The 115343-nt window shown below is 40.0% G+C and carries 100 protein-coding genes, 2 tRNA genes, 1 rRNA gene and 1 pseudogene (1 of these 104 running past the window's edge); 32 read left to right on the top strand and 72 right to left on the bottom strand.

Annotation, left to right across the window (positions count from 1 at the left end):
* On the bottom strand, positions 1–746 hold the 5' portion of the coding sequence (locus O2Q26_RS04905) for an ABC transporter substrate-binding protein (RefSeq protein WP_289214830.1). 601 nt of this gene lie to the left of the window's left edge; only the first 746 of its 1347 coding nucleotides appear in the window; its start codon is at positions 744–746; its stop codon lies off the left edge, out of view.
* A 123-nt stretch (positions 747–869) separates the two neighbouring features.
* Positions 870–1865: a LacI family DNA-binding transcriptional regulator gene (locus O2Q26_RS04900; RefSeq protein WP_289214829.1), complete on the bottom strand. Its 996-nt coding sequence runs from the start codon at positions 1863–1865 to the stop codon at positions 870–872.
* Between the two features lie 566 nt (positions 1866–2431).
* Here O2Q26_RS04900 and O2Q26_RS04895 point away from each other — a divergent pair.
* Complete coding sequence (locus O2Q26_RS04895; protein ID WP_289214828.1) at positions 2432–6250, top strand: GH32 C-terminal domain-containing protein; 3819 nt, start codon at positions 2432–2434, stop codon at positions 6248–6250.
* A gap of 331 nt (positions 6251–6581) precedes the next feature.
* On the opposite strand, the gene O2Q26_RS04890 is transcribed toward O2Q26_RS04895, so the two are convergent.
* Positions 6582–7076 (bottom strand): lactoylglutathione lyase family protein, encoded by a 495-nt coding sequence (locus O2Q26_RS04890; protein WP_253936696.1) that lies wholly within the window; start codon positions 7074–7076, stop codon positions 6582–6584.
* A gap of 121 nt (positions 7077–7197) precedes the next feature.
* Between O2Q26_RS04890 and O2Q26_RS04885 the strand changes: the two genes are divergently transcribed.
* Positions 7198–7539, top strand: coding sequence for a winged helix-turn-helix transcriptional regulator (locus tag O2Q26_RS04885; RefSeq protein ID WP_289214827.1), 342 nt, complete (start codon positions 7198–7200; stop codon positions 7537–7539).
* Between the two features lie 275 nt (positions 7540–7814).
* Here O2Q26_RS04885 and O2Q26_RS04880 read toward each other — a convergent pair whose 3' ends face one another.
* Positions 7815–9731: a heavy metal translocating P-type ATPase gene (locus O2Q26_RS04880; RefSeq protein ID WP_289215305.1), complete on the bottom strand. Its 1917-nt coding sequence runs from the start codon at positions 9729–9731 to the stop codon at positions 7815–7817.
* A gap of 374 nt (positions 9732–10105) precedes the next feature.
* Between O2Q26_RS04880 and O2Q26_RS04875 the strand changes: the two genes are divergently transcribed.
* The 3 genes from O2Q26_RS04875 to O2Q26_RS04865 all read left to right on the top strand — a co-directional run bounded on the left by O2Q26_RS04875 (position 10106) and on the right by O2Q26_RS04865 (position 13167).
* Positions 10106–10960: a hypothetical protein gene (locus O2Q26_RS04875; RefSeq protein ID WP_289214826.1), complete on the top strand. Its 855-nt coding sequence runs from the start codon at positions 10106–10108 to the stop codon at positions 10958–10960.
* 66 nt (positions 10961–11026) lie between these two features.
* On the top strand, positions 11027–12154 hold the full coding sequence (locus O2Q26_RS04870) for a toxic anion resistance protein (protein ID WP_289214825.1): 1128 nt from the start codon (positions 11027–11029) through the stop codon (positions 12152–12154).
* 59 nt (positions 12155–12213) lie between these two features.
* Positions 12214–13167 carry a calcium/sodium antiporter gene (locus O2Q26_RS04865; RefSeq protein ID WP_289214824.1) on the top strand — a complete coding sequence of 318 codons (954 nt, stop codon included), beginning with the start codon at positions 12214–12216 and terminating at the stop codon, positions 13165–13167.
* Between the two features lie 146 nt (positions 13168–13313).
* Here O2Q26_RS04865 and O2Q26_RS04860 read toward each other — a convergent pair whose 3' ends face one another.
* Both O2Q26_RS04860 and O2Q26_RS04855 read right to left on the bottom strand, forming a co-directional pair.
* A complete protein-coding gene (locus O2Q26_RS04860) occupies positions 13314–14165 on the bottom strand; it encodes a DegV family protein (RefSeq protein ID WP_289214823.1) in 852 nt (283 codons plus the stop codon).
* Between the two features lie 247 nt (positions 14166–14412).
* Positions 14413–14928: a pyridoxamine 5'-phosphate oxidase family protein gene (locus O2Q26_RS04855; RefSeq protein WP_289214822.1), complete on the bottom strand. Its 516-nt coding sequence runs from the start codon at positions 14926–14928 to the stop codon at positions 14413–14415.
* Between the two features lie 408 nt (positions 14929–15336).
* On the opposite strand from O2Q26_RS04855, the gene O2Q26_RS04850 reads away from it, so the two are divergent.
* The gene (locus tag O2Q26_RS04850; RefSeq protein WP_289214821.1) at positions 15337–15558 is read left to right on the top strand and encodes a YetF domain-containing protein; all 222 of its coding nucleotides are present in this window, start codon (positions 15337–15339) and stop codon (positions 15556–15558) included.
* A 410-nt stretch (positions 15559–15968) separates the two neighbouring features.
* Here O2Q26_RS04850 and O2Q26_RS04845 read toward each other — a convergent pair whose 3' ends face one another.
* Genes O2Q26_RS04845 through O2Q26_RS04835 form a run of 3 tightly spaced genes read right to left on the bottom strand, consistent with a single transcriptional unit; the run spans position 15969 to position 18521 of the window.
* Positions 15969–16991, bottom strand: coding sequence for a hemolysin family protein (locus tag O2Q26_RS04845; RefSeq protein ID WP_289214820.1), 1023 nt, complete (start codon positions 16989–16991; stop codon positions 15969–15971).
* Positions 16984–18390, bottom strand: a complete 1407-nt coding sequence (locus O2Q26_RS04840) for a hemolysin family protein (protein ID WP_289214819.1) — start codon at positions 18388–18390, stop codon at positions 16984–16986. The genes O2Q26_RS04845 and O2Q26_RS04840 overlap by 8 nt, the downstream gene beginning before the upstream one ends.
* Positions 18384–18521, bottom strand: a complete 138-nt coding sequence (locus tag O2Q26_RS04835) for a hypothetical protein (protein WP_289214818.1) — start codon at positions 18519–18521, stop codon at positions 18384–18386. The genes O2Q26_RS04840 and O2Q26_RS04835 overlap by 7 nt, the downstream gene beginning before the upstream one ends.
* A gap of 1096 nt (positions 18522–19617) precedes the next feature.
* On the opposite strand from O2Q26_RS04835, the gene O2Q26_RS04830 reads away from it, so the two are divergent.
* Complete coding sequence (locus O2Q26_RS04830; protein WP_289214817.1) at positions 19618–19971, top strand: hypothetical protein; 354 nt, start codon at positions 19618–19620, stop codon at positions 19969–19971.
* Between the two features lie 451 nt (positions 19972–20422).
* On the opposite strand, the gene O2Q26_RS04825 is transcribed toward O2Q26_RS04830, so the two are convergent.
* The gene (locus tag O2Q26_RS04825; RefSeq protein WP_289214816.1) at positions 20423–21631 is read right to left on the bottom strand and encodes a M14 family zinc carboxypeptidase; all 1209 of its coding nucleotides are present in this window, start codon (positions 21629–21631) and stop codon (positions 20423–20425) included.
* Between the two features lie 23 nt (positions 21632–21654).
* Positions 21655–22695, bottom strand: coding sequence for a M14 family metallopeptidase (locus tag O2Q26_RS04820; RefSeq protein ID WP_289215304.1), 1041 nt, complete (start codon positions 22693–22695; stop codon positions 21655–21657).
* A 497-nt stretch (positions 22696–23192) separates the two neighbouring features.
* On the opposite strand from O2Q26_RS04820, the gene O2Q26_RS04815 reads away from it, so the two are divergent.
* Positions 23193–25973 carry a gamma-glutamyltransferase gene (locus O2Q26_RS04815; protein ID WP_289214815.1) on the top strand — a complete coding sequence of 927 codons (2781 nt, stop codon included), beginning with the start codon at positions 23193–23195 and terminating at the stop codon, positions 25971–25973.
* Positions 25974–26052: 79 nt separating this feature from the next.
* Here O2Q26_RS04815 and O2Q26_RS19030 read toward each other — a convergent pair whose 3' ends face one another.
* A complete protein-coding gene (locus O2Q26_RS19030) occupies positions 26053–26193 on the bottom strand; it encodes an IS3 family transposase (RefSeq protein WP_352232210.1) in 141 nt (46 codons plus the stop codon).
* 575 nt (positions 26194–26768) lie between these two features.
* On the opposite strand from O2Q26_RS19030, the gene O2Q26_RS04810 reads away from it, so the two are divergent.
* Together O2Q26_RS04810 and ppdK are read left to right on the top strand one after the other, a co-directional pair.
* Positions 26769–27587, top strand: coding sequence for a pyruvate, water dikinase regulatory protein (locus O2Q26_RS04810; RefSeq protein WP_289214814.1), 819 nt, complete (start codon positions 26769–26771; stop codon positions 27585–27587).
* Positions 27587–30262, top strand: a complete 2676-nt coding sequence (gene ppdK / locus O2Q26_RS04805; protein ID WP_289214813.1) for a pyruvate, phosphate dikinase — start codon at positions 27587–27589, stop codon at positions 30260–30262. The genes O2Q26_RS04810 and ppdK overlap by 1 nt, the downstream gene beginning before the upstream one ends.
* Positions 30263–30502: 240 nt before the next feature.
* Here the strand turns inward: ppdK and O2Q26_RS04800 are convergent, their stop codons facing one another.
* Both O2Q26_RS04800 and O2Q26_RS19025 read right to left on the bottom strand, forming a co-directional pair.
* Positions 30503–30799 carry a hypothetical protein gene (locus O2Q26_RS04800; RefSeq protein WP_289214812.1) on the bottom strand — a complete coding sequence of 99 codons (297 nt, stop codon included), beginning with the start codon at positions 30797–30799 and terminating at the stop codon, positions 30503–30505.
* Between the two features lie 247 nt (positions 30800–31046).
* Positions 31047–31220 (bottom strand): HYR domain-containing protein, encoded by a 174-nt coding sequence (locus O2Q26_RS19025; protein WP_352232221.1) that lies wholly within the window; start codon positions 31218–31220, stop codon positions 31047–31049.
* Between the two features lie 465 nt (positions 31221–31685).
* On the opposite strand from O2Q26_RS19025, the gene O2Q26_RS04795 reads away from it, so the two are divergent.
* The 4 genes from O2Q26_RS04795 to O2Q26_RS04780 are packed head-to-tail and all read left to right on the top strand — an operon-like array spanning position 31686 to position 35042.
* Positions 31686–32645 carry an NAD-dependent epimerase/dehydratase family protein gene (locus O2Q26_RS04795; protein ID WP_289214811.1) on the top strand — a complete coding sequence of 320 codons (960 nt, stop codon included), beginning with the start codon at positions 31686–31688 and terminating at the stop codon, positions 32643–32645.
* Entirely contained in the window at positions 32635–33408 is a 774-nt protein-coding gene (locus O2Q26_RS04790; RefSeq protein WP_289214810.1) for a GT-D fold domain-containing glycosyltransferase, read from the top strand. The genes O2Q26_RS04795 and O2Q26_RS04790 overlap by 11 nt, the downstream gene beginning before the upstream one ends.
* A 33-nt stretch (positions 33409–33441) precedes the next feature.
* Positions 33442–34218, top strand: coding sequence for a HipA family kinase (locus O2Q26_RS04785; RefSeq protein ID WP_289214809.1), 777 nt, complete (start codon positions 33442–33444; stop codon positions 34216–34218).
* Positions 34219–34268: 50 nt separating this feature from the next.
* Complete coding sequence (locus O2Q26_RS04780; protein ID WP_289214808.1) at positions 34269–35042, top strand: HipA family kinase; 774 nt, start codon at positions 34269–34271, stop codon at positions 35040–35042.
* A 473-nt stretch (positions 35043–35515) separates the two neighbouring features.
* Here O2Q26_RS04780 and O2Q26_RS04775 read toward each other — a convergent pair whose 3' ends face one another.
* Complete coding sequence (locus O2Q26_RS04775) at positions 35516–35764, bottom strand: hypothetical protein (protein WP_289214807.1); 249 nt, start codon at positions 35762–35764, stop codon at positions 35516–35518.
* A 253-nt stretch (positions 35765–36017) separates the two neighbouring features.
* On the opposite strand from O2Q26_RS04775, the pseudogene O2Q26_RS19020 reads away from it, so the two are divergent.
* The 3 genes and pseudogenes from O2Q26_RS19020 (at position 36018) to O2Q26_RS04760 (ending at position 38970) form a co-directional block, all read left to right on the top strand.
* Positions 36018–36566, top strand: a pseudogene (locus tag O2Q26_RS19020) (homoserine O-acetyltransferase/O-succinyltransferase family protein).
* Positions 36567–36800: 234 nt separating this feature from the next.
* Positions 36801–38270, top strand: a complete 1470-nt coding sequence (locus O2Q26_RS04765; protein ID WP_289214806.1) for an alpha-amylase — start codon at positions 36801–36803, stop codon at positions 38268–38270.
* Positions 38271–38577: 307 nt separating this feature from the next.
* A complete protein-coding gene (locus O2Q26_RS04760) occupies positions 38578–38970 on the top strand; it encodes a DUF948 domain-containing protein (RefSeq protein WP_289214805.1) in 393 nt (130 codons plus the stop codon).
* 571 nt (positions 38971–39541) lie between these two features.
* Here O2Q26_RS04760 and O2Q26_RS04755 read toward each other — a convergent pair.
* The 7 genes from O2Q26_RS04755 to O2Q26_RS04725 all read right to left on the bottom strand — a co-directional run bounded on the left by O2Q26_RS04755 (position 39542) and on the right by O2Q26_RS04725 (position 48082).
* Positions 39542–39988: a threonine/serine exporter family protein gene (locus O2Q26_RS04755; RefSeq protein ID WP_289214804.1), complete on the bottom strand. Its 447-nt coding sequence runs from the start codon at positions 39986–39988 to the stop codon at positions 39542–39544.
* A gap of 18 nt (positions 39989–40006) precedes the next feature.
* Complete coding sequence (locus O2Q26_RS04750; RefSeq protein ID WP_289215303.1) at positions 40007–40711, bottom strand: threonine/serine exporter family protein; 705 nt, start codon at positions 40709–40711, stop codon at positions 40007–40009.
* A gap of 1348 nt (positions 40712–42059) precedes the next feature.
* On the bottom strand, positions 42060–42827 hold the full coding sequence (locus O2Q26_RS04745) for a DeoR/GlpR family DNA-binding transcription regulator (RefSeq protein ID WP_289214803.1): 768 nt from the start codon (positions 42825–42827) through the stop codon (positions 42060–42062).
* Between the two features lie 83 nt (positions 42828–42910).
* Positions 42911–44386 (bottom strand): rhamnulokinase, encoded by a 1476-nt coding sequence (locus O2Q26_RS04740; protein ID WP_289214802.1) that lies wholly within the window; start codon positions 44384–44386, stop codon positions 42911–42913.
* Positions 44383–45603 (bottom strand): L-rhamnose isomerase, encoded by a 1221-nt coding sequence (gene rhaI, locus O2Q26_RS04735; RefSeq protein ID WP_289214801.1) that lies wholly within the window; start codon positions 45601–45603, stop codon positions 44383–44385. The genes O2Q26_RS04740 and rhaI overlap by 4 nt, the downstream gene beginning before the upstream one ends.
* 29 nt (positions 45604–45632) lie before the next feature.
* A complete protein-coding gene (locus tag O2Q26_RS04730; RefSeq protein ID WP_289214800.1) occupies positions 45633–45998 on the bottom strand; it encodes a sensory rhodopsin transducer in 366 nt (121 codons plus the stop codon).
* A gap of 14 nt (positions 45999–46012) precedes the next feature.
* Positions 46013–48082, bottom strand: a complete 2070-nt coding sequence (locus O2Q26_RS04725; RefSeq protein ID WP_289214799.1) for a bifunctional aldolase/short-chain dehydrogenase — start codon at positions 48080–48082, stop codon at positions 46013–46015.
* A gap of 368 nt (positions 48083–48450) precedes the next feature.
* Between O2Q26_RS04725 and O2Q26_RS04720 the strand changes: the two genes are divergently transcribed.
* From O2Q26_RS04720 to O2Q26_RS04705, 4 genes are all read left to right on the top strand, one after another.
* On the top strand, positions 48451–49707 hold the full coding sequence (locus tag O2Q26_RS04720) for an MFS transporter (protein WP_390216836.1): 1257 nt from the start codon (positions 48451–48453) through the stop codon (positions 49705–49707).
* Positions 49708–49807: 100 nt separating this feature from the next.
* Positions 49808–51304: a malate dehydrogenase (quinone) gene (gene mqo / locus O2Q26_RS04715; RefSeq protein WP_289214797.1), complete on the top strand. Its 1497-nt coding sequence runs from the start codon at positions 49808–49810 to the stop codon at positions 51302–51304.
* 1059 nt (positions 51305–52363) lie between these two features.
* Positions 52364–53323: an NAD(P)-dependent alcohol dehydrogenase gene (locus O2Q26_RS04710; protein ID WP_289214796.1), complete on the top strand. Its 960-nt coding sequence runs from the start codon at positions 52364–52366 to the stop codon at positions 53321–53323.
* 190 nt (positions 53324–53513) lie between these two features.
* Positions 53514–54266 carry a DUF4386 domain-containing protein gene (locus O2Q26_RS04705; protein WP_289214795.1) on the top strand — a complete coding sequence of 251 codons (753 nt, stop codon included), beginning with the start codon at positions 53514–53516 and terminating at the stop codon, positions 54264–54266.
* Here O2Q26_RS04705 and O2Q26_RS04700 read toward each other — a convergent pair.
* Complete coding sequence (locus tag O2Q26_RS04700; RefSeq protein ID WP_289214794.1) at positions 54231–54830, bottom strand: Crp/Fnr family transcriptional regulator; 600 nt, start codon at positions 54828–54830, stop codon at positions 54231–54233. The genes O2Q26_RS04705 and O2Q26_RS04700 overlap by 36 nt on opposite strands.
* Before the next feature lie 151 nt (positions 54831–54981).
* Here O2Q26_RS04700 and O2Q26_RS04695 point away from each other — a divergent pair, with 151 nt between their 5' ends.
* Together O2Q26_RS04695 and O2Q26_RS04690 are read left to right on the top strand one after the other, a co-directional pair.
* Positions 54982–55143 carry a hypothetical protein gene (locus O2Q26_RS04695; RefSeq protein ID WP_289214793.1) on the top strand — a complete coding sequence of 54 codons (162 nt, stop codon included), beginning with the start codon at positions 54982–54984 and terminating at the stop codon, positions 55141–55143.
* Positions 55144–55859: 716 nt separating this feature from the next.
* The gene (locus O2Q26_RS04690; protein ID WP_289214792.1) at positions 55860–56450 is read left to right on the top strand and encodes a hypothetical protein; all 591 of its coding nucleotides are present in this window, start codon (positions 55860–55862) and stop codon (positions 56448–56450) included.
* A gap of 335 nt (positions 56451–56785) precedes the next feature.
* Here O2Q26_RS04690 and O2Q26_RS04685 read toward each other — a convergent pair whose 3' ends face one another.
* From O2Q26_RS04685 to O2Q26_RS04550, 28 genes are all read right to left on the bottom strand, one after another.
* Positions 56786–58657, bottom strand: a complete 1872-nt coding sequence (locus tag O2Q26_RS04685; RefSeq protein WP_289214791.1) for a UvrD-helicase domain-containing protein — start codon at positions 58655–58657, stop codon at positions 56786–56788.
* Positions 58654–60939 carry an AAA family ATPase gene (locus O2Q26_RS04680; protein ID WP_289214790.1) on the bottom strand — a complete coding sequence of 762 codons (2286 nt, stop codon included), beginning with the start codon at positions 60937–60939 and terminating at the stop codon, positions 58654–58656. The genes O2Q26_RS04685 and O2Q26_RS04680 overlap by 4 nt, the downstream gene beginning before the upstream one ends.
* A gap of 282 nt (positions 60940–61221) precedes the next feature.
* A complete protein-coding gene (locus O2Q26_RS04675; protein WP_289214789.1) occupies positions 61222–63915 on the bottom strand; it encodes a DEAD/DEAH box helicase family protein in 2694 nt (897 codons plus the stop codon).
* A gap of 2 nt (positions 63916–63917) precedes the next feature.
* Entirely contained in the window at positions 63918–65789 is a 1872-nt protein-coding gene (locus O2Q26_RS04670) for a site-specific DNA-methyltransferase (RefSeq protein ID WP_289214788.1), read from the bottom strand.
* A 988-nt stretch (positions 65790–66777) separates the two neighbouring features.
* Entirely contained in the window at positions 66778–67722 is a 945-nt protein-coding gene (locus tag O2Q26_RS04665; RefSeq protein WP_289214787.1) for a toprim domain-containing protein, read from the bottom strand.
* Between the two features lie 59 nt (positions 67723–67781).
* Positions 67782–69269, bottom strand: a complete 1488-nt coding sequence (locus O2Q26_RS04660) for an ImmA/IrrE family metallo-endopeptidase (RefSeq protein WP_289214786.1) — start codon at positions 69267–69269, stop codon at positions 67782–67784.
* The gene (locus tag O2Q26_RS04655; protein WP_289214785.1) at positions 69256–69537 is read right to left on the bottom strand and encodes a hypothetical protein; all 282 of its coding nucleotides are present in this window, start codon (positions 69535–69537) and stop codon (positions 69256–69258) included. The genes O2Q26_RS04660 and O2Q26_RS04655 overlap by 14 nt, the downstream gene beginning before the upstream one ends.
* A 40-nt stretch (positions 69538–69577) precedes the next feature.
* A complete protein-coding gene (locus O2Q26_RS04650) occupies positions 69578–70006 on the bottom strand; it encodes a hypothetical protein (protein WP_289214784.1) in 429 nt (142 codons plus the stop codon).
* An 8-nt stretch (positions 70007–70014) separates the two neighbouring features.
* The gene (mobP2, locus tag O2Q26_RS04645) at positions 70015–71178 is read right to left on the bottom strand and encodes a MobP2 family relaxase (protein WP_289214783.1); all 1164 of its coding nucleotides are present in this window, start codon (positions 71176–71178) and stop codon (positions 70015–70017) included.
* Positions 71175–71432 (bottom strand): hypothetical protein, encoded by a 258-nt coding sequence (locus O2Q26_RS04640; protein WP_289214782.1) that lies wholly within the window; start codon positions 71430–71432, stop codon positions 71175–71177. The genes mobP2 and O2Q26_RS04640 overlap by 4 nt, the downstream gene beginning before the upstream one ends.
* Positions 71433–71683: 251 nt before the next feature.
* The gene (locus tag O2Q26_RS04635; protein ID WP_289214781.1) at positions 71684–72547 is read right to left on the bottom strand and encodes a hypothetical protein; all 864 of its coding nucleotides are present in this window, start codon (positions 72545–72547) and stop codon (positions 71684–71686) included.
* Entirely contained in the window at positions 72544–73122 is a 579-nt protein-coding gene (locus O2Q26_RS04630; RefSeq protein WP_289214780.1) for a hypothetical protein, read from the bottom strand. The genes O2Q26_RS04635 and O2Q26_RS04630 overlap by 4 nt, the downstream gene beginning before the upstream one ends.
* Before the next feature lie 15 nt (positions 73123–73137).
* Complete coding sequence (locus O2Q26_RS04625; protein ID WP_289214779.1) at positions 73138–74238, bottom strand: lysozyme family protein; 1101 nt, start codon at positions 74236–74238, stop codon at positions 73138–73140.
* A gap of 2 nt (positions 74239–74240) precedes the next feature.
* Positions 74241–76163, bottom strand: a complete 1923-nt coding sequence (locus O2Q26_RS04620) for a VirB4 family type IV secretion system protein (protein WP_289214778.1) — start codon at positions 76161–76163, stop codon at positions 74241–74243.
* Between the two features lie 3 nt (positions 76164–76166).
* Entirely contained in the window at positions 76167–76826 is a 660-nt protein-coding gene (locus tag O2Q26_RS04615) for a TraC-like domain-containing protein (protein WP_289214777.1), read from the bottom strand.
* Complete coding sequence (locus O2Q26_RS04610) at positions 76823–77059, bottom strand: hypothetical protein (RefSeq protein WP_289214776.1); 237 nt, start codon at positions 77057–77059, stop codon at positions 76823–76825. The genes O2Q26_RS04615 and O2Q26_RS04610 overlap by 4 nt, the downstream gene beginning before the upstream one ends.
* Entirely contained in the window at positions 77043–77366 is a 324-nt protein-coding gene (locus tag O2Q26_RS04605) for a DUF5592 family protein (protein ID WP_289214775.1), read from the bottom strand. The genes O2Q26_RS04610 and O2Q26_RS04605 overlap by 17 nt, the downstream gene beginning before the upstream one ends.
* Positions 77367–77392: 26 nt before the next feature.
* Complete coding sequence (locus O2Q26_RS04600) at positions 77393–79294, bottom strand: pLS20_p028 family conjugation system transmembrane protein (protein ID WP_289214774.1); 1902 nt, start codon at positions 79292–79294, stop codon at positions 77393–77395.
* 36 nt (positions 79295–79330) lie between these two features.
* A complete protein-coding gene (locus tag O2Q26_RS04595) occupies positions 79331–81820 on the bottom strand; it encodes a VirD4-like conjugal transfer protein, CD1115 family (protein ID WP_352232209.1) in 2490 nt (829 codons plus the stop codon).
* A gap of 13 nt (positions 81821–81833) precedes the next feature.
* A complete protein-coding gene (locus O2Q26_RS04590; RefSeq protein ID WP_289214772.1) occupies positions 81834–82853 on the bottom strand; it encodes a hypothetical protein in 1020 nt (339 codons plus the stop codon).
* A 104-nt stretch (positions 82854–82957) separates the two neighbouring features.
* Positions 82958–83221 (bottom strand): hypothetical protein, encoded by a 264-nt coding sequence (locus O2Q26_RS04585; protein ID WP_115824321.1) that lies wholly within the window; start codon positions 83219–83221, stop codon positions 82958–82960.
* Between the two features lie 15 nt (positions 83222–83236).
* Complete coding sequence (locus O2Q26_RS04580; RefSeq protein ID WP_074736342.1) at positions 83237–83431, bottom strand: hypothetical protein; 195 nt, start codon at positions 83429–83431, stop codon at positions 83237–83239.
* 67 nt (positions 83432–83498) lie between these two features.
* Positions 83499–83939, bottom strand: a complete 441-nt coding sequence (locus O2Q26_RS04575) for a hypothetical protein (RefSeq protein ID WP_289214771.1) — start codon at positions 83937–83939, stop codon at positions 83499–83501.
* Between the two features lie 411 nt (positions 83940–84350).
* On the bottom strand, positions 84351–84584 hold the full coding sequence (locus O2Q26_RS04570; RefSeq protein ID WP_289214770.1) for a hypothetical protein: 234 nt from the start codon (positions 84582–84584) through the stop codon (positions 84351–84353).
* A 19-nt stretch (positions 84585–84603) separates the two neighbouring features.
* The gene (locus O2Q26_RS04565; RefSeq protein WP_289214769.1) at positions 84604–85626 is read right to left on the bottom strand and encodes a DnaD domain-containing protein; all 1023 of its coding nucleotides are present in this window, start codon (positions 85624–85626) and stop codon (positions 84604–84606) included.
* 11 nt (positions 85627–85637) lie between these two features.
* A complete protein-coding gene (locus O2Q26_RS04560) occupies positions 85638–86129 on the bottom strand; it encodes a helix-turn-helix domain-containing protein (RefSeq protein WP_008590611.1) in 492 nt (163 codons plus the stop codon).
* A gap of 99 nt (positions 86130–86228) precedes the next feature.
* Complete coding sequence (locus O2Q26_RS04555) at positions 86229–86552, bottom strand: hypothetical protein (protein ID WP_008590613.1); 324 nt, start codon at positions 86550–86552, stop codon at positions 86229–86231.
* Positions 86553–86783, bottom strand: a complete 231-nt coding sequence (locus O2Q26_RS04550; RefSeq protein ID WP_035546713.1) for a helix-turn-helix transcriptional regulator — start codon at positions 86781–86783, stop codon at positions 86553–86555.
* A 190-nt stretch (positions 86784–86973) separates the two neighbouring features.
* Here O2Q26_RS04550 and O2Q26_RS04545 point away from each other — a divergent pair, with 190 nt between their 5' ends.
* Positions 86974–87396, top strand: coding sequence for a helix-turn-helix domain-containing protein (locus O2Q26_RS04545; protein WP_115895032.1), 423 nt, complete (start codon positions 86974–86976; stop codon positions 87394–87396).
* A gap of 38 nt (positions 87397–87434) precedes the next feature.
* On the opposite strand, the gene O2Q26_RS04540 is transcribed toward O2Q26_RS04545, so the two are convergent.
* Both O2Q26_RS04540 and O2Q26_RS04535 read right to left on the bottom strand, forming a co-directional pair.
* Entirely contained in the window at positions 87435–88409 is a 975-nt protein-coding gene (locus O2Q26_RS04540; RefSeq protein WP_289214768.1) for a GIY-YIG nuclease family protein, read from the bottom strand.
* A gap of 184 nt (positions 88410–88593) precedes the next feature.
* Complete coding sequence (locus O2Q26_RS04535) at positions 88594–89244, bottom strand: hypothetical protein (RefSeq protein ID WP_289214767.1); 651 nt, start codon at positions 89242–89244, stop codon at positions 88594–88596.
* 180 nt (positions 89245–89424) lie between these two features.
* On the opposite strand from O2Q26_RS04535, the gene O2Q26_RS19015 reads away from it, so the two are divergent.
* Positions 89425–89976, top strand: coding sequence for an ImmA/IrrE family metallo-endopeptidase (locus tag O2Q26_RS19015; RefSeq protein ID WP_352232208.1), 552 nt, complete (start codon positions 89425–89427; stop codon positions 89974–89976).
* Positions 89977–89998: 22 nt separating this feature from the next.
* Positions 89999–91171, top strand: coding sequence for a site-specific integrase (locus tag O2Q26_RS04525; protein WP_289214766.1), 1173 nt, complete (start codon positions 89999–90001; stop codon positions 91169–91171).
* Between the two features lie 57 nt (positions 91172–91228).
* On the opposite strand, the gene O2Q26_RS04520 is transcribed toward O2Q26_RS04525, so the two are convergent.
* The 3 genes from O2Q26_RS04520 to groES form a co-directional block, all read right to left on the bottom strand.
* Positions 91229–93007 (bottom strand): ATP-dependent nuclease, encoded by a 1779-nt coding sequence (locus O2Q26_RS04520; protein WP_289214765.1) that lies wholly within the window; start codon positions 93005–93007, stop codon positions 91229–91231.
* Between the two features lie 323 nt (positions 93008–93330).
* On the bottom strand, positions 93331–94965 hold the full coding sequence (groL, locus tag O2Q26_RS04515) for a chaperonin GroEL (RefSeq protein WP_253936570.1): 1635 nt from the start codon (positions 94963–94965) through the stop codon (positions 93331–93333).
* Positions 94966–95024: 59 nt separating this feature from the next.
* Positions 95025–95309 carry a co-chaperone GroES gene (groES, locus tag O2Q26_RS04510; protein WP_253936569.1) on the bottom strand — a complete coding sequence of 95 codons (285 nt, stop codon included), beginning with the start codon at positions 95307–95309 and terminating at the stop codon, positions 95025–95027.
* Positions 95310–95565: 256 nt separating this feature from the next.
* Between groES and O2Q26_RS04505 the strand changes: the two genes are divergently transcribed.
* From O2Q26_RS04505 to O2Q26_RS04495, 3 genes are read left to right on the top strand one after another with little or no spacing between them, the layout of a single operon-like run.
* The gene (locus O2Q26_RS04505) at positions 95566–96279 is read left to right on the top strand and encodes a CPBP family intramembrane glutamic endopeptidase (protein WP_289214764.1); all 714 of its coding nucleotides are present in this window, start codon (positions 95566–95568) and stop codon (positions 96277–96279) included.
* A gap of 1 nt (position 96280) precedes the next feature.
* Positions 96281–96493, top strand: coding sequence for a DUF4305 domain-containing protein (locus O2Q26_RS04500; protein ID WP_289214763.1), 213 nt, complete (start codon positions 96281–96283; stop codon positions 96491–96493).
* 22 nt (positions 96494–96515) lie between these two features.
* Positions 96516–97070 (top strand): GNAT family N-acetyltransferase, encoded by a 555-nt coding sequence (locus O2Q26_RS04495; protein WP_289214762.1) that lies wholly within the window; start codon positions 96516–96518, stop codon positions 97068–97070.
* A gap of 17 nt (positions 97071–97087) precedes the next feature.
* Here the strand turns inward: O2Q26_RS04495 and O2Q26_RS04490 are convergent, their stop codons facing one another.
* Entirely contained in the window at positions 97088–98485 is a 1398-nt protein-coding gene (locus O2Q26_RS04490) for an MDR family MFS transporter (protein WP_289214761.1), read from the bottom strand.
* Positions 98486–98734: 249 nt separating this feature from the next.
* On the opposite strand from O2Q26_RS04490, the gene O2Q26_RS04485 reads away from it, so the two are divergent.
* Positions 98735–99559 carry an SDR family oxidoreductase gene (locus tag O2Q26_RS04485; RefSeq protein WP_289214760.1) on the top strand — a complete coding sequence of 275 codons (825 nt, stop codon included), beginning with the start codon at positions 98735–98737 and terminating at the stop codon, positions 99557–99559.
* Positions 99560–99605: 46 nt separating this feature from the next.
* On the opposite strand, the gene O2Q26_RS04480 is transcribed toward O2Q26_RS04485, so the two are convergent.
* Together O2Q26_RS04480 and moaC are read right to left on the bottom strand one after the other, a co-directional pair.
* Positions 99606–100262, bottom strand: a complete 657-nt coding sequence (locus O2Q26_RS04480; protein WP_289214759.1) for a redox-sensing transcriptional repressor Rex — start codon at positions 100260–100262, stop codon at positions 99606–99608.
* A gap of 24 nt (positions 100263–100286) precedes the next feature.
* Complete coding sequence (moaC, locus tag O2Q26_RS04475; RefSeq protein ID WP_289214758.1) at positions 100287–100763, bottom strand: cyclic pyranopterin monophosphate synthase MoaC; 477 nt, start codon at positions 100761–100763, stop codon at positions 100287–100289.
* Positions 100764–100925: 162 nt separating this feature from the next.
* Between moaC and O2Q26_RS04470 the strand changes: the two genes are divergently transcribed.
* Positions 100926–102860: an ABC-F family ATP-binding cassette domain-containing protein gene (locus O2Q26_RS04470; protein WP_289214757.1), complete on the top strand. Its 1935-nt coding sequence runs from the start codon at positions 100926–100928 to the stop codon at positions 102858–102860.
* Positions 102861–104098: 1238 nt separating this feature from the next.
* Here the strand turns inward: O2Q26_RS04470 and O2Q26_RS04465 are convergent.
* The 4 genes from O2Q26_RS04465 to dacB form a co-directional block, all read right to left on the bottom strand.
* Positions 104099–104563 (bottom strand): thioesterase family protein, encoded by a 465-nt coding sequence (locus O2Q26_RS04465; RefSeq protein ID WP_289214756.1) that lies wholly within the window; start codon positions 104561–104563, stop codon positions 104099–104101.
* A 13-nt stretch (positions 104564–104576) separates the two neighbouring features.
* Positions 104577–105521 carry a 3-hydroxyacyl-CoA dehydrogenase NAD-binding domain-containing protein gene (locus tag O2Q26_RS04460; protein ID WP_289214755.1) on the bottom strand — a complete coding sequence of 315 codons (945 nt, stop codon included), beginning with the start codon at positions 105519–105521 and terminating at the stop codon, positions 104577–104579.
* 2 nt (positions 105522–105523) lie between these two features.
* On the bottom strand, positions 105524–106414 hold the full coding sequence (locus O2Q26_RS04455; protein WP_289214754.1) for a beta-keto acid cleavage family enzyme: 891 nt from the start codon (positions 106412–106414) through the stop codon (positions 105524–105526).
* Between the two features lie 440 nt (positions 106415–106854).
* Positions 106855–108357, bottom strand: a complete 1503-nt coding sequence (gene dacB / locus O2Q26_RS04450; protein ID WP_289214753.1) for a D-alanyl-D-alanine carboxypeptidase/D-alanyl-D-alanine endopeptidase — start codon at positions 108355–108357, stop codon at positions 106855–106857.
* Positions 108358–108624: 267 nt separating this feature from the next.
* On the opposite strand from dacB, the gene brnQ reads away from it, so the two are divergent.
* Positions 108625–109995 (top strand): branched-chain amino acid transport system II carrier protein, encoded by a 1371-nt coding sequence (gene brnQ, locus O2Q26_RS04445; protein ID WP_289214752.1) that lies wholly within the window; start codon positions 108625–108627, stop codon positions 109993–109995.
* A gap of 177 nt (positions 109996–110172) precedes the next feature.
* Here the strand turns inward: brnQ and O2Q26_RS04440 are convergent, their stop codons facing one another.
* The 9 genes from O2Q26_RS04440 to rrf all read right to left on the bottom strand — a co-directional run bounded on the left by O2Q26_RS04440 (position 110173) and on the right by rrf (position 115331).
* Positions 110173–110733 carry a TetR/AcrR family transcriptional regulator gene (locus O2Q26_RS04440; RefSeq protein WP_289214751.1) on the bottom strand — a complete coding sequence of 187 codons (561 nt, stop codon included), beginning with the start codon at positions 110731–110733 and terminating at the stop codon, positions 110173–110175.
* A gap of 360 nt (positions 110734–111093) precedes the next feature.
* Positions 111094–112125 carry a tRNA (adenosine(37)-N6)-threonylcarbamoyltransferase complex transferase subunit TsaD gene (gene tsaD, locus O2Q26_RS04435; protein ID WP_289214750.1) on the bottom strand — a complete coding sequence of 344 codons (1032 nt, stop codon included), beginning with the start codon at positions 112123–112125 and terminating at the stop codon, positions 111094–111096.
* Positions 112122–112568 (bottom strand): ribosomal protein S18-alanine N-acetyltransferase, encoded by a 447-nt coding sequence (gene rimI / locus O2Q26_RS04430; protein ID WP_289214749.1) that lies wholly within the window; start codon positions 112566–112568, stop codon positions 112122–112124. Before rimI ends, tsaD begins: the two co-directional genes overlap by 4 nt.
* Positions 112569–113255, bottom strand: a complete 687-nt coding sequence (gene tsaB / locus O2Q26_RS04425; protein WP_289214748.1) for a tRNA (adenosine(37)-N6)-threonylcarbamoyltransferase complex dimerization subunit type 1 TsaB — start codon at positions 113253–113255, stop codon at positions 112569–112571.
* Positions 113252–113707, bottom strand: coding sequence for a tRNA (adenosine(37)-N6)-threonylcarbamoyltransferase complex ATPase subunit type 1 TsaE (gene tsaE, locus O2Q26_RS04420; RefSeq protein WP_289214747.1), 456 nt, complete (start codon positions 113705–113707; stop codon positions 113252–113254). Before tsaE ends, tsaB begins: the two co-directional genes overlap by 4 nt.
* Position 113708: 1 nt before the next feature.
* A complete protein-coding gene (thiL, locus tag O2Q26_RS04415) occupies positions 113709–114677 on the bottom strand; it encodes a thiamine-phosphate kinase (protein WP_289214746.1) in 969 nt (322 codons plus the stop codon).
* A 144-nt stretch (positions 114678–114821) separates the two neighbouring features.
* A tRNA-Asp gene (locus O2Q26_RS04410) sits at positions 114822–114898 on the bottom strand.
* A 48-nt stretch (positions 114899–114946) separates the two neighbouring features.
* Positions 114947–115023: transfer RNA gene (locus O2Q26_RS04405), tRNA-Met, on the bottom strand.
* Positions 115024–115217: 194 nt separating this feature from the next.
* Positions 115218–115331, bottom strand: a 5S ribosomal RNA gene (gene rrf / locus O2Q26_RS04400).
* Positions 115332–115343: the final 12 nt, after the last annotated feature.

Here is a 115343-nt window from a genome sequence, read left to right as displayed (position 1 = left end):
ACGAGAGATCCGCCGTTTGACCAAGTAAAAGGAGCTCCCATAAACGTCAGCCATTCACCAACACCCTCGTTCATGAATAGATTTAAGCCATAACGATCTTCTGTGGTTAGAGTTTTAGCATTTTCCATTAATTCATCCCACGTCCACGCTTCATCTAATGATTCTGCTGCTTCAATTCCTTCTTCTTCAAAAATATCCTTGTTGTAATAAAGCATTACGGAAGCTTCCATGGCTCCTAGTGAATAAAGCTTATCTTGGTAAGTACCTTGTTGAATAATAGAATCTACGTATTGGTTTTTTGTTTCCTCATCGATATACTCATCAATTGGACGAATTACTCCTGCATCTGCAAAGCTCGATACATATGGCCCATCAATGGCCATTACGTCCGGAAGATTTCCTGCTACTAGCGCTGCGTTAATACTGTCACTGTAAGCGCTTGCTCCATCATCAATGATGACTTCCGCTTCCACGAAAATGTCTTCGTGCTCTTCGTTAAATGCGTCAATTCTTTCGATGTAAGCATTTGTTTCATCTTCGCCTGTCTGGTGAATCCAGAAATCAAGAACAACATCTTCATCACCTGTAGCCTCTACATTAGTTTCCACTTCACCGGTTTCAACTGTATCTTCATCTTCTGTACTTCCATCTTCTGACGAGTTCCCCGATGTACCTTCACTATTGCTAGAACATGCCGCTAAAAATAACAAAATAAAACCGAATAAAAAGATTGATAACTTATTCAACTGTTTCTCCCCCTTTTATAAAGTAAAAATATAAGATTACACAAGATAAGCTTTCACTCACCTCCTTTAAGTAGTAAACGATTACGTAAACGATTACTTTATAGCTAAAAATAAGAAGGTACCTTAACAGGAACCTCTTATTACCAATTCAGAGTCTAACATCACTTCGTTTGCGCCTTCAGTATCTCCATGGATACGCTTTAACAATTGTTCAACCGCAGCCTTTCCCATTTCAAAAGCGGGCTGCCGCACAACAGATAAAGGCGGAGAAGAGATCTTCATCCAATCATAATCATCATACCCTATAATTGCCATTTGATCGGGTACTTTAACTCCATTAGTTTGCAAGTAAGACACGGCTCCCATTGTCATTACATTATTAGCAACAAACAATGCAGTTACTCCTTCATTATAAAGCTCTTCAGCCAGTTGATAACCTTCTTGAAAAGTAGCTGGTCCCTCTTTTATATAAGATTTATTAAAAGCAATGTGATGTTGAATTAAAGATTCCTTGTACCCTTCTAATCTTTCATCACTTGTTGTAATTCCTAAAGTCCCCGTAATAAATCCTATTTTGTCGTGCCCTTTGTTAATTAGTACGTTCACAGCATCCTTCGTTCCTTGACAGTTATTGACGAGAATCGTATCACCTTCATATCCTTGAGGACGTCGATCAATGAAGACTACAGGATACTCGCCATTAAACTGATCTTCGTATTTGTGCTCCTTTCCATTAACTGGAGCTATTACTAATCCCTCGATATGCTGACGGTTAAATACTTTAATCTGATCCTTTTCCATAGCTGCATTCTCATTCGAATTGCTAAGTACTAAGTTATACCCATTTTCCTTAAGTACTTGTTCAATTCCATTGGCAATGGACATAAAAAAGAAATTCGACGTATCTTCAGCTAATAATGGAACAAGAAGACCAATTGTATTTGATTTTCGACTTCTTAAACTGCGTGCCACCATATTTGGACTGTAATCCAAATCTTTCATGGCTGCGTATACTTTCTCCTTTGTCTTATCTGCTACATAGCGAGTACCATTAATAACATGGGATACAGTAGCAGTAGACACCTCTGCTTTCGTTGCAACATCTTTAATCGAAGCCATAGGACAATCCCTCTTTCCTGAGGATGAAGCAAACGATTACGTAATCGTTTACCTTAAGTAAATAGTAAATGAAGTAAGCGCTTTCGTCAATAGCTTGTTTATATTTTACGAACGTCCTCCTCTCTCTAATTATTGTGCTGCATGTCAACATCCTTTATTACACTAAATTTCAAACGTGTTGAATAGGGTGGAAGCATTATGTATAAATTAAAACTTTTCCGATCCTTGTAGTAAGTTTAACTCCTCTTATTCTAGCATTTGTATTATTCCTTTAAATTTCAGCAGAGATCATCTAAGTATTCATATCTGCCCCCCATAGACTCTCCAGATAATATACACGAATCAATATGAGTCTTTAGAATTATTCTGAATTTTTTTGCAATAAAAGGATGAATTAAGGGTGTTTCTATGTAATTATTATTAATTAATAGAGATGAAAGCGGTATCAAAAATAGTTATTTCTAACAACATATTTTTTTAGATCTTACGTAATCGTTTACGTAATCGTTTGCTTATTGTCTGTTTTATCTCTATTAATAATAAATTTTACTGGAAAGAGGGATGTCATGAGGAAGATGACTATTGGTTTTACAACTTTTTTTATGCTGCTCATCAGTTTTGTTTTTTTCAGTGAGAGTGACTTAGAGGCAAGTGAAACTAGCAAACTCTCAAATGATGAAGAAGCTCCTACTATAACAAATCCTGGATTTGAAACAGGTGATTTAACTGGCTGGACAAAAGAAGGCACAGCTTTTGATGAGCCTATCACAGATACCGAAGAATTTTGGGGTGGGCCATTCGGTCATGAAGGAACCTACCACCTTTGGGGCTTCAGTGGTGCAGATGAAGAATCGAATGCCGATGCTCGAACCGGAATTCTCGAATCTGAAACCTTCACTCTGGGGGGAAACGGCCAAATTGATTTTCTTATCGGCGGTGGACAAGATTCAGATCGATTATATGTATCACTTGTTCGTTCTTCTGATAATAAAGAGCTTTTTAAAGCTACAGGCGCGGACAGTGAAAAGTACCGACGGGTCCGATGGGATGCATCAGATTTTATTAGTGAGAAAGTATATATAAAAATTGTCGACCAGCATACCGGGGGATTTGGTCACATTAATGTCGACGATTTTCGTGTATACAATACAGATGATCATTCAGAAGAGGAAAAAGGAGTCCAACATTATTGGGCATTCGATGAGCAAAAAGGGAAATTCGCTTATGATGAAGCAAGCGATCAAGAAGACCTGGTAGAATATGTTTTCAATGATGCTAAATATAAAACCTCCACTGATCCATTATGGAAACAAGGAATAAAAGAAGGCGCGCTCTTATACGACGGTTACTCTACTTGGGTCACCCGCCCTGCAGAAGAAGCGATGAAACCTAAAAATGAGCTGACCATTGAAGCTTGGGTGGCGCCAAGATCCTACGAGTGGGGCGATTTAGGACAAATGTCTGCAATCGTAAACCAGGTCGATAAAAAAACACAAGAAGGATATATACTCGGTATGGGCAGACATGGTAAATGGTCCCTTCAAGCTGGAATGGATGGAGACTGGTATGAAGTCTGGGCTGATGAAGATAAGCCGCTCAAGAAAGATCAATGGTCCTATATTGCAGCTACTATTGATCAAGAAAAAAATCAAATGGAACTCTTCTTGAATGGAGAGTCTGTTGGTGTTCAAAAGATACCAGAAAATACTTATATTACACCCTCTAATAACCCATTAATGATTGGAAAACATAATCAAGCTGCTTCTGTAACAGCTTTCAAAGCCAACATGTTCAATGGACTGATGGATGAAGTCAAAATTCATAATGAGTCTTTAACGGAAGAAGAAGTCAAAGGAAATTATGATAAAGTTGTTTCAACATATCAGGACCAAAAGCTTCCGGATCCCAACCTTGATTTAGACCGATCTGTATACGACGGAGACCGGCATCGTCCACAATATCATATGATGGCACCCGGACATTGGATGAACGAACCTCACGCACCCCTTAAGTACAATGGAAAGTACCATATTTTCTACCAGCATAATCCGCAAGGTCCTTACTGGCATCAGATTCACTGGGGCCACATGGTAAGTGATGATATGGTTCACTGGGAAGACGCACCCGTTGCCCTTGCCCCTTCAGGAGTTTCACCTGATGGCGTATGGTCTGGAGACTCTACCATTGGTCCTGACGGAAATCCAGCTCTATTATTTACCGCTGGTGACGACAGTAAAACACCTAATCAGATGACAGGACTGGCAACAGCTGCAGATCCAAGTGATCCAATGCTTAAAGAATGGGAAATGTACGACGAGCCTGTAACGGTTCAAGAAAATGGTCTGGCTGCAGAAGAAGGGGAAATCATGTTTGGCCAATTCCGAGATCCCTATGTATGGAAGGATGGCGAAACCTACTATCAACTGGTGGGATCAGGCATTGAAGACGTCGGAGGAACCGCTCTCCTTTATACATCCAAAGATTTAAAGAACTGGGATTACGAAGGTCCCTTCTTCTCCGGGAATACTTCAGAATACCCTAAAACAGGAGATGTGTGGGAACTTCCCGTTATGCTACCTGTTGGAGAAGACTCTAACGGTGATCAGAAATACGCCTTTTTCATTAACCCATGGTTTAGTGAATATAGTGAGCATAATGTAAAATACGTTTTTCATTGGATAGGAACATGGGATAAAGAAACAAATAAATTTGTCCCTGATCACGAAGAGCCTCGACTGTTTGATTACGGAGAGCACTTAACAGGCCCAAGCGGAATGGTTGATGAATCCGGAAAATCCACCCTGTTTACGATCAGTCAAGACCGCCGCAGCGAACAGCAACATTATGATGCAGGTTGGGCACACAATGCTGGACTGCCGCTTTCCCTTTCACTTCAAGACAACAACGAATTAGGCATTGAGCCAATCAAAGAAATAGATTCACTTAGAGGTGAACAATTGGCCTCCTTCAAAAACAAGTCCATTCCAAAAGCGAATGAGATCTTAGAGAATGTTGAAGGAGATACTCTGGAAATAGAACTTGAGATTAAAGCAGATACAGCTGATGAATACGGCATTCAAGTCCGTAGAACTGCAGATGGTGAAGAACAAGTAGGGGTTTATTACGATGAAAACCTGCAACAATTCGGAGTCGACGCCACTAAAATGAGCTTAAATCCTGACATTCAAAAAACGAGCAACTCAGGAGAATTAGAATTAGATGGAGAAAATCTTAAACTTTCCTTATATGTAGACCGCTCTATGATTGAAGCTTACGCGAATGGTAAGAAGAGCATTACCACCCGTGCTTACCCAACCCGTTCCGATGCTCTCGGCATAAAACTTTGGAGCAAACAAGGCAAAGCTAAAATTGAGTCTATGAAAATATGGGAAATGGACTCAGCTTACGGTGAAGAAGCTCCTGCTTATCATGAACCTAAAGAAGAAGAAATCCCGCACGAAGAATTAACAAATCATGACTTCCAGACAGGTGACTTAACAGGATGGAAAGTGATAGAAGGTAACACCTTCTCAGATGAGCATGTAACCAATGCAGATAATTGGGGCTGGGGTGGTCCATTCTCTCAAGCCACAACGAGCCTGGATCCCGAAGGCTATCATTTGTGGGGCTACAACCCTGAGATCGGTGACGCAGGGACAGGAGTCTTACAATCTGAAACATTCACTCTTGGGGGGAATGGTCAAATTGACTTCCTCACCTCTGGTGGAGATGACAAGGACAAGCTTTACGTCGCCCTGATAAATGCTTCCACCGGAGAAATTCTGAAAAAAGCAACGGGTCAAAATGACGAAGCTTATCGGCGTTTAGAATGGGATGCTTCGGAGTATATTGGTGAAAAACTATACATTCAGCTCGTTGACCAAAGTACAGGAGGATTTGGCCACATCAACCTTGATGATGTCAATGTCCCTGTTCAAGTCTCAAGCTCATCAAAAGCTCTTGCGGAAAATGATGTAGTGACAATGCAAAAGGAATCGAACCAAAAAGCTTCTATTGCTATTAATTTAGATGAAGCTGCTAAGGAACATCCGAACAATAAAGTAAAGAAAAGCACGATTAAGAAACATGTTAAAGATATCTTTAATCATGATTCAGTGAACAAGTATATTAATGATACTAAAAAAGACCTTGCTTTAACTGTACAGTTTGAACAAAGCCAGGAAGTTAAACATAAGGAAAAACTACGCGCTTGGGTGATTAATGAATTAATTAAACAATCACAGCATGTTATGAATGAAAGTGCGGAGGTCACTATAGAGGTTGATGATCTGATGATTGCGACTTCACAACCGAACTATCAAAAGAAACTTCAGTCTGCTTTTGAAAATCTCGATAAAGTGACCATACATTTTCAAAACGAATGATTAAATTTAACCAATATAAAACTCGCATTAACACAATTCATCTATATGTAAAATCTAGTAGGAGGAGGTGACAAGCCCTCCTCCCCCTCTCTCAAACCAACGTACGTGCGGGCCAATGAATCTGTTACCTTAGGCGTAAGAGTAGTAATGGATTTGAACTTAGAAGTGGTATACACGCCTTCACTTTCGGAAAACTAATAAAAAACCCCTCTTAAGTTTAGTGAACTCTTAAGAGGGGTTTTAGATGTAAACTTTAAAAAAACACAAATTATTATTGGAGATAGATTCCACTATAGCAGGGTTTAGAGCATTACTTATAACATACTTTTCATTAATAAGCTCCTGCAGAATAGGTCAGCTCATAGCTGTGGGTATAAATTTCAAATATATTTCCGAAAGGATCTTCGACATAGACCATTTTGAACGGTTTTTCATCCGGATAATATTCACGAATAGGCATACGCTGTTTACCACCGTATTCTTTGATCTTCTCTACAATTCCTTCGATGTCAGGATCTTGCACACAGAAGTGGAATATACCTGTTTTCCAATACTCAAAATTATTTTCGGGTTGTTCATTCTCAGGAAATTCAAAAAGTTCGATTCCTATTTTGTCCCCCGTTGATAAATGCGCGATTCTAAAACGTTCCCAATCATCTCCAAATACATCACGGCACATTTGTCCAATTGGAGAATCGTCATTCTGCACTTCAGACGGTTCCATAATGACATACCACCCGAATACTTCCTTATAGAATTTTACAGCTCTTTCTAAATCAGGCACGGAAAGTCCGATATGTGAAAATGTTCTTGGATATGGCTGCATCTTGTATTCCTCCTGTTTATCTTTTGACAATCCTTATTATATATCCGTAAGATTTGATTATGTAAGAGCGCACTTTTTTGTGAGACACTAACTTAAAAGTAAGTAAGGAGTGAGTAAACGCTTGGAGAATAACGTTCAAGTTGATGACAAAGGCAAACTGAAATGTTCAATTGAATATACGTTAAACAAAATCGGTGGTAAGTGGAAAACCGTGATTCTATGGCATCTATGTGTGGAAGGCACCTACCGTTATAATGAATTACGTCGTCTGCTGCCAGGAGTTACACATAAAGTACTAAGTCAGCAGCTAAAAGAATTAGAAGAAGATGGATTGATCAAAAGAAAGCAATATAATGAAATACCTCCAAAGGTTGAATATTCGATGACCAAGAAAGGTATGACGTTACAACCTGTTTTAGAAGAGATGCACAAATGGGGAACGGACCAGGATAAAAAATCTTAAAAGTGAAGTAAAAAAAGAGCTGTTTAATATAGACAGCTCTTAAATCGTGGTAGTAATACGTTTAAAATAAGGACCCTGGGATATGAAAACGTTCAACAGAGTAGAGATGAATTAACCCCTGAATCATTATTATCGTAATTACTGCTATAAAAGAACCTGTGATAAGGCCCAGTACCCTTCCTGGATGGATACATAGAGTGTACAGCTTCTTTCACCGACTCTATGCCTTTTTATCCTGCACTCTGAAGCTAAAAAACCTGTTTTATAGATGGATGCTATGTTTTAAGCAAACGCAGCCCGTTCAATATAACTAAGATCGTACTGCCTTCATGGCCAATGACTCCAAGTGGCAGGTCAAGTACCTGGAGAAAGTTGGAGATAATCAACAGCATGATGACAAGAAGCGAAAAGACGACGTTCTGTTTTATGACTTTATTCATCCGTTCAGATAATTGAATGGCTTCCGCGATTTTCGGAAGATCATTCTTCATTAAAACAACATCTGCAGTTTCCAATGCAACGTCCGTACCTGCTCCCATAGCTATTCCTACGTTGGCGGTAGCTAATGCAGGTGCATCGTTGATCCCATCCCCGACCATCCCTACATTCTCATAAGCTTTACGTAAAAGTTTAACTTCTTGCACTTTTTCTTCCGGCAAACACTCGGCCACATAATTATCCATTCCTGCTTCTTTTGCGATTGCTTCAGCGGTAGTTTCATTGTCCCCCGTCAGCATAACGGTATAGACTCCATTTTTTCGCAAAACTTGGATAGCATCTTTTGTTTCTTCACGAACGGTATCTTTAAGTGCTACTAACCCCGCTATACCGTATTTATCTCCGATAAATACAACCGTTTTACCTTGTTCGGCTAACTTTTTTAACACGCCATTTTGAAAAGATTCAGCAGCTTCTTTCCCTAGAAAGCCTGGCTTTCCAATTTTCCAGGTCACTCCATCAATTTCAGCTGTTACACCACTCCCGGGAATATCTTGCATATGTTGAACCTCTAGTCGTTCAACGTCAGGCAGCATATTTGTATAATTGACTATTGCTTGAGCTATAGGGTGATTAGACTCACGTTCTATGGATGAAAGGATGGATAGTATTTCAGCCACTTCTTTGTCTGAACGAGTGATTAGGTCTGTCACTTCAGGCTTCCCATTGGTCAATGTCCCTGTCTTATCAAATGCGATTGCCTGCAAGTGAGAAAGTTTTTCTAAATGAACGCCCCCTTTGAATAAGACGCCATTACGAGCTCCTGTCGAAATAGCAGAGAGGGTGGCAGGCATGATAGAGGCTACTAAAGCACAGGGGGAAGCTACTACCAACAGGATCATTGCTCGATAAATAGTATCCGTCCAGCTCCAGCCAAAAACAAAATGTGGTAAGAACATCATAATTGCCACAACGACCAGCACGGCTTTTACATAAGTTCCTTCAAAACGTTCAATAAAAAGTTGGGAAGGAGACTTTTCACTTTGTGCCGATTGTACGAGTGTAATGATTTTTTGAAAAAGTGTTTCATTGGCTGGTTTGGTGATCTCTACCGTTATGCTTCCATTAATATTGACGGTCCCGGCAAACACTTCTTCTTGCATTTCTTTAGAGACAGGGAAGGATTCCCCTGTTATAGCACTTTCATCGATAGTCGTTCTCCCTTTGATAATTGTGCCATCAGATGGAACTCTTTCCCCTGCTTTTATAAGTATTTGATCACCGATATGCAATTGATTTATAGAGACTAATTCTTCTTCCCCGTTCTTAATACGCAAAGCTTCTTGAGGCTGTAAATCCATCAGTGAGGAAATTTCCCGCTGACTCTTGTTCATCGTGTATGTTTCTAATGCTCCACTTAATGCAAAAATGAAGATTAAAATAGCACCTTCTGTCCAGTATCCAATTAAAGCAGAGCCAATGGCAGCAAAAATCATCAGCATTTCTACGTTCAATTCCCGTTCGGCCATCGTCTTTTGGATGCCTTCCTTAGCCTTAGCAAACCCGCCTATTACAAATGCCAGGATATGCAAGGTAACAAATATGGAATAAGGCAATTGATTTCCCCATACCCATGCGGTTAATATCATTATTCCGCTGAGAATAGCAGCTATTAACTCCATATGTTCCTTTATCTTGAATCCGCTGATTAAGCAATTATTTCTAAAAGGTTTCTGTGCAGTTTTTCGAGGGATATTTCTCACGTTTGCAGTCAATTTTCTCAACCCCTTCATTTTAAATGAGAATGGTAATCAACTTCATTCACCCCTTAAAATTCATTATGCTGCCACACTTTTGTGTGACAGCACTTGATCTCAAACTAAAATAATTATAATATAATATATATTATTATATCACCACATAGATGTGCTTAGTCAATAGTATGGAACCCTCAAATAAGTCCATTTTATGGAGGTTTAGTAAAGAAATGAGCAAAAGTGAAACCACCCTCCTTTGCAGAGAGTACATAGTCATTTCTTCATATCAAACTCCGATTTGTGGTATTCTTGAAGTAATATAGAAACAATTTGTCGCGGAAAACGAAGGAATCAAAAGGGGGTGATGAAGTATGGAAAACTTCTACTCTTCTACGCTTGAGAATTTGGAAAGAACATTCATGCCGCATACCTCCGAATACCAGCACTACATCGATTTTCATACGATGAGAGAGATGAAGCAGGTCATCAAAGGGAAGCTCCCTGTTTATTTCGATCTGCAAGTAAAAGAACTGGTAGAGATGAACATGAGATATATTTTGGATGTCTATTGGAACGGTGTTTTTTTCACCGTAGTAATCCCAACTTCCAACACATTCAAGGGTATGATCGAAGTGTACGGTAAGCCGCCGCAAATGCTGCTTGGCCGGTTTGAAACGAGAGAAGAAGAAAACACATTGGTCACTACGTTATTAAAAGAAGAATTCACGAGAAGAAAAGGGCTCGAAGACACATTGCGTGATTTTTCGAATGCTTTGTTTACGTATTTGAATTCCTACGTGGAGAAAAGGGAAACATCAGGAGAGGACTCAACTTTGGAACATCCAGGAGAAGCGATCCTCGAAGGCTGGGACTTCCCGTTTCTCGAGAATCACCCTGATCTGCAAAAGGAATGGGCGTCTCTAAAGAAACGGACAGTGAAACAATTCAAACGAATGGAAGAACTTGAAATAGAAGAACAATACGCTCTTGAAACGATGATGGACAAAGACGTTCCTGACTTCATCAGATCGTTTCAGCGATTGTCGGATGTAAATAAGGAAAACAGGAAAGATGAACTGTTGGAAACGATGCACGATTTGCGTAAGTTCATCGAAACACTTGAGCGTAAAGAAGAAGAAAGTTATGCTCAGAATTTTGCCAGAAGCAAGGGAATCATTACTTCCAAGTATAATAAAGAAGAAAAGAACTTCTTCTCGCAGAAGTAAAAAGATGTTTAGCTACCCTACGTTTATTTTGTTCGAAACAATTCATGGCAGATAGGAGATATGGACATGAGTGAAAATTCTTTCCATAGAGACAAAGAGGCTGAAATGAACCATCAGGACTTAAGAGAAGCGATGACTCTTATTGAAAAAGAAGATATCGACCGCCTGAACGAAGAAGCCGAAGCTTACGCGGAAAGGTTCAAATCTTCCAGGGACGACTCCCTTTCAGAAGTGATGAGAGAACTCGGGGACCTCGGAGAAAAAGAACAGCGCGTCGCCGGGGAGACGATGGAAACGTTGAAGCGCCCGGTAAACGACCTTATGACCAAAGGTAATAACGACATTCCTGAAACGTTGAGTGAACTCGAGGTTATTGTGTCGGACCTTGATCCGAAGCGCACCGAAGGCAACGGCTTTCAGAAATTCTTTTATAAACTAAGCAAACAGCAGCCCATCGACCGCTACATGAAGAAGTATGAAACCGTCGACTCAAAGATTGATACGGTTGTTCGCAGTCTGCTGTCTGGAAAAGACCGCCTTGAGGAAGACAGTGTTGAATTGCAGATTATCAAAGAAAACGCCCAGAAGCGTATTTATGACCTGGACAAGCAAATCTACCTTGGGAAGAAGCTGTTTGAGCTCTTGAAAGAAAAAGAAGCTGAGGGTGAATACGACCTGGCACTGCTAACAGAAGGAAAAGAGAAAATCATTACACGTACGAGAAACATGACCCAGATGAAGAGCGTGTTGCATCAGAGTATTTCTTCTGTAGATATTATTAAGAAAAATAATGAAAAACTGAAGGAATCGATTCGTAATGCAGTTACACTGACGAAAAATATTATTACCGTTTCCGCTTCGATTCAGCTGGCTTTGAATAATCAGCGGAAAGTGATCGATACGGTGAACGGCGTCAATAAAGCGACCGAGCAGATGCTAGTCTCGAACTCCAGGAACCTGAAGGAGAATGCGGAAGAGACGACACAAATGATGGAGAATCCGGCAATCAGTATGGAAGCTCTTCAGGAGTCTTTCGATAACGTATTCGAAGCTCTGAAAACGACAGAGCAGTCGTCCGAGCGGATCATCGCTTCGAGTGAACAGTTCATTGAAGAGATGGATGCTTTAAACGAAAATGTCCGGAAGAAATTATCCCAGACCGGTAGTCATACACAAAGAGCGCTTCGTGATTGAAGCGCTCTTTTATAAATATGGGTAAACGATTAAAAATAAAAGGAGTTTGAAGAGTAACTATGGCTTACATATTATTAATTGTCGGCTTCGGTTTATTAATTAAAGGGGCAGATTTATTCGTTGATGGATCTTCCAACATTGCCAGGCTGCTCCGTGTCCCGCCCATTTTAATAGGGTTAACGATTGTAGCTTTTGGCACAAGCTCACCTGAGGCAACAGTCAGCATCATTGCAGCTTTACAAGGAAATGCTGAAGTTTCACTGGGAAACGTGGTTGGAAGTAATATCTTTAATATCACTTTAGTAGTAGGTATTGCAGCCTTCCTCTATCCGTTAATGGTAGAGAGTGAAACAACCAAAAAAGAAATCCCATTCATACTTCTGGCTAGTGGAGCTTTACTCGTACTTATCAGTGATAACCAATTACAGGGGTTAAGTGAAAACTTGCTAACACGCGGGGACGGCATCATCTTTTTATTGTTTTTATCTATTTTTATGTACTATGTGATTGAAGTAGGCATGAAAAGCCGGAAAGAATCCATCCATGAACCAATCCCTTCAAATATTAAGTGGGGCAAAAACACGGGTTTAACGTTAGCAGGTTTAGCCGCTATTATTTTTGGCGGAGACATGGTGGTGGACAACGGAACAGCGATTGCCTATGATCTCGGAATGAGTAATACATTAGTAGGATTAACCATCATTGCGATTGGTACATCTCTTCCTGAACTAGTAACTTCCATATCCGCTGCATTAAAGAAAGAAAGTGGAATTGCACTAGGGAACGTGGTCGGCAGCAATATTTTCAATATCTTATTTGTTCTCGGGGCTTCAGCGGTCATTACGCCTTTACCTGTGAATGGAAAGATATTTACCGATGTGATGATTATGATTGCATTGAGCTTGTTATTGCTCTTATTTTCGAGGACCCATTATAAAATCGGAAAAAGAGAGGGTTTCATCCTTCTGAGTATGTATATCATTTATCTTATTTACATTATTTTGAGAAACTGAGATTTTATTTTTTTAACAGAAACATAGGAATTAAAGCAACAACGAATATCTTATAGATGTAACTCTAATACTAGTTTCTTTACTGAAAGTGCCTGCCCCCACTGCGTTAGTTCTTTAGCAGGACGGGGGCAGCACTATATTTAAAACTATTCTTCTAACCCTGCTACCCCAAAGCCCCCAGCTCCAGAATGAGTCGAAATCATACCGCCCGCCTGGATCCATCTTATGTTTTGGAATCCGTTTTCTTTCGCCACCTCATCCATCCGCTGCTTGATTTTTTCATCGAGTCCGATCGAGTATATAAAATAAAGCTGCTCTCTATCGATGTTGAATTCATTCAAATAATCATTCAAGAGTTTTTCAGTAGCTCCACTCATTTTCCCGCGGTATTTCTTTGTAGACATCAACTTTCCATCCTTCAACTCTATGCATGGCTTTATTTTCAACAGCGTTCCAATCAGAGAAGCCATATTGCTTACCCGTCCTCCCGCTTTAAGAAACTCCAGGCTGCCTGGGATGAAAGCCAGCCTTGCTTTAGGAACGACTGCCTCTATTTTTTCAACTAAGCGTTCCGGTTTAATGTCAGGTTCTTTTTCTAATAAATTAGCGGCATACAATACAATCGCAGCTAATCCTCCCGTAACGTTCAAAGCATCAATGAGAAAAATGTCTTCAAATTCTTCCGCAGCAATTACAGCATTTTGAAAAGAAGAAGACGCTTTTGATGTATAACCAATATGGATAATGGTGCAATCTGGGAAGTTCTCTCTTATCGTTGAAAAAAACTCTTGATACTCATGAGTATTTGTCGCAGTAGTGGAGGGGATCTTCTTCGTACGTTCATAGTAGTCATAAATATCCTGAACCGGCAAAGAACCGTCTAAATAATCCTTTCCATCCATAATGATGTGCATAGGAACGACTTGAATATCATACTTTTCAGCTAAATCACCCGGTAAGTCAGCACCGCTTTCAGTCGATAAGATGATCCTCCGCATTCTATTTCCCCCTTGGTTATATTCAGGTCCGAGTCACTCTTCCTGCTTTATGCTTTAACTATACATGAGAAAACCATATTAGTGAAAATGCCTGTCCCCAACTGCGTTAGTGTTTAGCAGGACGGGGGCAGGCACCATCAGATATTATATTCCTCCAAACCGCTGGAAGGATTATTTTTAGTGGCAGCAAAAGAATACAGGGACGACCTTCCCCTTCATGCAGGTATACTCAGAACATCCCCCATAGTTACCTTGAATTATCATCAAAATGAACAGTATCTTTTAGATTATTACCTTCGTCTATTGATTTACTACTTGTCATTTTTTTCACAAATTCCTTAACTACTTTGACACTCACACCGGACTCCCAGTACTCAGCGATTTCAGGTGTCACTTTGACCAGTACAACATTCGGGTCATCGGCAGATGCGTTCAGCACTTTTTCGATAATCTTATTCCAGTATTCTTTCTTCTTATGATCATCCTGGACAAATTCAGCATTTCCGCTGATTGATACATAGGAACTTCCTGCATATGCCAGATTAATGGCGGGGTTACGTTTGATATCTTCATATTTATCCGTATCTTTTTTTGTAATGAACCAGACTTCTCCCTTATCCATTTGTACTTCCTGCGTATGCATTGGCCTGGACATCAGCCTGCCCTCTTGAGATAACGTGGTCAGCATTGCCACCTTCTCATCTTTAATCAAGTCTTTAATGTTCTTGATAGTTTCTTGGTTTTCAGTGTTTTGATCAGCCATTTATGCTTTCCTCCTTAGAATTCTCAACAATTGCTTTTCTCCTTGTTTAAGAGAATTTTCCAACTATCAGATCTTCTTCTTTCTTTTCCCGGGTAGATACAACATTACACTTTTCTTTTCCATGTCAACGATTCCAGTAATTTCCGACATATGGAATTTGAAAATTACAAGCCTAGAAATATACTTGCCCCCCTCATCATAGTCAAAAACAGAGGCGTTTTCCGTTCACTGTTACATTCATTCTATATAAAAAAAAGAGAAAATGAGTAATTAGAAGAGGGTTTTTTTAAAAAAAAAGCGCGTCCTTGTTTAAGAAAAGCAGAGCCGCACAAACTAATAAAAGCTTACATAAAAAGGACGTGAACGTATGGATTTCTTTCAACCCCAGCACAGCCTGACAGCGATCGAGTGGATACCCCCGGGGATCTCCAGCTGACCGTACAGCCGTTTGACCTGCCGAGAACGATTATTAAAGAAAGAAAGCTTTTAAAGGAAGAGCTGCTTGCGGCAGGCAAACGGGAGGGCTGGGTAAAAGCGGAGCTGAACGCCCAGTTCCAGAACGAGCTGAAGGATGTGCTGCTCGCTACGATCGATGGGAAAGATAAGCTGAAGGTGTTTTATTATTGTTAGATACTCGCGAACTAGAAATCATAAAGCCAAACTTCTATATAAACGAAACCCCAGGCGGAATTTGCTAACGCCTAGGGCTTTATTTCCATCAACTTACCATTCGTCCGTTCAACTCACTGATGGAGAAGGTTGAAATAGATTATTTCTAAATACTTTTAATGGCTTGTTTGTAAATATCTCTGGTCAACTGCTAAACAAACACTCTTTATTTAATCAAAAATATAGTACTTTATAGATGAACGTACCGGGGGCTGACTCCGAAATTCCGGTCACTCATAAAAAATCGCCTACTTTCGATAATGGGTTGTGGTGACTTCATTATACCGAAAAGAGGCGATTTTATTGTATATAAAACAGGAAAAAGGAGCTGTCAAAAAGTCATTTTTAATAACCTTTTGATACAGCTTCTTTTATGAATCATTGTCGTTCAGGCGAGGCAGCACATTGTTAAAGACATCGTTCATTGTGATGACGCCCAGGAACTTAGAACCGTCCATAACCACGGCCAGCTGCTCACTGGACCGCCGCATGTTCGTAAGAGCTTCATGTAAGAGTGTGTTCGGATGCAGGACGAACGAAGGGCGCGCAAGTTCCCTCGCCGGCCGGTCCGCCGGCTCAAGCAGCGTATCACGAACATGAAGGACTCCCGGGGGCCCTTCACCCTCTGTCATAACGAGGACGCGTTTGTGACCGGTACGTTCTGTTGCTTTCTGGACATCATGTGCCGTGGCATCTGAATCCACCGCTGTTGGACCTATTTCTTTCGGAAGTAAGTCAGCGACCCTTAAAGTTTCCAAATCAAGAGCACCTGAAATCGGTCTGCGGATGGACGCGTCCAGCGCACCGACATTAGCCGAGTATTCCACAAGGTGTCGGATGGTCGCAGCATCCTGACCACCAATCGCAGCGGAATCGACTGGTTCCACACCCGAAGCCTTCACGAGACGATTGGCTATATTATTTATCCAAAAAAGCATTGGCCGGAATAGCCATATGAATACGCGGGAGGGCAAACCGACCATGATTGCCGAGGCCTCAGGGTGCGCGATCGCCCACGATTTTGGTGCCATTTCGCCAACGACGAGATGCAGGAACGTCACAATCAGCAATGATAAGAAGAAAGAAGTTCCATCGGCCAGCCAGTATGGAATCCCCACATCAGCAAATATCGGTGAAAACCAATCATCGACTGCTGGTTTAGTCACCGCACCGAGGGCGAACGTACATACCGTAATTCCCAGCTGTGCCCCTGCCAGCATGACTGTAAGTTCATTCACTGATCGCAATGCAGCTTGGGCGCCACGGCTGTTGACCGCTTCCTCTTCGAGTCGATGGCGCCGGGCTCCAATGAGCGCAAATTCAATGATAACGAAGAACGCGCTTAGTGAAATGATTGCTATTGTCACTAAAATTATAATCAAGGGGTTAGACATCCTTTCCCCTCCTTGCCTGTTTCTGAGTCGCTTCAGGATCAATATCATTTTCTGGTTCATCTATTGTCAAATAGACCAAGGTGGGAACCCAACTGTCTACCTCGATTATCCGCGCTACTAAATAATGGCGGACAGGGTCATCATGAACGAGGTCTGCCGGGTCCTCAGGCAGCTCAACCGTGATTGTTTCATTGACAGCAGGGAGGTTACCACGCTGTGCAATAAGCATTCCGGCTACCGTTTCATAATCACCACGCGGCAGTTGATAACCGATTTCACGTTCGGCCTCATCGACGTGAACATCTCCGCTCATTTGCCATGAGTCCTCCCCTTCAGATTCGAAGACCGCCGGTAGTTCGCTGTCGTGCTCGTCCGAAATTTCACCCACGACTTCTTCAGCCAAGTCTTCCAATGTCAATACTCCGGTAAAGCCGCCATACTCATCGATGACACAAGCGAGGTCGTTTTTTGAATCGCTCATACGCATTCGTGCCTCCGGCAGCGACATTACAGTGGGAACGACCAGCGGAAGTCTCATAATCGAAGTGACAGGTTCATCGTTAGCCGAAGATGAGGCCAGTACATCGACAAGGTGCACAACACCAATTGGTTCGTCATCGGAATTAATAACTGGATAACGGGTATGTTCCTTAGCCATCAAGGCCCGCACCTCACCAATGGTAATTTCCGGCTCCACAGTATCTGCGCGAGATCGCGGTGTCATTGCGTGCTCGACGTCGCGCTGCGGAAAGTCCAGGATTCGATCTAGTACGATAGACAGATTTTTTGGCAAATCACCGCTTTCACGAGAGTCAGCCACAATGTGCTCCAGGTCACGAGCATTAGCACTGCTATCGAGGTCATGGACTGGCTCGATTTTCAGAAGCCTTAGAAATCTATTGGCTGCCTGATCAAAAATCTTAATCAACCATCCAAAAATCGCAAGGTAAATATTCGTTGAATGAGCGAGCCTGAGAGCCAATGGTTCGGCATTGGCAATCGCAAGGTTCTTAGGGTACAACTCACCAAAGATCATTTGCACAACCGTCGACACAGCCAAAGCCAGCACAGTACCGACCGAGATGCTGACCGCGGCAGGCACACCGACCCCATCAAGCAGTACGCCCAGACTTTCACCCACAAGAGGCTCGGCAACGTACCCAATGAGTAGACCTGTAACAGTAATACCAAGTTGAGCTCCAGAAAGCATAAATGATGTCCGCTTTGTGACCGCCAATGCACGTTTAGCTGCACTATCGCCTTCATCGGCCAGTGCGCGTAACCGGGAGCGGTCGACAGACATGTACGCAAACTCTTGGGCGACAAAATAACCATTTGCGGCGATGATAGCGAGAATCACGATGATGCCAAGCAGCAAAGTCAGCGTAGCTATTAACATAAGTAATCCACCGCCTTAATTAAGTAGATTGGTTGGCTGCAATGATCTGGATCCTGCGTAGATGGACTGTCATTACTCGGTTGAGAATCAGGGGCTTCACTCGTAGTTGACGACATAAATTCCTTACTCATTAATTTTTCTTCCTCCGTTGTGTACGTAATTCTTATCCATAGTACATAAAACCAGATGTAAAAGCAATAAATTAGGAGGCGTATCCGTGTGAACCGGCGTGATCGCGTAATCGTGCACAAGGTCCATAACGAACTCGGCACCATCTTTTCTGTACTCTACATGTGATTCAACTTCAACATATGAAATAAGGGTTATCAATAGGGGATAGAAGTCGACTTCATTCAAAAAACCCGCGTCACTTCAAAAGTGATAAGGAGTTGCTTGTTTTGATGTAATTTTATCTACCTTAACTGGGTTTTAATTTTTTAAAAATTCATTTTGATACAGTCCCTAAAAAAATATCTATATATAAGCTGTTCATGAATTTGCTCAAATAGATAGAGTACATTATTATCTTAAATAATTGGCGGTAGCAGCTTGTGAGGTAAGGGATTAAAATACCTTTATCAATGACTCCTAAACACTTATGGTCGCGAGTATACATCTCTATCAGGGTAATACCCTCACTTATGATTTCATCATGAAACTCTTTTCCACCCATAGTTTCACTAACATTTTGAATATTGTTTCCTAGTTTACTAAATGTAGCTCTCTAAGACCGTCTGCATAAATAATCATAGATCTTTTCTCTGTAATAAATTCTATTCAGGTCACGCGGCCCCTCGTCTGACTCCCCCATCTCTTCTTTTAAAATGAAGAAGTGGTCATTAAAATTCATAAAAATTTGCCTCGGTACAATAACCTTCTCCATCAATGGGTTGAACGGATGATTGGTAAAGTGATGGAATAGCCATTAAAAGATACCCCAGACGTTAGCAACTACTTCTATCTTGTGAACCAAATATTTTAAAAATGCATTAGTCCAAACGTTTAAAGACCCATTTATTTATTTTGAAATCTAGGTGATGTTTTTGGTGACTGAATTATTTCTGGATACTGTTCATAAAGTATTAAAACTTATTGTGGTTTATAAATAGAGTTTAAGAACAATTTGACTATTTTTTAATATCGTCAACTAAATTTACAAGCTTCTCAAGAGTTTATAAACTTTTGAGAGGCTTTTCTTTATTCTTAAATATGAGCCGAGGAATTCAATTGTTACACCAAGCTCTTCTCCTACTAGGCGCTTGTACCAATACAAGCAATGAAGGTGAGGAGACAGATGAAAACCAAACTAGTGAGGAAAGCAGTCCCACTAACACAAGTGCTTCTTCTGATGCTGGCGCTGGGGATAAAGACAGTGTCACGCTTGAAGAGATGGATGATTTTCAGGTAGGAGATTCCCAGGATACTCAGTCTTTGATCCATTCTTTTATTCCTCATGAATCGAAAAATACGCCCGTGGTCATGGTTGCCGGTTTGGGACTCGTGGCCAACATTTACGAGAAAGCACTCCAGATCATCGTAATGGCCGGGCCTATGATTTTTCGCAAGCCGGCTATATTTTAGTTGTTCTAAAATTTGCTCCCGTAAATCTACAGGACATCCCATAATATCCCTTCCTCTTTTTTGTCCCAATATAGCATATGTACATCTTCTCTTTGTCGGATTTTCCTTCTCCACTTTCCCCAATCAGAAATTCGATCGCTACCAGGTCATTATTAACTACACCATGATCCGTGCGCTCCTCTAAGTATTCTTCAATCAAAGCGATCAACGTATTTAAAGTACACTACTCTTTCTTCTTCAGTAAACATCTCCAAACTATTAACCCTGGTGTAACAATTGTATCCTCCCGAATCATATTTAAGAATAATTTTCTAAAACCCAAACATATATTTTAGAGCCACTTTAACAGAGCCAAAATAAAAGAAAATCACAAAAAGAGTGCCCGCATCATTTCGATGCGGGCCACTTTCAGTTTAATTTACTAGGGTTTTCTTCCATCCCTTTTTTACTATTAAATTCCTGGTTGATAAGTTGTTTCCGGAATATCTTCATAGCGCTCTGGGTCAATCTCATTCACAGATCCGTCTGATACGCTCTCAATAATTGCTTGTAACCCTGTTTCTACGGCATTAACAAGCATTCCTTTTTTCTTTTGCCCCATGCTTTGTGTTTGTCCCGTAACTTCAAAAAGAACGGTTCCACTTCCGTTTAAAGCAAAAGAGCCAAGTGCAGTACCCGGCAAGTCCAAACCTTGACTGTACAATGTAATGTTGTCAAATGGGGAACTTCCCTTAGATTGAAGAGCATCATAAGCAGCCAAATTTAGCTGGCGTGAGAAGTCATAGTCATAGTTGTCTTCATACTCTTCATATTTAGCACCTGCTTCGCTTGATGGATCAGGAACGAATTGTCCAGACAGCGACAGTGTGACGGGTTCTGAAGTCCCTTCCACGTAATAAAGTCCCTGGTGATGTAAGTCTACAAACACGTCTACTTTACCGAATTCTTCTTCTAATCCTTTATATACATCGCGAACGGTTTGAGCTTCAGGTGTAATATACCATCCAGGTTCTGAAGAAGAACCTGGCACGTCTTCTGGATTAGGAGTGTAGTCTAGATCTGGATTAAAATCTCGGTTCACATCAAATCCAGGTTGAGAAGAATAGTCATCCCCTTGCAAAGTAGCTCCATTTTCCGAATAGTAGTGGTTCCACGTCGGACCACTGGCTGCCTCTAGTTGAGGGAAGTCCCGTAATACTTCATCCCACGACATGGCATTCCCACGGCGATCGAGTTCTGAAGCGTCTGGATTCATTTTAGGCAGCGTGACAAGTGTAACCTCTTCTAGCATGGCTTTTACATCAGGGGAACTGCTGGACCCTAAATGCTTAAGTATATTTAAAACCGCTTCCGTACCGGTTTTTTCATTGCCGTGAATTTCACTTTCGATTAAAATGACACGATCGCCGTTGCCGACGCGTGCTTGGTGAATATCTCGACCGTTGTTGGATTGACCTACAACTTCAACTTCTACACGACCTTGGCTTGATTGTTCAATCTTCTCAAGTTTTTTGCCAAGCTGTTCATAGTCCGTAAAACCAGAGCTGTTGTAATTTTGCTGCTCAGGCGTACCTGGATGGTTCCCTGCCGCATATGTTGGCAACGCTAAACTTGAACAAAGGGCTAGAGTACTGACAACAGTGAATAATTTTTTCTTCATGTTCTCCACTCATCAAATTGTTGTTATTCGCCATAACCACTTTCAGGAAGGTCATCCCAGAAGGACGTGTCTGCATCGTTAATAGAACCATCAGCTAGAGCTTCGAGTGTTGCTTCCATTGCAGTAACAGCTTGTTTAATCAGCTTCCCGTTGCTCTTTTGTCCCAGGACATAATCTTCGTTTTGGTGATCGGCCATTCCACGCATTTCAAACAATAACGTGGCGACATCATATTCTACTGCAAGACCGTTACGGCTGATCGTTTCTGCTGTTCCACCAGGATACTTAGAAAGTAAGCCATAGCCTTTATCACTTACAGCATTGTAAACAACAGAACCAAGCTGCTTCGAACGTTGAAGCACTTCATCATCTACATTCTCTGTTGTCGGATAAAGAATAGAACCGGACACAAGCTCATCTGAATCACCTAGTGTCGTTTGTGTACCCTGGTGGTGAAGATCAATCATGTAATCCGGGCTGTACTTTTGTAAAACATTCTCATGAAAGGCCTTCGTTTCAGGCTGTTCACGATCTATGTGGTCGCGATTTAAATCAACTCCGTTTGCGTTATAGCGCGTATGTGTACCTGATACATAATCATCTAAAGAGAAATTAACATCTCCTTCAGCCCCATCAACATTCAAGCGTGGAGCAATAAGAACATTCACGTTGTCTAGAATTTCTTGAGTTTTCTTACCGTTTGAAGTTAAATTCTGAATAAGTTTAAGAGCCCCTTCTGTCGTTAACGTCTCATTGCCGTGCTGCTGTGTAAGAAATAATACAGTAGGGTTATCTTCATCAGAAACGAATTTTGCTAAGTATAAGTCTCGTCCTTTCACAGACTCTCCGTAAGTTTCAAGCTCCATAGCTTCAGATTGACTGTCAGCCTTCTCTAATACTTTGACCATCTCTTCATAATTGTGAAGGCGTTCATTTTTTATCGTTTCATTACCTTCATAGTTTGGGCCGTTGGCACTGTTGTCACCTGCTAATACTGTTCCTGTTGCTGCTCCAGTAGCAAGTAAAGTACCTGCTAAAGCCATTGATAAGACTTTTTTCTTCATCAATCATCATCCTCCTTCAAAGTTTGTTGTCTATACCACTTCAATAGTGAACATTGGAATTCCTTTCATTTCGAGGAAAATAATAACTTGTAACTAGATAAGGGTAGGTGATTTGAAGTAGGGGATGAAAGTTTCGGGACCATAGTATGGGAGTTGGCGAGCTTAAAGTTGCTGGTGAGATGACATAAATAAAAGCCAATGTATTGAAGATCCACCTCTAAATTCGTCACGGTGTTAGTTTTTAAATATAAGAATTTTGCATTGTTCACTTCGTGGCGAGCAATCTTCGGTTTGGAAATACGCCATCCATAGTGATAGTGCCTGACACCGCGCGTTACTACTTTAGCAGGGATGGGTCAGGCTCCATATTAAAACGTTAAAATATTAAGACCTTTGTCTTATATAAGCTAAACAAATAAATATAACCTTTATTTTTCCAACTATTTCTATTACTATTATAAAATGTAAGAATATTAAGAAAAAAGGAGGGCGTTTTATTGAAGTATAAAAAATGGATATCATCCTCGGCCGCTATTCTTATGCTGAGTTCGGCTTTTGTTCTCCCCGGACATGGCCAGGCATCAGGGATGAAAGAGCAGGATTCTTCTGTGACTGGCTATGGAGGGGCGGTGGCCTCTGAGGACCCAGATGCATCGAATGCTGGTATGCAAATTCTTAAGCAAGGAGGAAATGCGGTTGATGCGGCAATAGCTGTTGCAGCCGCTCAAGGCGTGACCCGCCCGTTTTCAGGAGGAATCGGCGGGGGTGGAATGATGCTTATACATATGGAGGATGAAGAAAAACCAGTAGCAATCGACAGCCGCTCCATTTCCCCTCAGGCTTTTGATGAGACAGCTTATACAGATGAAGAGACAGGATTGATCGCTCCTTCAGCACAGCGTATCTCAAGTGGAGCCGCCTTTTCCATCCCCGGCACAGTGAAGAACTGGGAAGAAGCTTTAGATTCTTACGGGACGATGTCTCTAGAAGAAGTATTGGCCCCTGCTATCGAGGTCGCGGAAGAGGGATTTGAGGTCGATGCGAACTTCGTGAGAGAAGTAGAAGAAAACGTGGAAAGATTTCGGCTTTTCAATTCAACACGCGAACTATTTTTAGATGAAGAAGGCAACCCTCCTGAACCAGGAGATATCTTAAAAAATCAGGACCTTGCAAATACGTACCGTTCCATAGCCGAAGGGGGAAGCAGCGCCTTTTATGAAGGGAAAATAGCTGGTGAAATCATTGAAACTATTAACCAGCCCCCACTAGTAGAAAATCCTGACTTCTCAGATGTCAGTTCCCTTTGGAGAGATGAAACCATCATAGAAGGAAACATAACGCCTCAAGATCTTGCTGATTATGAAACTAGAACCTATGATGCAACACATTCCGAGTATAAAAAGTATGATATTTACGGGGTCCCGCCATCTTCAAGCGGCGGCATTACTATAGGAGAAACGTTTAACATTTTAGACCAGTACAAAATAAGTAAAATGTCTAAAACCCAAGCGTACCACTACTTTATGGAAGCAACGCGACTTGCCATTGCGGACCGCCGCGAATATATCGGAGATCCGGAGAAAGCCTATGTTCCAACCCAAGGATTGCTATCAAAAGGCTTTGCCCAAGAAAGAAACCAGCAAATTAAAGATGACCGAGCCGCACATGGTCAAATTGCGCCAGGAAATCCGTGGCCTTATGAAAAGAATCCGAATCTGAAACCCGACAAACCTGTACAAGAAACGGATTTCTCATATGATTTCAATGGAAACGACGGAGAAATTTGGAGCAAAGAAAAGTTTCACCGGCTGGATACCGGTCCACTAAGCAGTCCAGATGATGCTTCCCTTGTCCTGGAGAATAACACAGGAAAGCTTTCTCTCAACCAGAAAAAAGAAGGCAGGGGCAGTGCGTACGGCCGTGCTACCGCAAACATGGATACATTTAAAAATCCAGAACTCAAGATGTCCTTTCGAGCTTCAAACGTAGGCAATGATCAGCGGCTTAGAATATGGCTTCAGGGAGATGTTTGGAGATCAGGCAGTTCTATTCCTGAAAATGGGTATGGATTAGAAATTAACACGGAAACAGAAGAAGCTGTTTTGCTCCGCTCAAAGGATTCAAGATTCTCTACTTTAAAACGTTTGGATTTTCCTCTTACAACAGAGTGGCATAATGTGCGTTTTGTAGAAGAGGACAATAACCTAAAAGTAGGAATTTGGGAAGAAGGCGAAGAAGAACCAGATGAATGGCTTGCTGTTCACCCATTGAGTGAAGAAGATCAACTTTCTTATTCGGAAGGAAAACTCTTGCTGAGCGGCATCAATTTCGAATCCAATTCCGATATTGACTTCTTTATGGATAACATCCATGTACAGGAATGGGAAAACAAAGAGGAACCTGCAGAGCCAGCAGAAGCGAATATCCAAATGTTTAACTCTTCCCCGAATCCATCGACTACTATTGAGGAAGAAGAAGAAATAATTAAAGAGGAACAAAAACGATTAGAAGATCAAACTGAACAAAAATTAGAAGCAGATGAATCCACTATCCATGCTTCTGTATCGGACCGAGATGGAAATATTGCAAGCTATACGACGACGATTGTCTCCATTGGTGGAAATGGGATGGTTGTTCCAGATCATGGTTTCTTATTAAATAATGCCTTGTACGGACGTACACCGTCCGAAGATCCTTCCCATCCCAACTATCCTAGACCGGGCATGCGCTCGTTAAGCAGTATGTCCCCTACTTTAGTTATGGAAAAAGGAAAGCCAGTCCTGACCCTGGGAGCTCCTGGCAGTGATACTATTCTCACGACAGTATCACAGATTATGATGAGCCATCTAGATTTCAATATGTCCCTGCCAGAAGCGTTTGCAGAACCAAGAGTCAGCCAGAGAAATAATTTTGACAGCAGAGCTGATTATGAAGTGAATTATTGGAACGAAGAATTCGAAAACATGAAGGATGAATGGGAAGAAATAGGCCACCGTTTCTCTCCTGCAACAGCGGTTCAAGGAATTGGTGCAGCGACCGGCATAGAATTCCACAAAAATGGTAAGGTCACTCCAACCGCAGAAGCTATACGGCGAGGCGGTGGAAGTGCTATTGTAGAATCAGATAAGCCTATAAAAGGCGGCAATAAACCAGTCAATGGCCCACCTGATGATGTGCCTGGTAAAGGGCGAGACGGTAAACCAGGTCAGGGACCTCCAGATGAGACTCCTGGCAACGGCTCACCTGATGATGTTCGGGCGAAAAATAATAGTAAGTAAAAGAGAAACCGGTGTATCAATTTAAGGTACAGCCTAAGTTGAACTATAACCCTAAGAATGGACAGTATAATAATAAGCGCTAAGCTGGTAAGAGATGACCTCGGTATTGAGCCGAGGTCATTTTTTGTAAGTACCACTGATACCGATGGTTGTTGTAATACTCCATATATGCTTCAATCGCTTGCTTGACTTCAAATTTAGATGAGTAACTTGAAGTCAATTCCGTCTTTCATGTGTCCAAAGAAAGATTCCAGCGGGACATTGTCCCAACAGTTCCCCTCGCCGAGACATCGACTGACCCAATCCCAGGCCCTCAATTTATTTTGGAAATACGGGCGGGTGTAATGCACGCTCTGGTCCGATTGTATCAAACAATCTGTATGTGAGAGGAAATACTCCCTTTCCAATAACTTATCAAGCGTTGTGTACACGATATCCATCTTCAAAGAAGTTGAGAGATAATAAGCCGGGATTTCTCGGGTCGCTCCATTTTTGATCGCGGAAAGATAAGCTTTCTGTCCCGTCACATAATAGATATAAGACAATTGAATGTTCAATCTTCAGAAAAATTTCTCAAATAAAAACTATCTTTCTGTTGTAACAAATCTCAAACAATGATACTATACTATTCATCTAAATAGTGTGTCACAATAACATAAAATTATTTAATAGTATGACACATTAATAGATACTTCCATAGAGGGAGGGAAGTAAAAAGAAATATATGGGTTCTATACTTACACAGGCCTTTTCATTCGGCTGATTCTATTACTTTTACAATTAAGGAGATTGATAGTGACTAAAAAAGAAACGGTTTTCGTCGTGTCAGATTCGATCGGGGAAACAGCTGAACTCATGGTAAAGGCTGTCGCAAGCCAATTTTTTGGACAGGAAGTCGAAATTAAGCACTTTTCTTATGTCGAGAACAAACAGGATATTAATAATGTCATTACTAATTCGAAGTATAGTCCTTCCATCATCGCTTACACCATTGTCCTCCAAGATTTAAAGCACCACCTGGACCACAGAGCTGAAGAAGAAGGAATTTTGGCTGTCGATTTAATGTACCCTCTGATGGATGCGTTCACGCAAACATTCAATATGCAGCCCAATCGACAACCTGGGCAGATGAGAAAGTTGGATGAAAACTATTTTAAAAGAGTGGAAGCGATTGAGTTTGCTGTGAAATATGATGACGGGCAGGAGATTCGTGGGTTAAAACAAGCAGATATCGTCCTCATTGGAGTGTCTAGAACATCAAAAACCCCACTTTCTATGTACTTAGCCAATAAACAATTTAAAGTAGCCAATGTACCTCTCATCCCAGAGCTCCCACCTCCTCAAAAACTTTTTACCATTCCAAGAAGAAAGTGCGTTGGACTAATCATTTCACCTGAAAAGTTAAATGAAATTCGCAAAGAACGACTAAAAAGTATGGGATTAACAAACTCAGCAAATTATGCATCATTAGATAGGATCTTTGAAGAATTAGCTTGTGCAGAAGACATTATGAAAAAAATCGGCTGTCCAACCATCGATGTTTCTAATAAGGCAATTGAAGAAACGGCTGATCTTATTTTAGCCATGTTTAATAAAAGGGGGAGCTTTGCATAATGGATAACCAATTTGTATTCATGTTTGATCAATCTCAAAACGGCACAAAAGAACTCCTTGGAGGAAAAGGCGCTAATTTAGCTGAAATGACCCGAATCGGGTTACCCGTTCCTTACGGTTTTACAATTACAACAACATCTTGTAATGCCTATTACGATGCAGGACAGATGATCTCGCCAGAAGTCGAATACCAAGTATTAGAAGCCCTTCACACCCTTGAAACCAAAACAGGCAAACGATTAGGGGATCCAACTAATCCGCTTCTTGTTTCTGTCCGTTCAGGTGCCGTACATTCGATGCCTGGAATGATGGATACTGTTTTGAACCTTGGCATGAATGATATGACGGTAAAAGGAATGGCAGAACTTACAAACAACCCCCGGTTTGCTTATGATTCCTACCGCAGGTTCATTCAAATGTTTAGTAATGTCGTATTGGATGTAGATAACTACTTTTTCGAAAATCGGTTAGAAGATATCCGTGAAGAAAAGGGATACCATTCCGATACAGAACTATTAGCAGAGGATTGGAAACAGGTCATTGAAGAGTTCAAATCCCTTGTGGCTAAACACGCGAAACGTAGCTTTCCTCAAGATCCAAAAGAACAACTTTTCCTTACCATCAATGCCGTATTTGACTCGTGGAATAACCAGCGTGCGATTTTATACCGCCGCCTTCACGATATCCCTGGACACCTTGGTACAGCAGTCAACATTCAAAGTATGGTATTTGGAAATATGGGGGATGATTCTGGGACGGGAGTGGCTTTTACCCGCAATCCATCCACTGGTGAGTCTAAGCTTTATGGAGAATATTTGATCAATGCTCAAGGGGAAGACGTTGTGGCGGGTATCCGTACACCTCAGTCGATTGCCAGCCTTCAAGAGGAAATGCCAGATGTCTATCAGCAATTCGTTGATACTTGCAAGCTGTTAGAGAACCATTATAGGGATATGCAGGATATTGAATTTACCGTTGAACGCGGGAATCTGTTTATCCTCCAAACACGGACAGGTAAACGAACCGCCCAGGCAGCCATTCGAATCGCGGTTGAAATGGTAAAAGAAAAGATTATGGATCAACGGGAAGCCCTTCTACGTGTGGATCCAGATCAACTTGATCAGCTGCTCCACCACCGGATCGACCCTGGACATAAAAGAGAACAACTAGCTGCTGGCTTACCCGCTTCCCCTGGAGCCGCCACAGGCCAAGTCGTCTTTAATCCGGATGAAGCCGAAAAACTTTCAAAGGATGGAAAGAAGGTTATCTTAGTCAGAACTGAGACTACACCTGATGATATCCACGGAATTGTGGCTGCCCAGGCTACAGTTACGAGTCGCGGCGGCATGACAAGCCATGCCGCCGTTGTAGCCAGAGGAATGGGAAAAGCTTGTATATGCGGCTGCGACTCCATAAAGATTCACTTAGAGTCGAGACAATTTATCGCAGGGTCTACGACTGTGAACCACGGGGATACGATTACGATTGATGGTTCAACAGGAGAAATCTTCCTGGGCGAAATTCCAATGATCGAACCCGAGCTTTCCGATGAATTCCAGGTCCTGCTTCGCTGGTGGGACGAAGAAGCAAAAATGGGCGTGAGAGCAAACGCCGATAATCCAGTCGATGCTGAGAAAGCCCTGGAATTTGGAGCAGGAGGCATTGGACTTTGTCGTACAGAGCATATGTTTATGGATGCCTCACGCATTCCTACGGTACAAAGCATGATTCTTTCTGAAACGAAAGAGGAACGGAAAGACGCTCTCGATCTACTCCTGCCTATGCAGCAGCAGGATTTTGAGCAAATATTTGAAACGATGCAAGGACATCCGATTACCGTTCGCTTATTAGATCCGCCTCTCCATGAGTTTTTGCCGGACAAAGAAGAACTGCTCGTTGAGGTGACAAAGCTGCAACTGACCGACCCTTATTCATCCGATCTGCAAGAAAAGCAAAACCTCTTACGAAAAGTAAAGCTATTAGAAGAATCCAACCCTATGTTAGGACATCGCGGCTGCCGCTTAGGTATGCTGCATCCTGAAATTTACGAAATGCAAGTCATGGCCATTTTTAAAGCAATGGCCAATGTGATGGACAAAGGAATAAACGTTACATCCGAAATCATGATTCCTTTGGTCAGCCATGTGAATGAACTCAAGAAGATGCGCCAACTGGTAACTACGATTGGTGACCAAATTCAGGGAGAAACAGGTAAGGCATTCGACTACTTGATTGGAACGATGATTGAAACACCGCGCGCAGCGCTGACAGCCGATCAAATTGCCGAAGAGGCAGACTTCTTCTCTTTTGGAACCAATGATCTAACTCAGACGACGTTTGGATTCAGCCGAGACGACGCAGAAGGCAAGTTTCTCCAGCATTATGTAGAAAGTGATATATTAAAAAGAAATCCATTTGTTTCGTTAGACCAAGAAGGTGTAGGGAAGCTTGTAGAGAGCGGTGTTGAACTGGGGCGTAAAACAAAGCCCACCTTAAAAACAGGGATTTGTGGCGAGCATGGTGGTGAAAAAGAATCGATCCAGTTCTGCTTTGATTTAGGCATGGATTATGTAAGCTGCTCTCCTTTTCGTGTTCCTTCCGCACGACTGGCAGCAGCCCAGGCTACCATATGTCATGAGCAAAAGAAATGTCTAAAAGATCCTCAACACAATTAAAAAGAAGTTATATTAAGCTAGAAGCTAAAAAAATGAGAAAGAAACTCTTACCTACTCCTCGGAGTGATTTATAGAGTTTCTTTCTTATATGTATTAAATTCGCAAAACCCAAATGAGGATTTCATTCTGTCTAGCCACAGAAGATGGATTGAATCAGGTAGGAATTACCGAATAATAATTGAATGAAAAATAAAAAAAGGCAGCGGTTTATAGAACCTCTACCTTCATTGTGCATCAAGCTTATGAAGTTGTAACCTTACGTTTCTCTCGAATTACGGCATTAATCGCTTTACGATTTTTCCAGACAAACTTACTCGCTTCCTCCCGCTTCAATACACGCTCACCTTCGTCACAATAATCGATGCCTCGGCCGTGCGCCGTGATCAAACCATCACGATAAACCATCAGTGTCCAGTCTCCGCTCCGTTCCTTGTCCGAAAACACCAGATAGTGCTTGGCACCCTTCTCATCGTACTGCGCAAAATCACAAAATGACGACCACAACTCTTCAATATCCCGTTTAGTTTTAATAGTCATCTTACTCCATCCCTTAATTTTCATTTCTTTCATTATATCATACGACATTTTCATTTCACTTCTATCTACAAAACACTTTACTAAGCTACAGAATTAGACGAAAAACACCTGAGGTCAGAAGCCTATAGTTTTTCTCCTAATTAAATCTTGAGTAGGAGTTAAGGAAATTCAGCAACGATTAGGTCATGGAGATATAAACACAACCCTGTATGGGAAAACCGCGCTCTCCCCGCATTCCCCCGGATCATTATCTTGAACGATATCCCCCGGGCAGGCAGGATACTAGGGGGGCTTCCGTGTCATTAACCGTTACGGTAAAGCTGCAAGGAAGACTCTCATTCCCAAAGATATCCCTGGCTATGCATTCCACTTCTGTCATTCCGATCTCAAAAAAGCTGCCGGACGAAGGCGTACAGATCACTGACTCTACTGCACAATTACCCACGCCACGGCTTCCGGCAAAGGGTTTTACTCTTGTCGATCTTCCGTAAATCAAAAGGCTGGTTAATAGACTATTAAACCGTTAACTTGGATAGCAAAACCTATGAATTACTGAGAGTTTCCTCATAGAGAATCGCTTGCTCTCAATAAATATGCATTGCTTTAACTAGCTTTATAACTAACTGAGAGGATATAGCACCTTTGAACTTTTTTTGTTTCCAATGCTCATAGGATGGGTTAGTGCCTCTTCTATTAGAACTTCAACAATTCCCCTTACTCTTCTCTTCCGAAAAAACGTACATTACACATACGACATTAATCTACCTATAGTTGAAACTGTTTTTAAGCAATTAGATAAAATAGTTACTTATATCATTTAACTATCTAGTCTTCGCCCTAACTAAATCTTTATGCACACATAACATATAGGAAATAAGACAAAGGGGTGAAAGAATTATTGAAAGTTTTAGTTACGGGCGGAGCTGGATTTATCGGTTCCCATGTTACAGATCTCCTTCTTGATCAAGGATATGAGGTAATAGTTATTGATAATTTAATCTCTGGCAAGCTGAAAAACCTCCATAGGGATGTTGTTTTTTATCAAACTGACATCCTTTCTCAAGAAACTGAGCAGATCATAAAAAAAGAAAAACCCGACTATTTAGTTCATACCGCAGCTCAAATAAGTGTAGCGAAATCAATTGAATCTCCAATAAACGATGCCAACATCAATATTATAGGAACAATGAAATTACTAGACTATGCAAATAAATATGGCATAAAGAAAGTCATCTTTTCTTCTTCGTGCGCTGTCTACGGCGAAACGGGAGACATCAATATCCCAATCAATCACAAGTTAGCTCCTCTATCATTTTATGGAGCAAGCAAGCTTACCTCTGAAATGTATATCCAGCTTTACTGCAAGTTTTATCATCTTCCATACACCATTCTCAGATATTCAAATGTTTATGGGCCGAGGCAGAGCTCCCAGGGAGAAGGAGGGGTTGTTACCATCTTCACCAATTGCTACCTTTCCCAAAAGAGACCAATCATTTACGGTGATGGTGAACAGACTAGGGATTTTATTTTTGTTAAGGATGTGGCCATGGCAAATTTGGCAGCGCTGCAAACAAGAAATAGCGTAAATAGCAGGATTTTTAATATTGGTACGGGAGATAAAACATCAATCAATAAATTAACTGAATCGTTAAGTAAGCATTTTCCCGACAAACTCACACCACAATACTCTCCAGCACTAGATGGAGATATCCGATTCAGCTGTCTTGATATCGAGGATACAATTAAGAATTTAAACTGGAGACCATCCTGGAGCTTGAAGCAAGGCTTAGAAGAAACACTCACCTATTATCAAAATGAAATGAGGGGGAATAAAGATGGAAAATAGCAAAATGATCGGCAGCAGTAAGTTAATGAATAAAATACTGAAGGCTTTGAAACAAAAAAGCCCACTTTCTGTTATCTCTGTTGGTGCCACAGAATCCTTTGTGATGGCACAGTATACCGTCTTTTCAGAAGAGGAATTCATGAACCATCCAGAAGCACATGTCGCCAACCAAGGTAAACAAAGCGGGTTTGAACATAGAGGAATCCGATTTCCCAACATCCAAACACGTGATGAGGTAGTTGAAGCCGTCCGTAAGGCGGATATCGTCGGCTATAATACACTGGTTAAAACAATGGATGGAGGACTATTAACGGAAAAAGTTTTGGAAGCCTATAACATTGAGCCAAAGTATATCTTTGAAGCAAACCTTAGAAGAGTTCTCATGTTCTCCCAACGTGAAAAGTTTGAAAAGATGCTGAAAAACAAGAAAATTCTACTCATTAGCTCAATCGCTGATAAAGCTAAGGAAGGACTCGAATCCACTTATAAAGATAAGTTGAATTTTGATGTAGTGGGCACAATCAGCATTTACGAATATGAGGACATCCCAAGAGTAAAGGAAGAAATTGCAAATTATGATTTTGACCTCTGCCTGATTGCAGCAGGAACGAATGCTTTAATTTTAGCTACACATATTGCTGAAAAATACGGCAAAGTGGCAATAGACCTGGGTTCAGGAATGAACAGCCTCTATACAGGAGAAATAGTTACCGACGAATGGCTGACAGATATTATTGGAATTGACAAAATTATGCGGATGTGATGAAAGCAGCTCTCAAACTAAGGAGGTGAAGAAATGCTAAAAGCCGTTAAATACGTGGGAGCTATGAGTAAAGGGAAAACTAGGCCGCAGCTTTTTGAATGTGACGATGGCCAACAATATGTTGTAAAATTCATGTCCAATCCGATTAGTCCTAATGCCAACAAACTTCTCGTCCACGAAATTATCGCAAACCGCCTGGCTCAACGTCTCTCCCTTCCCATCGCCAAAGGAGAAGTAATTTACTTTTCAAAAGAAGTTATTGAAAACTCTCCTCAAATAAGTGAATTCAAAGTGAAGCCCGGCCCCCATTTTGGTACTATTTTTTATAAAAATAAAGCCCGGCCCACCAATATGGACCGCATTAAAAAATGCAAGAATCTACAGGAGATGGCTGGGGTGATGGTTTTTGATCATTGGGTGCACAACCGGGATCGTTCAAATAATCTTTGGAACTTAATTATTGATGAAGGAGAAGACGAAAACAAACTCTATATGATTGATCACGCAGGATGCTTTTACAGTTCAAGGAGGAGCAAAGAGAAGCTGAGGGACCGTGCTCCTTCTATTAACTTCCATTGGGGGAAAACATACAAAAATTTCAGGCCCCTTTTAACTCAAAAAACGTTGTTCAAACACTATGTTGAGAAAATTGAACAATTTCCAGATGCTGAAATCAAGGATATTGTCTTTTCCACACCCGGAGAATGGGAGCCTGACCCTGTTGAACTTGAGGCCATCTATGAATATTTAACATTTCGGAAAGCGAAGGTAAAAGAGATCACAGATAACCTATTGGACGAAAAGTTTTAATACCAATACCTTAATCTTAAGTACTCGCTCCCCATAATGGAGGTGAACCAATGAAAAAAGCTGTTGAATATATTGGAGCGTTAAAGCGTGGGGAAACAAAGCCACATTTATTTAAGTGCGAGGACGGAGAGACCTATGTCGTTAAACTCATGTCCAATCCTGTAGGAAAAAAGATTCTCGCCCACGAGCATATTGCGAATGGGCTGGCCAACTACCTGAGCCTTCCAGTTGCTCAAGGGGAATCGATCTTTCTATCTGAGGAGCTAATTAAGCAACTACCGGAAAGCGAATTTTCGAAAACTCAACCTGGTCCCCACTTTGGCTGTCTTTATTATAAGAACGCGGTACGCCCCACAACTGAGAATCGAATTCAAAAATGCATGAACCTGCATCAAATGGCAGGTATTATCGTTTTCGATCACTGGGTACGTAACCGGGACCGCTGCTCAAATTACTTCAACTTAATTATAGACGAAGGAGAAGAACAAAATAAAATTTATATGATTGATCAAGCAGGATGTTTCTTCAGTTCTATCCGAAGCAGCAAGCGTTTAAAGAATACTGCCGATTATATGGATGTTTTTTGGGGAGATCTTTATAAAGAGTTCAAGCCTTACTTGAAGGAAAAAGAATTATTTTACTATTATATAAGCGCTATTGAACAATTTCCCGATGATGAAATCAAAGCAATAGTCCACTCCACTCCCCCAGAGTGGGAAAGTGACCCTGAAGAATTGGAAGCACTGGCAGCTTACCTTATCCAGCGAAAAGAAAAGCTGGGAGTGACGATTAAAAAACTTCTGAATAACCACATAAAGATATAAAAAAGCAACTCTTCACTGTTCAAATAAAGATTTTCTAAACTTATTCCTGCAATCGGAAAAGAAAAGCATTTAGCAAAACGTTATCGACTTTTATAACAAATAAATCAAGAACACCAGGGCCTCCCTGGTGCATGCTTGGTTCATAAGCATGCCTTGGCACACTCAAAGCAACAACTACTACTATCGTTGCTGCTTTGATCTATCTTTTACTTGCTTTAGTTTTAAACATTCTAAATTAAGTTGTGAGAGCTGAGATTCACGACGAGCACGTTTAAGACCATATTTCATGCGTTCTTTTATTTAAATTTAAATATGGAGAATCCAGATTTACTTAAAGCCTGATTCCTCAGGCTTTTTTCGATTTAACGAAAATCAAAAATTTCGGTAAATATATGTAGTGTTAAGATTGAATTACTAGAGTTGCGAAGAACCTCAAAAACCCCCTCCTGTTCTTAAATCTGTCTATACCAGCATTAATCCACCAATGAAGTGGTGGACTTCCAGAACTTAAAATCCAAATTAATATATTGGTTATATCTATTTTTCTCAAAGTTTTTTCTGTAAGCAGTGATTTTGTAGAAATAGTTGGAAGTCTGAAGTATCTTTTTGGCGTCATTTTTTGTGATAAGGTCAAACCTTACATTTTTCCGTTCTAAATGTTCAATCATTTGGTTGAAACTAAGCTTACTCTTTAAAGCTTTACTTGTACTTTGATCTTCCAAGCTTCTCTCTCCTTTTGTATGGCATCCTACTTATATACTATCTAATAAAAGGTATTTTTGAAGAATTTAAAATTATAATTGTATCATCATAGTATGTAAACAAAGAGAAAGCCTCTCAATAGCTTAGTTATCTATTTGAGAGGCTTTCTTAATATGACCTTGATTTTGATGAAATCCAGTCAAAATCCAGTCAATATTCATTTATAGGGTTTCAAATCCTTGTGTAGCAAAAGGTTTGAGGACATCTTACATCATGCCGCCGATCTTACCTGATATTACCTACAATAAGAAGAAGCACTTTTATTTCCTATCGGTCACCTTTCGGACACTGAAAAGACACTTAAATATAAATGACAATGGAGAAATAATTCAAAAATATTGGGAACTCTCTCTTACAAGTGGACATTACGCTTTTGAAAACCGCAACTTTCCAATCATTGAGCACTTCCAGTTTGAAAAAATCCAATATTGGGAAGAGATGATTATGGATTGGGCAGAGAAAAATGTAACCTCTGTCCTTCATATATGCTAGGGTGCTCAATCGGCACTTTATCATCATTATGGTACCGATAGATTTGCTCTTCAGGAAAAATATTCAAGTACTTTTCACCATAGAACCTTCAATAGTCACGGAGACATTAAGCTCTTGCAAGGATTTGACGATGAGTTTATCGCTTCCCCCTCACGACATACATATGGCTCAGCAGAGTTAGAGCTGTTAGCTACTTCAGTAGAGGCAGGCCGATTTCTCATGATGTCCAAGGTTGGTAAACACATTGTAGGTGCTGGACATTTTGAATAGGATACGGAGATCCCTTAAGGAAATATATGAGCGCGATTTAGACAGAGGGTTAAGTGTAAAATTTACCCGCGCATTATTTTCCAAATAATTTCCCTCAAGAACTCCCATTGAATCGGTGGCATTTCTTACGCTCATTTATTATTTTCAAATTGTCCCAATTATTATGAGTATAAGGAAACGCCATATAAGTGGAAATGAGAGAGAGACAGAAATTAGTGAAATGAGGAAGATACTATGGAGCGTAATCACACGATGATGCAATTTTTTGAATGGCACTTGGCAAACGACGGTGACCACTGGAATCGTCTAGCGCTGCTAGCAGGTGAAATAAAAGAGCATGGCATCGATGCTTTATGGATCCCACCCGCAACAAAGGGTATAAGCCAGGAAGATAATGGCTACGGAATATATGATGGTTACGACTTAGGCGAGTTTGATCAAAAGGGTACAGTTCGTACGAAATACGGAACGAAGCAAGAACTCTTAGAAGGCATAGCCGCTTGTAAAAATGTAGGAATTCAAGTTTACTCAGATGTGGTCATGAATCATAAAGCCGGTGCCGATGATACGGAGCGCTTTGAAGTGATTGAAGTAGATCCTAATGATCGATATAGAGTTGTCTCTGAGCCCTTTGAAATCGATGGATGGACAAAGTTTTCATTCCCTGCACGAAATGAGAAACATTCCTCCTTTAAATGGTCCCATTACCATTTTAACGGAACGGACTATGATGCCAACAAAGATAGAATTGGTATTTATCAAATATTGGGAGACAATAAACGCTGGAATAGACATGTTGATCATGAATTTGGAAACTATGATTATCTCATGTTCGCTAACATTGATTACCACCATCCAGCCGTACAAGCAGAAATGCTTCACTGGGGTGAATGGTTTATTAACACAACCACATGCGACGGTCTTCGGCTAGATGCGATTAAACATATTAATCATAAATTCATCTCTGTTTTTGTTCATGCCATGCGTTTGAAATTTGGAAAAGATTTTTATTTTGTCGGTGAGTTTTGGAAGTCAGACCTAGAAGCATGTCAAAACTTCTTAAACTATGTAGATTACGACATTGATTTATTTGATGTAAGTCTTCATTATCACTTTCACGAGGCTTCACTGGCTGGTCGAAATTATGATTTAAGTAAAATTTTTGAAGACACCCTTGTTGGGACTCATCCAACGAACGCAGTGACATTTGTTGATAATCATGATTCGCAGCCTCAAGAAGCCTTGGAGTCCTGGGTGGAAGACTGGTTCAAACCTTTGGCATATGCCCTCATCCTCCTTCGTAAAGATGGTTATCCATGCGTATTTTACGGAGACTATATTGGTATAAATGGTGAAAATCCGATCCAAGGTAAAAAAGATATGATTGATCCGATCTTAGATGCAAGATATCATTACGCATACGGTGACCAAAAAGACTATTTTGATCATGGAAATACGATTGGCTGGGTACGAAAAGGCGTCTCGGACTTTCCAGGATCAGGGTGTGCCGTAGTCATGAGTAATGGTGATGATGGAAAAAAACGCATGTATGTCGGAAAAAAACTCGCTGGACAAATCTGGATAGACCTGACAGGTAACCATCCCTCACGCGTAAAAATTACAAAGGACGGCTTCGGGCAGTTCCGTGTAAAAAGTGGCACCGTCTCTATATACGTTAAAGAGAATGCATTAGAAGAACAATAGCGTTAACGCGCCTTATCCACGTCCCAAGCATCGATTAGTCTCTTGGGGCGTCTTTTTTCTATGTGCATTGTGCTTCACTTAAATGGCACAAAACTTCTACTTCTACTTCTTTTTCTTTTTCTTTTTCATAAGCAAAATTATCGATAACAGTTCGTTTAAGTCTACAGATGAACGCTTCAAATGAAATTGTAATGTTATTCCAAGATTAGATAGTACCTTCCACTTTTTCATACGAACAACTGTTGTAATAAGGAATGTCCGAGCCTCCACCCTCCTAGACTGAGAGAGGAGAAGGGAGGTGGTCTCAATGATTGAATGGAGTGTTGGCATTGCAGCTGTTGCATTTGTTTTTCTCGTCGTTTTTTTGATTTTGACATTACGAAAACTAATGGCAACACTGGCAGAAACAAAGGAGACGCTGTCAGACGCCAGGAAATCTGTAAACAGCATTTCATATGAGGCAGAGGAGCTAATACATGAAGCCAACAAAATTTCAGTTGATGTAAAAGGAAAAATGGAGTCTGTTGATCCATTAGTTGAGTCCGTTCGTGATATGGGGGAGGTGCTGCACAATGCAACAAGTTCAATGAAACGAACTGATTTGGAAAAAGAAAATCGAAAAACCATTCATTCAAAGGAGACAGATGGTACGCAGAATAAACAGGAGATCCATCCGGTTCGAATTAAAATGAATGAGTAGAAAGTCCCCACTTTGATAAAACATTAATGCAATGCTGTAAGTCCTGGCACTTTTCCACATTTAAAAACTAAAAAAGGTGTCAGAACCCTCTTAACTATAGGGTCTGACACCTTTTTTAGTTCCATTATAGGTTTCACATTACTCTTCAAGCTCAACTACTCGCGCAATTTTACCGCCTCAAGTGTTACACTTTCCTACTTTTTATTTTTCACTAACCTTGAGACACACTCCATATATCCGGAGTGTATGTGGATGTCATCTATTTAAAGAAAAGCCTCTCAAAAGTTTATGAACTTTTGAGAGGCCTGTCGACTCAGCTAACGATGTTGTAACCAGTCAAATTGTTCTCAATCCCTATGTAGACAGAATTTTGGGCGTTATCAAACCATGCCGCCCATTCACTCAGCTATTTTATAGGACAATAATAAGACCTGCAAAACCTAATTATACTATGGTTTCCATCGCAAAGTTAATTTATAAAATACAATAACTTTTAATACTTTATGAACTGTATCCAGTCATAATCCAGTGGATTATAAAGAAAAACAAAAGCGCAAGTGAGGCTCACCCATTACCTCAATTGCGCTTTTGTTTTTCTCATCTTTTTTATAATCTGGTTAAGCACTTCCGAGAACACGAGCCCAAATGCAATAGCACCAGATATCATAAAAGCTTTCGCTGCAATAGAGATAGCGACGCTGTAGTCATTTTGTACAAAGTTTCGCATGGCGTCATACGCGAGACTTCCTGGTACGAGAGGAATAATCCCTGGCACGCTAAATATAATCATAGGCGTTTTGTATACCTTTGCCAGCGTCTGGCTGACCAGGGCAATAACAAAGGAGGCGATGAGTGTAGCCGGGACACTGTCGACTTCTTTCCATACTAAGGATACGTAAATCATCCAACCAACCATGCCGACGAGACCACATTTGATGATCGCATTTCTTGGCGCCTGATAGATGATTCCAAAGGCAGCTGATGCAAAAAAGCTTGCTATGGCATATTCAATCAACATAGTCATCCCTCACGATCTCTAAAATAGTGCAAACATAACAGCAATACCCGCACCAATTGCAAAAGCCGTTAAAAAGGCCTCCGCCCCCTTGGCGAGCCCTGAGATAAGATGACCTGCCATCAAATCCCTTACAGCGTTGGTGATGAGCAGGCCAGGGACCAACGGCATGATAGAACCAACAACTACCTTATCAACTTCCTTCCCGATACCTAATGAAAAAAGGGAAAAGGCTGTAAAACCGATCAACAACGAAGCAATGAATTCAGCAACAAATTTAATTTCAAATAATCGAATAAAGTTCATTAATGCAATAAACCCTAGCCCTCCTGCTACGCAGGCTGGTAGGAAATCGTACCAACTCCCCTGAAACATGAGAGTAAAGAAACCACTCGCTAACGTGGCAGCGATGATTTGTATGAGCATGGAATAGTCTGTAGGACTGGTTTCAATCTTTCTAAGCTCTTTATACGCTACCTGAGTAGACAAGTCTCCACTTGCAATCTTTCTGGAGACATTATTCGCGAGATTTACTTTTTCGAGGTTTGTCTCTCGTGCCGAAACTCTTACTAATTTTGCAGGGGCACCAGGGCTAATCGTAAACATAATCCCAGTAGGTGTTACATAACTTTGGGATTCAGCCCGTCCAAAAGATTGGGCAATCCGCGTCATCGTATCTTCCACACGATAGGTTTCCGCTCCATTTTGTTGCATTATCTTCCCCATTAATAAACATAACTCAATTAAGTCCTCTGTACTCTCCACTCGGTCACCTCAATTCGAATTACAGTATGTTTAATCCATTCATATACTAAAAGCTTAAAACCCTTTTTAAAATTTCCACAATCTCGAAACTTCTCCACTTTCTTTTGCACGACTGGCCGGATCTAAGCTCCATATTTGTTCTTAAAGGCTTCCCAATGTTGATGTTAATCAATATTCGTCTCCATACAAGTACAATACCACATCATCAAGGGCTGTAGTATTGTCAAAAGTTATACATTCTTTACTTTGAACAAAAACTAATAAAAGAACTATCAGGTAAAGAGGGGTGAATTAGTCCCTTTCTACACCTGGGTTTCTTGAATGTGTAAACCATTCGGCTATGGGGACTTTAGATATTAATAATATCTGCTATTTTTCTGTTGGCGTTCGGAACCGTTGCAGGTGCAATCGTTCACTCGGTTTACGATGGCCAGATGCCCGAAATAAAGTAGAGGGAATTAAAAAACAAATCCTTTTGGAAAAAGTTATTTGGATTGTAACGAAGTTAAATACAGCTCCTATGAAAAGGATTTGTTACTTAGATAGTTTTAATAAATCCCCACGAAATATTAGCTCTCATATGGGGCCTTTATGCCTCTGAAATCTATACCAAGCAATTGAGAAACTACATTTTCCTTAATGAAACCTTCTTCAACCAAATAATTTAAAAATGCCCTGATTCGTTGTAATTTTGTATTTATCGCTGCAGCATTATTACCATAGTTTTGCCACTCTCTTAGAAATGTTTTTACAAGGCTAGAATTTACGGTCTTCTAAAAAACCTTAAATGCAAATTTTAAAAGCAAAAAAGGACTACCTCCTTTATTTAGGAAGTAGTCCTTTAATTACTAACTATTTATACATTACTTGAAGAGTTTCCAGAGACTTTTTTGTGTGTTTCAAACTTTTTATAGAAAAATCCAGTCAAAACTTATTTGTAATGCGGAAAAAACCCTATTACATAAGTGGTTTGAGCGTTATCACATCATGCCGCCCATACACTGTGTGAATTAAATACTTACTAACATAAATTAATAACCCCTATACAATCGACTTTTTAACTTGCTATTATTATCTTGAAGTTAAATAAGATATCATTATTTATGAACAAGATCCAGTCAAAATCCAGTCACAAATATAGCTTTTAGAGCACGCGATGAACAGCTTAGAAAGCTGTGGTAGTTACCCTAATTAGGTAGTACTTAATTGCTTAAAATCCTGTTAAATGAACATTTTCAGGGATTAATACAAATAAAGATTAAAAAAACGGCAAATTACCTTACTTTTGATTTCTTTTTGTGCTTTTTTGCTATGAAGTTTCAACCCGGATAACATTCATAGAGAATTCCGATAATCGCTGTACTATTTCATTATCCGTTCTTTGATCAGAAACAATATGATCAATCAAGTCCAACTCTGCAAACCTAGAAAATGCCTGTACTCCAAATTTGCTGTAGTCCACCATTACATAGTTGATATCCGCACTGTCCAACATCTTCCGCTTGATCCTAGCCTGCTGTTCATTAGACTCACTTAATCCACGATTTAAATGTATCCCTTTGCAGGAAATAAAAGCTTTATTCACGTGATAATCCTCCAAGGAAGATTCAGCGAGCGGCCCTAAATAGGACATGGACCTCGGATGGAGAATACCTCCTGTAGAAACAACGGTGATCTCTTTCTTTTCACTTAATTCAATCGCCACTTTAATGGAATTGGTCACAACGGTAATCGACTCATTCGGCAGCGCTTTAGCCATATAAAAAGCAGTCGTACTGGCATCCAAAATAATACTATCGCCTTCTATCACATGTTTGACGGCTTCAAGAGCTATTTCTTTTTTCTCCTGAACGTTAGTAATTTCCCTCTTTGAATAAGGAATTTCTTCAGAACTTTGATGAATCTTCACCGCTCCGCCATGACTTCTTCGTAGTTTCTTTTCCTTCTCAAGCCTCTCTAAATCACGGCGAATTGTTTCTTCTGTTACAGAAAACAATTTGCTTAATTCGGACACACGCAAGCTGGTTTTTTTATTAACGAGTTCGACAATTCTCTGTTGTCTTTCTGCCACAAGCATTACGACCTCAACCTCTCTTTCACGACTGCTATGGTTTTATCTTCTATTATAATCATACCATTTACTAGAGGTTATTTCTTTTCTTAAGTCGTTGCTTCACTTTTCATAGCCTTATGGCAAAATTGTTCATAACCTAGACTCCACTCATCTTTTTGTTCTGGAAAATAATATTCCATATCTGTAGCTTTCAAGGCGATTTTTCTTGCTTCGTCAAGGCCTTCGATCTGCCCTATTGTTATCAATTGGACAAGTACGTTTCCAATAGCACTTGCTTCTGCTGGACCAGCCCAGACGGGTTTACCCAAGGCATTTGAAGTGAATTGACATAGTAACTGATTTTTGATTCCGCCCCCTACCATGTGCAATCCATAAAATTCTTTTTCAGCGAGCCGTTCTGTCCGTTCCAATACGTAACGGTACTTCATAGCAAGACTCTCGATAATGCACCGCACCATTTCTCCTCTCGTTTCTGGTACCGGCTGTTTTGTTTGTTCACAAAATACCTGGACTTGCCTTGGCATGTCTGCTGGATTCAGGAAAGGCGGGTAATCAGGGTCGATAAATGAACGAAATGGTGGAGCCTCCTCCGCTTCTTCCAGCAGACTCGCATAGTCCACATCTTCTCCCCAGTTTCTGCGGCATTCTTCTAGAATCCAAAGCCCCATGATGTTTTTTAATAGGCGAAAGCGCTGTTCCACACCGCCTTCATTTGTGAAATTCATAGCAAGCGCACTCTTGTTCATGACCGGATTTCTAACTTCAGTTCCCATTAAAGACCATGTACCACAGCTTAAATATGCAAAAGATTCGTCTAAAGCAGGAACCCCGGCAACTGCTGAAGCCGTGTCATGCTCCCCTACTGCGATGACAGGAATAGCTGGAACCTCTAATTCTTCACACAAATTGTTACTTAAAGGCCCAATAATCGTTCCAGGAACAACTACTTCATGAAACAGATCTTTAGAGATGCCTAAGGTCTCTAAAATTTCATTATCCCACTCCATCTTAATAGGATTATAAAGCTGAGTAGTCGTCGCATTTGTAAACTCACTTTTCTTTACCCCTGTTAAGAAATAACGGATCAGGTCGGGAATCATCAACAGTGAATCCGCTTGATGTAATAAGTCTCCATTTTTTTCTTTGAGAGCTGCAAGCTGATAAATCGTATTAAAAGGCAGGAACTGTATACCTGTTTTAGAAAAAAGTTCTTCTTTACTTATAAGAGAATCATGTATTTTTTCCATAATCCCCTCGTTGAAATGATCTCTGTAATGATAAGGGTTTCTTAACAGCTCTCCATCTTTTCCGAGTAAACCAAAATCAACAGCCCAACTGTCCACCGCAACCCCATGGAGGACAGCCCCAGATTGTGTCGCTTTACTGATGGCTTGTTTAATTTCATAAAAAAGACGCAGGATGTCCCAATGCAGTCGCTCATTCACTCGGACAGGGTCATTACTGAAGCGGTGAATTTCTTTCATTTGCAGTTGACCGTCATTCAACTCTGCTAATAACGCTCGACCGCTTCCCGCTCCAATATCGATAGCTAACACACTCACCAACTTGCACCGCCCTTACCACGGGAGAGAATCTTTTCTCCATAACCGCTATTTAAATAAGCCTGCATTGGATCTACGGGTAAACCTGATTCTTCCCTCATCACACGTAAGAGCGGAGTGACGTCAAACTCAAAAGCTTTTCGAACCGCATGCTCAGCGCATAAGATATCGTTTTTTTCCTGAGCTTCGTTAACCTCTTCTAAATTAATAAGAAGAGCCTTCGCGTATAGGGTTTGTACATTAGTAATGGAACGGATCATGGCCGGAATTTTCGGTTCTAAGTTGTGACATTGGTCAAGCATATAAGCGATGTTCTCGGCATTATTTCTTATGCCGTGACTTCTGTCTTTTTGTGCTTGAACAATTTGATAAAATATTAAAAACAATTCATAGGGGTTATGAGCAGCCGCAATCAAATCATCATCCGCATACTTCCGGCTGTTGAAGTGAAAGCCCCCGAGACGCTGTTCATCTAATAGATAAGCCACAATATGTTCAATGTTCGTCCCTTGTGGATGATGACCGGTATCAACTAAAACTTCCGCTTTTGGTCCAAGCTTTTGAGCCATATTGTAGGCCATTCCCCAATCCGCTAGTTCTGTATGATAAAAAGCGGGCTCAAAGAATTTGTACTCTATCAGCATGCGCATATCTTCATCCATGGCCAGATACATTTCACGCAGACATTCTTCCATCCAGTGCTTGCGCTTTCTAAGATCGCCCTGCCCAGGATAATTCGTTCCATCAGCGAACCATAAGCTTAGATTTTTTGACTCTACTGTTCTCGCAATGTCTACACATTCTAGTAAGTGTTCCGTCGCCTTACGCCGAATTGCTGGATCAGCATTCGTGACACTGCCGAACTTATAATCATCGTGCTGAAATAAATTCGGATTGACCGCTCCAAGATGAACTTCATGTTCTTTTGCATGCTGTTTCAATTCTTCGTAATTATCTACTTTATCCCACGGAATATGGATGGCAACCCCCGGACTGTTGCCGGTGTATTTATGGACCTGTGCCGCATCTTCAATTTTTTCAAACGGGTCGCGCGGTACTCCTTCTTGCTGGAAAACTTTAAATCTCGTGCCGGAATCTCCATATCCCCAGGAAGGAGTTTCTATATTTAATTGTTTGATCCTTAACTTTACCTCTTCCACGTCGACCCCGCGTTCTTTTTGCTGCTGTTCGAATATTTGGTAGATTTGATCAGACATTCTCTCACCTCTCCTATGGTTTTAGTCTCTTAATCTTGCGCAAAGCCCAACGTTGTCATTAAAGCGTTTTCAGATTGGGTCGCATCCAACCTGCTGTATTGAACCACAATTGGAAGGTCGCTATTTACTTCAATCGCATATGGTATACCCTTGGGAACAGATTCCCCGTCCTTATGCAGGGAATCCGTCTTCAGGTGTTTTGTTCGTTTACCTTGTATTACATATTCAATGTGTTCAATGGGTTCTCGGTCTTCAAAATATAAATGAATAGAAAGATGTGCGGCTTGATCGTTTCTGTTCAATATACAAATAGCTTCATGGCTTTCCAATTTCCCCGAACTTTCCGGCGGGGTATAAGCATCAGGAATGATCCATGCTTTTCTTCCGATTTCCAAAATGATTCCTCCTTTTATCGCGTAAATGCCGCTGGGACACCGCCATCTACGGTAATCATACATCCTGTAGTTTTTTCTGCTTTCGATGATGCAAAAAAAGCAATAGACTCTGCGATGTCACTCGGGAGAATATTCACATTTAAGATTGTCCGTTTACGATAATGCTCTTCCAGTTGATCTGGTTCTATCCCGTAAGAAGCCGCTCGTTCCTCTTTCCATTTTGAGTCCCAAATAGCTGAACCTTGAATGACCGCATCTGGAAGAACAGAATTGACTCGAATTCCGTATGCTCCCCCATCTGCAGCAATCGTGCGAGCCAGATGAACCTCTGCCGCTTTGGCCGTACTGTAGGCGGCAGCATTTTTACCTGCATACACAGAATTTTTCGATCCGACAAATACCATATTTCCGCCGATTCCCTGTTCCTTCATAAGCTTGAAGGCTTCACGTGCAACTAAAAAATAGCCTTTAACTAATACATTCATATTTAGATCCCATTTATCTACAGTTGTATCTTCAAACGGGCTTGAACTTGCTAATCCGGCATTATTGACTATAATATCAAGGCCACCATATTGTAATACAGTTTGACGTACAGCTTCCGTCACTTCTTCCTCTTTCGTCACATCCATTTTAATGGCTGCAGCCCGGCCAGTCCCATATTTTTCTTCTAACCCTTGAGCTACCTTTTGGGCACCTTCTAAATTAATATCCGCGACAACCACATGGGCGCCGTCTCTCGCAAAATGTTCACAGGTTGCACCACCGATACCACCAGCACCCCCAGTAACCAACGCAACCTTACGAGAAAACTCTGCTTCTGCAGGGGCAAGACTGAGTTTATATAATTCCAGCGGCCAATACTCGATGCTATACGATTCACTTTCATTGAGGGATATAAAATTACCCAAAGTCGTACTTCCCTTCATTACCGCAATGGCCCGGTGATATAAGTCACCACTCACTTTAGCCATTTTCAAGCTTTTACCTGTATTGACCATCCCGACACCCGGAATTAAAATCACACGAGGAGAAGGGTCAAAGATTTCATCACCTGGATTTTGATTAGCTTCAAAATATTGCTTGTATTCATCTTTGAAATTCGTAATCCCACTCTTAATTAATTGTATCAATTTTAACTTACTGTCCTTTTTAGGATCCCATTCAATGAACAATGGAACTCTTTTCGTGTGTACTAGATGATCTGGACAAGCAGCTCCTACTTGTGAGAGCGACTTCGCATCTACACTGTTTACAAATTCCAGCACTTCCTTATCATCTGCATATGTCAGTAGCATTTTTTCATCTTCACTGACCGCTCCTCGAATGACAGGCAGAACTTCACTCAAGATCACCTCACGCTCATCTTGTCTTAATCCTTCAACCTTTTGACCACCGAAATTCTTTGTATCTTCTTGCTTTTGTTGGATGTAATTCTCAGCTTCCTGAATCACCTCAATTGTCTTATTATAGCTCTCTTGGGAGGTTTCTCCCCATGTAACAAGTCCATGTTTTTCCATTAATACTAGATCAGCCTGTGGGTTTTGTTGGACCCCTTCTGCGATTATTTTTGAAAGCTTGAATCCAGGTCGAACATATGGAACCCAAACGAAACGATCTCCGAAAATCTCTTTGGCTATTTCTTTACCATTGTCCGCACAGCATACGCTGATGATAGCATCCGGATGTGTATGGTCGACATGTTTAAAAGGTAAGAAAGCATGCAACAGCGTTTCAATAGAAGAACGAGGGTGAGTACTGTCAATCATACAGTGAGAGAGATATTTAACCATATCTTCATCGCTCATTTCCTCTCTTTCTATTAATGGGTTAATATCATCCACTTTTAAGCCTGTAAAATGCTTCTCTCCCATTGTGGCAAGGTCCGAGCCACTGCCCTTCACCCACATGACATCAATTTTTTCCCCTTTAAAATTGGTTTCAGTGGTTTTCATAGAAGTATTACCTCCACCAAAATTTGCTACCGAACGATCCGCTCCTAACAAGTTAGACCTATAAACTAGTTCTTCAATTCCTTCATTCAATGTATCTGCTTCATTTTTATCCCACAAATATTCCGCCATATGCAATCCTCCATTTTATTTTTATGTATCCATCTTATCATATGTTGTTTTATTTTTGAATTGTTTTGTATATATATTTTTTTGTTTTTTTCTGATCAAATTCCTTTTAAACCTTATTAAATCAAGGGTTAAACTTAAACGAACTTGTAATAAACATTATTAAAACTATACTTTTTTCTCGCTTTTTGCATTGACTTTTATAAATGTAAACACTTACAATATTAATAACAAAAACAAATAAACTATAAAACAAACATAAATAAAAGTTTATTTGGAAAGTCTTTTTTACCTTTACTACTATAAAGAGAGGATGATGATATTTGAAAAAAGTTAAAAGAGGCAGTTTAGCTGCCACATTATCGGTTTCTATGTCAAACTATCTAGAAGCTGGATCTATTGTTGCAGGTGCCGCTGGTCTAACGCTATGGGTACAATATCTTGGATTGACAAATGCTACTGTCGGACTTTTAGGTGCACTTAGTGCTAACGGTTTCGGGGCTGCTGTCGGTGCTTTAATAAGCGGGTTTCTCGTTGACCGCTATGGCAGAAAATTTATTTATAAGTATAATCTACTTGTCTACATGGCAGGTATTCTCGTGATTACCTTTTCTTTCAACTTTCCGATGCTCTTAATTGGATACGTTGTTACAGGAGTATCTGTAGGAGCAGGTATTCCACCATCCTGGACATACATCGCCGAAGAAGCTCCAGAAAAAGAGCGAGCGGCTAGAGTTGGCTGGGGACAATTTGCCTGGTCTATGGGTCCAGCCGTAGTTTTATTATTATCAGTCGCTTTGGCACCCTTAGGATTATTAGGAAGTCGCATTATCTTTTTTCAGCTTTTCCTAATTGCATTCTTCACCTGGCTATTTCAGCGTAAAATTGAAGAATCTACAATTTGGGAAGAACAGCAAAAGAAAAATTCAGGGAAAAAACAAATCGGGATATTTAATAAAGAAAATATTAAGGAACTATTTACGAACCGATCAAATCTCCATGCAATTACACTTCTAGTAGGTGTATATGCTTTTTGGAATATGGTGGCAGGTGTGATGGGGTATTTCATGCCTTATATTTATGAAACGGTCGGGGGATTATCTGCAGCACAAGCAAACCTTTTACAGGCCTTCTTATGGATATTGACTGTAATTTCAACGTATTTAATCTTTATTAAATTTGGAGATAAAGTTAACCGTAAATTAATTTTTGGTGTGAGTGCTGTTATGGGTATTGTCGCCTGGGTTATTTTATCTTTTGGAGGAATGGGAACTGCAGAACTCCTTGCCTTTGTTATATTATGGGGGCTAGCTGCAGGGTTTGGAGCTCAAGCTTTTTACGGTTTGTGGTCTGCAGAATTATTTCATACGAAATATCGAGCAGCTGCTCAGGGTTTTCTATTTTGCACGGCTCGAGTACTTGTTGGGTTAATTTCTTTAGTTATCCCTCTTATGATAAACACACTCGGCTTCCAAACAGCTGGTATTGTGATGATCACATTCTTAGTTATTCATATGGTAGTGGGCTTAGCCCTTGCACCGGAAACTCGAGGTAAATCGTTAGAGCAAATTCAGGAAGAGCGTTACGGTACTTCAGGTAGTTCTATTTATAAAGAAATAAACAAATAAATCTTAATATAAATTGTCTGTTCACTTGTTTCCTCTAGTGAACAGACCTTCTTATACAGTACAGTCACTGCCTGTTTAATCAATAAGTAGGAGGAAGAACATGAATAATAACCATACAACGACCGACGTGATCCTTGTCGGTGCTGGCGTCGTGAGCGCGACATTAGCTACGCTCCTGAAAAAATTAGAGCCGGAATGGCATATCACCTTATTCGAGAAACTCGACTCCGCCGGACAAGAAAGTTCAAATGAATGGAATAATGCCGGAACCGGACACGCGGCTCTCTGTGAGCTGAACTATACCCCTGAACAGCCGGACGGATCTCTTGACATTAGACGGGCGGTGGAAATTAATGAACAATTCCAAATTTCCAGACAGCTCTGGTCGTACCTGGTCAAGCAGGGTGATCTTCAAAGTCCCGAGGCGTTTATCCGCCCCTTGCCTCATATCAGCTTTGTTTACGGAGAAGATCACGTGGAATTTTTGAAAAAGCGGTTTGATGCTCTGGGTAACCATCCTCAGTTTCAAGGGATGGAGTTTTCCTACGATCCTGATCAAATAAAGGAATGGATTCCTTTAATGATGGAGGGGCGTTCCTCCGAAGAACCGATCGCGGCAACGAAAGTCGATCATGGAACAGATGTTAATTTTGGAGAATTGACACGTCAAATGCTGAAGAACTTAGAAAAGCAAGACAATGTCGAGATCCGGTACAATCATTCGGTAGATGATATGAAACAAAGGGAAGACGGCTCATGGGAAGTCCAGGTACAAAACCTTAAAAAAGGAACACTCGAGGAGCATACGTCTTCCTTCGCCTTTATCGGTGCCGGGGGCAACGCCCTGCCATTACTGCAAAAAACAGGGATCCCCGAAAGCAAACACATAGGAGGATTTCCGATTAGCGGTCAATTCCTCGTCTGTGACAATCCGGAAGTGGTTGAACAGCACCATTCCAAAGTTTATGGAAAAGAACCAACTGGCACCCCGCCTATGACCGTACCGCACCTGGACCGTCGCCATATTGAAGGTGAAAATATGCTCTTATACGGACCTTTCGCCGGGTTTACGCCAAAATTTTTGAAGACCGGTTCACCGATGGATCTGTTTGGCTCGGTGAAGCCTACGAATATTTTGACGATGCTCGCAGCAGGCACAAAGAATACACCCCTGCTCAAATATTTGGTGCAGCAGCTAACTATGTCCAAAGAGGATCGAATGGAGGAGCTTCGGAATTTTGTTCCGAACGCTTCAAATGAAGACTGGGACCTGCTCGTAGCTGGACAGCGCGTACAATTGATTGAGGATACAGAAGAAGGTGGCCGAGGAGCTCTCCAGTTTGGCACGAAATTGATTCACGCTAACGATCGTTCAATGGCGGCACTGCTTGGCGAATCGCCAGGTGCGTCGGTTTCCGTTTCGATTATGCTGGAGGTCTTACACAAGTGCTTCCCCGGGTGTCTTGATTCATGGGAGCCGAAGCTGAAAGAAATCCTTCCTTCCTACGGTAAGTCCCTTGAGGATAATCCTGAGCTGCTTGATATGGTTCATGATTCTACCTCACGCACCCTTGGATTGATGGAGCCTGCAAGATAAATCAAACCGGCATAATCACAGAATGCCTAAACAACGAAGCATTGATGCGCCATATGGCCCACGATGCTTCGTTTATTTTTGGTGTCTTAGATTTTACATATAAGAGCTTTTTTAAAATACAAAGAAACTAAGGTCGCTCGCTTAAATAACATGTTACTCAATCTCATATTTGAAATGACAAGCTTACAGCCAGCAATACGTACCACACCACTGCTGACACGGTTTGCACCAATGAATACCACCGATTTCACCATCTAACTACATGCAACTTACCAGTACTGTATAAGTCTGTTATATAGGGAACATTTTGGAATAACGAAAATTATCTAACTTATTTAAGCTGGAGCAAAGCTAACACTGTCTTCCTCAATCCTAATAGGTTATTTTGTTTCACTTTTAGCTTATTTTTATTATCATTCAATCCTCCCAAAAAGAAATGATTGGTCACCTATTTTAAAAAAAGCCTCTCAAAAGTTTATGAACTCTTGAGAGGCTTTTAGGTTTTAGTGGACGATTTTAAAAACCAGTCATAATCCAGTCAAATTGTTCTCAAACCCTATGTTGAAAGGGTTTTGGGGGCTATCACATCATGCCGCCCATTCCCTCGCTTAGTTAAAAAGACTATAATAGCCCCTGTAGAACCTTGTTATAACACGGTTTATCTCAGAAAGTAGATTGAACAAACACTATAAGTATTAATACTTTATGATCAATATCCAGTCATAATCCAGTCATCAAACCCATCATTTAAATTTCAGAATAAAAGAATCGGCTCTTTAACCGTTTGGGGTAGTGTATTTTTTAATAATTGCTTCCCAAATAGAAGTAGTTTCTCACGTATAGGGCTTTACTTTAATGTAGATTGATTTTGTCTTATGAATGGATATATCTAAATATTATTCGATGCCACCCTTAACTTAAGTCAATGCTTAAACTTCATACTCCTACTATCATAAAGATAATAAAGTCAATGAAATGGTTGATAACACAATCGGCAAGAGGATAGCAGACCTATTATGGGCTCGGTATTTATTACTACGCCAGAAAAGGGGGAAATCAATGAGAGCTATTGTTTATGAAAGATTTGGGGATGTCGATGTTCTTGAAATGAAAGAGTTGGAAAAACCTATCCCAGAAGATTATGAAGTTCTCATAAGAATTCATGCGACAACTGTCGCATCCGAAGATCCGGGAATGCGTGCTTCACGAGGATTAAATGGGTTCAGAAAACCGAAGAGAAATATCTTAGGTTTCTATCTAGCTGGTGAGGTGGAAGCGATAGGTAGGTCTGTCAAACGTTTTAAAGTTGGAAATCAGATTTATGGAAATACAGGACTTCGTTTATTAGGGACTTATGTCGAATATAAATGCATGCCAGAAAGCGCAGCCCTGGTTAAGAAACCTTCTAATATTAGCTATGCGCAAGCCGCCTCCATACCAAATGGTGCCTTAACCTCCCTTCCTTTTTTACTCGAGCTTGGGTATATCAAAAAGGGACAAAAGCTTTTGATTCTTGGAGCCTCTGGAGCTGTTGGTACTACGGCCATACAACTTGCCAAACTCTATGGAGCTGAAGTAACGGGGGTATGCAGCACATCTAATCTAGATCTAGTTAAAAGCCTTGGAGCCGATTATGTTATCGATTATACAAAAGAAGATTTTATTAAGACAGAAAATCACTATCACGTTATTTTTGACGCCGTGGGTAAAAGTTCTTTTTCTCGTTGCGTACGATCATTAACACTTAATGGAATATATCTCACCACTGTGCCCACACCATCCAATTTATGGCCAATAGCACGGACTAAACTAATCGGTAGGAAGAAAGCAAAATTTGCTGCTACTGGTTTAAGAGAAACCAGCAAAAAAATAAAGGACCTTACCATTATGAATGAACTTATTGAGCAAGGAAGGTTTTATTCTGTTATTGATAGGTTTTACCCGCTCGAACAGATCAGGGAAGCTCATAACTATGTGGAGAAAGGACGCAAAAGCGGTAATGTGGTCATCACCCTATAGTGTACTGAAAATGAGTATGGTATTTCTTAGTCTCTCCCAGTCTTGTTTTGCTTGCGTTAAGAATTCCAATTCAAACGTTGGAGTCCCTCAGAAAAAATTTTAAAAAGCCAAAGTTCTTGATTTAAGTCAATGAAAGGCTTTCCCAGAAAAAATACAATAGTTATGAAATCAAATTCGAGGAGGAGCTTATATGAAATTAAGCAGGTTAACTAATCAAAATCCGCAGCAGAAAGCAGCATTTTTTTCTGGAATCGCATTATTAGTTATGACATTTGCTGCATTTTTTGCTCAGGGCTACGTGCACAGTTCATTAATTATTGATGGGGATGCGCCCACTACACTAAAAAACATCCAAGTATCTCAATCCTTATTTCGTCTTGAGATACTTGGATGGCTCATCATTATCATTACGGATGTAATAGTATCATGGGGCTTTTATGTGTTCTTAAAGCCATTCCATCCTGGTTATGCATTATTAGCCGGTTGGCTTCGATTACTTTACACGGCAATTCTAGCCATTGCGGTTTCCCACCTTGTAAATGCCAATATTATTGTACAAGAATCTATGTTAGGTTTAGCTCCGGATAGTTTGATTTTGGAGACTATGCGCTCCATCACAGCATTTGAAGCAATCTGGTCTTTTGGATTAATTATTTTTGGGCTCCATCTTATCACTGTCGGCTTTGTAGCAATGAATACAAAAAACATACCGAAAGTCATAAGCATTCTAGTAATTTCAGCTGGGTTTAGCTACTCCCTTGTTCATATCCTGTATGGATTTTTCCCACAATTGGAAAATATCACAAGCCAACTGGAATTGTTTCTTATGGTCCCCATGTTTATAGGAGAATTAGGTTTTGGAATATGGTTATTAGTGAAAGGAAGAAAATTGACTATGAAATTAAAACTAGTAAACAATCCTGAGGTGACTACTACCTGCTGACCTTTTCTTGATGCGGCTTAGAGACTCTGGCTTGATTCCCAGGTAGCTGGCTAATTGGTACTGGGGAACCCTGTCAATTAAATCCGGTCTTTTTTTCATCAAAGTGTGATATCGCTCTTCTGGTGTCGAAGAGATGAAGGAGGAGAAATCATCCCTCATAGCACCCATATCTTCTTGAATCATTTTGCGCGTCATCACCTCTAACACAGGATGCATGTCATAAGATTCCTGCTCAGTAGATAAATCACCTACAACAAGTGTACAGTCTTCCAAACAACTAAGAGAGTATTTGGAAACTTTATCCGTGGTATGCTGATTAAAGATCGTTACACTCTGTTCTTCCGTAAAGAAGTTATAAGTGTGTTCATTTCCATTTTCATCAACAGCGTACTGCCGTAAACACCCTTCTAATACAAAATAGCACTTGTCGGGAATTTCCCCCTGGTGTAAAAGGATAGTTCCTTTCCTGTAAGTAGCAACTGGAACATTATCTGTCAGTTTTCGTAATTCTGAATCACTGAGATTAGAGAACCGTTTCATATACTGGATAAGCACATCTTTCATGGGTTTCACCTCTCTTAACAAAAATGGTATTTATTCTTCTAGTATAGCAGGATTAAGCCAGGATAGGAATGGCGTTGGAATGGCGTGTGAAAGACTACAACTTTTTATAAATATTGCTATCGTCTTTATTTAACTAAAGGAGGAGATAAGTTTGAACCTATTTTTATTTATTACAGTAATTGTTGGCTTGACTTTTATTTTTTTATATTTTGTACTACGTTTTGACTTAAAAAAGAAACAATTAGAAGTAGAAGAAAAGAGAAAGTTAGAACTAAACGAAAACTGTCAAGCACAAGCAGAAGAAAAGCTTTAGAAATACGAAGTTATACGTTTAAGATATTTACTAAAACTCATAATCATACAAACGGCCATCCATATACACCATTTCATTCATGGGTAGTATCTGATGGTCTTTTTATATGACTTTGGTCTATATCAAACATTTTAGTACCTAACATGAGATGCGCTCGGACTACTGTAAGAGGAGAGAGACCACTAGCTTACCTGAATGTTAAAGTTTAGTAGTAAGATTACTTTGAGATTAATTGTTTTAAATAACCATTATTTCAAAACCGAACCTTTACAATATGTCTCTTTACAAATTCAAGAATAAAAAGAAAAGCCTCTCAAAAGCTTATAAACTCTTGAGAGGCTTGTAGATTTAGTAAACGACTTGTTTTAAAAACCAGTCAAAATCCAGTCAAATTCTTCTTAAACCCTATAATGAAAAGGCTTTGAGCGCTATCACATCATGCCGCCCATTCACTGTATCGAATAAATAACCATAAATATAAGATGAAAAACCTCTTTAAGACAGGCGTTTATCTTAATTTAACATTTTAAAAGAAATATAAGGTATAAATATTAATGGATAACATCCAGTCAAAATCCAGTCATTAACTACCTTCTTTCATCCCCCATTGATAAAAGGTCCTTCCACGATACACTGATAACATTTCATATAAAAATAATACCGAATAGGACAATCTCTCTTAGTAATATGTATTAAAGAAGAAGGGGGGGATTGACGTGAGAGAAAAGGAATATAGGTTAAGAAACAAATCTGATGAAATACCTCACAATAACCGAAAAATATTCCATAAAGAAGTGGAGAGCTTCTTTGACCAAATTAAATCGTCTAAATCAGAAGCATTACTAGTAGGTAGAATTATATATCTTCCTAGTGATCCCGGCTTAGAAAATCAATCCACTTTAAAATTTAGTCAGCCTACAAGGAATAGAATTGATTATATATCTCAATTACCCAATAAGGAAATGCAAGAATCAATGAAAGAACTATCAAAAGAATTAGATCTTAAACAAGGACAGTTAAATAAAATAATAAAGGAGTTTAAAAAAGAACTCAAAAGTCTAAGCGAACTAAAACCATCCCCCCAAGATCCGAATAGGTTACTCAAAGAAATTACTGAAAAGGTTGTAAATGAAGAGCAAGTAAAAAATTACGTCAGGAATATTCATGTTAATTGCGATAAATTAATTGATTGTCTCTTTCTCGAAAACTTTGAAATACTTGATAATCAAACGAAACAGGAAGTATTAGATAAAATTAATGTGTTACAAAGTTTTATTGAAGACCTTAAGAAAGAGATGTTCAGTTAATTTGTTAGCTTAGTTTCTTTCTATGATTTCATACCTGACGTTTACAGAGAATGCTCTGACTCCCTCCTCATTCAGCAGGTGGGAGTATTTATAATACACTATATCTCAAAAATTAGCCCTTTAATATCTGGAAAAATGCCGCCCATGGTTTCCTCAAATATAATAGCATTAAATAGCGTTTAATTTCCTTAACAAGGCAACTGTTATTAGTCTTTAATCCATTTCTTTAATAATAAGGAGATATTCTCAAATGAGTAGTAGTATGTCAATGAGTATGTCATTTCCTAGTCAATCACACTTACCAATATATATATATAAAATTTGCACCAAGGTTTTTAGCTCATAATAATAATCTCATCCTCATCTAACCAATTTTCTTCCAATAAATGAGTTTTGATTAATTCTGATTTGTTTGAATATGCAACTATGGCCAAGCTTTCTTGCGCACGACTACAGGTTACATAGAACAATCTTCTTGTTCTCTCGACAGAGGAGTCCTTTCCCTCTGCTTCATTTCTTAAGTCTGTAGCAGTCTTTTTCTTGGCACCAAAAAGCTTTTCATAACTAAACATAAATCCTCGCGATTCCTCGTCATCAATTACTACCATAATACGAGGATATTCAAGTCCCTTGACGCCTTGATGTGTTTCAAATTTTGCATCTCCTTTTATATATGTGTCATAAGCCTCTATTTGACTAAATGGGATCTTAATAAAATCTTTCCAAGCATCTAGTTCATCACTAAAATTATCTTTACCATCAGGTTGACTAATCTCTTCTTCAATTAGTAGCTTGAACTTCTCCGGGATAGTGAATAAACCTGAATTATAAATTGATTGAATAACCTCTTCAATCATAGGTTCTTTATCGTTTGTCCAAAGAGAGAGAAGGTCTTGAACACCTTGTTTAGCTAACTTGAGATTTTCAACTTGATTTTCTTTGTTATTAAAATGTTTTCTATCTAACAATGGAGAGTACTTGTTCACTATCTTAGTAACAGTGTAATCATCCTGTAGTATGTTTGATCGAATAATAGGTAGAATTCTTTTTGTAAAAAGAGATAACTCCGGTAAATTTCCATCTAATACTCCGTTCTGTAAACCCTTTACGCTATAGAGAGTTTGAAATAAATCTGAAAATCCTAGTCTGTTTGCTGCCATATGATGTTCTAGTATTAAAGTTTTATAATCAGAAGCATCACAACTCCACGATCCATCTTTTGTAAGCTCTGACATTATTCTTGCAACTTCTTCTTCCATTAACTCCTTGTTACTATCACTGGGACATAAGAACATTCGTACAATCCCTTTATTATTATATTCTCCTGGAACTTGATCTTGATTATCTACTGGCTCTCGAATTTTATTAATTAACTTAATTATTCTAGTTGGACAACGGTGATTTATTTCTTTTACGGGTGTAATCCAATCATCAGGAAGATTCGAACCTAAATCATGCTTTCCGTCACTATAAATACGTTGCATTGTATCACCGAATAATCCCAAAGAAAAACTTTCTTTATGTTTTTCTTGCATTTCAAATAAAGCCTCTATTAGATATTTACTAGTATCTTGGCTTTCATCAATAAGAAGAACTGGGTATTTATTCTTTAAAATCTTCTGCATTAAAGCATTTTCCATCAAAAATTGTTGACCAATTTTTATTACATCAGAATGGTTTATTGAGTTAAACCTTTGATTATCCCCATCAGGGCTGTAAATAAATTGATTTGTATTGGTAACATGCTCTAGACGTCTTTCTTTACTACTAATCTCTGCTTTAAGCTTTTCTGGATCTCTTGTTCTACCCTTTTGCAATTTATCACTTAGTTCTTGAAGGTTATTACTTAACGAATTAATCAACCACTTTTTTATATCTATTTGAAATGGCTTAATAATGCCCCAGATAAAACTATGAATAGTTGAGACATAAAATAAAGGATCATATTGGAGTCTTCTTTCAATCTCATCACGCGCGGCGTTAGTGTATGTAATTACAGCCACTTTACGCCCTTGTATTCTAAATGAATTCCCATAATGGAATTTGAATTGATCCAGCACTTGAACTAAAGACCTTGTTTTTCCGGATCCAGCCCCTGCAAATAAGAAAAAACTTTTTAGATTATCAGGGTCAAGGCAACTCATTATTTGATTGTTAACAGAAGCTTCATATTCCTGTATATTCAATTCATTATATGGCCTTTTCATTTTATTACCTCATATTCTTTCTCACTAATAGATAAATGCTCATTTCTCAAAGAGACTTTTTCTTCTAACCATTTCAGCCCTTCAGTGATATAACTAGGCGTTTTAATTCTTTCAAAGTCGTCTGAATAGATTATATCTAATGCAAACTCTGCTTTCTTAGGAGTTTCTCTTAAAGAATTGAAAAATTTTTCACTTAATAGCTTATTGTCTGTTTTACCATTTAAAGAATCAATTGACTCTTTAAATTTCCTTAATAAACCTATACCTTCATTGTTTTGAAAAAAATTTATATTTTCAAATGCTAAAGCATCTTCAAAGGTTGTTGCTAAAGCTTCCTGACCAGAACACTCCATAGGTGTTTGATAAGCCACCCTGATAAATTGACCATTGTTTTCAAGCACTTTTTTGTCACTATCTAAGTTTAAAAGATCATCAATTTTAGTAAGTTTAGGCAGCCAATTTTTCAAGGTATAATTATCTGTCAAGTAACCCTTGTTTCTTTCGGGGAAAATTGCTTTCTTACTATTCGATTTTATACAATCTAGATCAGTAATAATCAAGCAATGGATACCTAATTTTTCTATTAAGGACTGCAATCTGTGAGCATGACTTCCCCCGATTTCTAAAATTGATATATAACTTTCATACAACTGATTAGAATCATTTTCTATAAATTGAGGTACTAGCATTCTTTCTGCTGGCCCTTCTACAAGAATAACAGCGTCAGCAAAGAATAAGTCACAATGAACTGACTTAATATAACGTGTGACAAACCTGTTAGTAGCTTCGTTTCTTCCAAAAACCTCTGATAAATTTTCTACTGTTGAGATAGGTATTGAAGATTTGTGACTTATCTGCTTTTTAAAATATCGTAATGAAGAAAACTCAGTTTCATGAGCAATATGACTAGAGTGAGTACTAACAACCATTTGAGTAGTGAAATTTCTAGATGTACCTAAATCTTTATGCGATCTTAAAACCTCATAAGCTTTTCTAATGAACACTTGTTGAACTTGCGCATGTAAATGTGCTTCAGGTTCTTCTATAAAAACTAAATGTAAAGGTGGGGTAATATAATCTTCTTTACTACTACTTTGTTCCTTTGCTACTTTACCTACCTGCATCCAATCATCCCTGAAACTCATAAGCTTGAATACCATGGATATTAAGTTTTGATACCCTAATCCATTGTGACTTTCAGGCAGCCTCATTGGTATATTACTATCCGCATTAGATGAACTTAGCAAATCATATTGAACAGCAGATTTATGATCTAAATTATTCATTGGTTTAACCTGGGTAGATATAGTAATTTTAGGATTTGAGAAGCCAGGGTAACCTAAGGTTTCTAATTCCTGTATAGCATCTTTAAAATCTTCTTTCAGCTTTAAATCAAAAACTCTTTGAGCATTATGAATTGCCTCTAGAGCCCCAATGTCAGAGGCATCTGGTAACTTTTCAGGATTTAAATGAGTATTATAGTATGTCCTTAATTGTGAAGATAAAGATTTTCCTCCACTAGCATAATTATTGTCATCGTCTAAATAAGGGCTTTTATTATCTGGATCCGTAAACCCTCTTTGAGCAGATATGTAGTCAATACGTATTAATCCAGTTAAAGGGTTACCATCAGTTGGTTCAATTTCCGATCCTAATATTTGAGGAGTTGTATGTTCAGTAGACAATTTATTAGAATCAAGTGTATAGGATCTAATTACAAAATACTTAAGTAAATTCTCTTCCAAAAAACTTCGCATATTCTGTGGTGATAGCTCGAATAGATCTGCATCAGGGCCCGTATTTTCTCTATTTTGAACAGCCTCTTTAGCTGCCATTCTCGCAGAAGTATAACCTTTAAATAATGATTTTAAGTCTTTAGGTTCAAATCTTATCCGTACTCCTACATAACCACTATCCCAATCTAGTGATGGTATTAGATGTGTTACATGGTGCAATTCGTTTTCTTCAACTCTTAGCCACAAATCTAATGATGGTAAAAATTCCTCCCAATCATCAATACTTAACGTTGCTCCTGATTTATCTTCCACCCCTTCCTCCCATTTGTCCCCTATTTTGTTTATTTCTATCCAATTAGAAAGAGTGAAATCAGTAGTTGAAAAACTCCTTTGAAGGCCTTTTATTAAAAACTTTTTCAATGCATCCATTGCAGTAGTTTTCCCGCTATTGTTAGCTCCCACTAAAACAGTTTTCTCATCTGCAAACTCAATTCGACAAGACTTAAGTTTTCTGAAATTCTGTATATCTACGTATCTTATTTGCAAAGTTCTCCCTCTTTCTTTAATTAGAAAATTATAGATTCTTAATACAAAATTCGATAAACATAAAAAATATCCTCTGATAACACACTAATTTATACAAAAAATAGCTTGAACCCAAATTGGTTCAAGCTTAATTTATGGTGGAAGGTTCTTTACGGTATGAGTAGGAAATTAAATAAGATATCAATATTAATACAGAAAATCTAGTCAATATTCAGTCGGAAGATGTTTAGAGAAATATGTCATGATATAAAAAGTTTGTCATATAAAATTCTCTTTGCGTTGTTAAAAACTCAATCCTTTAAACTCTTTCCCAAGAGCAATTTTTCCGATTTCCCTAATTGTTCCTCTACCATCATTCATTGTATAAAATTTGACTCCTTTAATTTTCACTTCCTCTGTTTCATCTTCAAAAATTATCTCGGCTTCATGTTCATTAATATAAGTTAATAAATCTTCTTTCCATTGTTCCCCCTCAATATTACGTCCCTTTGGTTCTATAAATATTTGAATGAAATAATCTTTATTTTTCAGGTATAAAATAAAATCTGGCTGAAAGCCTGCTAAGTTGACTTCGTCATGCCCGCCACCAAATTGATGAAGTTTCAATTTATTATTTTTTGCCGATTCACGGTGCATGCTTTCATCCATCCGAATTAAATAGACACTTGAATATTCCTCATGTAATTCACTCACACGTTCAGCAATACGATCAATTAATTGTTTTTCTGTTAGATTGATAATTGCTGAATCATACACGAAGTAGTCTTCTTTGATCTCATAACGGTCGACTTTTTGCGGCTTATTTTCCACATATCTTGAAGTATCATAATTCGGTACTCGTTTGCGATAATTTGAAATATAATCTTTAATGGGGTATCCAATAAATTTACCGGTCCCACGTTGTTTACTATATCCGGCTCTAATTTGTTTGGCCACATCCATAAAATAACGCTCAAGTATGTTTAATTTTTCATTAGCTGTAAGCACACTACTTTCCATTGTTCGTGGAATCGTAACATAAATCGTTCTATTGTAAATATTCAACCAATTTTCACCTAGAAATTCTTTTCTTGTATTTAAAAGTGGAATATATTTTTTTAGGTGGTCAAAATGATAGAATGACAACCGATCCATCACTTTTCTTAAGTATCGCTGATCATATGGAATAGGTACATTATAAGCGTTTGAATAATCTTCCTGTACTTTATCATCTCTATAGCCAACTTCTTTTAATGTAGAAATGTATGGAATAACAACGTCTCTCTTCGTGTCTATGCCATACTTATCCAATGAATCGTAATAATCATCACTTACTTCAACCGTTTCATTATAATAGATCTTCCCATATTTCCATACGTCCGTTCGTTTAAATGAGTTTTTAACTTTAACTTCGATTGGAGGGTTTCTTTTATCTTCTCCAGTTGGTAAATTCATCTCATCTAGTGCACTTAATAAATTTTTCAAGTATTGCGGTTCATTAATCGTGTGGTAATGAATTGTTTCTAAAATTAAGCTATCCTTTCCATCATCATCAAATCGCCTTGTGTAAGAATTCTTTCTATTAAGTGAAAATGGATAATATCTCGCACCTCGCCCAATAAGTTGTGCTTCTGACATTGTTGTTGCTTTCGTTCCTTTCACCTTTGAATCATCACTCAAACGAACAATATCAAATAAATTTAAGACGTCCCAACCTTCTGTCAATTTGGCAACTGCGAAAATAACTCTGTAAAGGTTCTTCGGACTTTCTAAACTGTTTAATGCTTCATAATGCCCTTTTTCTAACAATCCTGATTGGTTTGTATCATTTGCGTTTATAATACGTCTGTTTGCAAATTCACGCTTCATGTCACGAATGATCTCTGATAACCTATCTTCATTCGAACGATAATATTCATGTGCAATTCTCAATGTTTCACTGTCATTTTCTGAGGTGATTTGTGATTGCCTATTTAAAAAATATTTGAACGACTCTAATGTTAAACCATCTATTAATTCAATGAACTTGTCGTGCGCTTCATTTGATGCATCAATTCGCTGTGATTTAAACATAATAACAGGCTTTATATATGTATTATGTTCTTCTAGTGCGTATCTTCGTCTATATTCACTTAATAGAATGACGTTCATCATATTATCTACATCTGTGTTACTAGACTGAATTCGTTTTACATTTTTCGAGTATTTATCTTGAATAAAACGGTCAAGTGTATAACGATATAACACTTTATCTTTATATTTATCGTAAATTTTTTTATTTTCAAGATCGATCGTTGCGGTGAATTCAAGTAATCGATTATCGTTCCTCGCATTTAATATTGTAGCAATTGCTTTTTCCCATGATTGTTCTGACTCTTTCTCTTTCTTTGTAGATGAAGAGTAGTGATGGGCTTCGTCACCTAAAACGGCTGTTTTGTGTCTCGCATAATCTTCTTCACCCATTGCATTTTCTTTTTGGGTATAAATATCTGAAGCAATACTTTGAACTGTTGCAAGTTTTATATAAATGGTATTCCTACTTTGTGTTTTGGGAAAGGAGGAAACACGTTTAATCTCAACCCGCTCTCCTTCAATCTCAATTTCAGGAGTGTATAAGTATTTATCAGATGCTTCATTCGTTAAGTTATCTATTGTCTTGTTTATCACACCCGTTGTGTTTACTAGAAACAGAAAGTTTTGATAGGCATGCTCTTGATATAAATACAGAATCAGCCCTGCCATTAAGTCAGTTTTTCCACTACCAGTTGCCATATTGAATAATACATGGTTAACATTACGAAAGCTGAACTCTCTCGAAGCCTGGGAATAATGGAAGAAACGTAATGCAGCATCTTGATAGTAACGAAAAGTATGCACCATATTTTGTTTAATGTAATCAGGTGTTTCCCATGCGCCCTCCTCATTAAATAAACTTTCATTCAATTCTTTTATTTCATTATATAAAGGTAGTGGTAATTGTTGATTGTTTTTAGCCATGATTATTCACTGCCTTCGTCATAAAAGTTTTTATTAAATGTATAATCGTTATCAGAAATTAAATCACGAACATTATTATCGTTAATTTCAGAGTAATTGTAGTACAGTTGATTTTTATCAATGATTTTAATTAATGTTCTTTTCTTATCATCTAGGGACAATTCGTATAATGTCTCTTTTAGCTTTTCCAAGTCTACTCGGAAATCAATTTCAGCCTCTTCCAACATGAAATCAAATATTCTTTGTAGTGCATTATGATCTTCTGAATCTCTAATCATTTGTAAGAATCCACGATTCTTTTCCATTAACTCTGCATACACAAAACTTCCGCCACCTTGCCAATTAACACCTTGGGAAATACCACCTTGTTCGCCAACTATTACTTTTTGTATTCGGGGTATTGAAACGGTGTTAATATAATCCATTTGTTCAACTCCAATATACCGGCGATTCATTTTATGTGCGACTGCTTGGGTAGTCCCTGAACCCATAAAGAAATCGAGTACTAGTTCATTTTTATTAGAACCTAATTGAAGAATTTGCTGAATTAACTTTTCGGGTTTGGGAGTTGCAAAAGGTGATTTTCCAAATAATTGTTTTAATTCTTGGTTTGCTTCACGAGTTGTACCACAATTTGACCAAATATTTTCAGGTGTTCTTCCAGATTGATTTTTAAGATAAATTTTACGAATTATTCCAGTATTATTTGGCTTGAAAATAATTTCTCCACTTTTAATCTTTTCTTCAATTGATTCTTTTGACCATCTCCAACCGTTTTCCGGAGGGCTGATTCTTGTGCCATCAGGGGCTACAATATCAAACTTCAATGTTTCACGTAGATTAGGACTCCTTACATCTCCTGCTCTCCAAAGTCCATTAGGATCATTATCTGGATTTTTATAATTTTTGTTATCCTCTTCAGTACGAGGAGTTTCAAAATCTTCCAAAGATTCTTTGTCCTTAGCGAAAACCAATAAATGGTTATAATGTCTTGAGAAAAATCTTTCATCATTCTTACTTTGTTTTGTATGATTCCATATGATGTCTGCTATGAAATTTTCTTCACCAAAAACTTTATCTAAAAGAACATTCAAATAATGACTTTCATTACTATCGATATTAATCCAAATACTTCCTTCATATGATAATAAATCTCGTGCAATCTCCAACCTGTTTTTCATGAAAGTTAACCATGCAGAACGATTAAAACTATCATTATATTTAAACCCATCATTTCCAGTATTGTATGGAGGATCAATATAAATCAACTTTATTTCACCCGCAAATTTTTCTTTCAGTGTATGTAATGCAAGTAAGTTATTTCCTTTAAGTATTAAGTTATCTTCCTCACTAAAATTATCTACATCGGAACCGCCATTTTCATCAAACTTCTTCGCATTCACTAATATTTTTTTATCAAGTAATACGTCTATTTCTTCTTTGGCAATCAGTTCATTTAAAAATGGTTCATCTGGACGTAAATCATCCTTATCTGTATCCTCTTTACTCATACTTGCTTTTAGTACAGTATCTTTATATGGAAAATCTAATACGACATCCCCTATCTCATCAATAAACTTTCCACCTGCTGTTAAACCAATTTTCTTAGAATACTTTGTGTAAGAGTCTTGCCAATATTCATCTGCTTCAAATAATTCAATTAGTTTATTCGTTTGCATAACAACATTGCCAGCAATATCAATCGTAAAATTATTTTTAATTGTTTCATTAGAAATAAACGCTTCTAATAAGTCTTCGTTGTAACTATCTAAATCTTGAATCACTTTGTTCTTATTTAGATTACCTTCGATAAAGTACTTTTCACCAAACTGTTGTAAAACATATCTAATTACTTCATTTATCTTTGTTTTCACGTTGTACCACTTCCTTAGGGTGATTTTATTTCATTTATCGTTAATAATTAAGTTCTATCTGTTTTTAGAATATCCGAAGTGTTCTTTTTCATTTCGTAATTACTGTAATCATTTTATCATAGGAAAATAAGCAAGTGATTAGTATCACCATCCAGCATGGGAAAGTGTAACAGTGATAACTCGGTTCTTAGTATTTAATCACATAACAAAAACACTTCATATCCCACCCCAGCACTTATTAGAGTGAGACGCTACCTTTGATCCACCTTTCAGGATACATTGTTTAGTGAATAAAACCTTTTCTAAATATTCTTTATCAAACTTAACATCATTCCTCTCGTAGAAGAAGGTATTTGGTGGTTTATATCTAATACTTACTTATATAAATTCACGCTAAAAAAGGGGGGAGAAAATGAGTATGAACGTGATTCAATCAACAAATTGCAAAAATATGAAGCCTATGTGTTCTGCTTCAAACTCAATGAGTGAAGACTGTTTAAAGTTTAGAGAAGAACAGGGGCCAGACAGGATAAAGAAATTAACCAATACCAAAAAGTCGGAATCAGAATGTTGGTTTCCGCATAAAGCAGAACGATCTTGTTTTTTTGCATATTGATATCCGAAGAGAAGCCAGTAAGAGCTTACAATTCAAAAAGCTCACCAATTAAGGTGAGCTGATTGACTGTAATTCCAAATGAGTTTGGTCATTCCTATAAACCTTCTCCAACACTTATTGCACATCTCCACTAGGATAGCTTAGCATTTATTCATTATGGAAAAAATAAGCAAGATCAATATCGGTCGGTGAAGCAGATCAGCTTCAAAGCTCTCCTGACAACTTTGTATTTAGCGGTCCTTAAAGTGCTATGTTTACACAGATTGGAAATGCTACCCTCCCACTTGGTGGTCATACCCCAATATTATACTAAAGGGAGGACAGGTCTTGTAATCAATTAAATAAATTCAAGAAAACTTCTACGGTAATTTTTCATTGTCTTTCTAATTTCCTACTGGAAGCAAAGTTGAATTCATTAATATTTCCTTCGTTATTAGAAACTATAGTTTTCAACTCTCTATTCCAATCTTTTTTTTCAGTTAATTCAGTGGTAGTAAAACCTTTAGGCATTAATTTACTATATTTGTTTACAAACTCCCGTCCAGCCTTATCATTATCCGTACAAAAAGTTATTTGCTTCACCTTATGACCTTCCTTCCCCATCCGTTTGATTTCATCAATCATAGTCTGCCTCTTAAGCCCAGACATGGAAACTAACCGAGTGTTCTGCAACTTCTCTTTCTTAATACTCCAATAAGACAGCGCATCAATTGGACTTTCAAACAGATAAATGGAATTCGGATTACCAATATCAATCGAAAATCCAGCCGAACCATGGCTGTTCCTATCAATCCCTTTAAACATTCGCCCGTCTTTCATTGGAGAGGTTCCTTGGCGATCTGCTCCTACAATCTCTCCCTGCTGATTCCACTTAAAAACCACATTCCCGCGCCTGTCCTGAGCAATTAAGTCTTTACTTTCTAGCCAGTTAACAATCTTAGGGTGAATCTTCCGCTCATTCGTAAGATAACCTTTAGCCTTTGTCCTATCGTTCACTTCATACTGGGAAGGATATTGATAAGGCTCCTTTGGCTTTTGGAAGTTGTCTTTCACTTTATAACCTTGTTCATTCAGATCGAGGACAGCTTCCGGAAAACTCATGCCATAAAACATTTTGGCAAAGTTAATGACTCCAGCTCCTTTTTCGTCTCTGGAGTTCCAGGCATACATCTGGTCTTTAATCACTAAGCTGTCGTGCACTTGATGTCGATAATATCTTCCCTCTTTCTTCAATGGCTCCCCTTTACGCTCCAGATAGTCTATGAGATCCACATTACGAGCAACCTCCACTTGGTCCGCGCTTACATGTTTGGCCATGCAGCACTTCCTCCTCTCTAAAATTAGATATAAAAAAAGACAGGGAGAAAACTCCCTGCCTAGCGTTCAACCTCTACTTTTTCTTTTTGCTTTTCCTTCTGCTGAAAAGCCTCATTGTTACCCTTTCTATTCTTCATTTCTAAAGTGGTGCTTTCTTTCTCTTCATGGAACTCTCGGTCCAACTTACTTTCGATTTGAGATAGTCTCTGTTCACCACGATCGCTCAATGGTAGTTCTTTTAATTCTTGAAGAGATTCTTTCTTAAGCTGGTACACATCTTCCTTACTGTGAGTCTCTTGAAAAGCACACATCTGATTTAAACGTTCTTGCCGGTCAATGTTTTCTTCTTTATCCAATTCTTTTCCGACGGTTGGTTCAATAAAGTTCATAAGTTCTTTTTTATATGCATCTTTGAAGTCTTGATGAGAATATTCCTCTTCAGCCTTTTCCTCCTTAACAAATGGCCCGCTATCCTTCTCAGCCTTACTCACTTGGCTTCTGTACATTTCCCGCAGTCTTTCTGAAGGTAATATCTCTCTTTCTTGTTTCTCCACTTCAATTTCATGTTTTTGTTCTTTAACATTCATATTTTTAGCCCCTTCCTTTTCTTGGCCCATCGATTTTTCAATGGTTGTAATAAATTCTTTAGCTGTTGACTGAACCTCTTGTAATAGGCTTTCATGGTCTTTAAATTCATGGTCCTTAGTCCAGTGATGCAGATAATCTAATGAGTAGTCACTGGTATCAATGTTGAAATATGAAGCAACGGTATAAGCTGTCATTTCCGCTTGAAATTCTTTCTCTGGTTTGGTGTAGTCATTCATGTTGTCTTTCGTATGAAGCTTGGCATGAGTCAGTTCATGTAACAGAGTCTTTGTATCCTGACGTTCCGAATTACGCGGATTAAGAGCTACTTCTCCTAGCCCGGTATAACTGACTCCTTTGGCTGCCCCTAACTCTTCATAAGGCTCTACAATTCGAATGTTATTTTGCTCTGCAATAGCCTCCATTCCTTGTCGAAGCTGACTATAGTTCTCAACCTCCCCATCAATCCATTTGTTAGGAAAAATTTGAGGCAGATCTCTTTGAGTGGCTGTGGTCTGGGAAACATCAAACACACTTCCTGTAGAATAAACAAGACGGCCATCTCGTTTATCGAGTTGACCGTCTTTGACTCGTTGCTTTTCTTTTTTCGTTGCATATTTCAAAGGTTTCCATTCGCCCTCTTCATCTTGAAACTGCTGGCCTAATCGGTTAGGTACAAGAACCTTTAGACTTTTCTCTCCTTTGTTTACAGGGAACCCTTTGTCTTTCCAAAAGGCATAAGAACCTACAGCTTCAGCACCTGGAAATTGTGAATCAATGAGTGCTGTATTACGTGGAGAATATCGATGGAACTTCCCCATAAAGTCTAGATACTCTTTCATTTGTTCAGGAGAATGAAAATGATTATTTATACTTTCTTCCATTCCCTTTGTCAGTCGATTGATCTCCTCTTTGACCTTTCCCGGTGACTTCTGTTTATGGGATCGCTTAGTCTTCGCCATGACCCTCAGCTCCCTCACTGATGTTCATGAGTTCTTCCATTTCTTCCTCATCGTAATTGGGTTTTGTGTTTAATATCAGTTCCTTAGTTTTCATATGAAAGGGAATGAGTAAGTTCTCTTGATTCACTAAATGCTGTTCCAGATCCTCCATTTCTTCATCATTCAATTTTAAGATGTATTCCTCACTTCCCACGTCCATCACGAGCTCATTATTTTCACTTAATCGCTTAAATACACCCACCTCATAATTGCTATTAAACAAAAGCATTCCTTCCACTCCTTTGATTTATAATTCCTTATTCATACCATTAGCTTGATGCTGGTTGTGTCTCTTTCACGCTTATTCTCTTCTGACGCTGATGACTGATTTTTTCTTCTACCGCTTGTTTCGCGTCCTTCATCGCTTGACTCTCAAAGATCGGTGTCGTCACACAGCTTTCTAAGTTTTGATCCATCGCAAAACCGTTCATTAACTCAAGAAGGACTTGCGTATTTTTATCGCTTCGATTGGCTGCTAACCTCAACCGTTTCATCTCTTCAGAAAATATGTCTTGAAAACGTTCAGCCATCAAACTCATGAGATATTCTTGAGAATGGTCTGTTGCCTTCTGCGTTTCCCACTCTTCAATCATTCGATCTAAGGCTTCACCAGGATAACGAATATGATGCTGTTCCTGATACTCTTTAATTAACGCTATCGTTTCTTCATGAAGCGTGACATTTTTCCGCCTTCCCATATATATCCCTACCCTTCTCTTTCGATTTCTCGTTCTAACTTCTGATGATCCATGTCATTGATAAACTGATTATACGTTTGTCCCATCGAACGTTGAATACTTCTCAATGAACGTTGCAATTGAATTCCTGATGGCATGGACTTATAAGAAGAATTTGTGTGTGTCGTTTGTCTAGGATATTGCTGGTGATCGTACCGTTTCATTTCTTGTAAGAACGCATTGCCCATTCGTTTATAGAGATCATCCAACTTATTTTGTTTGTAATGTTGATAGCGCTTCTTATCCTTCGGTCCATCCCCATAGGCTTGCTTCAATTCATTTACTTCCTTGTCCAATTTTTCATGCAGCAGCTTCATACCTTTGCCATGATACTTATCTAAATACCTTGTCGTTAATTCATCAACCTTTGGTCGAAGAGGGTTCAGCGTTTGATAGCCATAGTGCCACTGTCGCTTATCCTTAGGCAAGTGGTTATAAACGTCGAGGAATAAAGGTTTCATTTCTTTATTGCTCCATTTCATGCTGCTATTTTCTTTCTTTTCATTCACCATATGGTCACGGATCAACGAGTTAATTTGATTTCGTTCATGTGTTCGGTCTAACAATCCATTGACCACTTCACTTTTCATCGCATCTAGCGTTTTCGGCTTTCGCTTTCCACGTTCACGAGTCGGGTTGGGTTCGACTGTAGCCACATGAATATGAATGTTATTGGTGTTATAGTGAATAGCCGCCGACCAAACAGCACTCTTTTGTAATCCCTCTTTTTTCATCATGGCCAGCATGGATTTCCGCGTCACTTGCTTCAAAGCGTCTTCATCTAAGGTGTGTGTCTTTGAATCATAAACACCTCGTTTTTGAAGCCAATCATTATCAAATGTAATGACATCTTGCCACATGATACTGTTTTTCTTTTGCGCCTGTTCAAACAATGATTTAATACCCTGTTTCTCTTCCACTGATAAACGATCCGATTGCTGAGTAAACAAAGCAGATGTTTTATCCGGATCCTCCATATAATGATTATATAAACTAAACATGGATCGATGAGCTTCTCCCTTTCCTTTGGCTTCTTCACGGTCCACGTATTGCACATAATCTTGGAATCCTTTTTTATTCGCGGTCACGAATTTTGTTTTTAAAACCACTCCAGGTGTTACGGTTTCATTCATGCTTCTTCACCTGGTTCTTCAATCTGCAATAGATCGTTCATTTCTCGAATCGCTGTATAACAATGAACCATCGTTTGAATGTTTCGATCGACTAATTGCTGGAGTCTTTGTTCACGATTGTTCTCTTCTCGAAAGACAGCCAACTGATGCAACTGAGCATGTAAAAACTCTTGCCGACTTAATCCTTTTTCCTCCGCAAGTTCGTCAATTCGTTGAACCGTTTTCGGATCCATATAACGAATTCTTACTTCCATTACCATCACTCCTTTTGATGAAGTTCCTAAGACTAGTGAATAAAGAGAAGAGCATAAGGGGTTTTTGTTCCCACTTGGCGTGTGAATCCCGGCAGAGCCGGGCAAAACGAGGGAACAAGAAAATCTCCAGATGTGCGGTCGCTGTGCGGCTAAAACAGGAACAATCATTCGTGTATTCACCTTGATGTGTGGTCCCTGCACAGGAGATGTGTGGTCCGTGTGTTGACCTTTTTCACAACCTAAACCCCTTTTCAGTTCGAAATCATCTCCCGTTTCTCTTCCAACATCTCAACTTTTTCAACGATGGTTTGGATAGTTAGTTCATGTTCAGCTGCCTCTTGATTGATTTGATCTTTTTCATTTTCTAAGTGGTTAATCCTAGCCTCTGTTTGTTTTTTCTCTTCCTCCGTTTCGTAAAGAAGCTCTGATTCTAATTCAACGATTTTTTGATCAATTTCTTTGATTCGTTCATTGATTGTTTGAATACTTTCCTTCTTTTCTTTCATTGTTTCTTTCGCCTCTTTGATCTCTTCAGATACAGCAGCTACTTTATATTCCTGCTCCATTAAAATGTTTAATTGTTTGTCCATTTTCACTTTCCGTTGATCTGTATAAATACGTGCCAGTTCTTTCTTTTCCTCACCTCCTTTCAAGGAATTTTGATCAGTTTTTTCAGTAATTAGCATAGTGGTTTCTTCCTTGTTAACATCTAAGGCCATGACATCAAATGAAGGACTTACCTGTTGGATACTAATGACATATCTGCTTTCATCGTTGTACTCTACTTGCGTTGGAAGATCGCGTTTAGGATGCTCTTTTTCCTGAGCAGTAAAGCTCAACGATTCATCTAATAGAGCTGTTGATTTATTGATATTTATGGTGACAATCATCAGCTTTTTCGTTGGATTATAAACCCATTCCTTTATGGTAAGTTCGCCTGATCCTTGTAAGTTCATAGGTTCATTGACAGGCGTTTGTTGAACTTTACTCTGCTCTTCATCACCAAATATAAAACCAGAAAACAAGAAAAAAAGAAGCGCCATAGCCATGACGCTTAATCCAATAAGATATTTTTTTGAGGTTCCTTCTGTGATGTGTTTCGTTTGTTTCTTCATGAATAGCCCTCCTCTTCGACGTCTTGAAAATCTGTTATCATCCAGTGCCCTTCTTCTCTATGAGCATTTATTCTGAGAAACACAGGAGTCACCTGTTTTTGATCACTCTGTAAAGAATAGAGTGTGTGTTTAAACTTAACTAATAAGCTAGCTTGATTGTTTGTGAGATTACCTGTTTTGATGAATATTTCTACTTCATCCACCTCCGTTTTCCTGTCTCCTTTATAGGTCTCTGTAGGAAAGAAGGTTGAAGCTAAATCGTTGCTCATCACCTTGTGAGCTTCTTTTTTCCTTTCTTGATAGGTCTCTTTATCCTGTTGAAAAGCCACCTCTATAAACGTAGAAACCTGCTTCACTAAAGCGTCATATCTCACTTGAATGTCAGCAGGTTCCTGTTTTTGTACCGTCATCTCTAATTCAGTTTTTTCTTCCATAATCTTTTCGTTTTTCACTTCCAACTCGTGCAAGTCTTCCTGCAGATCTTCATTCGATACCGTGCGTGTAGCATATATATTAACCGATGTGAGAACGATTAACAGAACGAGAAACAGGCCAAAAAGAACACGTCTATTCATCCTTGTTCTCCTTTCTTAAAGACCAAGATATGGAGCAGGATCTACGTCAGAACGGTATTGGTTTTTGGTCCTAACTTCGAAGTGTAGATGGGGACCTGTAGAGTTTCCTGTCGAACCACACTTGCCTACTTTTGTTCCTTTTTGAATCATCTCCCCGTTTTGTACACTTATCGTGTACAAATGAGCATAGTGACTATAAAGTCCCTCTTCATGTTTTACAAGTACGTTATTTCCATAGCCAGAGTTTTTTCTTACCACATCAACCACTTGACCGTTATCTACGCTTTGAATAGGCGTTACGGCGTTCGTACAAGCAAAATCAATACCTCTATGCATATCCGGTGTTCCATCAAAAGGATCTGAGCGCATTCCGTAATCAGATGTTTGTGTGAGTGCTCCCTCAGCGGGCATAACCCAATCTCCCGTTGGTTGTAAATCTGCTTCAATCACTCCGCCTTTAAGATAACTTAAAACGGCCTCAACATAACCAATATCCCCATAACAAGCTCCTGTTTCTGCCGACTCCGGTCTAATGCAGGAATACATGCCTGTATGCTTCAATTCCTGGTACTTCATTCTTGAAAATTCGATGGCTAACTCTTTGCTATATTCTCCATTGTTGTGTTCATTTGCGTAATCAATGAACCCTCCACCGAAGTTATAAGCTTGGAGTGTTAGCTTAATATCTCCTCCTGCTTTATCCAGCATTTCAGAGAAGTATCGAATACCAACATTAATACTTCTCTCAGGATCCTCTATCGTGTTTGGAGGTAGACCAAGAGATTCACTGGCTTGCATCACATCATCAAGACGTCCACCAGATTCCTGCATCGTTTTGGCGAGGAGAAGCTCCACATACTTGGACACCCCATACTTTTCGGCATATTCTTCAAACAGAGGGCGGTACTCTTCTAATGCAGCTGAAACTTGCGCTGTTCCATTTACTACATCAATGGACCTCACATCCTCACTGGAGGAAGACTTTTGATAACCGATCAGCCCTGTAATGACGGAAGCATATAAGAGCATTTGTAGAAGGAAAAGAGCTACCAAACTACCAATCAACCAAAGCCATACTTTCCGTGGGACTAACCCAAGGAGAAGGGACCAAGGCATCCTTATGCACCTCCTCCAAACAAGGCTAACTCTTCGTCCGATACCTCCACCTTGAAGCGAATGTTTTCAACAGCACGGATGCTTAACATCGTCTCCCCTGTTTGAAGGTAAGGAATATCTTTTAATTCACTTTGGCTTAATTGCCCCATGAATATTTGCTGCATCATCTCTAAGTTGTTACTATCCTGCTGCATAATAATCTTGTATTGTGTCAGTTCAAAAAGCTTCTTGATCTCCTCTACCATACTTTGATCCGATCCCTCAGGGACAAAATCGCGAATCGTGTGGCTGGCATAGAGGAGAGCACCAAAATATTTTCTTGCCTCGCGACTAAACTTTGTAAGGAAATCCAGAGCACTCTCGCTTTTCTTTTTTGTATTTATAATGTGATGAGCTTCATCCATCAAGATGAGATATCGTACGGCATCTTCAAAAGCTAGTTCTCCTCGATTATAAGCGTCAAACTGAGGAGAACCATTTGTTAGCATGGAGTCCCATAAGAGATTGAGTACATTAAACAATTGTGCCTGGAAAACCTCAGCCCTCATTTGAGATAGGCCCCTCAGTGTAAAAGTGACAACCTGTTGCTCATCAAAGTGTTCGATGGTTGATACGCCATTGAAGAGATGCGAGTATGTCTCTACAAGGTTACGAATGTTTAATTCGATGCTTTCCAAGCGTCGTTTCCTTTCCTGACTCAACTTCTCCCTTTGCTTCCCTTCTTTGATATTTTCATAGAGTTGTTCTTCAACAAAGGCAAGAAAATCGGTAAAGATCGGGTACTCATGGACAGTAAGTTCAGTTATGTTTGAATCTGTATCGTCCTTCCATAAGCCAAGCTTTTCATAGAGCTTTCTTAATAAATTTTCATATTCTTTCAATTCACTATCATTCGCTTCAGGGGCTAAGAATTTATAGAACGTCGTCAACTTGGATAAATGCTGAGTAAAGGACGTATATTCGTCCTCTGCCGTTCGATACACCTGCAAAGGGTTGATGACCCCATCTGACCCGTCTAACGCGATTTGTTTTCCGCCTAAAGCTTCTGTTAACTCCACAAATTCTCCTGTGACATCAAACGTTCGAACTTTATATCCTTTAATCGCGTTATCCAGCATAATTTTCTTAAGCGTTGTGGACTTTCCTGCTCCCATCGCTCCCACCATGACTCCGTTATAACTCTTACGCTGCTGATCTCTATGGAAAAGATCAAAGACCACATTTCCTCCCGTGAGTGTCGTGCCATAAAACGTACCATAAGGATCGTTTAAGCTAGTAAAATGAAAAGGAAAGCCACCTGCTAACCCTAAAGCGGGTATCGGATGACCTTCCCTCTTGTTTCGATAAGTGGATTGTTCCGTATAATTTGTGAGTAGTGATTTCCATTCAAATTCCTGTTCGTTTAAGAAGATAGATCCTCGAAAGTTTTCGTCCTGTAACGTCGATAAGACCACTTTCACTTTGTCTTCCAGCTCTTCTCTTGTTTGGGCACTTACATAATGCCTAAGATGAACACGTTTTATGATTTCTCCTTCTTCAGAAACCTGATTATATAGCTGCCGCAAATCATCGTAGTTATTTTGGGCTTCAATAATGCCTGCATTATCTTTTTCATTAATCATTCTGGAACTCTGTTCAGCCATCCCTTTGTTCAAACCATCTCGGACTTTGTAACGATCGTCAGAGACAATATCCATCGTAGTAATGACATTCTCCATATTGAAAATAGGCTCTAACCAAAAGTCCGAAACATTTTTTGGGAAGGAATAGACATGGACACAAACTTCATAACCGTCTCCTTTTCGGGTAAAGGTTTCGTGAAACTTAATTCCTCCTTGTGGTTGGATATGGGCCAGTAAGAAAGGGTTATATCCTTTTTCTTGGGTTTCTTCGGCATCACTTTTCTTTTTTAGAAATGAGAACATTCCTTATCCCCTCTTTTCTAGTTTAGAATTTTGATTGTATAGCTTATAGAGTAAATCAAGCTTCTTTTCATCGGTTAACTCAATGACCGGAGCGACTCGACCAAGATAACGCCGACAATTGTTTCTATACTCAGCAAGCTGTTTAAGACTAGTCCCGTAGATATATAAATAAAACTCTCTGTTCGTCCGGTAGGTCTCTAAAAAATGCAGCTCCTCTCTTTTTCTAATTAAAAAGCGCTCATAAAGAGGCGCTTTGTTTTGAGCAATCTTGTAATTAATCGCATCCAGTTGTTTTTTCATATTAACCGGAAAATTCATAGACACGATCTTGATATCAGGCGCATACGATTGAAAGAACTTGGCCATCTTCATGATGTCGTATTCAGTTTCTTGGGTAGATGGCGAATATATGTCTTTACTATGAAGTTGCATCACGTCCATATAGCCCCCATCTCCTTTTAATTGAAAGGATCCTTCCTCGGTCATGTCCTGAATGGGAAGAATCTCAGCTATGGATGGTATGGCCACCTCTCTCTTTTCCTTTTTAGCTTTTGACCTTTGCTGCTTCTTGTTTTTCTCAGTAGTTTTTCGTTCATCAAAAAGAGCCATTTCTTCGGAACTCTCTTCTTTGAAGAAAGGGTGGTCTTTTTTTATCTTCTTCATTTAAAGTCCTCCCTCATATCATCCTTATGGTTATCAGGCTTTGTTTCCTTTCCTGATACTTCTTGAATCAGGTCAAACAGTACGCCGACCGTTTCTTGCTCCCATCCAGACAACCACCGAATCTTCCGTGCTTCTATTTTTGTTAAGTCTCGTCCAAGCTGTTCTTCAAGAAGTATCTTTAACTGTTGGAAGGCATATTCTTCGTCATTAAACTCTTCATATTTGATCCCCATTCCTACCATCCTCCCTCTCTTTTTTATCGATGGCACAATAAGCAATTCGGTCCCTTGTGACAGCTAAGAACAGGGCTTTAGCCATACGCAGTTTTGGGTTCGTTTTGGGTCGGATCAACCAAGCAACCATCAATAAGACCCAAAAGATCGCATAGTACCAAACGAATGAAGAATGAACGACATACCGGAATGTGAAACCTATGCCGCCCAAGATGAGGACCACAAGTAAGTCTGTAAGATAAAATAAACGGTTGATCTTCAACTCACTTCCAATTTCGGATGGAATCTTGTATTGCAATAAAAACACTCCTTCATAACAAAACGCGGACCAAGTTATGAATCAGGCCCGCGTTTCTTAATTTTATTTATCCAGTTCTCCGTAGTGTTTCGTGATAAGTTATACGTCCGTTTTGCACTCTGAATCTTAGGATTATAATTGAATCGCTCACCCATGCGATCTTTCATATAATTCCCTATCGTTCGTTGCTCTGTTCTATTTTGATTTGGCATAGGGATATCATCTGTACTTTCTGGAGCTTTTACATCTGATGTTTCTGTTTTGTTGCTTGCTGCTATTTGGTCTGTCCCCTCCTTAGGTACATTATCGTTCGCATATAAACGGTCGCTGCCTTTTCCACTACTACCTATATTTCCTTGTCTTGTTTCTTTCATAGGTTTATTAGATAAAGGTTGCTCATAGCTGTGGTTCGAAGATGGGACGTCCAATCCTCCTGGGGAACCTTCTTTTAGAGAGGCCATAGAAGACCCCTTATCCGAAGAAGGTTGTGATTGCCCCTGATTTTCATGGGTAGAAGGACTATTTATTTCCTCGGATCTTTTGGTTTCCTTTCCTTCAAAAGAACCTTTTTGGCTCTTCTGATTGGATGTCATTGGACTTGGCTCTTTCTTTTGCGAGTTTCCTTGACTTCTATTTCCTTCTTTAGAAGAGAAACTAGATGAAGGACCACTTTTTCCATTTGTCTGCGCTTTTCCTTCACCTTTGCGCCCATAGATACCAGCGACTGCTCCTGCTGTTCCAGCGCCTGTATTCATTAAGGCTGATGCACCACCACTTGTAATAGCTCCTGCAGCTTTCTTCACGGGAGGTCCGAGTGTTTTAGAAGCTAGGTAACCACCCATCGCAACATGCCAGGCGTTTTTCAATCCAGCATCAATGCCAAAGAGCTTTTGTACGATATTAGGACCATCAATGACGGCCAAACTTCCTGCAATCAAATACCCAAGTCCTTCAAGATTATTATTTATAAAGGTTGTGTAATACATATACACACGTAAGCTTAGGAAAATCATGATAAGCGAAGCAAAAATGCTCCCAATATTTTTAATGATCGCTTTCAATCGCTGGCCCGTGGATATATCCGAATACGCCATGATTAGCGCCACGATATGATTAAAGCCAAGCTCAAAACAGAGCTTGGCTACTTTAATCGATATTAATATCATGGTAAAAGCCATAACGGAAAGGGTTACGATGGCAGTAAACCAATCCACATGCCACCTGTAATAATTTTCTGGAAGGAAATCAAACAGACCACTTTTTCCTAACTCAACAAGCCCTTCTTCGCCATTTGATTCCAATCCTACTTTGTTCATTACAATCTTTTGGCCTTTATTTGACAGGCTATCGCCATTAGATTTTTCAAAACTATCGTCAATAGTTTCATTAACAGATATTTTATCAATTGAGTCTGGGCTTATATGATGCTGTTCTTCTACATCTGGATCTGTCCAGTCTGTTTCTTCATAAATGACTATGTCTGTAATATGGTCTTCCATTACTCGATCAGAGGTGGTAAAAGAATCTGTTTGTACTTTCGCTACGTCCATGGCATCTCCAGTAAAGTCATTCACTTTCCCCATTCCAAAAGACAACAGAGTAATCGTCATGATGGATATAAATAGGTTCATTGGAATATCAGATCGATTCTTTTCTTTATTAAAGATTAATCGAAAGCCGATCATTCCCAATGAGATGGCCAGCATAATATAGAGAACAGGTTGGATGGTTTCGAGAAAGTTAGTCACGGGATCGCTCGAAAAGAAGTCCGTTAAGGTTAAGATCTGATCAACCATTCCTTCCAAACCATCAACAATCATTTTCAAGAATAATATCGTTCCCCACCCTACGATCCTTAACCCAGATGTGAAGATATTATTCGTTGATAAGACTTCGGAAAACCTTAACAATATCTCTAACAGCTCTTCATCGGACACTCCATCACCACCTTTAATATTTTATTTTTCCATTTTTCATCCCTGCTCCACTGGTGTTTCCTGTTCTTCAATTAACTTATCTATTTGTTTGCGAATGTGACTATACACTTGTCGGTTAATTTCTTGGTGATCGCCTAAAAGCTTTAAGTTATAAAGAAAAGCTTCCATAGGTTCATCATTCATTTCCTCCTCACTGTGTTCTAAATGAGGAGCAATTTGTTGGTGGATCAGGGAGAATGTGCTTTTATCAAAGAACTCACCGACTTTTTCCTTCCTCCACCATTCCATAGGTTGTTCTGAATCACTGAATGGTCCATTTTGTGAGTGATTTTCCATATCCTCTACAGCCTCGTCTGTCTGTGCTTTATTAGAATAGCCAGTTTGAAAATCAATAACTAAGTCCGCTGGATGAACATGGCGGTGTGGGGTAGAAATCTCTTCTTCCGTAATTGATCTACCTGGACGGAATTCTGAACTAAGATACGTGTGAGCATATTTCATACTGTATTTTCCTGTATTATAAATAGGAAAGGCACGAATCTTTCTTCCTTTCTTATCACGACGTAATAGCACACGTCGCACTACCGTATCTCCTTCCTCCAATTCCTGCAGTTCATTGGCCGTTAGAAGGTCTCTTCCTTCCGTACTTTCCGTTTTCGACTTATCCAGGGAAAAGGTAGATCCAGAACGTGTTTGAGTATTTAACGTTTGCTTTCCTAACTTGGAAGAAAAATAGGAAGCAGAATCATAGTCCGCACTCAATATATAAATTTCATTTCCGCAGTTACCTCGGATTGTGGCTTGCCCATCTTCTCCATACAAATCTTTTAATTGAGCATAGGATTGAACAACTAAGTGAAAGCGAATGTTTCTTCCCAAACATACCGTAATTTTATTTTCCATATCTGCTATCGCAGGCATATTACCGAACTCATCTAACATGAAGACCACTTCTCGTAAGCACTTTTGTCCTTTGGCAATGGCTGCATTTTTTGATAATACATAATACAATTGGCTAACGAAAATAGACGGTATAGCATGAGTAGACGTATCATAATCCGGTGTAACCATAAACACAGCAATTGGCTTATTGGAGTAAATAATTTCTTTTACTTCAATAGTGCCTCTAGCAAAAATATAAGAGAAGGAAACCTTGCCCGTTTCCTCATCTACTTTGTCAATCCGAATTGTCATATTATCCTTTTGAACTTCTTTATCCTTTGAATTTCCAGGAACAGAATCTTGAGAAATTACTAAATGATCTCCAGCTTCTAATGAGGTATTAAAGTTAATGGTCCATGTCCCACTCTCTCCAGATTGATTGATTTCAGTGGTTCCATCCGGGAATGAAACTATTACTTTGGAAAAAGGGCGACCTCGCCCCTTAATACTTTGACCGAAGCCCACTCTTTTTAAATCCAAAGAGTTTTTTGCTGTCATTTTAGCTGTTTCACTCATTGTGAATTTCGTCAATCCATTCATCGCTGTCGTAAAAATGCTTGATCGAGTATTCCCTTTGGAAAAATTACTCGTTGCATATTGACCTTTCGCTACATGGGATTGGGGTAGTTCTTGGAAGAATTGATCCAATGCATTGTACTCTTGGCCATCTTCATCCATTTCATTTCTAGTCCCTAACTCTGAGAGCATGTTGGCGACCGTGTACATCGTAATTTTCTCTTCCATCCCTTCGGTTATGCTTTTCTCTGTAACCGCAAGGATCATAGCATTCACAAGTGATTTAGCTGAATCATCCCACATAGGTTCTTTAGCATTCGGATTGTGGTAAAGCATATGAGTAATGGTTTCGCAAAGAGTTTGAGCTGTAGAATAATCCCCATCCTTATAAGATTGTTTAACCAACTCTAGCAAATTGAAGCTCATGCTTTGCATGGGATTCATTAAGTTTAAGACCTCAACCTCATAACCTCTTCTCTCCAGCGTCTCCCGGCTAGAAGCAAATAACTCGCCTTTAGGATCATTGATGACTAAAGAGGGCTGATATTCAGCACGAGAGTAGGCATCTATGGTTGGAATAACATAGGTTTGGCCCTTACCACTCCTTGTCGTACCAATAATTAGATTATTGACAGGTGACGGATCAATAAAAGCTTTGTCCCCTTTTCTAGATAACACAGGGCCTCCTTTACCTTTATATGGTTGTTTTCGATCAGGAATGGCCCTGTACTGTTGTTGAATTTCTTTTCTCGTTGCAAATCTCTGGGAACCTTTTTCGTCCGTGCCTACGGGTTTAAAGTTACTTCTAAGTTTGTAAATCATGTTGGCTATACCGACTAAGCCGATTAAGGCCGCTATTCCATAGTAGAGAGGTTGTTCTTGCATATGAAAATCTGTCAAAAATGAAGCTTTAATTTCTATTGGTTTACTGAATTCTGGGAAAGTCTTTAATGTTGACCACATGGCATATCCCAAATTCCATACGAAAGTACTGACCAGCATCGTGGATATAAAAAAACAGATGCTTAGGAGAATAAGCACCTGTTTTTTAGCAATGACTGATTTCAAATGGATCACCCTCTTATATATTGTTCTTTTGGCCCTCCAGCTCATCTTGTTGTTCCTTAAGCGAATCGATTCTAGATTGATTTTGATCTTCCGACTTTTTCTCTGTTTCTATTTGGCTGTTTATCTTCGTCAACTGTTCCTCAATTTCTTGATACTCATTAATCTTTTTATTCAGTTCATCATTTTTCGCTTCACTGGCCATCTTTTTTGCATCTTCCAATTGACCAAGCCTCAAATAAGCGATCCCCTTTTGTTTATACAGTTCAGGAGACATCGCCATATCTTGAATATCCACCGCATGTTTGTATTCCCCATTATGAAAGGCTATTTTAAATTCACCCAAAGGACTTGGATAAGCTTCTTGAAAGGAAATCAATTCTTCCAGACCATGAACTTTCATGACTTGCTTAGCCAGTGAAGAAGAGTTTTCCTTGCCTACATATTGCAAAGCTTGATCATACTTTTTAAGTTCCACCAGAAAATGAAGCAATGTTTTGCGCTCCGATTCCGTTAAGGTTCCCATTCCTTGTAACTGATCAACAGCTTTTTTCTGCTGACCTGTCCAATAACCTTCATAAGCCGTTTTTACATTCTCCGTTTTTTCCAGCTCTTGTGTTGTGGCTCTTAGATCTTTGCTTTGATTGCTTAGAAGTATAAATAGAGTGATGGATGTAACTATGGCTACCACTAATGTGGTACTGATCATACTCACAAAAAATTTGCCACGCTTACCAAGTTGCTTCCAACTCGATTTTTGTACTTCCTTTTCTTTCAATACTCCTGTCATATCAATTTGATAAGATGCTGGTGTATTAGAAGTTAATTGTTGAAGAAAGACATCCCTTTTTGTTTCTTCATTTTTATTTTGCATGGGTAACTCTAAAAGCTTTTGACAAACATGGTCATAAATATTTGATGTTCCTTCTGCTCCCATTTCATATGAGCCGTTGTACAGCTTGTCTCCTTCTTCATTAAATATCATGAAATCTAGCAGAATTGGCTTGGCATTTTTCTTCTTTAATTTAGCATCCAATTCTGCTGTTAGAACGACAATTTCCTGGAAGGAATAAGGGTGAAAGCTCGAAATTTCACCATCCATTTTTGATGTGAATAATACCCTCATAAACCTACACTCCTTTAAAAGATCACCTGACTGTCAATGTATTCAGCGATAGCTGTAGCTCCCATTAGAACGACAAGTCCAACGGCACCACCAATGAACCACACGATAGAGCTTTGGCGGCCTCTAACTCCACCCCAGATAAGATGGTAGGCTCCTATACCAAAAGCAATGGCAGCCGAGATAATACCCAAAAGCTGCATGGCGGTTAAAATTGATGCCCCTGTAGATTGTAAATTACTAATGGCAGCAAGCATGGAATAATCTGCAAAGTACTTCATTAAAATCTCCCCTTATTAAATATTTTTGTTCTTGTTTTCTTCATCCACCCCTTTGTAATGGAGCAATGACTTCATAACGACATCTTGGTTTTGTTGAATGTAGTCTTGATGTTTTTCATGAAGCCACTCATTGTAAGAAATGTCTTGGATGGTTAGCAGTGTCTGAACTAAGTCTTTTGATTGCTTAAGTTCACGATTAGTAACGCCCATTCACCTTCACCCCCTTTCAAGGTTTTTATCCATAAAAAAAGAAGCGATCTATTAAAGATCACTTCCATTAGGATGAAGTTTCGTTGATGAATTTTTGTATAGCTTGTTCCCTATCTTCAAGGGTTTGGTATTTCTGTGTTTTTAAGGAGATACGGTTCTGTAATTGTCCACCCTCATAATAACTTAGAGATTGGAAGAGTTCATTACCTTCCAAACCTATTTCATTCAGATCCATATCCCCATCAAGAATTTTTTGATTCTGAGCATTAATTTCTTTCACATTAATTTCTTCAATATTCTCTTCCACTACCTTGATATATTCATCTCTTTTTTCTTCCTCAGACGCATCAGTTACTAAAATATAAACATTGTCACTGTCTTGCAGAGTTTCTTTCATCTCACCTGGTGATAATGACTCGACTTGACCTGTGGCTCCTTGAGATCCGCAACCAACTAGGATTAAAACTACAACAAATCCAGCCAAACCACCGACCCAACGCTTTGCCATCAGATCAATCTCCTCTCAAGTGATTTGTATAACGATTCTAACACCTACTCAAATATAAATCCACATTATGGAAGATAGATCTTTATTATTAATGATTGTTTATGGCGAGATACAATCAACCCTATGTAGAAGGATTATTCTTTCTACAATGCACAACGTTTCTAGCCTATACGAAGAACTTTATGTATCTAGGATAAACTATACATAGCTTCATCAGTTTATACCTCACTTTATATAAGTAAACCATAATAGATACAACGCTTACCGGGTCACAAGATGCGTTTCACGTAACACGCACCAAACGGTCATCGACTGTTAGGAAAGTTCTATGACCTTTCAGTTTCCTAACGTAGATATATACTTTTCAATGTTCAATATGTGCTATTTAAGCACGTGTTAAAATCGTTATATTTACTTCACAGGTTTCAGCTCACTCATAGGGTTTTTGCGTTTAGCAATGGTTCTGAATTGATCATCTTTTACGGTTCGAATTCGATAATAGATACTGGCCAGCTTTTCAGTAGTACCATGACGATCAACCGCCCAAATACCACGCACATCATATTTTTTTCCTTCAAAGGTTTTTACATTGTCAGCTTGTGAAGCAATGTCATAATAAGCAAAGTGTTTTTTATTTGATTTCACCTTATCTTACCTCCCAAGTTTATGGTTCTCCCGCCACACTAAGCTTTAATTGTTCTAATAAAATGTCTATAGCTGAGCATTTACCATCCCTGATAGAAGCTATATCTTCTTCGGAAAGATTATATCGATCATCAATGGATTCAAGAATATTCTCTCTCGATCTTTTTAGCTTAATCGCTAACTCAATGATTCGAGCTGTATCTTCGATGCCAGGTTTTTTATTTATATGATGCTTTTCTTGTTCTTCACGGTTTTTAAACCATTCCGGTAATACTTCCTGACTTTGTGATTGTTTGGAATACGTAGTTTTATTAGCCTGCTTGTTCTTATATTCAACTTCTTCAGCATCCGCCTGTTCTACTGTTCGTATCCCTTTATTTATCCAGGATTGAAGGATGCTCTTAACGTAGCCCCATGTCGGTTTATTTCGGTCTAAGGAACGCTTCATAGCCTCCAAAATTAATGGATCCCCAAGGTCTTCAACCCATTTCACTATTTCTTCTGAGATTTGAGGACGTATAATCCCAAAGTTGTTTTGGTAAAACTGAATGCTGTCACAATCCAATCGTTCAGAAGTTGTTGTAGTAATGAATTCTTTTACATTCTTAACTTCTTTAAGTTCTCTGCCATTCTTGTATGTGTCTTTCTGCTGTCTCTCTGATGACGAGGAGTTGTCGTCTTGCTGTTTTTCTGCTGTTGTTTTGTTGTCGTATTCTTCATCGTTAGATTGATAAATCCCCCAGTTTTCAACGGTTATTACACTATATTTGTTGGTGGTATTTATACTAATGACACTGTCTTCCTGAAGTATTTTTATATAGTCACGAACGGTGGATTCATTCATACTTAATTCAGAAGCAGCTTTTTTACGGCCAAATATAAATTGTCCAGGTTTAAGAGTAACCTTTTGCCTCCCTACTCTCGATTCTGTACTTTTATGGCTTGCCTTCGTCAGACAATAAATGAACACTTTTAACAACTTCTCATTTTCGAAAATTTCACTATGAAGAATTTTACGATGCAGCTTTAACCACCCCTGCACAACCTCACCTCCTAATTTAATAATCTCTTAGAATATAGAGTTTGGTGATGATCCTTCCAAAGCTTTAGCCAATTGATTTCATATCTTTCACAAACAGTAGCTAAATACAGGGTAGAGAAATGAATAACACCAGTCATAATTTCAGCTGATTTCCGTATGTCATGAATCTTAATAGAGTGCTTATCGTGTAATTTTGCAGTTAAATTTACATTAGCTAATACATTAATAGCCTTCTGTAGTTCTTCCTCTAATAGAAGTTGTAAGAGAAAATTATCCTCTTCTACTTCCGGTCCCTCTAAGCGAGAGATCCCCCACCCAACATATTCATTAACAGCTTCAAGTGCTAACCAAGGATTGTTATACTTCTCAATAAAATATTTAGTGGATACAGGAGGAATCTTCCGTTCTCCCCCTTCCTGTTTAGAGATATACTCTCTTGACTGAAACATATCTACAGCTAACTGTTGCTGGGTTTTATTTTTGTTTTTCCTTAAATCCTTCATTAACTGCGCTGATTTGCTTTTATTAATAGTTTCCCCCTCCTTACTTATTGATTTGTACCATTGATTGCTTTCTCAGAGGTATATACTAGATTCATAGAGTCAAACAACACCAAAGTTTCTTTCCGGAGCAATATCATCAGATACATCAACATGATTTCTAATCCATGTAATGACTAAATCCTTGGGGTAAAGTGTCCGGCCACCTACATGAACTTTTGGAAAGTCCTTGCGCTTTAATACGTGAGCATCAAGAGATTGTACACTGACATTAAACACACGCTCAGCTAATTTTGTTCGATCAAGTAAATAGGGTAATTCCATTTCTTTCTGAACATCTTCCTGTGCTTTTTTAGCAATATCATAAAAAATATCATAAACCTTGTTATTAAAATCAGATTCGGGTTGCAGTTTAGCTTCAAACATCTACAACATCTCCTTATAAGTTTTTTGTTCCTTTAAGGAACATTGGTTTTCAAAAAAATTTGTCCACTTGAACTCTAGGGCAAAAGCTATGTCCTTCGCTGTTTCTACTGTAGGATTTTTAACTCCTGATTCAATATGGGTATAATAGCTTCTCGATATGTTTGATTTAATAGCTGTTTGTTGTTGCGTTAAATCCTTCTGAAGTCGAATCTCTTTTAACCACATCCTCAATTTATTCACCTCCTAAAGTTCCTTTAAGGAACATCTTACAATGTATTATAAGTTCCTTTAGGTAACATTGTCAACAATATCCATATAATTTTTTTACACTTTTAGGAACTTTTCTTTAAGTTACTTTGAGAAACATTTATAATGGATACATAACACACTTTAATCTAGTGAAAAGCATGGTGGTATTAACATGAATTTTTCAAACAGGCTGAAAAGATGCCGACAAATAAAAAAAGAGGAAAATCCAAATTGGACTCAAGATTATATTGCGAGGCAAATTGGCGTAGCTCGAACAACTTACACAGCTTACGAGAGAGGTACCAAAATTCCTACTTTAGATACTGTGAACAAGATCGCTGACCTTTTTGATGTATCCACCGATTACCTTTTAGGCCGTTCAGATATTTCAGATTATCAAGTGGATAAAAGCAATGAATTTGATTCCATAAAAGAAGTGAATAAATTGATGGACCAATATGGAATCGAAGATGCAGCTTTTTTTGATTTGGAAAAGTGGAAATCAATGAGTCCAGAGCAAATAAGGGAATTGGAAAGTTACTTTCAATATTTAGTGAAAAAATCTAAAGAACTCGAAGAAAAAGAAAATAAATAAAAGCAGGGAACTTCATTTTTTAATAAGTCCCTGCTTTTTCATATCCTATTATTACTTTCTTTAATATCTTTTTGATATTCTTTCATCTTCTTGACCAAGTTAAGACGAAAATTCGGATTGGATGGTAATACAAGTTCCAATGCTAATGTCCAGATATATTTTTTCCTCTTCTTATCACTGGTAAGAGTTGAAAAGATTTCGGTTTCTTTTATCTTATTTAAAATTAAGTCCGCGGCTTTTTCTTGGTTATTATTTTTAAACCGAACTTTAGTTATTATATTACCATGGGTTCGATTATAACCACCATATTCAACTGAAGCATTATATGCTCTTATAGCATAAGCCTCTAGTTCTTCTAGTATTGAAAATGTTGTAGCCTCTAAAGGGATTAGGCTAATATTAAATATATCTCCTGAATGATAATCATCATATACTTCAGGAAGATTAAATTCCACGGTATCTTTATACCTCTCCTTCTTTTTTGTTGGATTCATAACAAAATGCTCATAAGCCCTGCCGAATATCCTTCTTGATTTTCCAACATAGTAATTATCTTTTACAGTATTATGTATTATATAAATACCTGCGATGTTTTTAATACCCTTCTCCTCTCTTACATCTTTATTCCTAAGCACAATCAGTTCTTCTGGAGTAAACTTCTTCAAATTATTTCTTATAGTATCTAAGTCTTTTCTTGTATTTTCACTACTTGCCTTTATTTCAAATTGAACTTTTTTAAGACGAATATAATCTGGAGAAAGCTTAATAAGGGCGTCATAATCAGACCCATAATCCTCACTTATTTGCTTTAACCAATTAAGTTCATCTTCTGTTAGGTTATAATCAGGATCCTTTGCACTTAAAATCTGTCTTATCCAATCTCGCTCATCTTCTTTGATGGTCTGAACTGATAGTTTAACTGCTTTTTGATAATTGACCTCTTTTTTATGTTCTGTAATCTTTTTTTGATTTATCAACTGAATAATTTCCTCTTGAGATAATTCATCGCTCATACCGTATTATCCCCCTTCTTTGCAAAAAATCTAGGACATTAACATTTTTGCATTCAATATCCAGCCAATATTGCATAAAAGAAAACTTGAGATATCCCATAAAGCATAAATTGTTTAGCTACTGTTTGTCGTACCTTGTAATTCAAACACCTAGATTTCATTTTCTTACAGCAATCCATCTTCCTTATTCTAACAACTTTCCTAGGTTGAGTGAGATTGTTGACTTTTTAGCTGATTCTCTGAACATAAGCAAGATTTCATACTTGCACTCGGTTTGTTCTTTTAGACATTTCAGTAGGCTAGTATTTGTTAGAAGCTGTTTGCGTCGATCTTCACTGATATTTATTGCTAGAAAGATCCCCTTTTTATATTTATATCGTTTTATGAACTGATCGATTTTCACAATATCCTTTTTGATATCTTCATCTGTAAGCTTGGGGTTAGCTTTCACTTCGATAATTAGATCTTGATTTTCGAATGTGTTAGGTTCATGAATTAAAAAGTCAGGATAGTATATTCCATCGGTGCTCTGTACTCCAAATAATTGCTCAATTTCACTGCTTACTTGAGATTTACGAAGTTCAGCTTGCAAAATCACTCTGTCATCCAACTTATTCTTTTCCATAACCTTACGAAACTGATGATACAGTTCATAGCAGAAAACTCGCTCATGATGCTTACTCAAAAATGGTATTAACTTCTCACGTCTATTATCTTCAGTTTCAACATTATGGAAATTAAGCATAGAATGAATCCAATCCTGATTACCAAAATACACGTCTTCAACATTATTAAGTGCTTTTCGAAGAAAGTCTATATAGGTAGGAATATTCAAGTTCATCTCTCCATCCTAAATTTTTTCTTAGCTACAATAAAGCCTTCGACATATAACCATTTATTCCCTGCATAAAAAAACCTGTTAAATCTCTTCATCAGGATATTAATTTCAGCATTTCGTTTTCCGCAGAATCAAATTAATTTGTCTATCCTTACAAAAAACATTTTTTGTAAATAAATGTTGAACAAGGGAACATTTGTTCGTATAATGCTTGTAAGGATGGTGATTAGTTTGAAGTTTCCTTGCTACACAACCACAACCCTTGAAGACCTAATAACTAAATGGTATAAAACTCACAATTTTACAGAACCGACTGATTTAAGTGTTCATAACATTGGAATTGAGAACCAAATCTTTGTTGACTGTAGACCAACTCAAGCTAGTTATATGAAGGTAGGGGAGTTTCAAGAAATTGTTTTAGATAGTCGCCTTCCCCAGATAAAACAACGTGTGCAGTTCTTCCATGAGCTTTGCCACGCATTGAGACATGCTGGCAGGCAGTTAATAATGCCTAAAGATTTCTATGAGCTTCAAGAAAGAGATGCCAGACACTTCACTCTTTATGCCTCGTTACCCTACCACATGATTAAAGAGTACACGTTGAGTGATCCTGAAATCATTGATTTATGGTCTCAAGACTTTAATATTCCGTTAGATATATGCCAGGAACGACTGGAAAAAATAAAGCGCCGTCCTATTGTACCAGTCAAAAGACATTTTATAACTTAATATTTAGATAGGAGGTAAGATTATGGCATATATAAGAAAAAGAGGTAACAAGTGGACCTATCAAGTGGAATGGTTAGATCCAGTCACAGGAAAAAGAAAAACAAAGTCTAAGGGTGGTTTCACTAGAAAATCCGATGCAAGAATTGAAGCAGAGGAATTAGAAAGAGAGGTAAGGGAAGGTTCCTACATTGAAGAAAACAATATCACTCTCAACGAATTCGCTGATGAGTGGCTGATTTTCTATGCAAAAAACTCTAAGATTAGCTCGCATCGTGGGCGTACGAAAGAATTGAAGCATTTCAGAAGATATTTTTCGAAAATGAAGTTATCTGATATTACAAGAAAACACTATCAAGCATTTCTTAATGACCTACACGAAAAAGGATACGCCCACAATACCTTAGACGGGATCCATACTACTGGCCGAATGTTATTTAAGAAGGCGTTAGAATATAATCTTATTAAAACAAACCCAAGTGAATTCGCAAAGATTCCCAAGAGAATTGAAACAGTGGAAGAACTTGAGCAGAAAGATGAAACAATAAAATTTCTAGAGAAGAATGAACTAATAACTTTCTTAAAAACAGCTAAGGAAAAGGGGTTAGATAGAGATTTTATTATGTTCCTCACACTTGCCTATGGTGGCTTGCGTGTAGGAGAAATGCTGGCATTAAAATGGAATGATTTGAACTTCAATAATGAAACTATCCGAATTACAAAAACTTATTACAACCCGAACAATAATACAAAGGCTTATCAGCTGCTCACACCTAAAACAAAAGGCTCTATTCGTACAATCAAAATGGACAAGCAAGTGATGAGTGAGTTTAAGAAGTATTTAAATTACCAGAAAGAATTAAAAATAGCGCTGAAAGACCAATACAATAATTTTGGATTTGTTTTTGCTAAAGAGATTAATAATCCAGGCTATCCTGATTTTATAAAAACAGTAGAAAATCGGATGCGACGGTTATTAAAGTTAAGTGGCATTGAAAAGAATGTAACACCTCATTCTTTTAGACATACACACACCTCCCTATTAATCGAAGCAGGCGTAGGGACAAAAGAAATACAACAGAGATTGGGGCATGGGGACATTAATACAACTATGAACATATATGCTCACATTACTAAAGATATGGAACAAAAAGCCTCTCATAAATTTAGTGAGTTCATGAGAGGTGTCCTTGATTAAATAGTAAAATTATAACTTATAAAAGATGCACGTATTTTCTATGGAAGTGAAGTTTAGTTATCTAGTAATGGAAATTTCTTTAGAGGAATAAAGCCTCAAAAGAAATTCCCTAACATTAGAGTAATTACTTTTCAGATGATTAAACTTCTCACTTTCTTTTAATGATTTACAAACATATTTGGATAAATAAATTTTCATTGAGATAGATTCAAAATCTATCCTAGGTTTATCAAAGTTATTAATAACATTAATCTCACTAAGAAAGTTCAAAACATTCAAATCTTTATATGCAACACTATTTCTTTTATCTAAATCTTTAGCTTTTATTGTAGAGTATTTTTTATTTTTTAATATTTTATTAGCTGCATCTGAGATTATTTCTATAGGGATTAAGTCTTCTATTTCAAAGTTATTATTAAAGGTCCGGTTATCATCTGACCTAATGACATAGAAAAGGTTTAAATTTAAGCTTTCAGAACCTTTTTTTTGTTGTCTATCTAATTTACGTAGAACTTCTTTTCCTTTTTCATCGTAATCTAATAGACAATTAACTTCTGGAGAGAATTGTAAGTCATTGCAAAACTCTTTTAGAAACACAACATAACCAGGTAATTTATCAGCACCACCCGCCACCAAAATATTTGGAGGATCTATGTCAAACCATTGAGATAGAGCAATGATGTAATCTTTATCTATCTGGCCTTCCACTAATAGATTAAAGGGGGTTACGTGCCACCCATCGTTTCCTCCGATACCCATATGAGTTTTTATTTTTTCCACTTTCTCATAATCGCTATAACCAGTTACTTTTGTATTAACCTTGATAAACTGTTTCTCTGGTTTACGTGCATATTCTTTCACTTCATGATCTGCATCTAGAAGGTAAGTATTGTTTAAATCATTTAAATCAATAAAATGAGAAGAGTGAGTAGTAATAAAAACATTTAGATTTTCCGATATATCTTGCAATTGTTTAAATACTTCCTTTTGTAATCCTGGCTGTAAAAAGACCTCAGGCTCGTCCAGTGCCCAAATAACTTCTTCTGATGAATTTTTTGATACGTATTTTATTAAAGCTAGCAATAATAATCTCTGTATACCACTGCCTTTTGTGTCAAGTGGTCGATCATTAGAATCAATTAATGTATAGGATACTAAATTAGAAATTGCCTCTCTCAAAAAATCAAACTCAGGAAATATGACCTTTACATTCCAATCATGTGGGTTAACCTCGCCTACTTCACTCGTAAATTCATGAAGCTCTTGCGTAATACCACGTTCGATATTCGCAACTGCTGAGTTAGATTTTTTAATAAATTCATTTAGATGCTCTAGAGGCTCCGTCTGTTTCCTCCTTAAACGATCTAATCCTGGTAAAACTTCATCAGTAAAGTAATTAGAAATCAAATTAGGTAAATCTATATTATTTGATTCTATATAAACAAATTTAAAACGTTTCATAAATTCTTTTATTTGAGCTTCTGTCATAGTACTACCATCTTTTGTACCAGATAGTTCAAGAACATTTGATTGAGCTCTTCTAAAATATTTCGTACTTATAACATATTTACTACATTCTTCAGATAAGAATTCTAAGGATATATGTACTTTACTACCTCCAGCAGAACCCTCTGCTATATGATGTGGTACGTCTAAATTATGATTGAATTTTGATTTATCTAATGAAAAAAACAGATCTATTGCGCGCAAAAAATTGGTTTTACCTATGTTATTAGGCCCGCAAATCACTAATGGAGTACCACTATTATAATTCACGGTCATACTAGATATAGATCTATAGTTTGCAATTTTCACTTTTTTAATATGACATTTCACTGTGTAATCACTCTTTCTATAAATAAATTGACATTGCTCCTATGACATAAGTACTTATAGTTCTATTTAATCACATATAACCTTAACTTTGTGTACTCTCCTCGTATTTTGCATATAATTTTAGAATTCTCATACAACACCTTTATCAAGTAAAAATTCTTTATTGATTTTCTTATCCGATAAAAAAATGGCCCCTCAAAGTTAAATGAACTTCAAGGAGGCCATTAAATCCTGACTTAATTTCAAAGAAATCCAGTCAAAATCCAGTCAATATTCATTTATAGGGTTTCAAATCCTTGTGTAGCAAAGGGTTTGAGGACAGCTTACATCATGCCGCCCATTCCACCCATGCCGCCCATGTCTGGCATACCGCCACCAGAACCTTCTTCTTCAGGAAGGTCTGCGACTACCGCTTCAGTAGTCAGGAACATAGCGGCAACAGATGCTGCGTTTTGAAGTGCAGAACGTGTTACCTTCGTTGGGTCGACGATACCTTGCTCGACCATGTTGACCCATTCGCCTGTTGCGGCGTTGAAGCCGATGCCGACTTTTTCGCCTTTAAGGCGTTCGACGATGATGGATCCTTCTAGTCCGGCATTGTGTACGATTTGGCGTACAGGCTCTTCAAGGGCACGTAGTACGATGCTTGCGCCTGTTGCTTCGTCGTCCTGCAGGCCTAGGCTTTCTACTGCGTTGATGATGTTAACGAGGGCGGTTCCGCCTCCGGCTACGATGCCTTCTTCTACAGCTGCTCTTGTAGAGTTCAGGGCATCTTCAATGCGCAGTTTACGTTCTTTAAGTTCTGTTTCTGTTGCGGCTCCTACTTTGATCACCGCTACGCCGCCTGATAGTTTAGCCAGACGTTCTTGTAGTTTTTCTTTGTCGAATTCAGAAGTGGATTCTTCTGCTTGGGCACGGATTTGAGATACGCGGGATGCGATTTGCTCAGGGTTTCCGGCACCTTCGACGATGGTTGTGTTTTCTTTAGTGATAACGGCTTTGGACGCGCGTCCTAGTTGATCAAGTGTTGTGTTCTTCAGATCCAGTCCTAGATCTTCTGTAATGACTTGACCTCCAGTAAGTGCTGCGATATCTTCAAGCATGGCTTTACGGCGGTCGCCGAAGCCTGGTGCTTTAACGGATACAGCATTGAATGTTCCGCGAAGTTTGTTCACAACGATGGTTGCTAGTGCTTCGCCTTCTACGTCTTCAGAGATCAATAGAAGTGGCTTGGACTGTTGTACAACCTGCTCAAGCACTGGAAGAACTTCCTGGATGTTGTTGATTTTCTTATCTGTAATTAAGATGTAAGGATCTTCAAGAACCGCTTCCATTTTATCCTGGTCAGTGACCATGTATGGAGAAGCGTATCCGCGGTCGAATTGCATACCTTCTACCACTTCTAGTTCTGTGTTGAATCCTTTAGATTCTTCAATTGTAATAACTCCGTCGTTACCTACGCGCTCCATTGCTTCAGCGATAAGCTGTCCTACTTCATTATCTGAAGCTGAGATGGAAGCTACCTGGGAGATCGACTCGCGGCCTTCGATTGGCTTTGAGATTTTGCGCAGCTCGTCTGTTGCAAGGGCTGTCGCTTTTTCGATTCCGCGGCGGATGCCTACTGGGTTCGCGCCGGATGTTACGTTTTTCAGGCCTTCACGGATCATAGCCTGCGCTAGTACAGTTGCGGTTGTTGTACCGTCACCTGCTACGTCGTTTGTTTTAGAAGCTACTTCAGATACGAGTTGAGCTCCCATGTTTTCGAAGTGATCCTGAAGTTCGATTTCTTTAGCGATCGTTACCCCGTCATTTGTGATCAGTGGGGAACCGAATTTTTTATCCAAAACGACGTTACGTCCTTTTGGTCCTAATGTTACTTTAACGGCATCTGCCAATGTATCTACTCCGCGAAGCATCGCGCGGCGTGCGTCTTCACTGAATTTAATTTCTTTAGCCATGAAAAAATGCCCTCCTTATCAAAATTCGTATCGATTCAAAAGATTAGTGGTTCTGCGTGTTATTGCACGACGGCTAGAATATCACTCTCGCGAATGATTAAGTATTCATTTCCTTCGAACTTGACTTCTGTACCCGCGAACTTGGAATAAATGACGTGGTCGCCCTGGCTTACTTCCAGTGCTGCTCTCTCTCCATTGTCCAATACGCGGCCCGTACCGACTGCTACGACTTTACCTTCTTGAGGCTTTTCTTTTGCAGAGTCCGGAAGTACGATTCCGCTTGCAGTAGTTTGTTCTTCTTCTACTAATTCAATAACAATACGATCACCTAATGGCTTTAACAATTAGGACACCCTCCTTAGTCAGGTCAATATTCGATATTTGTCGTTTATTAGCACTCTCACATAGTGAGTGCTAACACAACTCTTATCATAAGCAATTCACTATCGATTTTCAAGTAGAAACTATCAATTTTTTTACAACTTTTTCTGACAAAATTCTCAAAGGGAGGAACCCTTATTCTTATTGGTTGTTTTTAAATTGTGATAAAATACATATCGTATAGTTAGATCCGTTTTTTACAATAAAGGAGTCATTCACATGCCAAAACGATATTGGTACATTATTATTACGTACGTGGCCACTCAGCTTTCAGCGCTTGTTGGTGTGCCTGTTTTATATGGGTTGCTTGGGTTCGGTGAGACGGATGCGATCACGATCTGGTCCGTGCTGAGCTTTACGATTGCAACGATCATCATTTTGCGTCTGCTTAAACCGGATATGATGGAAGCTCAAACACGGGAGGATAGGTCCAGTTCTGGGAAAATCGTTCTCTGGTCTATTGCTGGTGTATTTCTTGCCCTGTTCGCTCAAGGAATTGCGGCTTTAATTGAAACGAATATTTTCGGGATTCCGACAGGATCAGAAAACACGATGCAGCTCATGAACATCGCACGGGAATCTCCCCTATTTATTCTTTTACCCGTTGTGTTTGCACCTATAACGGAGGAGATCATTTTCCGTAAAGTTATCTTCGGTCAGATGTATAAAAGGTTCAACTTCTTACTGGCAGTGCTCGTCTCATCTCTCGTATTCGGGGCGTTCCACTTCGACTTCACTCATATGCTCGTCTATTTCTCTATGGGTGTCGTGTTCGCTTTTCTTTATGTAAAAACGAAAAGCATCATTACGCCGATTGTCGCTCATATGGCGATGAACTCGTTTGTAGTCCTGTCACAGTACTTCTATACCGAAGAGGATATCCGCCGGATGCAGGAGCAGCTGCAGACGATCGTAACTGGAGGGTTCTTATAATATGAAAGCTTCTCCTCTGACGATGGCCGCGATTTACTTTTTCATGGGCGTGGCGTTTACGTATATCGCAGCGCAAATGACAACGGGGTCCTTATGGAACTTTCAAACGCTTCTTCCGGTCATCATTGCGACGTTCAATTTTGCCGTGACGGTACGTTTGATTTCGATTCACTTCAAAATCAAACAGTCGAAAAATAATAATAACAAAAAATGACGGACATGGAGGCTGAGGGCTTATGGAACCGATCCTGCGTGGTCCCCGTGTCCACCTGGGGCCAGTCACCGACGAACATTTAGATACGATATCGAAATGGTTCAACAATTCTTTTTTTCTGCGTCGGCTGGACGCTTTTCCGGCCCGACCGAGGTCTGTTGATTCTTTGAAGGAATGGCGTAATGAAGCGGCTGACAGCAACACGGAATTCATCTTCTCCATTTGTGAAGGAGATACGTTCATCGGCTATGTGTCGCTTGACGGTATTCTCTGGAACCAGCGGAACGGCTGGCTGGCCATTGCCATCGGCGATCCTTCACACCAAGGAGAAGGATATGGAACGGAAGCGATGAAGCTGCTCATCGACTATGCGTTCTACGAGCTGAACCTGCACCGTTTGCAATTGACGGTCTTCGAGTACAACCAGCCTGCGATCTGGCTGTATGAAAAATTAGGTTTTACGTATGAAGGCGCCCAGCGTGAGTTCATCTTACGGGACGGCGGCCGCTACGATATGTTCATGTACGGATTACTCAGTCATGAATGGGATGAAAAAAACGCGCAGGAGCCAAGATAAAGCTCCTTGCGCGTTTTTTATTTGTCATCCTGTACGCCTTTTAATATGAAAGAGAACGGGATAGCGAGAATTAAGATGCCGGCCGAAACGAGAAACGCTTCATTCAGCGTCTGCAGTGTTGCCGCCTGCATGTCGATATCCGGGGCAGCAGCGATCTGCGCCCGTCGTACTTCATAGTAGATCGAAAAAAAGACGATCCCTAAAGAAGATGAAATTTGACGGATGATATTGTTCATCGCTGAGCCTTGAGCGACGAGATGCTCAGGGATGGAGTTCATCCCCGACGTTGTCGCCGGCATATTTCCCATGCCCATGCCGATACCACGGATGGCGTTCAGAACGAGAATCAGCCAATACGGGGTCGATAGCTTCAGCATACCAAGGCCGATCGTTGCTCCGGCCATGATTGCAAGTCCCGGCGGCACGACGTACCGCGGTCCTTTTTTATCGAGCAGCCTGCCGCCAAGCGACATGAAAATACCACTTGCCGCTGCGGCTGGCAGGAATAAGAGACCTGTCATGACTTCATTGAGCCCATACACATTCTGGATGAGTAAAGGCAGCAGAAAGATTCCGGAGAATAAACCGATCGATGCCGAGGAGGTCACGAGGATCGACACGGAATACGTCGGCACCTTGAATACGGATAGATTCAGAAGCGGATCTTCCTGGCGATTTTCATAAAAGACGAAAACGACGATAGCGATGAGTCCAGAGGCGATCAGCGTAACATTGAGCGGGTCAGCAAGCATGCTGATCTCACGGCCACGTCCCAGCGCAAACAGAATGGCGCCGATTCCGAGCGTAATAATCACAAACCCTGGTAAATCGAATCGCTTGTTCGGATCGGTTTCTGTCCGCTCAAGAAACTTAGCGGATAAGGCCAGTCCAATCAATCCGAACGGGATATTGATGGCGAACAGCCAAGGCCAGTCGAGAAACTGGATGAGAAATCCTCCGATCGTCGGGCCGATGGCGGGCGCGACCATGGCGGCTACCCCATATACTCCAACAGCCAGTCCGCGTTCATGGCGCGGAAAGGAATTGAATATAAGAGCCATCGCGATCGGCATGATCAGACCACCGCCCATCCCCTGGATCGCCCTGGAAATAATGACCATCGACAATGTTTGAGACAGCAGGCCTGAAATTGAGCCTACGATGAACAGGCTGAGTCCTGCCAGATAGACTTTCTTTTTCCCGAACCGATCTCCGAAATAACCGGTCAGCGGCATCGTCATCCCCATGGCTACCATGAAGATTGTCAGTATCCAGCCGACGGAAACGGCGTTCGAATCAAATACCTCGATAAAGCGGGGCAGAATCGGGTTAAGCATGCTGTTGTTCAGGATGACGGTAAACGTCCCAAACAGGACGGAAATAACGACCAGCCATTTTGTAGGTATTTTGCTCATAAGCGGCCTCCTCTCTATTTATTTCGGAACTCGAACTAATCCTTACTATATCACTGTAAACAATGGTTCTCTATTCTTGTGCCTCGTTTGATGAGAAGCTTCTAATTTTAAGCCTTTTAAAATATTCCACCAATCGCCGTTCGCAAACATAAGAAACCGATTGGAAGCGTTTTTACTTAAAATGGGTAGGTTTACCTCTGAAAAAGCATGGGTAATCAGCTATATACATCATAAGGAGGTACGATGAATATGGGTAGACTAGATCAGAAAGTAGCTGTCGTGACCGGTGCAGCTACCGGCATCGGTGAAGCGACGGTCAAGCTTTTCGCAAACGAAGGAGCCACTGTGGTTTGTGCAGATATAAATGAAGAACAAGTGGAGGATACGGTGCAGAAAATTAAAGAGGATGGCGGCAATGCCGAATATCATTACTTGGACGTATCGGTCGAAGAAAGCGTACAGAACTTGGCCGATCATTTAAAAGAAACATACGGATCGATCGATATCCTGTTCAACAATGCAGGCATTGATGAAGAAGGTGGAAAAGTACACGAATATCCTGTGGAGCTGTTCGACCGGATCATTTCCGTCGATTTACGCGGCACATTTTTATCGAGCAAGTACTTAATCCCTTTAATGTTAGAAGGCGGCAGTGGTTCGATCATCAACACTTCATCCATGTCAGGAAGAGCCGCAGATTTGGACCGCTCCGGTTATAACGCAGCCAAAGGCGGCATTACGAATTTCACGAAAGCGATGGCGATTGATTACGCCCGGGAAGGCATCCGTGTCAATTCTATTGCCCCAGGCACGATTGAAACTCCGCTGATCGATGAACTTGCCGGTTCCAAGCAGCAAGACCAGGGAAAAGAATTCAGAGAGGCCAATAAGTGGGTGACTCCTATGGGACGCTTAGGCCGTCCGGAAGAAGTGGCTGATGTAGCTTTATTTTTAGCATCTGATGAAAGCTCGTACGTTACAGGTGAAGATATAACCGTCGATGGCGGTCTCATGGCGTATACATGGCCTGGGAAAATGCTTATTGACGAAAAATGGAAAAATACAACGGAATAATACACAAATAAAGCCCCGCTCGTGATGAACGGGGCTTTGCTTTTGCTTATAATTCGTCTTCTAGTTCTCCGTCCAGCGGATAATGCTTGAGAAAATAGACGAGTGCCTGCAGCTCGACCGCCAAATCAATATGATGCACACGAACGCTCGAAGGCACAGTGATACGAGCCGGCGTGAAGTTAAGCACTCCGGAAATGTTCGCTTTCACTAACCGATCGGCAATGCCCTGCGCCGCCTGGGCGGGCACGGTCAAAATCGCCACCGAAATGCCATCGATGTATTCCTCTAATTCATCTATATGCTTGATCGGTACGCCGCCGACCGTATCACCGATTCGATCGTCGCTTGCATCGAAGGCAATTTGGATTTTCGTATTATTGTTTTTCGTGAAATTGTAATTTAAGAACGCGGTTCCGAGGTTTCCGACGCCGATGAGGGCGACGTTCGTCGTTTCGTCCTGATCGAGCGTTTTTCTGAAAAAGGACAGCAGGTATTCTACGTTATACCCATACCCCTTCTTACCGAGGGCTCCAAAATACGAAAAATCGCGCCGTATTGTAGCGGAATCTACCTTAACCGCTTCACTGAGCTCTTTGGAGGAGACTCTCATTTTCCCCTGGCTGTGGAGATTGTTAATAAATCTATAGTACAGCGGAAGACGTTTCGCTGTTGCTTGTGGAATCTTTGCGTTTTCTATATCCATCCTCTAAACCTCCTCTTACCGTTCCTATCTCTGGTAATCGCCGGATTTGCCTCCTGTTTTTTCTTCCAGATAAGTAGCTCCAATAACGATTCCCTTGTCTACGGCTTTACACATGTCGTACACGGTGAGCGCCGTCGCAGACGCGGCCGTTAACGCTTCCATTTCAACCCCTGTGCTCCCCTTCGTCTTAACCGACACTCGGATGAGCAGCGTATAGCTTTCCTCTGTTTCCCAATCGAACGTGACATCGATTCCTTTAAGGGGAAGCGGATGACACATCGGGATCCAGTCAGGCGTTTTCTTAGCGGCCATGATGCCAGCTACTTGAGCGACCGATAGCACGTCGCCCTTCTCTATGTCACCATTTGTGATTTTATGATAAATCGTTTCGTTGACTTCGACACTTGTTCGTGCAACGGCCGTTCGAACAGTATCATTTTTCTCAGAGATATCTACCATTCGGGCCCGGCCCTGCTCATTGAAATGAGTGAATTCTGACATGCTCGGACTCCTTTAACTTTTTTACAGCTTAGTTACTCAAACATTACTCCTATTTTACCAAAAAATCAAACGGAAATGTTACATCATTCACAATCTAAAGGCCCCTCTTCTTGCTACTCTCATCCTATATAAGATACACTTGTCTCATTGAGGTGAAACGAAATGATTCTGATGCAATTGAACCAATTGACAAAGCGATTCGGGGCAGAGTTGATTTTAGAAAATATTAAATTGGAAGTCCAGATGCATGATCGTCTGGCAATTGTCGGCAGAAACGGAGCAGGGAAAAGTACCTTGCTGAAAATGATGGCCGGTGATATGAGTTATGATTCGGGTGATATTTTCAAACCAAAGGACGTGACGATGGGCTACCTCGCACAAAATACGGGGCTGCAGTCGTCCGATACAATATGGAATGAAATGGAAAGTGTTTTCTCCCATATAAAGAAGCTTGAAAAAGAACTGCGTACGATGGAAGCCGATATGGCAGATCCTGACCTTCTTAACGACTATGAAGCGTACCAGAAACTATTGAAAACGTATGATGACAAGCAGGATTATTTTAAAATGACGGGCGGTTATCAATACGAGGCGGAAATCAAGTCGGTACTGAACGGCTTGAATTTCCACAACTTCGATTGGAGCACTCCGATCTCAAGCTTGAGCGGCGGACAGAAAACACGTCTTGCGCTAGGCAAGCTGCTTTTGACGAAGCCTGACGTCTTGATTCTCGATGAACCGACCAACCATTTGGACATCGATACACTTGCCTGGCTCGAAGGTTATCTTCAAGGCTATGAAGGCGCGGTCGTCATCGTATCCCACGACCGTTACTTCCTTGATAAAGTCGTCAATACCGTCTATGAAATCGCCCACCAGGGGTCGAAAAAGTATCACGGCAACTACAGCAGCTATTTAAAGAAAAAAGAAGAAGATTATGAGCTGGAGCTGAAGCATTACGAGAAGCAGCAAAGCGAAATTAAACAGATGGAAGAGTTTGTCCAGAAAAACATCGTCCGTGCGACGACGAGTAAGCGGGCACAAAGCCGACGTAAGCAGCTCGAGAAAATGGACAAGCTCGATAAACCGAAAGCTGATCAGCAATCGGCAAAGTTCAGTTTCCAGGTGGAGAAGAAAAGCGGAAATGACGTGTTGAAGCTGCGGGATCTGGCATTCAGCTATAACCGCGAAGCGCCGTATTTGTTCGAACACCTGTCACTTGATGTCCAGCGCGGTGATTCCTTTGCTCTCGTCGGACCAAACGGCGTCGGGAAAACGACATTGTTGAAAACGATCACCAGGGAGCTAGAAGCCGTAAAAGGCGACATGAAAATCGGTACAAATGTCCAGATCGGCTACTATGACCAGGAGCAGACAAAGCTGAACTCGAAGAAATCCGTCCTCAACGAATTATGGGACGATTATCCACACAAAAATGAAAAAGATATCCGTACGATCTTAGGTAACTTCCTATTTTCCGGAGAAGATGTGCTAAAACCCGTATCGGCACTGAGCGGTGGCGAGAAAGCACGGCTGGCGTTAGCAAAGCTGATGATGCAGGAAGCGAACTTCCTCGTTCTCGATGAGCCGACCAACCACCTCGATTTAGATAGTAAAGAGGTGCTTGAAGCAGCGCTTGTAGATTACCCTGGCACCCTGCTTTTCGTGTCCCACGACCGTTATTTCATTAACAAAATCGCCTCCCAGGTCGTCGAGATGAAACCGGAACAAACCCGCGTCTTCCTCGGAGACTACGATTACTATGTACACAAACTGCAGGAAGAGGAAGAACTGAGACAGCTGGAAGAAGCCGAACGAGCCCAGTTTGAAACGAAACCTTCCGAGCAGGAAACGAAAACGAGCTTTCAGCAGGATAAAGCCCAGAAAAGCGAAGAACGTAAACGAAAGCGGCGTATCACTGAGATTGAACAGGAAATTGAACAAATCGAAGCAAAAGTGGAAGAAAATGATGCGCTGTTATGTGAGCCGGAGATTTTCCAGGATCACGAGAAATCACTGGAGCTGACAGAAAGGAATGAACAGTATCAGGAGCGGATGGAAGCTCTGCTTGAAGAATGGGAAGCTTTGGATTCCTAAAGAGATATGCTCAGAGTGTCGATAGATACTCTGAGCATTTATTATGTACTATTTTCCAAGTCTCAACTTACTATAAATATGGCTAATGCGATGAAGGATCCAACGATAGCAACTACATAAATCATTGAAAGAGCGGTTAAATTTTTTCGTGTGGAAGAACTATAATTCTCATCACTTTTCCCTGCGACTAATAATGTTAATACTAATCCGATTAAAGATACAATGGCAATGATTATGATAGCAATCTTAATAATACTCACCTCTATCTGTTTGACGTTACTGCTTCCTCATTATATTTATCTTAGCATATATACAAACCTCCGCTGCTTACTTATAAAAAGTTCTTTTTAATTTCCGTGGTGACCTGTACTAAGCTCCCTTTTATCTCATGCCAAGACTTCGAGATATAAGGGAGTTTTCGTTCCTAATGAATGGAGTTTGAAGGTCCGGGAAATCACTCGCTTTCAATCAGAATGGGAATATTTCATGAGGTGCTTCACATAAAAAATAACCGCTTTTGAATGAGAGCCGTTTCGAGACTTTTGTATGTAGAGATGGCGGCTTTAGAAAACGGATCGCTTTCCGCGGGCATGTGGTGAGCTTCCTCAGGCTTCGCCTTCCGGGATCTCACAGACCATGTACATCCCGCAGGAGTCTCACCGTTTTCTAAAGCCACCATACGTTTGAAAGGTACTCGAAACGACCTTCAAGTTTCAAGAGTTATTAAAACTAAAATTGCTATAACCACGGCATTGTCGTGTGATGCCCCCGCAATTATTTAAGAACACTTATGTTCAAGCGGGTTCGAAATGCATATATAGTGATGGGTGGGGAGATTATGGGGAGACTTCCAGCTTTGAAAGCGGAAGCGCTTCTTTCAGCGTAATGTAATACGCAGGTTAGATGAGACCCCTGAAGACCCTTCTGTTCAAATGCACAAGGGTTCGTTCATTTCATTTGGGATGGGGGGGTTGGGAAACGGCGAGACTCCCGCGGGAGAAGGGTCTAGGCAAGATCCCACAGGGCGAAGCCCGAGGAAGCTTGCCAGGTCCCCCGCAGGAAAGCGAGTTGTTTCCCAACCACACCTGAATTTTCGTACGGTAACAAACCCATCGTCTCGGAATATTCAACCATCCTGCTGTATTGTTGAATAACTTTCTTATGAAATAACGACGTTTAACATAACCTATAAAAAAGACAAGCACCCAGTCTCCTGGAATGCTTGTCTTCCGCTTCTTTTATTTCCTTCGAATACCGATTGTCCGGCCTGCCTGTTTTGGCTGTTCCTGATTCGCATGCTTCTGATAGACGGCATCCAATTTTTCTTCAACTGCTTTTGGAAAAGGAGCAGCACGCCCTTCGTTTTGATCGACACCCATCAGCATTTCTTCTAATGTGGCGACAAGATCTCCCTCAGCGTTATGCATAGATAAAAATAAGTGGACGCGCTTCGCATCATAATCCAGCACCTGGGCTGTAATGGTAAATGACGCTCCTTCTTTCATCTCCTGCAAGTAACACGTATGGGTTTCTAATGTGAACATCGTGTACTGAAAATGGCTGCGGGATGGTTCATCGAGTCCGATATGATCGACAAAAGCATCGGTCGCCTGACTGAATGCTCGATTGTATTCCGCATCGTTCATGTGACCGTTGTAATCGACCCACTCTGAAGGGACGGTGTATTTAAATTGAAAATCCACGACGACCTCTCCTTTATACGTTGGTTTTCTCTTGCTCTTTTGGCCAATACTCCTGAACTAAATCGTATAATCGAATTAAAAATTCGTTACGATTTTGATCAAGTTCGGACATGGACATGCCGTTTGACTGCGCTTCACAGCCTGACACTACTTTATTATAAAGGTTATCCGTAAGCTCTGGTGCTTCCAGCTTCGTCCACGGCTTTTTCAATGCGGGTCCGAATTGTTTCAGCATGTGGCGCATGCCGCCCTCGCCGCCTGCTAAGTGGAAGGTTAAGAAAGGTCCATATTGCGCATAACGAAGACCGGCGCCGTGCGTGAATGCTTTATCGACTTCTTCTGTCGTGGCGATACCTTCGTTGACGATGTGAAGAGATTCTCTCCAGATCGCTTCAATGAGACGGTCGGCAATGTGACCTTCAATCTCATGGCGCACGAGCAGTACCCTCATATTAATGCTTTCGTAAAAAGCCTTCGCTCTTTCTACATTCTCTAAAGTTGTCTGTTTTCCTGCAACGACTTCAACGAGCGGCAGAATATAAACCGGGTGGAAAGGATGCGCGACTACGAAACGTTCAGGATGCTGAAGGTTCTCCTGCAGTTCTGATGGCATGATGCCAGACGTACTGGACCCGATTAGTGCTTCTGGTTTTGCATGCTCGTCAATACTATGCAGTACCTTTTGTTTCAACTCTTCTACTTCCGGAACGTTTTCTTGTATGAAATCAGCATCCTTTACGGCATCTGCTAATTCTTTTTCAAACGTCAAACGTTCCTTGGAAGCTCCTTCCGCTAAACCAAGCGCTTCTGCGAAAGGCCAGCCCTGATCAACCGCTTGACGCATGCGTTCTTTTGCTCCTTCAGCTGGGTCTGTGGCCACAACGTCGTATCCTTGAGCAAGCATACGAGTAATCCAGCCATTCCCGATGACTCCTGTTCCTACTATTGCGATTTTCATGGTTATTTACCTCCAGACGGATGGCGTAGATTGAAATATTCACGTGCTTCCTGGGGAGTCATTGGTTCTAGATCTAATCCGTTCAGCATCGTAACAGCTTTATCTACCAGCTGTTCATTTTTCGCAGGGACGCCTTTTGATAAATAAATATTATCCTCTAACCCGACGCGGACATTTCCTCCAAGGAGTGCCGATTGAGAAGCCATCGGCATCTGCATACGTCCGATGCCAAAAGCAGACCAGTGCGCATTCTCCGGAATCCTGTTCTGCATATAAATCATCGTCTCAGCATCCGCAGCCGCTCCCCATGGAATACCTAGACAAAACTGATACATCGGATCTCCATCGACCAGTCCTTCTTTCACTAATTGATTCGCAAAACGAATGTGCCCGGTGTCGAAACACTCAAGCTCCGGCTTTACGCCGCTCTCCTGAATAAGTTTCGCCTGGTCTCTCAGCCAGTCCGTCGGGCTCATATAAATCATGTCGCCGAAGTTCGTGCTTCCGCAATCGAGTGTACACATTTCGGGAAGCAGCTCGCCCACCGGCTCGTGACGCTCTGCAGGAGTTTGTATGTCTGTACCATCTCCGCCAGCAGCCGGGGTGTTCAAACTTGGGATGAAATCTCCCCCGCCCCCGGAGGTAATATTAATGATCACATCTGTCTCTGATTCACGAATGCGATCAACGATTTCCCGATAATGTTCGACATCATGGCTGATGCCGCCAGTCTTATGATCACGGGCATGGACATGCGCAACCGTCGCTCCTGCTTTTGCTGATTCAATCGCTGATTCTGCGATTTCTTTCGGTGTCACCGGTACATGTGGATTTTTTTCTAACGTGTCTCCTGCCCCTGTAACGGCAGAAGTAAGCAATACTTTATGTTTCATTCAAAAGATCCTCCTTTGAATTGATATTTGTTTCGATCTGGATAAAGTGTACCATCCGGACTGTTTACTTTCAATCCTTTGTGATAGTTAACCTTTCTCTCTTTTGTATCACACTGCAGATCAGCATTACCGAGTCCTGTACACTCTGCGTCTTCACTTTATAAGATCCTATTATCAATAATTAAATCTTTATCTACTTAATAATCTTTCAAAAAGTTCTCAAATCCACCTTTATAATCAACCGTCTGGATTGTATAGTTTAAAATGCAAAAAAATTTAAAAGGCTGCTGGATTATCGTGAGGAACAACTTATGAATTGGAAAACGTTTTGAGGGGTTTTGTCTTAGAACTTGAATGTTTTCACTACAAGCTGATTCACCAGCTTCTCTGAGGAGCTGGTGAATTTTTATTATTTGCTTGCCTGATATCGAGGATAATGATTACTCGTCAGCTTCGGAGTTATGTTCCGCTAACATCACAGCAATTTCATCTCCAATGGATTGGACGCCTTCGAGATAGTTGTTTAAAACGACTGAGAAAATAAGCTTTTCTCCGTCTTCTGTTGTCACATATCCCGACAAAGAATTCACTCCTGTTATGGATCCTGTTTTCGCTTGTACATTATCTTCTGCAGCCGTATTGCCCATTCTGTATCGCAGTGTTCCGCCGACAAAGCGTTCACTATTTCCGGCAACAGGAAGAGAATTCAAATAAGCTGGGAACCACTCTTTGTTTTGAACTTGGTAAAGCAGCTTTGAAATTTCGTTTGCAGGGACCATGTTCACATGTGACATGCCGGACCCGTCACGCAGTCTCATCGTCTCAGCATTGACGTCGTTATCGTGAAGAAAATCTTCCACCACTTCAAAACCCTTATCCCAGCTGCCTTCATCATGGACAACTTTACCCATCTCTTTGATCAACACTTCCGCATGGCCGTTATTACTGAGCTTCATAAATGGAATAAACAGCTCTTCCAGTGGCATGGACTCGTTATCTACAAGTAATTCTGCTGATTCGGGAGTTTTTCCGTCTGCACGTGTTTCACCCTTAACTTTTATTCCTTCTTTGCCTAATGCCTTGTGAAATAAATCTAAAGTAAGCCCTGCAGGTTCTGAAACAGCCACCCAGGAGCGTGATCGTGTGCCTTCAATCGGGATTTCTCCTTCAACAACAATTTGATTGGTGCCATGCTCACGTTCAATGGAAATATCTTTAGGCTGATCGGAAGCTGTGGTCTCTGTTTTATTAACAATTTGCACATAATCATTTTCAGGAGTGACTTTTACCTCCGCCTCCTCCCCTTCTTCATCTGCAGGATACACTTCGACAATCACAGTGCCCGCATCATAATCTTCGTTTGGTGATACAGTTAGTGCTGAGATTTGAGCAGCTGTATAGTTGGTTTCATCATTCCACGAGATATCCTCTGATAATCGAATATCGTCATACCATGTATCATCAGCAAGAAGATCTCCTTTGACCTCCTCTATACCAGCTTCTTTTACGGACTGAGCAAATGCTTGAATGTCATCTTCCATTACCGTCGGGTCGCCTTTGCCTTTTAAGTATAAGTCACCATGCAGCTTCTTACCTTTGATGCTTCCGTCGGTTAATACCTCTGTTGTGAACGTATAGTCGGGACCTAGCGTTTCAAGGGCAGCAGCACCGGTTAAAAGTTTCATATTAGAAGCGGGTTTTAATCGAATATCACCGTCGTTTTCATACAACAGTTCTCCACTCTCAGCTGAACGTACACTAACACCAGCTAATGCTCCATCTAACCTCCCATCATTTAAAATTTCGTCAATTTGAGTTGATAACGCTGTGTCCTCAGATGAAGCATTTACTTGAGTGTCTTCCACGGCTTGGGAAGGAGCGAACGTTAAGAACGCGATGAGAAACAGAATAACCATTTGCTTACTTTTAATTGATAACTTCATTATGTATCTTCCTCCTTCAATATTTTGATTCCTTTAAGCCTAGCAAAGGAGACAGAATTTTTTAACAATTTTATGTAAAATTATCCAAAATAGCTCCATAGGAGGATTTATTATACTTCTAGCTTATTCCAATACGAGTATTTTTATTTAAGTCGTGGAGCTTTAGATTGATATTTCATATTGTTCCTTTTCCCAATCCCTGATAGTATTATTTTTATTGTTTTAAAAATGCAGTACTCATTTTACAACGAGAAGGGAACAAGAAATATGCAAAACAAAATACCATTTTCTACGTATGCTCTAATAGGTACGATGTTGTTTGGGCTGTACTTTGGGGCGGGGAACTTAATTTTCCCGATCCAGTTAGGTCAGATGGCCGGAACAAACTTCTGGCCGGCATTAATCGGCTTTATCGTGACAGCAATAGGTCTGCCGTTTTTAGGAATTTTAGCCATTGGATTATCAGGAAGTAATGGCTTGCGTGATTTAGCGAGCCGCGTTCATCCTCTATTTGGGCTCACCTTTGCGATGATTCTTTACTTAACCATCGGTCCGTTTTTTGCCATTCCACGAACAGCAACTGTACCATTTGTTATCGGTTTTGAACCGTTTATGAATCCGGATCATGCAAGTTTATGGTTAGGAATCTTCAGCTTCTTATTCTTTGGGGTTGTCTATTATTTCTCTCTAAATCCAGCCAAAATTATGGATTACATCGGAAAATACTTAACGCCGACATTCTTAGTGTTCTTATTCGTATTAATCATTGTGGCGATTGTTCGACCAATGGGGAGCTTTGGCGCACCTGCGGGTGACTACAATCAACTGGCGTTTATGACAGGCTTTAAAGAAGGCTATAACACGATGGATGCTCTAGCCTCTCTCGCTTTCGGTATTGTTGTTATTCATGCGATTAAAAGCCAGGGAATTACAGACACGAAGGCCATTGCAAAAACGACCTGGAAGTCAGGCATCTTCGCCATGGGCTTAATGATGGTGATTTATGGGTTGATTGCCTATATGGGGGCTTCTAGTGTAGCAGCTGTTGGGACATTCGATAATGGTGGCCTGATCTTTGCGGCAGTCGCTCAATATTTTTTCGGGTCGTTTGGGGCGATTTTACTTGCTATTATTATTGTGCTGGCTTGTTTGAAGACAAGCATAGGGCTGATCAGTGCGTGCAGTGAATTTTTTCATGAAACATTTCCAAAAGTCAGCTATCAGGCGTTCGTACTTGTGCTATGTCTAGTATCCTTTACAATCGCAAACTTCGGCTTAAACAACATCATACAATTTGCTTTGCCGGTATTGATGTTTTTATATCCGCTGGCTATTGTCCTTATTTTATTAGGGCTGTGCTCTTCCCTATTCGACCACAAGCGCAGTGTATATGCCACATCCATGTTCTTTACGTTTTTCGTCAGTATCGTTGATGGCTACAGTACCTTAGCTGAAAGCGTTCCTGGGGCGACTCTTTCATCAATTGAATCAGTGAAGCAGCTTTACCTTGAGTATTTACCGCTTTATGATATCGGGCTTGGCTGGATATTACCTGCTTTAGCCGGTGCCTTGATCGGCGGCTTTTGGCCGGCACGAGAGGGTTCCCATTCACGATCTACAACTATTGAAAATAACTGATTCCATAGTCTCTAAGAAAGAACAAACAAAAACAAGCCAGAAAAAACGCCTCTAATTAACCTTTAGAGGTGTTTTTTCTGGCTTTTTAGTCGCATTCGGTTGTTATTTTAATGACTAATCCTAGTTCCTTTGAGTGCTTTTCATTTTACTTTAGCATTTCAACTTCACACGATAGAATTACTGTTTTTTTGTCTGCTCTTCTGTTCTGTGCGTATGTTCGGTTAACCGCTCAAGAACCTCTTTCCTAAGACTGGGGTTCAAAGGGCCAAGACCAAAAATTTCTGACAGCCATAAGCCATCAACCGCCAGGCGCATGATAGTAGCATCTACTTGATCAATTCCGTCATGCTCGATATGATTCTGCCAATCTGCATATGTATCTTGCAACGGCTTGAGCAGTTTAGTGTTCATCCCCTGAGCTGCTAACATTCCAGCACTGATCGTTTCGTTTTCCAAGCTTTTTGCATGCATGACGTTAATAAATGATCTGGCCCATTTGCCCGTCTCTTCTGTATCTTTTTCCACAAGCTCCTCAACATTGGCACGATAGATTTCATTCATATGCTGCACAAGCCCCTGCACGAGAGCTTCTTTTGTCGAAAAGTGATACAAGAGTCCACCTTTGCTGACCTCTGCTCTTTTAGAGACAGCATCTAACGTTAAAGCATCACTGCCCTGCTCTTTAACGATTAACGCGGCAGCTTCTAAGATTTTATGCCGTTTCGATTCTCTAGGCATGCTCATTCCCTCATTTACTAAGTACGTTTTTCCATCATGTTATCAGTAGTTCACAGGTTTTTCAATTTAATCAAAATGCCCGTTGCATAGAGTTGAATGTCAACTATAATCTTATCCACATACTTTTCAACAGTTGTGTATGGATATTATCGGTTTTCAACATTTTAATCCACACTATCCACAGGTAGTTGTCAACTTATCCACAAAAATTGGTAGCGTTTTCTCTCCTTTAATTTCAATATGATAATTATTTTATCCACTGCATAAATATACAAATGTGCATAACTTTTAAAGTCACCTCCTTCTACAGCCTTACGTTAAGCCACTCCCTCATGAAAAAAACTCCCTTATTAAGGGAGTTTAGGAGCCTCTTTTACCGTACATTTCCAAGTCTAAGCCAGGGTTTGCGTTCAAATCATAACCGGAACGATGTCCCTGTTGATAAGCCACAGCGCCTGCTGCTGCAATCATCGCTGCGTTATCTGTGCATAAGTGCAGTGGAGGAATGAGTAATTCACACTCCTCTTCTTTAAACTTATCCTTTAACGCCGCGCGTAATCCTTTATTTGCTGCAACTCCACCGGCCACAATGACCTGCTTCACTCCATATTCTTTAGCGGCCTTATATGTTTTTGTGGATAACACGTCCACTACACTTTCTTGAAAACTCGCTGCCACATCTTGTGGAGGAATTTCTTCATTTTTCTGCTTCGCGTTGTGCAGCTTGTTGATAACTGCTGACTTTAAACCACTGAAGCTAAAATCATAGGATCCATCCTCAAGCCATGCTCTTGGAAAATCAATCGAGACTTCTCCTTCCTGAGCAAGCTTATCGATGTGTGGACCACCTGGATAAGGAAGCTTTAACGTACGTGCTACTTTGTCGTACGCTTCACCTGCGGCATCGTCACGCGTTTCTCCAATCACTTCAAAGCTTCCATGCTCGTCCATTAAAATAAGCTCTGTATGGCCCCCGGAAACTACGAGAGAAAGCAGTGGAAATTCGAATTCTTTTTCTAACCGATTGGCGTAAATATGACCAGCGATATGATGCACGCCGACTAGCGGCTTCTGCTTGGCGAACGCCAGTGCTTTTGCAGCATTGACCCCCACAAGTAATGCTCCGACAAGCCCAGGGCCTTCTGTTACCGCAATGGTTTCAATATCATCGATCGTCATTTCTGCCTGCGTAAGCGCCTCTTCCAGCGTCAGCGTAATCTGTTCGATATGGTGACGGGAAGCAATTTCCGGAACAACTCCGCCAAACCGCTTATGGCTTTCTATTTGAGAAGCCACCACATTCGTTACTAGCTCGCGTTCATTTTTTACAATAGCCACAGCTGTTTCATCACAGCTCGTTTCAATCGCTAAAACATATTGATCTTTACTCATTTTAACCCCACCCACATGACTAATGCGTCTTCTCCATTGTCAGTATAGTAATTTTTCCTTATACCGCCAGGCACAAGTCCGAATTTACGATATAAATGCTGCGCTGCCATATTGGACACCCGTACCTCCAGGCTCAGCTGAATGGCTCCCATCTCAATGACCTGTTCAAAAGAATAGCGGAACAGCTGCTCGCCGTACTTTTTCCCGCGGTGATCTGGATGGATCGCAATATTGGTTACGTGCGCTTCATCAATAATCAGCCAGACGCCGCAATACCCGAAAACTTCCCCTTGATTTTCAATGACATAATAGTGCGCGTAAGGATTCTCGCCGTTTACTTCATTTCTGAACGTTTCCTCTGTCCAGGGTACGGCAAAGGCAGCATGCTCTACTACCATTACTTGAGCAATATCCTCTTCTTTCATTTCTCTCACCTGTACCATTTACCGTTTCTCCTGCTGAGCCAGCCACTTCGCTTCTGCTTCGGGAATACGCAAATAATTCGGTACGAGCTCATGAAGGGAAGCCGGCTCTTTCTCCATTGCCGCAAGCGCCAGATAGGAGGGGCTCGGGTAATGACAGCCTGCGTCAGCAATGACAGCTTGATCTCCTAAGTATTCTTCAATCATATCTTTGTGTAACGCTATGTCCTGACTTAAGAACAGTATCGGTGCGTTGAGATCTTTTAATGACGCCAGCCAATCTGACATTAGAAGGTTCGTCTCTTCTTTGATGAGATTTAGCTTCGTATCATACAAGCCCGTATAAACAAGACCTCTTCTAGCATCAAAAAAAGGACAGATATATCCTTCATAAAGGCGACCCTGGCTGGCCAAGGCCTTAAGGCTCGAGATCCCGACTACTGGAATACCTAACGACCATGCCATCGTTTTCGCTGTCGTTAAGCCGATCCGCACCCCTGTGTAAGAGCCTGGGCCGTGAGCTACTGCTATTCGATCCAGTTCTTCAGGCTTCGTTTGCGTGTCACGCATCAATTGATCAATCGCAGGCATCAAACGAATCGAATGATTTTTTTTCACGTTAGTCATTAGTTCGCCTGCCACTATTCCGTCTTTAACTATGGAGAGACCTAACACATCATTTGACGTATCCATCGCCAGCACATTCATGTACTCATCTCCTTACACACTTGTTCAAAATGATTGGAACGAGCAGTAATAGAGATTTTTCGTGACGTATCGTCCACATACTCAATCGTTAATTCTAAACGCTCCTCTGGCAAGTAATCTTCAATGAACTGTGACCACTCCACTACAGTCACACCTTCTCCATTAAAAAACTCTTCAAACCCTAAATCCTCATCACTATCCTCTAGACGATATACATCCATATGATAGAAAGGAATCCGTCCCATATACTCTTTTATAATCGTAAATGTGGGACTATTCACCGTTCGTTTAACTCCAAGCCCTTTTGCCAGGCCTTTCGTAAAGGTCGTTTTCCCTGCACCTAAATCGCCCTCAAGCGTCAGCACATCGCCACCTTGCAGCAAGCCTCCAAGCTTCTCCGCAAACTGCTTCGTATCCTCTTCTGAATGCGTTGTCCATGTTATTGTCGTCATTCTAATCACGTTCCTCTTGCAAATGGGTATACCCCGATTTATTTAGAATGGAGCGTTTTCCTTCCTTATAAAGGTAGACGGCACCATTTTGACCGCTTTCTTTCACTCTGCCAATTTCAACGACTGGCGTATTCGCTTGCTTCGCAACCTCGACGATGTGGGGCCATTCCTTTTCACTAACCGTGCCTATTAACTCAAAATCTTCTCCTCCTGAAAGCACCCAGTCTTCATAACGAGAAGGGAACAACTCAGAAATTTGAGAGGTGTAAGGGATTTGCTCAAAGTTTAAATGAAGCTCAACCTTTGAAGCTTCAGCAATCTCATTTGCTTCATTAGCAATTCCATCACTTACGTCATTTAACGCAACACGAGAGAAGGACGATAATCGTTTGGCAAAATTAATACGCGGATCAGGTGTACGATGCCTTTGTATTAAATATGGATCATTCACCCCATTAAGTATACATTCAAGTCCCGCGCGAGCGTCACCTAATGTACCCGTCGCAAAGACGATATCTCCTGATTGAGCGGCACTTCGATAGCGCGCTTTATCTTTTACGACGTAGCCAAAAACCGTAATGGAGACACAAAGCTGCTTGCCAGAAACCGTATCGCCCCCAATTAAATCCATATGGTATTCGCTGGCAAGCGAGCGCATGCCCCGATATACTTCTCCCAGCTCTTCCTGTGTCCAATCGCTTGGAACGACAAGTGATACTAAGTAAAAGGCAGGCGTGCTTCCCATCGCAGCTAAATCACTTAGATTCGCAGCCAGCGCCCGGTAACCTATATGGTATGGCTGCATTGTCTCTCTGGAAAAATGAACGTCCTCCACCATCGTATCGACCGCCGTCACAATATCCTCAGAAGGCTGACGGAACACGGCAGCATCATCACTCACTCCCTTAATCAGCGAAGGCTGTAAATAGGCGGACGGCCGGATCGAATCGATAAAAGAAAACTCGTCCATAGCTAAAACCCCTCTCGTCCTGCGTTAAAGAAACCGTACGTTTCTTCACAATAAAACCATTATACCAAGTAATATCATGAAAATAAAAAAAGACAAAAGAAAAGCCTTAGGAAAGAATCCCTAAGGCTGTAATATTAGATGTAATGGCGGTCCGGACGGGACTCGAACCCGCGACCTCCTGCGTGACAGGCAGGCATTCTAACCAACTGAACTACCGGACCATTTAAAACACTACTAAACTCAACACAAGTTGAGCTTTGAAAATAATTTGGTTGCGGGGGCAGGATTTGAACCTGCGACCTCCGGGTTATGAGCCCGACGAGCTACCGAACTGCTCTACCCCGCGATATTGTGGAAAACTCTTTATAAGTTCCCATTATAATTTTTGTAAGACTGCTCCTCACGTTGCAAGCTTATTCGTTGAAGCTTACGCTCGTCGCAAGACCTACAGGGATGTTTTGCAAGATGTTTTACGGTCTTGCTCTACCCCGCGATATTGTGGGAATAATCTTTAAGTTCCCATAAAATTTAATTGAAACGACGTAGCAGCGTCCTACTCTCACGGGGGTAAACCCGACTACCATCGGCGCTGAAGAGCTTAACTACTGTGTTCGGCATGGGAACAGGTGTGACCTCTTCGCTGTCGCCACTACATCGTTGATTGAG

The organism is Halobacillus campisalis (assembly GCF_030345335.1).
Classification (GTDB): Bacteria; Bacillota; Bacilli; order Bacillales; family Halobacillaceae; genus Halobacillus_A; species Halobacillus_A campisalis.
Note: the sequence above shows the minus strand (reverse complement) of the source record. Positions and strands in the feature narration are given on the sequence as shown.

What these genes read in the sequence shown, in the direction of transcription:
- O2Q26_RS04900 (WP_289214829.1), bottom strand. Translation starts at nt 1,865, where the DNA reads ATGGCTTCGATTAAAGATGTTGCAACGAAAGCAGAGGTGTCTACTGCT.
- O2Q26_RS04895 (WP_289214828.1), top strand. Translation starts at nt 2,432, where the DNA reads ATGAGGAAGATGACTATTGGTTTTACAACTTTTTTTATGCTGCTCATC.
- O2Q26_RS04890 (WP_253936696.1), bottom strand. Translation starts at nt 7,076, where the DNA reads ATGCAGCCATATCCAAGAACATTTTCACATATCGGACTTTCCGTGCCT.
- O2Q26_RS04875 (WP_289214826.1), top strand. Translation starts at nt 10,106, where the DNA reads ATGGAAAACTTCTACTCTTCTACGCTTGAGAATTTGGAAAGAACATTC.
- O2Q26_RS04870 (WP_289214825.1), top strand. Translation starts at nt 11,027, where the DNA reads ATGAGTGAAAATTCTTTCCATAGAGACAAAGAGGCTGAAATGAACCAT.
- O2Q26_RS04865 (WP_289214824.1), top strand. Translation starts at nt 12,214, where the DNA reads ATGGCTTACATATTATTAATTGTCGGCTTCGGTTTATTAATTAAAGGG.
- O2Q26_RS04860 (WP_289214823.1), bottom strand. Translation starts at nt 14,165, where the DNA reads ATGCGGAGGATCATCTTATCGACTGAAAGCGGTGCTGACTTACCGGGT.
- O2Q26_RS04855 (WP_289214822.1), bottom strand. Translation starts at nt 14,928, where the DNA reads ATGGCTGATCAAAACACTGAAAACCAAGAAACTATCAAGAACATTAAA.
- O2Q26_RS04845 (WP_289214820.1), bottom strand. Translation starts at nt 16,991, where the DNA reads ATGTCTAACCCCTTGATTATAATTTTAGTGACAATAGCAATCATTTCA.
- O2Q26_RS04840 (WP_289214819.1), bottom strand. Translation starts at nt 18,390, where the DNA reads ATGTTAATAGCTACGCTGACTTTGCTGCTTGGCATCATCGTGATTCTC.
- O2Q26_RS04835 (WP_289214818.1), bottom strand. Translation starts at nt 18,521, where the DNA reads ATGAGTAAGGAATTTATGTCGTCAACTACGAGTGAAGCCCCTGATTCT.
- O2Q26_RS04825 (WP_289214816.1), bottom strand. Translation starts at nt 21,631, where the DNA reads ATGAAGAAAAAATTATTCACTGTTGTCAGTACTCTAGCCCTTTGTTCA.
- O2Q26_RS04820 (WP_289215304.1), bottom strand. Translation starts at nt 22,695, where the DNA reads ATGAAGAAAAAAGTCTTATCAATGGCTTTAGCAGGTACTTTACTTGCT.
- ppdK (WP_289214813.1), top strand. Translation starts at nt 27,587, where the DNA reads ATGGATAACCAATTTGTATTCATGTTTGATCAATCTCAAAACGGCACA.
- O2Q26_RS04800 (WP_289214812.1), bottom strand. Translation starts at nt 30,799, where the DNA reads ATGACTATTAAAACTAAACGGGATATTGAAGAGTTGTGGTCGTCATTT.
- O2Q26_RS04790 (WP_289214810.1), top strand. Translation starts at nt 32,635, where the DNA reads ATGGAAAATAGCAAAATGATCGGCAGCAGTAAGTTAATGAATAAAATA.
- O2Q26_RS04785 (WP_289214809.1), top strand. Translation starts at nt 33,442, where the DNA reads ATGCTAAAAGCCGTTAAATACGTGGGAGCTATGAGTAAAGGGAAAACT.
- O2Q26_RS04780 (WP_289214808.1), top strand. Translation starts at nt 34,269, where the DNA reads ATGAAAAAAGCTGTTGAATATATTGGAGCGTTAAAGCGTGGGGAAACA.
- O2Q26_RS04765 (WP_289214806.1), top strand. Translation starts at nt 36,801, where the DNA reads ATGGAGCGTAATCACACGATGATGCAATTTTTTGAATGGCACTTGGCA.
- O2Q26_RS04760 (WP_289214805.1), top strand. Translation starts at nt 38,578, where the DNA reads ATGATTGAATGGAGTGTTGGCATTGCAGCTGTTGCATTTGTTTTTCTC.
- O2Q26_RS04755 (WP_289214804.1), bottom strand. Translation starts at nt 39,988, where the DNA reads ATGTTGATTGAATATGCCATAGCAAGCTTTTTTGCATCAGCTGCCTTT.
- O2Q26_RS04750 (WP_289215303.1), bottom strand. Translation starts at nt 40,711, where the DNA reads ATGGGGAAGATAATGCAACAAAATGGAGCGGAAACCTATCGTGTGGAA.
- O2Q26_RS04745 (WP_289214803.1), bottom strand. Translation starts at nt 42,827, where the DNA reads ATGCTTGTGGCAGAAAGACAACAGAGAATTGTCGAACTCGTTAATAAA.
- rhaI (WP_289214801.1), bottom strand. Translation starts at nt 45,603, where the DNA reads ATGTCTGATCAAATCTACCAAATATTCGAACAGCAGCAAAAAGAACGC.
- O2Q26_RS04725 (WP_289214799.1), bottom strand. Translation starts at nt 48,082, where the DNA reads ATGGCGGAATATTTGTGGGATAAAAATGAAGCAGATACATTGAATGAA.
- O2Q26_RS04720 (WP_390216836.1), top strand. Translation starts at nt 48,451, where the DNA reads ATGTCAAACTATCTAGAAGCTGGATCTATTGTTGCAGGTGCCGCTGGT.
- mqo (WP_289214797.1), top strand. Translation starts at nt 49,808, where the DNA reads ATGAATAATAACCATACAACGACCGACGTGATCCTTGTCGGTGCTGGC.
- O2Q26_RS04710 (WP_289214796.1), top strand. Translation starts at nt 52,364, where the DNA reads ATGAGAGCTATTGTTTATGAAAGATTTGGGGATGTCGATGTTCTTGAA.
- O2Q26_RS04705 (WP_289214795.1), top strand. Translation starts at nt 53,514, where the DNA reads ATGAAATTAAGCAGGTTAACTAATCAAAATCCGCAGCAGAAAGCAGCA.
- O2Q26_RS04700 (WP_289214794.1), bottom strand. Translation starts at nt 54,830, where the DNA reads ATGAAAGATGTGCTTATCCAGTATATGAAACGGTTCTCTAATCTCAGT.
- O2Q26_RS04685 (WP_289214791.1), bottom strand. Translation starts at nt 58,657, where the DNA reads ATGAAAAGGCCATATAATGAATTGAATATACAGGAATATGAAGCTTCT.
- O2Q26_RS04675 (WP_289214789.1), bottom strand. Translation starts at nt 63,915, where the DNA reads ATGGCTAAAAACAATCAACAATTACCACTACCTTTATATAATGAAATA.
- O2Q26_RS04665 (WP_289214787.1), bottom strand. Translation starts at nt 67,722, where the DNA reads ATGGCCAAACATGTAAGCGCGGACCAAGTGGAGGTTGCTCGTAATGTG.
- O2Q26_RS04660 (WP_289214786.1), bottom strand. Translation starts at nt 69,269, where the DNA reads ATGGCGAAGACTAAGCGATCCCATAAACAGAAGTCACCGGGAAAGGTC.
- O2Q26_RS04655 (WP_289214785.1), bottom strand. Translation starts at nt 69,537, where the DNA reads ATGCTTTTGTTTAATAGCAATTATGAGGTGGGTGTATTTAAGCGATTA.
- O2Q26_RS04650 (WP_289214784.1), bottom strand. Translation starts at nt 70,006, where the DNA reads ATGGGAAGGCGGAAAAATGTCACGCTTCATGAAGAAACGATAGCGTTA.
- mobP2 (WP_289214783.1), bottom strand. Translation starts at nt 71,178, where the DNA reads ATGAATGAAACCGTAACACCTGGAGTGGTTTTAAAAACAAAATTCGTG.
- O2Q26_RS04640 (WP_289214782.1), bottom strand. Translation starts at nt 71,432, where the DNA reads ATGGAAGTAAGAATTCGTTATATGGATCCGAAAACGGTTCAACGAATT.
- O2Q26_RS04635 (WP_289214781.1), bottom strand. Translation starts at nt 72,547, where the DNA reads ATGAAGAAACAAACGAAACACATCACAGAAGGAACCTCAAAAAAATAT.
- O2Q26_RS04630 (WP_289214780.1), bottom strand. Translation starts at nt 73,122, where the DNA reads ATGAATAGACGTGTTCTTTTTGGCCTGTTTCTCGTTCTGTTAATCGTT.
- O2Q26_RS04625 (WP_289214779.1), bottom strand. Translation starts at nt 74,238, where the DNA reads ATGCCTTGGTCCCTTCTCCTTGGGTTAGTCCCACGGAAAGTATGGCTT.
- O2Q26_RS04620 (WP_289214778.1), bottom strand. Translation starts at nt 76,163, where the DNA reads ATGTTCTCATTTCTAAAAAAGAAAAGTGATGCCGAAGAAACCCAAGAA.
- O2Q26_RS04615 (WP_289214777.1), bottom strand. Translation starts at nt 76,826, where the DNA reads ATGAAGAAGATAAAAAAAGACCACCCTTTCTTCAAAGAAGAGAGTTCC.
- O2Q26_RS04610 (WP_289214776.1), bottom strand. Translation starts at nt 77,059, where the DNA reads ATGGGGATCAAATATGAAGAGTTTAATGACGAAGAATATGCCTTCCAA.
- O2Q26_RS04585 (WP_115824321.1), bottom strand. Translation starts at nt 83,221, where the DNA reads ATGAAGTACTTTGCAGATTATTCCATGCTTGCTGCCATTAGTAATTTA.
- O2Q26_RS04580 (WP_074736342.1), bottom strand. Translation starts at nt 83,431, where the DNA reads ATGGGCGTTACTAATCGTGAACTTAAGCAATCAAAAGACTTAGTTCAG.
- O2Q26_RS04575 (WP_289214771.1), bottom strand. Translation starts at nt 83,939, where the DNA reads ATGGCAAAGCGTTGGGTCGGTGGTTTGGCTGGATTTGTTGTAGTTTTA.
- O2Q26_RS04560 (WP_008590611.1), bottom strand. Translation starts at nt 86,129, where the DNA reads ATGAAGGATTTAAGGAAAAACAAAAATAAAACCCAGCAACAGTTAGCT.
- O2Q26_RS04555 (WP_008590613.1), bottom strand. Translation starts at nt 86,552, where the DNA reads ATGTTTGAAGCTAAACTGCAACCCGAATCTGATTTTAATAACAAGGTT.
- O2Q26_RS04545 (WP_115895032.1), top strand. Translation starts at nt 86,974, where the DNA reads ATGAATTTTTCAAACAGGCTGAAAAGATGCCGACAAATAAAAAAAGAG.
- O2Q26_RS04540 (WP_289214768.1), bottom strand. Translation starts at nt 88,409, where the DNA reads ATGAGCGATGAATTATCTCAAGAGGAAATTATTCAGTTGATAAATCAA.
- O2Q26_RS19015 (WP_352232208.1), top strand. Translation starts at nt 89,425, where the DNA reads ATGTTGAACAAGGGAACATTTGTTCGTATAATGCTTGTAAGGATGGTG.
- O2Q26_RS04525 (WP_289214766.1), top strand. Translation starts at nt 89,999, where the DNA reads ATGGCATATATAAGAAAAAGAGGTAACAAGTGGACCTATCAAGTGGAA.
- groL (WP_253936570.1), bottom strand. Translation starts at nt 94,965, where the DNA reads ATGGCTAAAGAAATTAAATTCAGTGAAGACGCACGCCGCGCGATGCTT.
- O2Q26_RS04505 (WP_289214764.1), top strand. Translation starts at nt 95,566, where the DNA reads ATGCCAAAACGATATTGGTACATTATTATTACGTACGTGGCCACTCAG.
- O2Q26_RS04500 (WP_289214763.1), top strand. Translation starts at nt 96,281, where the DNA reads ATGAAAGCTTCTCCTCTGACGATGGCCGCGATTTACTTTTTCATGGGC.
- O2Q26_RS04495 (WP_289214762.1), top strand. Translation starts at nt 96,516, where the DNA reads ATGGAACCGATCCTGCGTGGTCCCCGTGTCCACCTGGGGCCAGTCACC.
- O2Q26_RS04490 (WP_289214761.1), bottom strand. Translation starts at nt 98,485, where the DNA reads ATGAGCAAAATACCTACAAAATGGCTGGTCGTTATTTCCGTCCTGTTT.
- O2Q26_RS04485 (WP_289214760.1), top strand. Translation starts at nt 98,735, where the DNA reads ATGGGTAGACTAGATCAGAAAGTAGCTGTCGTGACCGGTGCAGCTACC.
- O2Q26_RS04480 (WP_289214759.1), bottom strand. Translation starts at nt 100,262, where the DNA reads ATGGATATAGAAAACGCAAAGATTCCACAAGCAACAGCGAAACGTCTT.
- moaC (WP_289214758.1), bottom strand. Translation starts at nt 100,763, where the DNA reads ATGTCAGAATTCACTCATTTCAATGAGCAGGGCCGGGCCCGAATGGTA.
- O2Q26_RS04470 (WP_289214757.1), top strand. Translation starts at nt 100,926, where the DNA reads ATGATTCTGATGCAATTGAACCAATTGACAAAGCGATTCGGGGCAGAG.
- O2Q26_RS04460 (WP_289214755.1), bottom strand. Translation starts at nt 105,521, where the DNA reads ATGAAAATCGCAATAGTAGGAACAGGAGTCATCGGGAATGGCTGGATT.
- O2Q26_RS04455 (WP_289214754.1), bottom strand. Translation starts at nt 106,414, where the DNA reads ATGAAACATAAAGTATTGCTTACTTCTGCCGTTACAGGGGCAGGAGAC.
- dacB (WP_289214753.1), bottom strand. Translation starts at nt 108,357, where the DNA reads ATGAAGTTATCAATTAAAAGTAAGCAAATGGTTATTCTGTTTCTCATC.
- brnQ (WP_289214752.1), top strand. Translation starts at nt 108,625, where the DNA reads ATGCAAAACAAAATACCATTTTCTACGTATGCTCTAATAGGTACGATG.
- O2Q26_RS04440 (WP_289214751.1), bottom strand. Translation starts at nt 110,733, where the DNA reads ATGCCTAGAGAATCGAAACGGCATAAAATCTTAGAAGCTGCCGCGTTA.
- tsaD (WP_289214750.1), bottom strand. Translation starts at nt 112,125, where the DNA reads ATGAGTAAAGATCAATATGTTTTAGCGATTGAAACGAGCTGTGATGAA.
- rimI (WP_289214749.1), bottom strand. Translation starts at nt 112,568, where the DNA reads ATGGTACAGGTGAGAGAAATGAAAGAAGAGGATATTGCTCAAGTAATG.
- tsaB (WP_289214748.1), bottom strand. Translation starts at nt 113,255, where the DNA reads ATGAATGTGCTGGCGATGGATACGTCAAATGATGTGTTAGGTCTCTCC.
- tsaE (WP_289214747.1), bottom strand. Translation starts at nt 113,707, where the DNA reads ATGACGACAATAACATGGACAACGCATTCAGAAGAGGATACGAAGCAG.
- thiL (WP_289214746.1), bottom strand. Translation starts at nt 114,677, where the DNA reads ATGGACGAGTTTTCTTTTATCGATTCGATCCGGCCGTCCGCCTATTTA.